Genomic DNA, 115,343 nt, shown 5'->3' with positions numbered 1-115,343 from the left:
CTGAATTTCAGTTCCGTCGCCAAAGTCGATATAGTATTTTGTACCTGACGGTGCCTTAATTCTCATAGCAAACTGTTCGGTAGATGTGGAACTGGTTACATACGATGTTGTCAAATTGATTTCGTCGGCATAGGTTTGCGTACAAATTCCTAAAAAGGATAATAATAAAAGTAAACTAAAAAGATTGTATAGACTTTTCTTCATTTTGATAAAAGATTTGTTAATAAATTGTTTGTGATGGCGCAAATATAAATAAAATACGCAAAATAACCAATACTTTGTAATTATTATTGCAACTTTATTATACAATTCGTGCTATTTTCGAATAAAAATAAATGTTTTATAAATAAAAGAATGGATAGCCATAACGACTCATCGCAGCTATCTTGAAGAAAGAAAAAGGATAGTTGAGTGGGCGTTTCTGCGTGTTTTTTAGGACAATGATACTTGTTGGGACAGACCATTATGCCTGTTGGGCGAACAATGATACTTATTGGGTGGACGATTTAAGGCTTATAAATGTAGTTTCCGTCCATTGAAATTTCTTCCTCGTCGAGCATTTCAGCAAGCACTTTGTCGAGTTTTTCGTCATTAGTGGTAGTGGATTGAGGTTCAAAGGCTTTCAATTCGGTGATGTGATGCTTATTATTGTCAGCCAATAGACCGAGTATCGCCTTGCGAAGTTCTTTGTTTAACGCTTTCTCTTCCTTTTTATGTGCCAAACAAACATCGCAAACGCCACAATTATCTGACTTCTCTTCGCCAAAATAACGAAGGAGTTGGCGACTGCGACAGGTGTAGTCGGTTTGCAAATAAGAAATCATTGAGGCTATTCGTTCCTCAAATTTTTCTTTCCTTTCTTCATAAACATCGGGCGAAAGAAGCAATTCAGCACCATCAACCCTATCCCTTAAATAGGTAATAAGAGGAATATTTTTACGAGGAATAAACTTGATGATGCGCTTTCGGCTCAACTCTTTCAGCGTTTGATAGGTCGTATTTCTATCCAACCCAGCTCGCTCGGCAATATAAGACTCGTCAATGAAACAATAATCAACAAACAATCCGCCGTAAATGCGCAACAATTGGGTGATAACATCGTTCTCTGCTTTCGATTGTTCGCCCAATTTATAGAGTTCGTTTCTACTTAAAATAAACTTCACACGCGCCTTGTTGTCAGGGTCAGGGTCGTAGTTTATATAGCCAGCACGGGTTAAAATTTGCAACGCAGCATTGACATAAATCGGGAAATGACCATAGGTTATGCAGAATTTATCAATGGGTAATTCAAAGGTTGCACCATATCCGCTACCCACACCTATCTGATAAAAGTAAGCCAATTGGTTGTAAATCTCTGTTATTGTCTCCTTTGGCGGAAAGGTTTCCCCTACCCTTTTCCTCAATTTTTGCTCGTCTGTATCTTTCGTATAAAGCATAATGGCATACGATTTTTCGCCATCACGACCCGCACGACCCGCCTCTTGGAAGTAGGCTTCAATAGAATTGGGAGGGTCAAGGTGGATAACGATGCGCACATTAGCCTTGTCAATTCCCATTCCGAAGGCGTTGGTTGCCACCATAACACGCACTTTATCGGCTTGCCAATCATTCTGCCGAGTTTCTTTAACGGTGTATTCCAACCCAGCATGATACCAAGTAGCCGAAATATTGTTGGCTAATAAATATTGAGCAGCCTCTTTTGTTCTTCGTCTACTTCTGCAATAGACTATCGCACAGCCCTGTACCGACTGAAGAATGTGTACCATTTCTTCAAATTTATCTTGCGCATTGCGTTTGACATAAGCCAAATTGCTGCGTGCAAAACTCATTTGAAAAGTATTTTCTTGCGCGAAACCCAACCGCTTTTGAATATCTTTTACCACCTTAGGGGTAGCAGTTGCAGTGAGCGCAAGGACGGGAACATTGGGCAATAACGCCCGAATTTTAATGATTTCCAAATAAGAAGGACGGAAATTATAGCCCCATTGGCTAATGCAATGAGCCTCATCTACGGTGATGAAACTCACTTTTATATGCTTCAATTTGGCTTGAAAGAGTTCGGAACTTAGTCGTTCTGGCGAAACATATAGTAGCTTTATGCCGCCAAAAATGCAATTTTCAAGCGTTGAAATAATCTCGTGTTGCTGCATTCCCGAAAAGATAGCAGCAGCTTTTATGTGTCGTCGCTGTAAATTGTCTACTTGGTCTTTCATCAAAGAAATCAAAGGCGTGATGACAATGCACACCCCTTCCTTTGCCAAAGCAGGCACTTGGAAAGTAATGGACTTGCCTCCTCCTGTTGGCATCAATCCTAATGTGTCCCTTCCCGACCCAATACTTTCGACAAGTTCGCTTTGAATGCCACGAAAATTAGGGTATCCCCAATATTTTTGTAGAATTTCTTTGTAGGTCATAACCATTAAACGACAGTTCCAAAAAGATAGTTTTATTCGCTTTCAGAGGGGCGAATACCTTCTATTTGCAGCTGTGATGAGCCTTTTTTGAAAACATTATCTTCGATGGTATAGACTATATCGAACGAACGTTTTGACTTAATATAACGTGCTGACTCGCTCTGTCCGAAGGCAATACCATTCATTACATTGTTTGATTTAGAATCTACCAACTCCAATTTTATATGCTCTTGCGCTCGACCTACGACCTTACTGGTTCCAAAATCGAAAACATCTTTCGTACAGAACAATGGTTTCTCGTTTTTAGGGCCAAAAGGGGCGAAACGTTTCAAGTCGTTATGCAATTTTTTGGTAATATCTTTGAAATCAATAACGGTGTCAATATCCAATGTAGCTTCCTTTTGGTGCGGCTCAATATGCTCATCAACATATTTTTGAAATCTATCTCTAAATTCTTTCACGTTCTCCCACTTCAGCGTAAGGCCTGCTGCATAGGTATGACCACCGAAATTGAGCAACAAATCGCTACAATTTTCAATGGCAGAATACAAATCAAAACCCACTGCGCTGCGAGCTGAGCCTGTTGCTAAGTCGTCTTCACGCGTAATCACAATGGTTGGACGATAATAGATTTCCGTTAAACGTGATGCCACAATGCCTATCACACCTTTTTTCCAATGCTCATCGTAAAGCACAATGCTGTTTTGGTGTTTCTGACTTTCGAGTCTTTCCACAATTTGGTTAGCCTCTTCGGTCATTTGGCGGTCTACATCTTTTCGTTTATCGTTGTATTTATCAATGTTTCTTGCCTCTAAAAGCGCAGTTGCCAAGTCGCGTTCGACCAATAAATCAACACTTTCTTTTCCATTCTCCATGCGTCCGCTGGCATTAATACGAGGTCCTATCTTGAAAATGATGTCGCTCATGGAAAGTTCTCTGCCCGTAAGTCCACAAATTTCAACGATTGCTTGTAGTCCAACACTCGGATTTTGATTCAATTGTTTAAGACCATGAAAGGCTAAAATACGATTTTCGCCCACCACAGGCACTAAATCGGCAGCAATACTTACCGCACAAAAATCGAGTAATGGTATGAGTCGTGAGAATGCAATATTATTGTTATTGGCAAAAGCCTGCATAAACTTAAACCCAACGCCACAACCACATAAATCTTTGAATGGGTAGCTATCGTCAGAGCGTTTCGGATTCAGGATTGCAACGGCTGGTGGCAGATTATTATCAGGCACATGGTGGTCGCAAATAATAAAGTCGATGCCTTGTTCCTTTGCATAAGAAATTTCTTCGACTGCTTTTATGCCGCAATCGAGTATAATAATGAGTTTTACGCCATTGTCTTTTGCAAAATCAATACTTTTTTTGCTCACTCCGTAACCTTCATCATAGCGGTCTGGAATGTAGTATTCTATGTTTGAATAGAACTGACGTAAAAAATTAAACACCAACGCTACCGCCGTACAACCGTCTACGTCGTAATCGCCATAGACCATTATGCGCTCTTTTCGCCCCATTGCATCGTTCAATCTATCCACTGCAACATCCATATCTTGCATGAGAAACGGATTGATAAGGTCGGACAGTTGCGGTCTAAAAAACCTTTTTGCCGCACTTTCTGTTTTAATGCCTCGTCGCAACAACAATGTTGCTAATATGGGACTTATACCAAGTTTCTCTCCAAGTTCCTTAGCCGCATTTGTTTGTTCAGGTGTGGGTGGTGTATAGTTCCATTTTAATTGCATTTTAATATTTTTTATTTCTGCATGTAAAGGTACAAAAAAAAAGCGTAAGTCTGAAAAACTTACGCTTTTTTAAATCTATATTACTATTTTCTCAATCTGTTAAAGTGCGTTTTACCCCACCTTTAAGATGAAAATAGCAGGTGTTTTTTACAAGCCCATCTTCTGACGAATGTCAGCAGGAATAGCGTTTTTATTAACCATGAAGTCCATTGTGTTTGCAGCAATGAAGTTCTTTGTCATGTACCAAATGCCTTTGTAAGCACCAGTTTCACCCCATGAGTTCTTAACCATGTAGTATTCCTTGCCGAATTGGTCCTTAGCGATACCGAAGATAAGCATACCGTGGTCGTCAGTGAGTTCCCAATTGTCGAAACGTTCTTGACGCATTTGTTGTGTTGGAGTTACTTCAGGAACTTTTGCACCGAGTTCGTCAATGAGGCTGCGTTTCTTTGTTGCAGAAAGACCCAACCAACGAGCCATATCGCTACCTTGGAGGCTTTGAACCTTGTTTCCGTCAACCATATAAGCAAGACCGTCGCGTGTGAAACCTGGTTCGCTAACGTCGCCACCCCATGCAATGCAATAGCCATTCATAACAGCGTTGTCGATAATCTTCATCATTTCGTCCATTGGAACGTTGTGAGATTGTGGCATACGCCAGTTGTCTTGTACTTCAACAGCGAATGAAGTGTAGAATGGGTGGTGAGTGTAAGAAGTTACAGTTACATAGTCGTTCCAGTTCAAACCGAGGCTATTAGCAAATTGTTGTGGAGTGTAAGTCTTGCCTTCGTATGTGAATTTTTCTGGGCACTTGCCTAAGTAAGCGTCAAGAATACCTTGAAGACCTGGCTTCCATTGATTAGAAATTTTGCTTGCCTTGTTTGTTGCAATAGCGTTTACGTATGGTTCCATCAATGAGAAGAACTCGTTGAAGTTAAACAAAGAGTCGCCTTGCAATGAACCAGGGAAAGGCATTACGCCCTCAGGACAGATACCATAGTTCATAAGACAATAGAGAGGGTCGTAGCAAGAACCACCTTGTGCGAATTGAGCATCACCATGCATACGAACAACTTGTATTGCGCGGTCCATGTAAGTTTTGTTTGCTACGAAGCTTTCGCAGAGGTCGTAAGTTTTACCTGTAGCTTTCAAGATTTCAGCTTCAAAGTAGCTCAATGTAGAGTAGTCCCAGCAAGTACCTGAACGGTTTTGGTTCTTGATGCTTGTGATAGGATTTTCCTTAATTACAGTGAACACTGGTTTGTTGTCCACTTTCTTTGCAGCTTTTTTAGGAGCTGCATTCGCACCAACCGCAACGAGTGCGAAGAGTGCAAGTACTAAAACTTTTTTCATGATTCTTTAAATGTTTGCCAGCATTTTGTGTTGGCTGACAGTCTTAAAAATTAAATTGTTTGTTAATAATGTTTATTTTTGTTTTCTTTGTTTATGCGTTTATATATTCTTCCACGTCTTTGGCATGATAAGGTATTCTGTCTTTTCCTAAGAAACGGCAGCCGTCAGCTGTGATAAGAATATCGTCTTCGATACGAATACCACCGAAGTCTTTGTATTCATCAAGCTTATCGAAGTTCAAGAACTCTGCGCAATGTTTCTTTGCACGCCATTCGTCGATGAGTGCTGGTATGAAATAAATACCTGGTTCGTCTGTTACAACAAATCCTTCTTCCAAACGGCGTCCCATACGCAAACAATTGGTTCCAAATTGTTCAAGGTTTGGACGAGTTTCTGCATCAAATCCGACATGGATTTGTCCTAATGCTTCCATATCGTGGACGTCCATGCCCATCATGTGTCCCAATCCGTGAGGCAAGAACATGGCGTGAGCGCCTGCTGCCACAGCGTCTTGTGTGTTTCCTTTGGCTAAACCGAGTTCCTTCATGCGGTCAAATATGATGCGACAAATTTCGAAATGCACATCTGCGTATTTCATTCCTGGTTTAGAGAGTGCCAAAGCGGCATCGTGAGCTTCTACTACTGCGTTGTAAACGTCTAATTGGCGTTGGGTGAACTTGCCATTTACAGGGAATGTACGGGTGTTGTCTGAACAATAATGCTCCATAGTTTCGCCTCCACAATCGCACAAAACTAAGCGTCCTGCTTCTAATTCTGCCATTGAAGGATTGCCGTGCATGATTTCGCCATGTTGTGAAAAGATGATTGGGAACGACACCATTGAACCGTATGAGTTGGCAACGCCTTCCAATTGACCTGCTACATACTTTTCTGTAAGTCCAGGTTTTGTGATGCGCATTGCTGTTGTGTGCATCTTGTAACCGATGATTGCAGCACGTTCAAGTTCTTCTATTTCTTCTTGTGTCTTTACGGAACGCATCTTTACGATGGCATTGATAAGTTCCAAACTGGCTGCTTCTTTTTGTGCATTAGGGTGAATGCCCAACAAATCGCTAATTTGAATTTTTATATCGGCACGGTAAGGGGGCAAGAAATGTATCTTACGATTTGACTTTATAGCTTTGTCGCAGATATTTTTCAATTCTTTCATTGGTGCTGAATGGCTCACTCCAACTTGTGCAGCAAGGTCTTTCACAGCATCAACACTTCCAAACCAAACGATGTCTTCTATGTCTATGTCGTCGCCGACTAACATTTCTGTTCCTTCATTCACATCAATGACGCCCACAAGACCGTCACGTTTTTGCCCGAAATAGTACAAAAATGATGAGTCTTGGCGGAATGGCGCATAGCTATTCGCTGGTGAATTAACTGGGGATTCGTTGTTTCCAAACAACAGTATAATACCGTCTTTTACAAGCTTTTTTAGCTCTGAACGACGTTTAATGTAAGTTTCTTTGTTAAACATATCGCTTTCATATATTAGTTTAGGCGCAAAGATAATAATTTTTCGATAAAAAGCAGTAACTTTGTGGGTGATTTTTATAAGTTTTTATGGAATTTGATAAAAATATAGGGTTAGTCCTCGAAGGTGGTGGCATGCGTGGTGTGTTTACATCAGGCGTTTTAGATGCTTTCATGAAGCACGATTTATATTTTAAATACATCGTGGCAGTGTCGGCAGGTGCCTGCAATGGCTTGTCTTATATGAGTCATCAGCCACGCAGGGCAAGGGCTTCTAACATTGATTTATTGGCAAAATACGATTACATTGGGTTGCGTCATCTTGTTACACAGGGGTGTATTTTCGACCCAGACTTATTGTATAAGAAGTTTCCAATGGAGATAATCCCTTACGATTACGACACTTATTTTAAATATATCAGTCGGGGTTACTCGTTCGAAATGGTGGTAACAAATTGTGAAACGGGGCGTGCTGAATATCTTGAAGAACGGAATGGCAACTACCACAGACTCAACAAATTGGCAAGAGCATCGAGTAGTTTGCCTTATGTGAGTAAAATCGTTGATATTGATGGGGTTCCTATGTTGGACGGAGGCATTGTCGATTCCATTCCTTTGCAGCGTGCCATCGCAATAGGACATGAAAAAAATGTTGTCGTTTGCACCAGAAACAAAGGTTGGAGGGATTCGGGGAAGGACATAAAAATTCCTAAATTTGTTTATAGGAACTATCCTCGTTTGCGCTGCGTACTCAGTAAACGCTTGGAAGCCTACAACAAGCAGTTGGATATGATTGACGAATATGAAGCAAAGGGGCTGATAACGGTTTTAAGACCTATCACGCCGATTGTTGTAGGGCGCATGGAAAAAGATATTGTAAAGTTGGAAAACCTTTATAATGAAGGCTTTAAAGTGGGCGAAGCATTTGTTCATTCCATTCAAAACGGTACTATTTTTTAGCGTTTTTGGCAATTTAAAATTCATTCCTGCTAACGCAACACCTTGTAAATTCCTATTTGAAAGACAAAACCCACTGTTTTGAAGTAAAAAATAGGCACTTTTACAGTCCAAAACAATAGGTTTTCGCTATGGGAGAATTGGTCAAGATTACAAAAATAAGAATTCTGTTTCTATCATTTCCCTATTTTAGTGCAATTGTAGTAAGTAGGGGCGTGATTTATCACGTTCCTAATAACCAAAGCAACTTCGTAGGGGCGTGATTTATCACGTTCCTAATAACCAAAGTAACTTCGTAGGGGCGTGATTTATCACGTTCCTAATAACCAAAGTAACTTCGTAGGGGCGTGATTTATCACGTTCCTAATAACCAAAGCAACTTCGTAGGGGCGTTGATTTATCTCGTTTCTATCTATAAAATGTCTTTTTGGTCATTAGGAACGTGATAAATCGCGCCCCTACGAAATGATTGTATCATAAAAAAAACGGACACACCCCGAAAGGGATATGCCCGCTTTTTTATATTTAATGTTTCCTTTAATTACCGTTTATACCATTTCCCTATTTTAATGCAATTGTAGTAACTTCGTAGGGGCGTGATTTATCACGTTCCTAATAACAAAAGTAACTTCGTAGGGGCGTGATTTATCACGTTCCTATCTAAAATGTCTTTTTGGGTCATTAGGAACGTGATACGAGTTGTTGAGCAAAGCGAAAAAATCACGCCCCTACAGATTACCAAAGGTCAAGACGTTCTGACTCAGGCAAGTAAAGTTTATCACCAGGCTTAACGTTAAAGACCTCGTACCATGCGTTAATGTGTGGCAAAGCACCATTTACACGCCATTCGCCCAATGAGTGAGGGTCGCTCTTTGTACGGTTACGAATTTCAGCGTCAGTGATATTAGCAGCCCAAACACCTGCGTAAGCAAGGAAGAAGCGTTGTTCTGGTGTGAAACCATTGATAATCTTAGCTTTCTTACCCTTTGATGCGTTCTTCAAAGCGTTGTAAGCCAACATCAAACCACCATGGTCTGCCAAGTTTTCACCCATAGTAAGGCTACCATTTGCTTTGAGGTCAGGCAACACATTGATATTACTGAAGAATTGACCGAAAGGTGTTGTGCGTGCTTTAAACTTATCAGCATCGCCCTTAGCCCACCAATCTTTCATGTTTCCGTCTTTATCGTAGTTGCGACCACGGTCGTCAAAGCCGTGAGTCATCTCGTGTCCAATGACAACACCGATAGCTCCATAGTTGAAAGCATCGTCGGCCTTAGGGTCAAAGAATGGATATTGAAGGATACCTGCTGGGAAACAAATTTCATTTGTAGTAGGGTTATAGTAAGCATTCACCGTTTGTGGGTTCATGTACCACTTATCTTTATCAACTGGTTTGCCTGCTGTTTCTTCAATGTCTACCTTATTCCAGAACTCACGACAGTTCATAACGTTCTCGTAATAAGACTTTGAAGGGTCGATATTAAGACCACTTATGTCTTGCCACTTGTTTGGATAGCCCACCTTAACATAGAATGTAGAAAGCTTTTCAAGACCAGCTTGCTTTGTTTCTTCGCTCATCCACTTCTGTGCTTTGATGCGTTCTGCCAAAGAAGTTTGAAGGTTCTTAATCAATTCTTCCATGCGTTGCTTGCTGCTTGCAGGGAAATAACGTTGGCAATAGATTTTGCCGAGTGCTTCACCCATTTGTGCTTCAACTTGTGAAGTAGCTATCTTCCAACGTGGATAATCTTGCTTTGTGCCGCGCATCTTCTGACTAAAGAAGTTGAAATACTCTGCACGAACATCGTCGCTAAGGTAGTTTACAGAACCGAGAATAGCGTCCCACTCCATGCGAGCACGGAGTTCGTTGGCTGTTTCAGTCGCTGTCAATTTATCAAGACCTGCCAAAAAGGCTGTCTGACCTACTACCAACTCTTGCATATATTCCGTTTTGATGCCTTCACCGTTAGCCAATGCCTCCAAAGCAAGGTTTGGATACTTTTCCTTAAACTCTGTTAAAGTCATCTTATTGTAGTTGGCTGCTGCATCACGGAGTTCTGTTCTGCTCTTTGAAATCAAAGCAATGGCAGTTTCGTAACGCATAATGGCATCGCGTTTCATCTCAGCTTGCGCTTGTGAGAAGCCGAAAAGTTTGAACATATTGACGATATGTTGCTTGAAAGCATTACGAATGTCAGCCGTTGCCTTATCATTGTCAAGATAATAATCCTTCTGACCCAATGTAAGACCACTTTGTGATACATTCAAAATGTTCATTTTAGCGTTCTTTTCGTCGGCTCCAAAACCGAAACTCATTGCTACACCATAGCCACGGTGTGCATATTTCACTTGCAAAGCACGCAAGTCGGCGAGTGTTTTAGCTGCTTCCATTTCTTGCAACAATGGCATTACAGGTGCTACACCCTCTTTATTGCGGCGCACAGAGTCCATTGCGAGTCTGTAAAAGTCGCCTAATTTTTGTTCAACACTACCTGGTTTTGCTTTCTTTTTAAGCAATTCAGAAAGAATAGCGTTAATACGTTTGTTGTTGTTCTCGCCTAATTGGTCGAATGAACCATAACGAGAAAAGGCAGCAGGCAATGGGTTGTTCTTTTGCCAACCGCCTGTTGCAAACTGATAAAAGTCATCAGCTGGACGCACCGACCTATCAAGATTACTCTCTTTTATGCCTGCTTGGTTTTGTGCCAAACCTGCAATAGGAGCTGAAGCAATCATCATCATCGGTAAGATAGTTTTGATGTTCATGTTTTAATGCTGTTTGTTTTAAGCTTTTTCGTAACTATCCATTAGACTTATCCAAGGTTGAAAAGTTTAAAAGATACGAGAAAGCTAATTGTTATTGATTGTTTTATTCGTTTATTCTATTTGCAAGTTTTCTAATGCCTCCGAAAGAGTTACCCAACGCTCGTTTTCTTCGTCTAAGCGGCGTTGCAAGTCTGTATATTCGGTTACAAGTTCCATGTTTGAAGCGTTTTCAGGCGACATTAGTAATTCGTCTAACTCCATTTTGCGCTCTTCCATTTTCTGAATGGTCTTCTCCGACTCCTCAACAGCTCTTTGCGCTTTCTTTATTTTCTTTTGTTGTTCCTTTCGTTCGGCGTAGGTTAAGGCGCCAGAGGTAGGTTCTTTTCCGCTTTCTTGCTTTACATTCGCATTGTTTTCGGTCGTTTCCGTCGCAACATTGTTGCTCGCTTTGCTCAAACTTTCTTGGATTGTTGCCGCATTATGAGCCTGCAAATAATCGTAAATGCCACCTAAATGTTCACGAACTTTACCACCTCCAAACTCGTAAACCTTTGTTACAAGTCCGTCAAGGAACTCTCTATCGTGTGAAACGATAATCGCTGTTCCATCGAAAGCCTTAATGGCTTCCTTCAAAACCTCCTTTGATGTAATGTCAAGGTGGTTGGTTGGTTCGTCCAAAATCAACAGATTGACAGGCTCTAACAAGAGTTTTATCATTGCCAATCGGGAACGTTCACCACCTGAAAGCACTTTCACTTTCTTTTCAGAGGTTTCTCCTCCGAACATAAAAGCACCCAAAAGGTCGTTTATTCTCAAACGCATATCGCCTTTAGCTACATTGTCTATGGTTTGGAAAATCGTTAGTTCTTCGTCCAATAACTGGGCTTGGTTTTGCGCAAAATAACCGATTTGTATGTTATGCCCTACTTTTAAATTGCCGTCAAAGGCTATTTCGCCCATGATACACTTCACCAAAGTAGATTTTCCTTCACCATTTTTGCCCACGAAAGCCACCTTTTCGCCTCGCTTAATGGTCATATTGACATTGTCAAACACAAGGCGTGGAGGATATTCTTTGCGTACATTGTCGCAGATAACAGGGTAATCGCCACTTCGAAGACAGGGTGGAAATTTTAGGCGCATCGCTGAATTGTCTACCTCATCAACCTCTATTGGCACAATTTTTTCTAATTGTTTGATGCGTTGTTGCACCTGTACTGCCTTTGTAGCTTGATAGCGGAAACGTTCAACAAAGGCTTTTATATCAGCTATTTCCTTCTGTTGGTTTTCGTAAGCACGCAGTTGTTGTTCTCTGCGTTCCTTTCTCAACACAAGATATTCATCGTATTTCACTTTGTAATCCTCGACTCTACCGCATGTTATCTCCAAGGTTCGATTGGTAACATTATTGATAAATGCCTTATCGTGGGATACTAAAACAACGGCTTTAGCACTTTGTGAAAGAAATTGTTCTAACCATTGAATAGATTCAATATCCAAATGATTGGTTGGTTCGTCAAGTAATAGCACGTCAGGGCGGCGTAAAAGTATCTTTGCCAACTCTATACGCATGCGCCAACCACCTGAAAACTCGCGTGTAGGACGGTCGAAATCTGTACGCTCAAAGCCTAATCCCACTAATGTTCGTTCTATTTCTGCCTCGTAGTTTTCACCCCCTAACATCATAAAACGCTCATGTTCTTGCGTAAAACGTTCAACAAGTTGCGTGTAACTATCGCTCTCATAGTCGGTTCGTTCAGCCATTTCTTGTTGCATTCGCTCCAACTTTTCTTTCATTTTTGTGGCATCGGCAAATGCTTTTCGGGTTTCTTCCTTCACCGTAGTATCGTCCGATAGCTTCATTACCTGTGGCAAATAGCCAATGGTAGTTTCGTTTGGAATAGCCACAACGCCTCCTGTTGGCTTTTGTTGCCCACAAAGAATTTTCAGCATTGTAGATTTTCCAGCACCATTCTTGCCCACCAAAGCAATGCGGTCGCGGTCGTTTACCACGAAAGAAACGTCTTGAAAGAGTGGTTTTACACCAAACTCAACCTTCAAACCTTCTATTGATAACATCTTCTTGTATTCTGTTTTCCCTTTTAGGTGGGTTCTAAAAATTAGTTTTGCTGTATTTTAAGGTTTTTATTGAGCAAAAATAGGCTGTGAATAAGGGAGCATAGTGGACTATGCGACCGAATGAACTGACCATTTGTGCCAATAAAAGACCAAAAGAAAGCAAAACGTAACCCATTATTTAAAGTTATATATTACGGTGGTAATTTTTAGAACCCACCTAAAATAATAAAGGTGCAAAGTTAAACAATCTTTTTACAAAATGCAAGCAATTTGATTGCCGATTAGAAGAAAAGCTGTAACTTTGTAGAAATTAAGACGACAAAACACAATGAACACTTATACAAAGCACATTGCAGCAACGCTTCATTTATCGGAGAAGAGTGTTGATGCCACATTAACCCTCCTAAACGAGGGTTGCACCATTCCTTTCATTGCACGATACCGCAAGGAACGCACAGGAAACCTTGACGAAGTGCAAATAACGCATATATCGGAGCTGAACGACAAGCTGAAAGAAACCGATAAACGCAAAGAAACTATCTTGAAAACAATTAAGGAACAAGGCAAACTAACGCCTGAATTGGAAAACAAAATCGTCAATTGTTGGGACAATTCTTTGCTCGAAGACCTTTACTTACCTTACAAACCAAAACGCAGAACAAAGGCGCAAATTGCTCGGGAACAAGGGCTTGAACCTTTGGCTACCCTAATCCTCATGCAAAGGGAACAAAATCCGACTGCTGCCAGCAAACGTTTTGTAAAAGGAGAGGTAAAGGACGAGGCTGCCGCATTGCAGGGAGCAAAGGATATTATTGCCGAAATGGTAAGCGAAGACCAACAGGCACGCAACACGGTACGCGCTGCCTACAAACGTGAAGCCATGATTTCGTCAAAGGTTATCAAGAAAATGGAGGACAAAGAAGAGGCGCAAAAATTCTCCGATTACTTCGATTTTTCAGAACCATTACGCCGCTGTAATAGCCACAGACTATTGGCTATGCGCCGTGGCGAGGCTGCTGGCATTCTGCGAGTAAGTATTTCGGTTGATAATGACGAGTGTATTGACCGATTAAACCGACAATTTGTGCGTGGTAGAGGTGCGTGTCAAACGTTAGTTACAGAGGCGGTTGAAGATAGTTTCAAACGATTAATTAATCCAAGTATAGAAAATGAGTTTGCAGGACTGAGCAAAGAGAAAGCTGACGAGGAAGCTATCAAAGTTTTTACAGAAAATTTACGCCAATTATTGCTCTCTGCTCCACTCGGTCAAAAGCGTGTTTTGGCACTCGACCCAGGCTTTGCCAATGGTTGTAAAATGGCTTGTTTAGATGCGCAAGGCAATCTTTTGCACCATGAAATTATCTATCCCCACCCTCCCAAACGCCTCTATGGACAAGCCACAGTAGCCGTTTTGCGCATGGTAAACCAATACCATATTGAAGCTATTGCCATAGGAAACGGAACGGCAAGCCGTGAATCGAAAGATTTTATCACAGAGTGTTTAGGCAATTTGTCGGCAGAAAGCAAAGAAACTCCGAAGGTTTTTGTGGTTAGTGAAGACGGAGCGTCTATTTATTCAGCCTCAACCACAGCACGAGAGGAGTTCCCTGACGAGGACGTAACCACTCGTGGAGCTGTGTCTATCGGTCGTCGGCTCATGGATCCATTGGCAGAATTGGTGAAAATCGACCCAAAAAGCATTGGCGTAGGACAATATCAACACGATGTAGACCAAAGTAAACTAAAACATTCATTAGACCAAACGGTGGAAAGTTGTGTAAATCAAGTAGGTGTAAATCTAAATACAGCCTCAAAACACTTGCTTATGTACGTCAGTGGATTGGGTGCTGCATTGGCACAGAACATTGTTGATTACAGAAAAGAGCATGGTGCATTCACGGCTCGCACACAACTGAAGAAAGTTCCACGCCTTGGCGCAGCGGCATTCCAACAATGTGCAGGTTTCTTACGCATTCCAAACGCTAAAAATCCGTTAGACAATTCAGCCGTACACCCCGAAAGTTACCACATTGTGGAAGCAATGGCGAAAGACAAAAATTGCAGTGTTAGCGAACTAATTAGTAATAAAGAAGCCCTTAAACAAATTGATTTAAAACACTATCAATCACAAGAAGTAGGACTACCAACGCTTAACGACATTCTAAACGAATTAGAAAAGCCTGGGCGCGACCCTCGTGAGCAATTAGAAGCTTTCGAATTTGATGCTTCAGTGCATAGTATTGAAGATTTAAAAGCGGGTATGGAGCTGCCAGGAATCGTAACCAACATCACCAATTTTGGTGCTTTCGTAGACCTTGGTGTCCATCAAGACGGCCTTGTTCATGTGTCGCAACTTGCCAACAAGTTTGTTTCCGACCCCACTACGATTGTACACCTGCATCAACACGTCCGTGTCAGAGTTATGGAAGTAGATTTGCGCCGTCATCGCATCGCCCTTTCCATGAAAGGAGTGAGCCAAAAATAATTTTTAGGCGGACATTTGCGACAACGTAGGGGGCATTTGCAGCAACGTAGGGGCATGATTTTTTCGCTTTGCTCAACAACTCGTATCACATTCCTAACAACCAAAATTGCACTACAACCGAATTTCTACGCCGAGAATGAAGGTTCGTGGGCGCAATTCGTAACGATTGGTGAAGATGCCTACGCCTGTATAAGTGGTTTCTTCATAGTTGCAACGATTGAAAATGTTGGTTAGTTTGGCAGAAAAAAGCACTTTTTTCAATCGCCAAATGGCACTTGCATCGGCAAGAAAAGTATTGAGCGCACCTGCTTCGAGTTGGTTATGATGGTAAGTTCCTTTCACGGAAAGGTCTACATGGTGTATGGTTGCAGTGAGTGTCAGACTTTGTCTCCAATTGAATCGTGAAGCCATTTCGATGTTGTCGGTCTTCGATTTGCCAATGGCGAAGGTGCCTTCGTAAGACAAAAACATGAAAGAAGGTGAATAAGTGATGGACGGAGCAAGGCTTAACGAGCGGTAATTGTAGCCCACTACCCTATCGTTGGTGTATTGTTCGCCTTTGTTATACATTGCCGAAAGGCTTAAAGAGGTCTTTAAATGGTATTTATAGAAACCTTTCGACAACCAATAACTACCTATAATATTGGTGTTGCAAGTGTTGTGCTGGGCATATTTCATGAGGTAATTGCCATTAAGAATTTGCATATCCACCACCGAATTGCTCCACGAACGACTTACCTTGAACGTCGTATTGGCAAAAAGTTCTCTTACAACTCGTTTGTAAGCATGTCGAAAGTTGAAGTTGAAGGAGCGATTCCACGGCATAAAAGTGGGTGCTACGTTCCATGTACGATAGTCTGTGCGGTAGTTGTCCAAGGCAAATGTTGCCAAACCTCGGATTGATTCGCCATAAGAAAGTGATGCGTTATACTCTGTTCGGCTACTTTTCTTGAAGTTTGTACCCACGTATGGCGATGCGGTGAAATAAGTTTTTTGCTGTTGGGTAAGGTATTTTAGTCTTAAAGATGCGCCAAAATAAGTGCGCCATTTGCCACTTTTATAGTTAAAATTAGGCGATGAGTAAAGGCTAATATCCGTATTTCCCCCTCGCACGTTTAAGTGTTCTGCCTCAATACCGATGTTGTAATTTTGCTTTAAGCGATTGCCGATGCGCCAACTCGCCTCGTTGTCGGTATGCCATAGATTTGAATTGATTTTTTCGTGGTCATCATTGAGGTACAAATCGTTACGGCTGTGATGATAATCTACGATGGATTGCCAAGAGAACGTACTATTTTCATGATTGGTCGTGGTGCTAATGTAGCCTTGCAAATTGAGTTCTGGGGTGCGTACTCGTTGCGAAAGGTTGGCGTGTCCCGTGCTTTCGAGTTCCGATAGTGCGTCTTCTTGCGCTGCATTCATTTTGAAACGTATCGTTCCATAATGTGTTTCCATATTTATTTTCTTATCGATGTTAAAGTTGAACGCATCTTCTAACAACGTAAGGCGGTGGTTTTCGGTGGTAATAGTAGGTGTTTCTGCCAAATAATAAGTAGAAAAATTGGTTCTATTTTGCCGCAAAACATTGCGATAATAGTCAGCCGTGATGCGCAATTCGCTATCATTTTTCAATTTTGTAAGTCGGTTAATACTATAATTTTGCGATGTATTGAAGCGCAATCGGTTGGCATCAATGGGCGCAACAAGTCCTGCTACGGAATACCAAGCAGAGAGTGAAGCGGGTTGGGGAGCCATGAAATCGAAAACAAATTGCTGGTTTGAATTTGAAATATCCTTGCCCGTACGGTCGTAAATAATGTCGTACATCACTTGTTTGCGCTTGCCTATTTGCATTGCGTTAGCCGAACCGCCTACATGAGTGGGTCGTCCAACGGCAAGATAGGGGCGAAGGGTAAGGGAAAGCTGGTCGCGTACCGAATCTTTCAATACAACATTCATGGCGATATTGTCGGTAAACACCTTATCTTGCAAGGCTTTGATGGGCTGGTCGTGTTCAATGACTTCGGCTTTCTTCACATCTTTCGCCTTGATATTGTCGGTAAGTTTGTTGTAACTGCCATCGCTAAGGTCGAGTCCTTCCACTGTAAAGCGACTAATTTCTTTTCCTTGCACACTAATTTTGCCATTATCAGCTACTTGAACCCCTGGGAGTTTCTTCAAAACATCTTTCAAATTGTTATCGCGTTCCGATGTAAAACGGGTCAAATCAAAGGTGATTGTGTCACGTCGTGCAGTGATTGGTCCCCCCATAACGGTTATTTCCTTCATTTCAAACACCTTTTGCTCCATTTCTATGCGGTTGCCCGAAGCCTTTTTAACTGCTATTTTCTTCCTTGCATACTCCATGGCTGTGGCTTGTAATTGCAGCTTTGAAGGTTCGCTACTGACATTTTGAAACACAAATTCCCCTTTTTCGTTGGTGCGCACAAAGGTTATGGTCTTTCCATTGCTCATCAATAGCACATTAGCATTGGCAATAGGACGTTGCGAGAGAGAATCGACAACGATGCCAGAGATATTGGTTTGCGCCGAAAGAGCGAGCGGAAAGAGGAGAAGAAGGCTTCCCCAACACCTCAGAAGTCTTTTTCCAACCTCCTCTGTTGGGAGGGGGAGCGCAAAAAGGATATGGGTTAGAATTTGTAGAAGTTTCATTTGATATTGCTTTTGAAAGTTTTTTTGTTTTCGGACGAGTCGGACAAATTGGGTTGGGAGGACTAGTCCGACTAGTCCGACTAGTCTGACTAGTCTGACGTAAATAGCAGTTTCGTACTCCCTCTCCCAACGGAGGGGTTGGTGGGGGAGGCTTTTACCTCTCTATCGAATTGCTTGGTATTGGCTTCGACAATGCTTTTTGGAATTTTGCTTTCACTTCCTCTGGCACATCTATTGTTATACCTTCCGCTGCAAAAACATCTTGTGGAACGGCTTTTATTTGTGCTTCCTTGAACTCTTTCATCGTTGATTTGGTATATTCATCAAACTTTAAATTATACAAAAGGTCGGCAGTACCATCTGTTTGCTTCATGCCAACGCAATCAAAAATGTATTGTTGTTGAGCATCTGAAGCACGAAGGATTAGTCCAGGAAGACCACAGAGCTTCCAAGGACCATTGTCTAAAGGAATATCAGCGGTAAACCATGCTGTCCATTGGCGACCTTTGAAGGTTGTTCGAGCCATTTGGCAGTCGTAATTGAGGATTTTCTTTGTGCTATCGGCAACTATTTCCCATTTTGGCTGCTCCATTGGCTCTTCAATGCGAAATTCTTCGATTATCACTTCGTCAATATAAGTAGTCTTCCCCTTAGGATAGTTACGGAAAAAATTCATAGTAATATTCCCACGCGATACATTCGACTTAGCAACATCGCCTATTTTAACCGATTTTAGAAGTTCGTCATCATAAGCACGCTTGGTTGCACTATAAAAATAGCTCACCATTTCGCCCACCTCAAGGCGCATATCGTCTTGTCCGTAGACATATTTTCCATTCTCATCGCGTGCCGTTGTGTCTTTAACGCTCTGTGTGCGATAAGTAATTTCGTACTTTATTTTGTCGATTGCTTTTGTTTCTTGTGCTTTTTTAGGCTTAGCACTGATGGTTAGCAGCGATAAAAGTAGGACTGCTGATGTTAAAAGGATTCTTTTCATTGTTTATAGTTTGGGTTTTTTAATTTCTTTGGGACTAGTCGGACTAGTCGAACTAGTCGAACTAGTCGGACTAGTCGTACTAGTCAGACCAGTCCGACGTAAATAGCAGTTTCGTACTCCCTCTTCCAACGGAGGGGTTGGTGGGGGAGGCTTTTACCTCTCTATCGAATTGCTTGGTATTGGCTTTGAGAATGCTTTTTGGAATTCTGCTTTCATTTCCTCTGGCACTTCTATTGTTATACCTTTCGCTGCAAAAACATCTTGTGGAACGGCTTTTTTTTGTACTTCCTTGAACTCTTTCATCGTTGATTTGGTATATTCATCAAACTTTAAATTATACAAAAGGTCGGCAGTACCATCTGTTTGCTTCATGCCAACGCAATCAAAAATGTATTGTTGTTGAGCATCTGAAGCACGAAGGATTAGTCCAGGAAGACCACAGAGCTTCCAAGGACCATTGTCTAAAGGAATATCAGCGGCAAACCATGCTGTCCATTGGCGACCTTTGAAGGTTGTTCGAGCCATTTGGCAGTCGTAATTGAGAATTTTCTTTGTGCTATCGGCAACTATTTCCCATTTTGGCTGCTCCATTGGCTCTTCAATGCGAAATTTTTCGCTTAGCACTTCGTCAATATAAGTAGTCTTCCCCTTAGGATAGTTACGGAAAAAATCCATTGTAATATTCCCACTCGATAAATTCGACTTAGCAACATCGCCTACTTCAATCGATTTTAGAATTTCGTCATCATAAGCATGGTTGGTTGCACTATAAAAATAGCTCACCATTTCGCCCACCTCAAGGCGCATATCGTCTTGTCCGTAGACATATTTTCCATTCTCATCGCGTGCCGTTGTGTCTTTAACGCTCTGTGTGCGATAAGTAATTTCGTACTTTATTTTGTCGATTGCCTTTGTTCCTTGTGCTTTTTTAGGCTTAGCACTGATGGTTAGCAGCGATAAAAGTAGGACTGCTGATGTTAAAAGGATTCTTTTCATTGTTTATAGTTTGGGGTTTTTAATTTCTTTGGGACTTGTCGGACTAGTCGAACTAGTCGAACTAGTCGGACTAGTCTGACTAGTCAGACATAAATAGCCTTTCTCATTTATTCAAAGGCAAAGATAACAATTTTATAACCCTTAATTCCGCAACACTATTATAACTTAAACTTTTTAAGTACCTGAGCAACAAAAAGTTGCCCAGGATTTTGCCATGTCAAAGAATTCACTTATCTTAGTGTTGCAAAACAAGCAAGCAAAACTCTGATATGGCATGGCAAAAATACATATTAAATCCGATAAACTCACTCCTTTTGGAGGAATATTTTCAATCATGGAGCAATTTGACTCCACATTGTCATCTGTAATCGACTCGACCCTCGGTCTAAGGTGTAGATCATTCGGTTATCAGTACAGCGAAATCATCCGTTCACTCATGAGTATCTACTTCTGTGGTGGCTCATGTGTTGAGGATGTCACTACTCATTTGATGAGCCATCTCTCGCTTCATCCGACACTTCGAACTTGTAGCTCTGATACTATCCTCAGAGCGATAAAGGAGCTGACGCAAGAAAACATTTCATACACATCAGATATGGGCAAGACCTACGATTTCAACACGGCTGACACTCTCAATACTTTACTGCTCAATTGTATGTTTGCATCTGGCCAACTGAAAGAGGACGAGATGTATGATGTTGATTTCGACCATCAGTTCATAGAGACAGAGAAGTATGATGCAAAGCCTACATACAAGAAGTTCCCTGGTTATCGCCCTGGCGTGGCGGTTATTGGCGACTTAATCGTTGGCATTGAGAATAGCGATGGCAACACAAATGTTCGTTTTCATCAGAAGGACACGCTGAAGAGGTTCTTTGAGAGATTTGAACAGAACGGCCTTACTATCAATCGTTTCAGAGCTGACTGTGGATCATGTTCCGAGGAAATCGTAGAAGAAGTAGAGGAACACTGCAAATCCTTCTATATCCGCGCAAACCGCTGCAGTTCGCTCTACAATGAAATCTTTGCTCTCAGAGGTTGGAAAACTGAGGAAATCAATGGCATTGAGTTCGAATTGAACTCTATCCTTATTGAAAAGTGGAAGGGTAAAGCATACCGACTTGTGATTCAAAGACAGAAACGGTTGGATGGTGTATTGGATCTCTGGGAAGGAGAATACACATACCGTTGTATCCTGACTAACGACTATGTATCTTCCGTAAGAGAGATTGTCGAGTTCTATAACCTTCGAGGGGGAAAGGAACGTATCTTCGATGATATGAACAATGGTTTCGGATGGGACCGATTGCCCAAATCCTTCATGGCAGAGAACACCGTGTTCCTTCTTCTTACAGCACTTATCCGTAACTTCTACAAGGCCATTATCCAAAGACTTGATGTAAAGAGGTTCGGACTCAATACAACAAGCCGCATAAAAGCGCTTGTCTTCAGGTTTGTCTCTGTACCAGCAAAGTGGATCAGGACATCAAGGCAGTATGTGCTGAATATCTATACTTGTAACAATGCTTACGCGGATGTGTTCCAGACAGATTTTGGATAACGCCTACAATTTATGGGTATGATACTGCGTATTGCCTCAAGTCGCATTGTGGGGTAAGGGGATGTTGTAGGCTGAAGTGGGGGATTTCAGTTCTAATTATCTGCAAATTCAGTAATGAGAGGATGTGTACACGCAAGAAGGACGTTGAAAAGTTAAGTTGCGGATTTGAGGATAACGAAAAAAAAAAGAAATATGCTAATTTTTTCATTTGCAAACCCAAAACAGCCTATTTTGAAGGGAAAAACAAGGGATATTGAAGAAGAAAAGCGGCTATTTCGTTTGAGAAAGCAAATGGGGAAAGTCGGAATAGTCAGACTTGTCCCACTTGTCTGACTCACTCCCGACAAGCTTTTCCAATGATTATTCTGTGTTTTTTGAGAACATTTAGCATTTATCTTGCTCGTTTTTCGGTTAAAATATGTAAGTTTGCACCAAGAAACATTAAACCTTTAAAACCCTTAAAATTATGATTAAAGATTATATTAAGGAAAATCAAGAAAGAATACTCGACGAGCTTTTCAGCTTGATACGTATTCCAAGTGTGAGTGCGCAACCTGAGAAGCACGGCAAAGATATGATTCGTTGTGCTGAACGCTGGCAAGAGCTTTTGCTCATGGCAGGCGTTGATAAGGCAGAAGTGATGCCAACAGAAGGCAACCCTGTGGTTTATGGCGAAAAAATAATAGACCCAGCAGCTAAAACTGTGCTCATCTATGGACACTATGATGTGATGCCAGCTGAACCATTCGAACTTTGGAACAGTGAACCATTCGAGCCTGTTATCAAAGACGGACGCATTTGGGCGCGTGGAGCCGACGACGATAAAGGTCAATCGTTCATTCAAGCAAAGGCTTTCGAATATATTGTAAAGAACAATTTGTTGAAACACAACATAAAATTCATTCTCGAAGGCGAAGAAGAAATTGGTTCACCAAGCCTTAGCGCATTCTGCTCAAAGCACAAGGAATTGCTAAAATGCGACATTATTCTCGTTTCAGATACCAGCATGATAGCCAAAGACATACCTTCGCTTACAGTAGGTTTGCGTGGTTTGGCTTATTGGCAAATCGAAGTAACGGGTCCGAACCACGACCTCCACTCTGGACACTTCGGCGGAGCTGTGGCAAACCCTATCAATGTGCTTTGCAAAATGATTACCGACGTTACCGACAAGGACGGAAAAATTCAGTTCCCAGGCTTCTACGACGATGTTGAAGAGGTTTCAAAGGAAGAACGCGACATGGTGGCACAGATTCCATTCAACGAAGAGGATTACAAGAAATCGCTCGATGTAGAAGAACTCTTTGGCGAAAAGGGTTACAGCACCATCGAACACACTGGTTTCCGCCCAAGTTTCGACGTTTGCGGTATCTGGGGTGGCTATCAAGGCGAAGGCGCAAAGACGGTGATTCCGTCAAAGGCTTACGCTAAATTGTCATGCCGCCTCGTTCCTCACCAAGACCACAAGAAAATTGGACAATTGGTGGTTGATTACTTCAAGAAAGTTGCTCCAAAGAGCGTTAAAATCAATATTGAATCTTTGCATGGCGGTCAAGGTTACGTTTGTCCTATCGACCTTCCAGCTTACAAGGCTGCTGAACGTGGTTTCGAAATGGCTTTCGGCAAGCGTCCTATCGCAGCACGCCGTGGCGGAAGTATTCCAATCATTGCCACATTCGAGGAAATTCTTGGTGTAAAGACAGTGCTAATGGGCTTCGGCTTGGAGTCAAACCTCATTCACTCGCCAAACGAAAACATTCCTTTGGATATGTATTGGAAAGCTATCGAAGCTGTTATCAACTTCCACTTAGAGTTCGATAAACTTTAAAAGAGTCTACTATTGGGACGAGTCAGACTAGCCCGACTAGTCCGACTAGTCCCCCAAAAAACTAAAAAAAGAGAAAAAAATGAAACCAACATTATTATTGCTTGCTGCGGGTATGGGAAGCCGTTACGGCGGACTAAAACAGTTGGACGGATTAGGTCCAAATGGCGAAACCATCATGGACTATTCCATCTACGATGCCATTAAAGCAGGATTTGGAAAGATAGTATTCATCATTCGCAAAGATTTTGAAGAGCAATTCCGCCAACAAGTACTTGCAAAATACGAGGGACACATTCCCGCTGAACTCGTTTTCCAAAGTATAGACGCACTCCCTGAAGGCTTCAAAGTGCCAGAAGGAAGAGAAAAACCATGGGGAACCAATCACGCTGTACTCATGGCAAAAGACGTTATCAAAGAACCTTTCTGCGTTATCAACTGCGACGACTTCTACAATCGTGATGCTTTCCAAGTAATCGGTAAGTTCCTTGCCGACTTACCAGAAGGTGCTAAGAACCGTTACGCCATGGTAGGCTTCCGTGTGGGCAATACCTTGAGCGAAAATGGAACCGTTTCACGTGGACTTTGCCAAACAAACGAGCAAGGACACCTCACAACCGTGGTGGAACGCACCAAGATTGAACGCCGTGATGGGAAAGTTCAGTACATGGAAAACGAGGCGTGGACAACCGTTGACGACAATACGCCAACTTCAATGAACGTGTGGGGATTCACACCCGACTACTTTGAATATAGCGAAGCCTATTTCAAAGAATTTCTTGCCGACCCAAAGAATATGGAAAACTTGAAATCAGAGTATTTCATTCCTATGATGGTCAATAAACTTATCAACGACGGAACAGCAACAGTAGATGTTCTTGACACCACAAGCACATGGTTTGGCGTTACTTATCCTGCCGACCGTGAGGGTGTTGTGGCACGCATCAAGCAGCTTGTAGAAGAAGGAGTTTATCCAGAAAAGTTGTTTTAAAGTTCGCCAAAAGGATTTTTTTAGACGAGTCAGACTTGTCAGACCAGTCAGACTAGTCCGACTAGTCCGACTAGTCCAACTAGTCCGACTCGTCCAAAGCCCTCCCCGTCCCCTATCCCAAACTCTTATGAATATAAATTTATTAAGCGAAACCGAATTAAAGCATCTCCAAACGCTTCTTCACGAAGCACAACATATCGTTATATGTACCCATAAATCGCCCGACGGTGATGCCATTGGCTCTACATTGGCGTGGAAAGCCTATTTGCAACAAATAGGAAAAGAAGACGTAAAAGTTTGTATTCCAGACGCTTATCCCGACTTTTTACAGTGGCTACCAGGCACAAACACCTTGCTACGCTACGACAAACGAACAAAGCAAGTGCAAGAAGCATTCGACAATGCCGACCTTGTTTGCTGCTTAGACTTTAACCAAAATTCGCGTGTTGAGGACATGTGCCCAACCCTAACCCAATGTAAGGCAAAGCGAATCCTCATAGACCACCACTTAGAACCCGAAACAAACAACGAAGTTACAGTTTCGCGCCCCGATATATCAAGTACAAGCGAAATGGTTTTCCAAATCATTTGCCAATTAGGTGGCTACGAAGAAATGACAAAGGAGTGTGCGCAGTGCATTTATTGCGGCATGATGACCGATACTGGTGGGTTCACTTACAATTCTACACGCCCCGAAATCTATTTCATTATCAGTCAGTTGCTATCGAAAGGCATTGACAAAGATAACATTTACAACCGTGTTTACCATAATTATTCGGTCAATGCGATGCGCCTACGTGGGCATATCATTGCCAATAAAATGAGGTATGTGGGCGATTTACACGCTGCTTATTTTGCCGTTACAAAGGAGGAAATGCAACGTTTCCACTTCATAAAAGGCGATATGGAAGGTGTCGTGAACATTCCACAGCAAATAAAAGGTTTGAAATTGAGCATTTCTTTGCGTGAAGACACCGAACGCCCGAACCTTGTTTTAGTAAGTTTGCGTTCAGGAAATGGTTTCCATTGTCAGCCGATGGCAGTGCAATTCTTCAACGGAGGCGGTCATGCCGATGCCTCAGGCGGTAAACTTCACTGCTCAATTGAGGAAGCCGAAGCCATTACACTAAAAGCTATCAAGGCTTTTGAAGACGAATTAAGAAAGAAATAAAGCAGCTTTCGCAGCAGAAAGTTAGCAAATTAGCATGTAGAGCGTAATTTCAACTCGTCATTACGCCCCCTACAAAGGGGAAAACACATTGATGGGGCGTGGAAAACGAATCATAAAAATACTAAATTAAAATCATAAATGGAAACAAACGAAACAGTAGAAACAGCAGGAAACAAGATGAACGACAGCGAAAAAATACACTTAGGGCATTGGAATTTCCTTTCTGTGTGGGCGTTAATCACTTTAATAGCCTATGTTTTAGATTTCTTTTTCGGCACTTGGGTGAATTATATCTTTACTTTTGCGCCTGTTGTCGCATGGTTTACCTATGGGTATCGCCATTTTGTGAGCATTAAAAGCCCCTTGAAATTAAACAAAAACGAAGGCACTTTGTTTGCTTCGTGGAATATTCTTACCCTCTTTACACCGCTCGCATGTTTGTATTCTGACGGCAAAAACAATACCGATTTCGCTCTATATATGTCGCTCCTCGCCCTTTCTATGGCTTGGTTGTGTCTCAATATCTTTAAGAAAAAATTACATTATTCCCCTTTTGCGTGCACTTTGTCAGCATTCATAGGCATTTTTGGTATTACATCGACCACCAATTCGTTGTATGGCTCTGCCCATATTGCCATTGGATTTCTCTTACTCTTCTATGTTTGGGACGCCTTTGAAATGAAAAATGCCAAAGACAGGGTGTAATTTGGCGTGGAAACGAGCAGTCGGCAGCTTGGCGTAGGGGCGTGATTCATCACGTTCCTCTAAGTATAAATTCTATTTTTGATGTTAGGAACGTGATAAATCACGCCCCTACAAAGGAAAAAACATTGATGCGGCACGAAAACAATAAAATTTTATGCGGTTTTGCAACGCATTTTTTTTATTGTTCCTTCCTATTTTTGAAAAAAATGTTTACCTTTACACTCAAAATAATCCAAGCAATTCATTTCTATGGAGAAACAAAACTTTGTGAATATTCAAGACTTGGGCAAAGAGGAAATCTTATACCTTATTGAAACTGCCCAAGAATTTGAAAAATTTCCTAATCGAGAGCTATTGAAAGGGAAGGTGATAGCTACTCTGTTTTACGAACCTTCCACCCGTACCCGTCTTAGTTTTGAAACCGCTGCCAATCGTTTAGGCGCAAAAGTCATTGGTTTTACCGATGCCAAGGCGTCTTCTGTGAGCAAGGGAGAAACGTTGAAGGACACCATTCTCATGGTTGCCAACTATGCCGACACGATTGTGATGCGCCACTATATCGAGGGAGCGGCACAATATGCTTCCGAGGTTTCGCCTGTTCCGATTGTCAATGCTGGCGATGGGGCGCACCAACACCCTTCGCAATGTTTGTTAGACCTTTACACCATCAACCAAACGCAAGGCACGTTGGAGAATTTGGACATTTATTTGGTGGGCGATTTGAAATACGGTCGCACGGTTCACTCGCTTTTAATGGCGATGCGCCACTTTAATCCTACGTTCCATTTCATTGCGCCAGCCGAATTGGCAATGCCCGAAGAATACAAAATATTTTGTAAAAAGCACGGCATTCGCTACACCGAACAGGAGGAATTTACACCTGAAGCCATTGCCGATGCCGATATTTTGTACATGACCCGTGTGCAGAAGGAGCGTTTTTCTGATTTGATGGAATACGAGCGTGTGAAGAATGTGTACATCTTGCGCAATGATATGCTGTCGTTGGCAAAACCGAATATGCGCATTTTGCACCCACTGCCTCGTGTAAACGAAATCGCCTACGATGTGGATAGCAATCCGCATGCTTATTATATTGAGCAAGCCAAAAACGGATTGTTTGCTCGTGAAGCTATTTTTGCTTATTGTTTGGGCATTGGCATGGACGAAATCAAAGGAGATAAAACTATTATTTAATAGAAGAGGGGGGACTAGTCGGACTCGTCCCCCTTTAAGCAAGAGAAGAAAAATGGGAAAGAAAGAACGCTTAGTAGCAGCCATTGAAAACGGCACAGTAATCGACCATATTCCAGCTGAAAAGACTTTTCATGTGGTCAATCTTTTAGGACTTCAGCAACTCGACACACCTGTAACAATTGGTGTGAACTATAAATCATCGAAAGTGGGCTGCAAAGGTATCATCAAAGTGAGCGATAAATTTTTTACAGACGACGAAATTTCACGCTTATCGGTGGTAGCACCCAATATTATTTTGAATATAATCAAAGACTATGAAGTTGTTGAAAAGAAGCAAGTTATCACGCCTGATGAGTTGCATGGGATTGTGAAATGCAATAACCCAAAATGTATTACCAACAACGAGCCAGTGAATACTATTTTTAATGTCGTGGACAAAGCAGCGGGAGTACTGAAGTGTCATTATTGCGACAAAGAACAGAAAATAGATAAGGTGGAGTTGTGTTAAGGAGAAAGGGATTTTGGGGACTTGTCGGACAGGTCTGACTCGTCTGACAAGTCCGACCTCGTCCCAAATCTTCTAAAAAAAACTCCAAAATATTTTCTTCAATTATTTGCCCTATTCTAATAAAATAGTTATATTTGCAACTAATTACAACAACCTTGTCTTTGTCGGTCAAGTTCCTAAAACCATGAACGGCTGATGGAGGCATTTTTAATACTTAAACAACATGAGAAAAGATCAAGAGATTTTTGACCTCATTGAAAAGGAGCACCAACGCCAATTGAAAGGCATGGAGCTCATCGCTTCAGAAAACTTTGTCAGCGACGAAGTAATGGCGTCAATGGGTTCGTACCTCACAAACAAGTATGCTGAAGGTTACCCTGGCAAGCGCTACTATGGTGGTTGCCAAGTGGTTGACCAAGTTGAGAACCTTTGTATCGAACGCGTAAAGAAAGTGTTCGGTGCTTGTTGGGCAAACGTGCAGCCACACTCTGGTGCGCAAGCTAACCAAGCTGTTCTTGCAGCAATCTTGAAACCAGGCGACACCTTCATGGGTCTCGACCTTAACCATGGTGGACACCTTTCACATGGTAGCCCAGTAAACAACTCTGGTATCCTTTACAACCCTATCGGCTATACGCTCGATAAGGAAACGGGTCGTGTAGACTACGACAACATGGAGAAACTTGCTCGCGAACACAAGCCAAAACTCATCATCGCTGGTGCTTCTGCTTACAGCCGTGAGTGGGATTACGCTCGTTTCCGCAAAGTTGCCGACGAAATCGGTGCTATCTTCATGGTCGATATGGCTCACCCAGCTGGTCTTATCGCTGCTGGTTTATTGGAAAACCCTGTGAAGTATGCTCACATCGTAACTACTACAACTCACAAGACTCTCCGTGGTCCTCGTGGTGGTGTAATTATGATGGGCGAAGATTTCGACAATCCATGGGGCATCACAACTCCAAAGGGTGTAGTTAAGAAAATGTCGCAATTGCTCGACTCTGCTGTATTCCCAGGCAACCAAGGTGGTCCATTGGAACACGTTATTGCTGCTAAGGCTGTTGCGTTCGGTGAAATTCTCGAACCAAGCTGGAAAGAATATGCTACACAGGTTAAGAAGAACGCAGCAGTACTCGCTGACGAACTCGTTAAGCGTGGCTACGGCATCGTATCAGGCGGTACAGACAACCACTCTATGCTGTTAGACCTCCGCACTAAGTTCCCTGAACTTACTGGTAAGGTGGCTGAAAACGCTCTTGTTGCTGCTGACATCACTGTAAATAAGAACATGGTACCATTCGATACTCGCTCTGCATTCCAGACATCAGGTATCCGCCTCGGTACCGCTGCCATGACAACTCGTGGTGCTAAGGAAGACTTGATGGTTCTCGTTGCTGAACTCATTGATAAGGTTCTTTCTGCTCCTGAAGACGAAAAAGTCATCGCAGAAGTTCGCGAGAAAGTAAACGCAACAATGAAAGATTATCCTTTGTTCGCTTACTAATCAACAACAAAAACAAAATTCTCATAGCTAAAAATACTCCCCTTTCGGCAATCGCTGAAAGGGGAGTTCTGATTTTTAGGGGGGGCTTTCTATAGGAGAAACTAGGGAAACTAGGAAAACTAGGGAAACTAGGAAACTAGGAAAACTAGGAAAACTAGGGAAACTAGGAAAACTAGGGAAACTAGGAAAACTAGGAAAACTAGGAAAACTAGGAAAACTAGGAAAACTAGGAAAACTAGGAAAACTAGGAAAACTAGGAAAACTAGGAAAAACTAGGGAAACTAGTATTCCTATGAGTTCTATCCTCTCTATTTCTCGCGTGCCTTTTTGGCATATTCAAATAGCGAAGTTGGCAAGTGGCAATAGCCAGTCGGATTTTTGTCCAAATAATCTTGGTGGTATTCCTCGGCACGATAGAAGTTTTGGAGCGGCTTTAGTTCCACCTCCAACGGCACATTGTGTTTGCGTGCTTCAGCTTCGAACACCTTTTCAATCGTGGCACGGTCTTTAGGGTCGGTATAGTAGACACCTGTGCGGTATTGTGAACCACGGTCGTTGCCTTGTTGGTTGTGCGAAGTAGGGTCGATGGCTACAAAATAAAGTTTTACAAGGAAAGCCAAACTCACTTCGTCAGGGTTGTATTTGATGTGAACCGCTTCGGCAAAGCCCGTTTTATCGGTGCAAACTTCTTCGTAAGTAGGGTTCTTCGAAGTTCCGTTGGCATAGCCAACCTCTGTCGATAACACCCCTTTTACTTGCTGAATGTAGTGTTCTGTTCCCCAGAAGCAACCACCAGCCACATAGATTTCTTTTTCTTTGCGCAGCAGTTTTGTGTATTTGCCGTAGCCTTGCTTTTCCATTTCGGCTAAAGGAATGAATTTCAACGATGCACTATTGATACAATAGCGTTGCCCACCTTTGTCGGCTGGTCCGTCGTTGAAGACGTGTCCCAAATGGGCGTTGCCTGTTTTTGAGCGTACTTCGGTTCTTATCATTCCGTGCGAGGTGTCCTTGTGTTGCGTAATGAGCGATTCATCGATTGGTTTGCTGAACGCTGGCCACCCACAACCCGAGTCGTATTTATCGGACGATAGGAAAAGCGGTTCGCCCGTGGTTATATCAACGTATATTCCTTGTCTAAACTCATTGTCATATTCATTGGTGAAAGGCTTTTCGGTGGCACCATGTTGCGTAACCTCATATTGTTCTTGCGTTAAAGTTTGGCGCAAAGTAGCGTCGTCTGGCTTTACATATTTTTTGTCCGTCATTGTTAAATTTGTTTTTGTTGTGTCGTTATTTTCAGATTTGCTGATTTTACTACTGCATGTTGCTGCTGTTGCTACCCACACCATGCCTAAAAGCAAGAGAGGGAGCGTATATTTTCTCAAGTTTGTCATATTGTTTCATCATTTTTTATGTTCTTTCTTCGCCATTTTTTTGACAAGATGTCATTGATAGTGCTCCCACATTGTTAGAAGCAGCGTGGTCGTTATATTTTTCATCTTCATAAATCTATTTGCGTTATGTATTAATAATATGGTACTAAGTTAGCTATTTTTCCTTTTAAATTGTGTAATTATTCCAAGTATTTAACAAAGTTTGCACGGAATTTGCTTATTTTGAAATTATTAGGTAGATAAAGATTACATTTTGTTGGGGCTATGTTTCTGCCAACGATTTCGTTAAGCCACACGAAGCATGCAAATGAGCAAAGCGAAATTTGTACATGCTCGTGGCGAGAAATAGAACCTTTCGAGCAATGATCTTTGTAGGGGCGTGATTTATCACGTTCCTAATACACTAAAATTTGCGGAGAGGAACGTGATAAATCACGCCCCTACAAAGTATCATAACTTGCCAGAAAGCAGCTATTTTGCACTTGAAAAAGAACAATTTCGCTTTAAAAATATGAAATTTCAGGAGAAAAATAGGAATTTAAAATTATCAAAAAGGAAAACTTTTCGAGCTATTCAATTGAAAAAGTTTTCCAAAAAGAAAATTATAAAATATTTTTTAGAGAATAAATTTCAAGAAACTTTGTCTAAATAAGCCTCAAACTTTGTCTTTAATGGCTGTTCGTAACTCATTAAATATCAATCTAAACAAATTTTTTGTACCTTTTTTTCATCAAAAATTCATCAATTTTAGTTCGAAAAAAATATTGCAATTAGTTTTCTTTTCTTTATCTTTGCAAAAAATATAGTTGCATTCGGCAAATTGAAAATAAATTTTCTTTGCAGCATCATTAATACAAAATTAACAACAACGTTACTCATCTTAAATCTGTAACCAAGTCTTAAAGATATATTTTCTGAAATGAAAAATTTTACAATTACCAAACGTGACGGCTCAAAAGACCGTTTTTCGCTTGACAAAATTATGAATGCCATTATCAAGGCGTTCGATAGTGTGAATGAACCAACCGATTTGGCGATGGTTTCCAAAGTTTTGTCCAACATTGATATTCACGATGACATCAAGGTGGAGGACATTCAAAACCAAGTTGAGGTGGCACTCATGAAAGAAGGCTTCTACAACGTGGCTAAAAGTTTCATCGTTTATCGCCAACAACACACCGAAGACCGTGAAGTATTAGAGAAAATGCGCTTCCTAACCGATTATTGTCGGGCTGAAAACGCTGCAACAGGTTCAAAATTTGACGCCAATGCCAACGTTGAAAACAAGAATATTGCGACCCTCATTGGCGAGTTGCCAAAGCAAGGATTCATACGTTTGAATCGCCGTTTGCTCACCGACCGCATCAAACACATGTATGGTAAGGAACTTTCAGAAGAGTATATCCGCCTGCTGACCCACCATTTTATCTATAAGAACGACGAAACCAACCTTGCCAACTATTGTGCTTCCATCACCATGTATCCATGGCTCATCGGTGGAACTACATCAATTGGAGGCAACTCCACCCAGCCTACCAACCTCAAAAGCTTCTGTGGCGGCTTTATAAATATGGTGTTTATGGTTTCAAGCATGTTGGCAGGAGCGTGCGCAACACCCGAATTTTTGATGTACATGAACTATTTCATACAGCAAGAATACGGCAAAGACTATTGGAAAAATCCTGATAAGGTAGTCGATTTGAGCCTAAAACAACGCACCATCGACAAGATTATCACCGACTTTTTCGAACAGATTGTTTACTCGTTGAACCAACCTACGGGTGCCAGAAACTATCAAGCAGTGTTCTGGAACATAAGCTATTACGACAAATATTATTTCGAATCGCTCTTCGGAAACTTCTATTTCCCAGACGGTTCGCAACCCGATTGGGACGGCGTATCATGGCTTCAAAAACGATTTATGTCGTGGTTCAACCAAGAACGCACCAAGGCTGTGCTAACTTTCCCAGTTGAAACCATGGCTTTACTAACCGAAAATGGCGAATGCAAAGACGCAGAGTGGGGCGATTATGCAGCTAAAATGTATGCCGAAGGTCATAGTTTCTTCACCTACATGAGCGACAATGCCGACTCGTTAAGCTCGTGCTGCCGACTCAGAAACGAAATTCAAGACAATGGTTTCTCGTACACTTTGGGAGCAGGAGGCGTATCGACAGGTTCAAAAAGTGTGCTGACAATCAATTTAAATCGTTGCATACAAGAGGCTGTCAATAAGAAATTAGACTACAAGGAATATCTTTCTCACATCATCGACCTTTGCCACAAGGTGCAATTGGCTTACAATGAAAACTTGAAAGACCTCATGCGCCACAAGATGTTGCCACTTTTCGATGCGGGATACATCAACATCGACCGCCAATATCTCACCATTGGGATTAACGGATTGGTCGAAGCTGCCGAATTTATGGGCATCGACATCACGCCAAACGATGAATATAAAGAGTTTGTACAAGGCATTTTAGGACTTATCGAAACCTATAACAAGCAATATAAAACCAAGGAAGCCATGTTCAATTGCGAAATGATACCAGCTGAAAACGTAGGTGTGAAGCACGCAAAATGGGACAAAGCCGACGGATATTTTGTGCCTCGCGATTGCTACAACAGCTATTTCTATCGTGTTGAGGACACTTCGCTCACCATTCTCGATAAGTTCCGCCTCCACGGAGCACCTTATATTGAACATCTTACGGGTGGTTCTGCCCTCCACATGAACCTTGACGAACACCTTTCACAGCAACAATATCGCCAATTAATGCACGTTGCCGCCGAAGAAGGGTGCAACTATTTCACCTTCAATATTCCGAATACGGTTTGCAACGAATGCGGACACATCGATAAACGCAACTTGAAAGAATGCCCACACTGCCATTCAAAGAATGTAGATTATCTTACTCGTATCATCGGATACATGAAGCGTGTCAGCAATTTCTCGGCAGCTCGACAAGAAGAAGCGAGCAGACGCTACTATGCAACCCAAGAAAAATATACCCTCTAATGTTGAAATACGTAGATACGGACATCGTTTTTCAGGAATTTCCCGACGAGGTTACGTTGGCAATCAATCTGTCCAACTGTCCTTGTCGGTGTCCTGGCTGTCATAGTCCGTATCTATGGAAAGACATTGGCGAGCCGCTTACGACAAAGACAATAGAAACCATGATAGAAAACGAACATGGTCGCATCACTTGCATTGGCTTTATGGGTGGCGATGCTGCTCCCGAAGCGATTGATGCGTTGGCTAAATATCTAAGAAACAAGCATCAAGAACTTAAAATAGGGTGGTATACAGGGCGCACAACGGTGTCCTCAAAAATAAATTTGAGCAATTTTGATTACATCAAAGTGGGACCTTACATCAAGCATTTAGGCGGTTTGACGAGCAAGCGTACCAATCAGAAAATGTATAAAATAGGTTCGGCAAACCAAATGGAAGATATTACCCCCATGTTTTGGCGCACATAACCCGCTTTGCTCATTTGCATGCTTCGTGTGGCTTAACGAGATCGTTCTTTTTCAAGTGCAAAATAGCTGCTTTCTGGCAAGTTATGATACTTTGTAGGGGCGTGATTTATCACGTTCCTCTCCGCAAATTTTAGTGTATTAGGAACGTGATAAATCACGCCCCTACAAAGTATCATTGCTCGAAAGGTTCTATTTCTCGCCACGAGCAATGTTTAAATTTCGCTTTGTTCTTTTGTATGCTTCGTGTGGCTTAACCAAATTGTTCTTTTCCAAGTGCGATTTGTCAGGTAGATGAGTTATTTTTACAAAATTAAAAATTGCTTTCGGAAATGAAAACCTATGCTTTTGCAAGAAAAAACAGCCTATTTTTGGTTTCAAAACAGCCTGTTTCTTTTTGTAAATTAGTAAGGTAATTAACCTTGTCAGTGGTACTAAAAAAGTTCTTTTCGAACAAAAAATAGACAAACACTTATTTTTTGCACATTTAAGGCTACTTGTGCTTATAATGCAAACGTTTGCTCAATTATATCCTATAATTTTATTAGAAAAAAGTTTTTTAGCAAAAAGTTTTTGTATCTTTGCAGAAAGACAATAGAAAACGAGAAACCTTTTAGTGAAAAGAGATAAAAATAGATTGTTCTCAGGTTTTTTCAATCAGATGATGAGTATTAAAAGATTAGTATTTTTTTAGCATTGATACTTAAAATAATTAGGTTTCATAAAAAATAGAGATTATATTTTGGTTGAAAACCCCATTTGCTGTGAAGCAAGTGGGGTTTATTTTTAGCAAAACTTGAACTGACACGAGGCTCATTGATTGATAATCTACACCTTAATAAATAGCAAAAGACGAAAATAGAAAAAACAAAGATACCATGAAAGATATTGTATGAAAAAATTCATTGATAACTTATTAGTATAAAAAGTAAATTGCAAGTGAACATTAAGGGCAGGTTCTATAAATTACCACCGCATATTGTCATTAAATTTTATGAAATACGTTTTGTTATCTTTTGGCTTCTTTTTGGTTCAAAATGTAAGTTCGTTCAGTCGTGTAGCTCGCTACACTCCTTCACTCTCTTGCATTTTGACCTCAAAAATAAGTTCAAAATCTAACAAAGCTAATTTATAGAATCAGCCTAAGCAGAATTAACAAACTAAAACCTCTATGCCATTTTTACTGTAAAAGTGGATAAAAAAATAGGAAATATTTTACGAAAAAGAAAAAAACTGAAAAAAAACGTGGAAAAAATTTGGAACAAAAAAAGAATAGTTTTATATTTGCGGCGGATTTATGTTTGAAGAAAAAACAAACTCTATTTAAAAAGGATTAAACTCAAATAATTCGGGGGAGTAAGAAAAGCTTGTCAGGGCTATTTCAATAAAACAAGGAAAAACTCTCGCCTTATTAAATTACATAAAAGGAAAAAAGTATTTAAAAGGGTATATACAATTCGTTGCCAAGACAAATTGTTTTCTCATCAATACTTATTCATCAACATAACTAAAAATTTAAGCAAAATGAAGAAAAGCATTCTACTTTATGCGGCTACATTTTTAGCTTTAAGTGCTAACGCTGCCCCTATCGGTCAGGCGCAAGCCCTCAAATTGGCTAACAAATTCTTCGCTCAAAACTCAGTTTCAAAGCGAGCAGCTGCAAAAATGGCATTCAAGGTTACAGACCAAGCCAACAAAGTACAAACTGAAAATGACCTTCTCTATGTTATCAACAATGGTAACGCTGACGGTTACATTATCTTAGCAGGCGACAACCGCGTTGCTCCTGTATTAGCATACGCTGACAAAGGTCATCTGGAAGAAAGCATGACAACTGTAAACCCTAACCTCCAATGGATGTTGGAACACTACACGCTCGAAATGGAGTGGGTACAAACTAACGTGAAAGACGTTCCTCACAAGGCTTATCAACAACTTACATCAAGCGTACAAGTTGCTGAAAAAAACCAAGTTGTTAAGCCATTGTTACAATACGATAAGACTACGAAGAAACTTCTCCCACAAGCTATCTCTTGGGGACAAAACTATCCTTTCAACAAGTACACGCCTCACATGCAGGTTTACAGCCGTTATTATGGTCGTTGGTACGATCAAGAAACTCCATCAGGCTGTGTGGCAACAGGAATTTCTACCGTAATGCGTTGGCATCAATATCCTAACAAGCCTAAAGGACAATCAGGTCGCTATTTTTGGCAAAAGGCTCGCAAATATATTGAAAGCATCGACTTCGACAAAGACCCTAACAACGGTTATAGTTGGGCTGATATGCCTGCTGGTATAGATGGATATGGTCGCGACCGAGCAACAGGTAAAGACGTAACAGAACGTCAAGCAGACAACATCGGTCGTTTGCTCCGCGACGTTGGTTATTCTATCCAAATGAACTATAGCCCAAGTGCTTCTGGTACATTCCTCAATCTTTGTGTTGCCCCATTGGTAAATAACTTTGGTTACTCTAATAACCTTCGTCATATTCTCCGCGACAGATATACTACCAAAGAATGGTGGGAGCAAGTTACAGACGAATTGACAAACTATGGCCCTATCGTTTACGCTGGAATTTCACGTGGTGGTGGCCACTGCTTCGTACTTGATGGCTATTCTAACGATGCTATCAACCGCTACGTTCACGTAGACTGGGGTTGGAACGCAATGGAAAATGGTTGGTACAAACTCGATATTCTCGAACCAGACACGCAAGGTACAGGTGGTGGTATTGGTGCTTTCAACAAAAGCCAACAAATGTTGCGCTACTTGGCACCTGGTAACGACCCTGGACCAGCTCCAAAACCTGGCACAGACGATACCGCTGCTGACGCACACGACTTGACTGTTCCAACACAAATTAACGCACAAGTGAAGAAGGCTGATAACCAAACTTTCGCTATGGATATGAAGAATACCAACCTTCACAAGGCATACAAAGGCGAAATCGCAGCATTCCTCCTCGATGCTAAATACAGTTTGGAAGACCAAAATGCAGCTCAATACTGCGAATTGTTCGCAAAAACAAACATTGACATCGCTGCAAATTCAACACAAAACGTTAAGTTTACAGGTAACCTCAGCGCGTGGAAAGCTTCTAAATATCGCGTAGTCTTGGCTTACCCTGGCACAAACGATTGGACAGCATTCTTGGACGCAGGTTTCGTTACTATTGCTAACACAACTGAGCCAACTCCTGACCCAACGCCTGACCCAGAACCAACGCCTGACCCACAAGCTAAGGGCTACCAACTCAACATGGTTCAAAAGGCTAATGCAACTGTAACTTATGGTAACGAAGCTAAGGTAACATACGTCATCACAAACACGGGCGACACTGAATACAAAGGAAAGATGGCTCTCTGCTACGCTTACTCTAAGTACAGCGAAACATTCCTCAAAACGAACGCTATTTCTGAAGGCGACGAAATCATTAAGATTCCTGCTAAATCACAAGCAACTGTTACATTCTATTGCAACAACAACCTTTACAAGCAATTGACTCCTGGTACATATTACCTCATTTTAGGTTATGAAAAACAAGGCGTCATGACAACATTGTATTCTGCTGGCACTGACACAAGAAACGCTGGTACACTTACTATCACTGAAAAGAAACCAGAACCAACGCCAACACCTTCGGTTACAAACGGAACGGTACAAATGTCATCGGCTCTATTTACACAAAATGGTTATAGCAAGGGACGCGATTACGCAACTATCAACAAGTCTTCTTACTACAAAAATTTTGAAGCAACCTACACATTGAAGTCAAACGAAGGTTACGAAGGACAAGTAATGTTCTATCTTGCAAAAGACCGCGCAAGCCAACCTATCGCCAACACAATTCAATATGCTAACGTTAAGATTGGAAAGAACGGAACCGTAAATGCTAAGATTACATACAACACAGCCGACCTCAATGGTTATATGCTCTACGCTCGTATAGCTTACAAGAATGCTGACAACAAATGGCAATCGGGCAAGTATGAAGGAACTCCATTCTTCGTAAGTCAATCTTACTATGTAAACAACCCTGTTGCTTCTAACAGCCGCAAACACCCATCACTCGGCCCTGTTGGCTATTGCGACGAAAGCGACCTTGGCAACTACAGCTACACAGTAGGCGTGAAGGACGAACCAAATAACGGACAAGTTGTTGATGGAATAAACGGCATAGAAAACACAACCAACGGTGTGGTTACGCTTTCGCCAACAATGGCAACTCAATTCGTAAACATCATGCTCGGTACAGAAGCTACTGCAACTATCTACGCTACAACAGGCGCAGCAGTTATGAACGTAGCACTCAACGCTGGTGTAAACAACGTGAACGTTTCAAACCTCGCTCCAGGCATGTACATCGTGAAAGTAGCAGGCGAAACACTCCGTTTCGTAAAAAAATAATAGTAGTGAAAACCTTTTAAATAAGGTATTTAGTATTAAGCGAAAGGCAAGTCTCGCAGTGATGCGGGGCTTGTTTTTGTTTTAAGGGCACTCGTGTTTTGTTTTAAGATAGGTTCTAAAAAATAGCTTTGCCCCCTACGAAGTTTCTACAATTACATTAAAATAGGGAAACGATAGAAACTTTTAGAAACCCACCAAATCTGTTCTTTCTCCAAAGATTTTATCTACACTTTCAGCACATAAGCTAAAAAATATTATACCGAAAAAACAAAAAAACTTTTGATAACCAAACTTTTCTCATTACCTTTGCCTTACTAAAAACTTAAACAATAATGGAAAAGAAAATAGCAATGATAACAGGCGCAACCAGCGGAATAGGTGAAGCATGCGCCAAGAAATTTGCACAAGGTGGATATAACATCATTATCACTGGACGCAGAAAAGAAAAATTAGATGTCTTAAAAAACCAATTGGAAGCAATGGGTGCAGAGGTTATCGCCATGCAATTCGATGTGCGAGAACGTGAAGCAGCCAAAAAAGCAGTTGATTTCTTAAAAGGGAAATGGGCGAATATTGACGTCCTCATCAACAACGCAGGTCTTGCTTTGGGTTTAGACAAAGAATACGAAGGCGACTTTAACGATTGGGACACCATGATTGACACCAACATCAAAGGACTTTTAAACATGACACGCTTTGTTGTGCCGTCTATGGTGAAGCGCAACCAAGGTCATATCATCAACATTGGCTCAGTAGCAGGCGATGCAGCCTATGCCAACGGCAACGTTTATTGTGCAACAAAGGCTGCCGTGAAAGCCCTTACAGATGGTTTGCGCATTGATGTAGCCGAAAGCGAAGTACGTGTTACCAACATCAAACCAGGATTGGTACAAACCAACTTCTCAAATGTTCGTTTCCATGGCGATGATACCCGTGCCGAGAATGTATACAAAGGTATAAAGCCATTGACAGGCGAAGATATTGCTGATGTAGCTTTCTATGCCGCAGCTGCCCCTGCCCACGTCCAAATAGCTGAAGTATTGGTTTTGGCAACCCACCAAGCTAATGGTTCAACCATTATAAGGAAATAAAAAAGCCTCCCCCACCCCCTCCGTTGGGAGGGGGAGCGCAAACAAACGAGTAGGTGGAGAGTATAGTTGAAACTAGGAGAAACTAGGGAAACTAGGAAAACTAGGAGAACTAGAAAAACTAGGAGAACTAGGAAAACTAGGAGAACTAGGAAAACTAGGAAAACTAGGAGAAACTAGAAAAAACTAGGAGGCAACTTCCACATTGCGTGTCATGGTGATATTCATGCCCATGACCTTCACATCTGACTTTGAATTGGTTGAAACCAATGCACCATTAGGTTGGAAAACGTAGGTTTCGTTGCCTTTAAAATCAACGTTGGTCATGCCCATGCCTTTCATTTGTTCCCAACCTGCTTCAAGATTTGAGGTTGCTTCGTCGCCCATTCCCATTTTCTTCATTTGTTCAATGAGCATTGCTTTCACGTCTTCTTCGGTCATATTTGATACGCTTGCTACTGAAATGGTGGTGTTGCCAGCGTTTTCGCCTATGGTATAGGTACTTACAGCCTTGATACCTTGTGCAAGGCTACGATTTTCCTTATCTCCTGTCTTGATTTTCTTGCCGTAAAGGAAGAAATGTGTTTCCTCTTGCAAGGTTTTAATGAGTTCTTTCTCCTCCAAAAGTTGGCTCACTGCCATTATCATCTTTGCTTTTGGCAAGGCTTGCTCAATCATTGGATTTTTGGTATATAGCTCATCAATGGTTTTGAGTGCATTGTTGCTGGCAGCAGTTACTACTTCTTCGTAGTTATCAATGCCTTGAATGGCTGCGTTGGCATCGGTTTTGAACACAATTTTCACATCGTTCAAATACTTCATTGCACCATTCAATGCTTGGTCGGAAGCCATTTCGTCGCCTTTAATGGTAACCCCAGAATTGGTGAGCGCAATTTTGTAACCATCTTTTGTCTTGTCTACAATTTCGATGGCTATCTTTTTGGTAACATCAACCGTTTGTGTGCCTTGTCCCATTGGCAACTCCATTTTCATGTTCATGGCGTCGTTGTAATTGAAAACATCGCCTTTCTTGAAGTTGGTCTTAATTGTCTGTGCGCCAACAGTGAGAACTGCTCCCACCATCATGACTGAAAGAATTGTTCTTCTCATATTATAAAAATTAATTGATAGCTTTCGTTAGAAATAAACCTCTTGAATGCCGTTGATAGCAACGGAATCTTGCGAATGACAAGGGTCGAAATTTGCTGGTAAGTCGAACGTTGTCTTTGGCGAATAGTGTAAAGTTTTGTCGCCATAAACCATTTGCATAAAGTAAGCCCATATAGGCAATGCCGTGGAAGCACCTTGTCCGAGCGCAGTAGAATCGAAGTGAATGTCCCTATCCTCGCCTCCTACCCAGCAACCGCTTACCAATTCAGGTGTGAAGCCCATGAACCAACCGTCTGAATTGTTGTTGGTTGTACCTGTTTTACCACCGATTTGTCCTGTCAGATTGTAGCTATAACGCAATCGTTTACCTGTTCCGCCTTCGATAACGGCTTGCAACATGTCGAGCATCTTGTAAGAACTTTCTTCCGAAATCACCTCGTTCATCAATGGTTGGAACTTAGCTACCACATTGCCGTGGCTGTCTTCAATCTTCGTAACATAGAGTGGTGCACAACGAACACCATGGTTTACAAACGTGGTATAGGCACTACACATCTCGCCCACAGAGAGTTCCGAAGGACCAAGACACAACACTGGCGATGTGTTTTTGGCTATATCGGGGTTGTGGAAACCGAAGTCTTGCAAGATATTAACGAATTGTGAAGGACCAAGCAGGGTGATAAGGTAAGCCGAAATCCAGTTGTTCGACTGCTGCAAACCCCACCTTAATGGCACTTCCTGCCCATATCTTGCCTTCGAACCATTGCGTGGTGTCCACCCTCCGTAGGTGCGTTGCACGTTCAGAACCATTGTGCAAGGTGTCATACCGTTTTGCATGGCAAGCGCATACAAGTAAGGTTTAATGGTAGACCCCACTTGTCGGCGTCCGCCCATCACCATATCGTATTTAAAATGCTCGTAATCAATGCCTCCCACGTATGCTCTCACCGCTCCCGTGTGGGGTTCCATGCTCATGAAAGCCGAACGCAAGAACGATTTATAATAGCGTATGGAGTCGATAGGTGTCATCAATGTGTCCACATTTCCATGATAAGTGAAGAGCGTCATCTCGTGTTTTGTACGGAAACTTTGTCTGATTTCTTCTGGCGAAGCACCTTGTTCCTTCAACCGCAGATAGCGTGTGCTTTGTCGGCACGAACGGTTCAAAATCTGCTTGATAGTATTTCGTGAAATATTTGACGAGAATGGTGCGTTCTTTTTGTATCGGTTTTGCAAGTTGAATTGTGCTTGCAAGTATCCGCCAACGTGTTTGCGCACAGCCTGTTCGGCATATTGTTGCATGCGAGTGTCAATGGTGGTGTAAATGCGAAGCCCATCTGTATTCACATTATAATTTTCTCCATTTCGTTTCGTATTCTTATTGCACCAACCATAGAGTGGGTCGGTTTCCCACGCCACCGAGTCGAGTACAAATTCACGATATTGCCATTCTTGATAGTTTTCCTTTTCAGGTTTTTTCTCCATCATGTATTGGCGAAGGAAGGCTTGGAAATAATCGCCCGAACCCTTTATAGGCTTCGATTTCGTATATTTTATGCCCAAAGGTCGCTGACAAAGTTCGCGAAACTCCTCTTTCGTGATGTAACCGCATTTGCACATTTGACTCAACACAATGTTTCGTCGATTGATACAGCGGTCTTCATGGCGCAACGGATTATACATGGACGGATTTTGGCACAATCCCACCAACGTAGCCGCTTCGGTAGCCGACAAATTCTTTGGTTCTTTGCCAAAATAAATGTTGGCAGCACGCTTGATTCCCACGGCGTTGTGCAAGAAATCGAAGTAATTGAGATACATCGCAACGATTTCTTCTTTGGTAAAGAAACGCTCCAATTTCACAGCAATAATCCATTCGATAGGTTTTTGCAGCAAACGTTCGAAAGTGCTATGCGCCTTTTCCGAGTAAACCTGCTTGGCCAATTGCTGGGTAATGGTGGAACCACCGCCCGCATTGTCGTGTCCCATGATTCCACGCTTGACAATGGCACGTCCTAAGGCGATGAAATCAATGCCCGAATGCTCGTAAAAACGTTCGTCCTCAGTTGAAACAAGCGCGTGAACAAGGTGGGGCGAAAGTGCATTATAGTCAATGGCAACCCGATTGGCATTGTCTTGATTCCATGTACCTATGAGTTTGCCGTCAGCAGAATAGACTTGCGATGCAAACTTATCCACTGGGTTCGAAAGTGCTTCCATTTCAGGCATATAACCTATCCAACCGTTCCACACCGACACAAAAAACAAAGTGCCGAAGCCAACGATGAATATCAAAATACCCCAAAAAATATGTACGAGATGTCTTCTCATTCTTTATTATATATATGTGTAAGGTATTGGAAACCAACGCAATGAAAAATTGTTTTCTCTCATTGTAGGGGCGTGGTTTATCCCATTGTAGGGGCGTGATTTATCACGTTCCTAACAACCTGCGTATGATTTATTTATTAGGAACGTGATACGAGTTGTTGAGCAAAGCGAAAAAATCACGCCCCTACGGATTGCAAACGAGTGCAAAGAAAGTTTATTTTCTCATTGTAGGGGCGTGGTTCACCACGTTCCTAACAACCTGCGTATGGTTTATTTATTAGGAACGGAATAAATTCCGCCCCTACGCATTGCAAACGAGGGCAAAGAAAATTTGTTTTCCCATTGTAGGGGCGTGGTTCACCACGTTCCTAACAATCTGCGTATGGTTTATTTATTAGGAACGTGATAAATCACGCCCCTACGCATTGCCAAACGAGGGCAGCTATACCTTATGCAAAGATAGGGCAAAAGTGTGAAAACGCAAAATTATTCGTTTAAAAAGTTAATTTTACGCTTAATCAACTGCAAAAAATAGGTTTTTCTTCTTTTTAAAAGACACCATTTTGCTCCTCAAAATCATGCTTTGTTTCTTTATAATAATAGGTGTATCTTGCCGAATTGTTACCGCTATTATCCCGAACCGTTAAATAAAAATAAATATAAAATCCTCTCCACATTTTTATTACTATTTTTTCGTAAATTTGTAATTATCAATCATAAAGCTACACTTTAAGCAAAACAATTTGAAACAAATCAATTCTTAAAATTAAAGGTTATGAAAAAATTTCTATCTCTACTATTCTTTTGCAGTTTTTTGGTTTCATCGTTGCAAGCCCAACAACTGAAATGGGTGGTCAAAGGCAAGAATGTTGGCGATGACATCGTACTGAAACCGCAACAATATTTAGATGGTGAACTCAATTACGACAATCTTTTTATTTCGGGAACAGAGGCTTCGGAAATTATTGCACCTGCTGATGGCACAATTTTGAGTGTCGGACTTGACAGAATGAACACTCTCCAAAACTCAACATATTATGGTCTTTCAGGCAGTTTCAATGCAAGCATCAATAAATTAGCAAAGGAAAATAAGGCATTAGAAATCATCAAAACAAAATAAAAAAGCCGGTTTTTGCTCACCAAAAAAGGAAGTTTTACCTCTTCTTTTTTTTGGGGGGGCATTTTCAAAGAAGAAAATAAAGAGAAAAAATATAGGCACTTTTGAAGCAAAAAACAGCCGCTTTTGAAGCAAAAAACAGCCGCTTTTGTGGCGAAAAACAATCGGAAAGAAAGAAAAAAATACTCAAGCATAGGCACGGAAAAACACTTCACACACTTGGCACAGCAAATAATCGCCCCACTTTTTGTAAATTTCACCGCTTTTTTGTATGTTTGCAATCAAAATTCAAAACAACATGAAACATTTTTTGTTATTCCTTGCCCTTACCATGCTCCCCATTATGGCGGCGGCACAACGGAAAACCAATCTGCGTATTCCCCAGAATGCTATCTTCTACAATAGCAACGGAAAGGGGGTAAGCCAGCAACGTGAAGCCGCGTTCTATCGAGTTTTAGCGATAGACGACAAAGGACAGAAAATGTTTTACGACTATACTATGAACGGACAGCTCAAAGCCGAGAAACATTACAAATCTATCAGTAAGACTGACGACAAAAAAACCATTCTCCACGGCGTGGCTCTTGTCTACAACGCATCGGGAAAATTGGAAAGCATCATGCAGTATAGCAACGGACAAGCCCATGGTCGTGCCGTGTCGTTCTTCCCCAATGGCAACATCGGCATGAAGCTAAACTATCGGAATGGACTCCTTAACGGAAAATCATACACCTATTCTGAAAACGGAAATTTGCAATATTCCACCCTCTGGCGCAACGGAACGAAAGTGAGCGAGCAACGAGGTGGAAACGACGAATACATTGATTGGAAAACGGGGAAAGACCCTTTTTGCGACAACAACCGTGTTTACGAACAGGCAGCAGTGGCAGCTCCAAAGCCCAAAAAGCAAAACACAACCGCCCAAAAATCCCAAAACACAATCAAACAGCTGCCCCAAAATGAGAAAAAGCCACAACCTACGACTCCAAAAGTAGCCCAACCGCCTATGGTTCAACCCATTGAGCAACCACAAAACAAGGCAGAAGAATTGGCGAAAAACGTGAAATATCCTGACGAAAACAATACGCAACAAATCATGAGTGAGGCGCAAGAAGCGGTAAACAAAGCCAAAGCCGAAGACAAAGCGACACCAAAAAAGAAGAAAGAAAAGCAACCGAACCCCAAAACTATTGAGAACAAAGCCGAAGCGGTAGCCGTTGCTGCGGCAAGACCTATCAATAAGGTGGAAAATCAAGCAAATCAACCAGCAACAACAACCCCTTCTGTGTCGCAATCTGCCACAACACGACCCACACGACCGAAGGGGGAATTTTCATTCGACCGACTTTTCCCACTCCTTGCAGGCGGAGAAATGCGCACCAACGACACAAGTTTCTTCGATAAGTTTGCTGCCGACCACGGACTCAACCTCTCGCAAGTCATCAAAGGCTTTGGCGCACAAAAGGAATTGAGCTATAGTTACAACATGCAGTTCGACGAACAAGCCGATAAAGACATCGTTACAGGCGACCGACCACGACAAATGGGATTTTTTGGCGTTGGTATCGGCAACCGTTTTACCATTCAGCGCATCAATCTTTACACCTATTCCGAAGAAGAAATGCTCCACATTGCCGAAGATGCCCTCGCCTATGGCTACAAAATATTGGGCGAAACCAACTACCGCACCACCGACGGCAACTTCGTACTCACCCACCCCAACCACAACAAGGCAGGCGATGCCTATGCCATCACCCTATCCTTCACCCATTTAGAAGGCGTCTACGCCAATTTGTACCACATCACGTTGGAAGCAAAATAAAAAAAGGTGGTGAAAAATTTGTTAGTTTTAAAAAGAATCGTTACCTTTGCACCGCATTAAAAAAATGCTTGGCAACTCGGTCTATCGAGCCCTGACTGGAAGGATGGGTGAGTGGCTGAAACCACCAGTTTGCTAAACTGACGTGCGGGTTACCGTACCGGGGGTTCGAATCCCCCTCCTTCCGCTTTTTTTTATGAGAAGTAACACTAACCAAGGTCGGTTCATCTAACGGTTAGGATACAAGATTCTCAATCTTGGCATACGAGTTCGATTCTCGTACCGACTACACTCGAAGCTCTACAAACATGGTTTGTAGAGCTTTTATTGTTTTAAGGTGGGTGCTAAAAATTACCACCGTAAGGGCATAGCAACAGCTATCGTGCAGCCCAACAGCAGCAAGTTTGCAGCAAAAATTTCCATATTTCTGATGAATTATAGGTGATTTTTATTGATGTTCCACACGCTTTTCGCAGATTTTTGAGAATAAAAAAAAATAGAAAAGCTGCCGTCCGAAATATGGATTTATGTTGTTTGGAACGGCAGTTTTCTATTTAAAAAGTCGGTAACGAAGAGCTTCTCAGTTGTTCGTTGCCTGTATTCCTTAGCTTCTCAGCATGGGGAATACCTCAAATATAAACCTAACGTCTCGGGAATGGACGTTGTCATTATATAGATTTATGAAAATAGATACTAATTTGTTTTGATTGAGGGCGGCAAAGGGGTGAAAGAACATCAATTTGCTGCGTTTTCACCCTTTGTAGGGGCGTGATTTATCACGTTCCTAACAACCTGCGTATGGTTTGCTTATTAGGAACGTGATAAATCACGCCCCTACACGTTGCCAAACGAGCGCAGCTATATCTTCTACAAAGAGATTGCAAACGAGCGCAAAGAAAATTTATTTTCCCTTGTAGGGGCGTGGTTCACCACGTTCCTAACAACCTGCGTATGGTTTGCTTATTAGGAACGTGATAAATCACGCCCCTACACGTTGCCAAACGAGTGCAGCTATATCTTCTACAAAGAGATTGCAAACGAGCGCAAAGAAAATTTATTTTCCCTTGTAGGGGCGTGGTTCACCACGTTCCTAACAACCTGCGTATGGTTTGCTTATTAGGAACGTGATAAATCACGCCCCTACACGTTGCCAAACGAGCGCAGCTATATCTTCTACAAAGAGATTGCAAACGAGCGCAAAGAAAATTTATTTTCCCTTGTAGGGGCGTGGTTCACCACGTTCCTAACAACCTGCGTATGGTTTATTTATTAGGAACGTGATAAATCACGCCCCTACACGTTGCCAAACGAGTGCAGCTATATCTTCTACAAAGAGATTGCAAACGAGCGCAAAGAAAATTTATTTTCCTTTGTAGGGGCGTGGTTCACCACGTTCCTAACAACCTGCGTATGGTTTGCTTATTAGGAACGTGATACGAGTTGTTGAGCAAAGCGAAAAAATCACGCCCCTACACGTTGCCCTCAATGGATTTTACTTCTTTTCCGCCTTCATGATAACCTGAACGTGGTTGCCAGTCTTGAGAACTTGCTTGGCAACTTCGCCCAATGTTTTTGGTGACATGGCTTTCATGACTGCATCGAATGAATTTGCCTTATCAACTCCGTAAATAGCGTAGTCAGAAAGTACGCTCAACCAGTATCCGTTGCGTTTCACAGCGTCTTGGTGGTTCTTGAGGATTGCTTCTTTCACACGAGCTACGTCTTCGTTTGTTATCTTTGTTTGAGCGTCAAAGATGATTTCTTTTGCGAGTTTGTTGGCAATATCAGTCTTCTCTGGGTTGGTTGCCAATTCGCATTCAATCTTGAAATAATGACCTGTAAGGTCGCTTTCGAGTTCTGCACTTGGCATAGGAGTGTAGACTGCGCTTTCTTTTTCACGAATGATTTCAAACATTTTGTTGCCCAAGTATTGTCCCAAAGCACGAGCGTTCAATGCGTTTGCGAGGTTGTATTCCACCTTATCTGAGCGATACAAGTCGATGGTCTTGTCTTGTGGAGTAGCCATTTTGAACTTGAAGGTCTTTTGTACTTTACCGTTGGTGTAGTAGCGTGTGTCAGTAAGGTCAGATTTTGCCTTGCTTGCTGGCAACGATGCGATGTACTTTTCGATGAGTGTGCGTATTTGTGCTTCGTCGAAGCTACCTACGAAGGTAAATGTAAATTCGCCTGCGTTGCTGAAAAGTTGCTTATAGATTTCGGTAGCACGATTGTAATCTATTTTATCGAAATCGCTTGCATCTGGAGAGAGGTGTTCGAGTTTCTTACTGTGTGTGTAATAAGCGACAGAGTCTTCCATAACAGCGTCTGGGTCGTTGGCTTTTGTTGCCATTTTTCCCTTCAAGTATTGTGCAATGAGTTGGAGAAAACCTTCGTCTTTCTTCACGTCTGTGAAGCTGAGGTTAATCATTTGCATGAGAGTTTCCACGTTTTCGTTGTTGGTAGCACCTTGGAGAGAGTGAATATCGTTGCTAACGCTTGCGTCAATGCTTGTCATTTTTGTTTGTGCAATGCTGCTAAGGTCGTTCAAACCCTTTGTACCCAATCCGTGAATCATACCGATTTCTGGGAAGAGTTTCTTCATAACGAGGCTTTCGTTCTTGGTAATGCTTGTACCACCTGGTGCTGTGGCTGACATAAGGATTTCGTTGGCTTTGAGGTTGGTCTTTTTCAAGATTACTTTTGCGCCGTTAGAGAGTGTCAATTCCTTTGCACCGAATTGGTTTAATGCCTTTTCGCTGACGATTTTACCAGCCTTTGGCATTGTTGTCATCATTGGTTCTTCCTTTGTATTATCGATGTACGCTTCCACTTTTTGTGCGCTTGCGTTCTTAAACATGGTTGGAAGGTCGGCTTTTGTGAATGTTGTCTTGCCGTCTTTCTCAGGCATAATGATGCTCATTGCAAAGTTTTTGCCATTAACATTGATGAGTTCCTTTGCCATTTCGTTGATTTCTGCCAATTGGAGCATTGGAATGATTTGTTTGAACATTTCATATCGTTGCTCAATGGTAGCGTATGGCTCGTTGCCAAGGAAGTTGCTGATGAGTTTTTGAGCGTGTGCATCGTTGGTAATAGTAGCGCGGTTGGTGTAAGCTTGTTCCAAAGATGCCATGTAAGCCTCTTTTGCGTGTTTAAATTCTGATTCTGTAAATCCAAATTCGCCTACTCGCTTCATTTCACGGAATACTTCGTTGAAGGCTTCCTTGTCTTTGCCTGGGCGTGGAACTGCTACGATTTGTTCTGCATCGCGTGTAAGGGCTGTACCTGCATAGTTGCCCATCATTGCTTGCACGCCTACTAAGTTTGAATTAGGTTCTTGGCAAACTTTTTGCATGCGGTTGTTGAACATTGTATTGACGATTTCGTACAATGGGTCCATCATGAAGTAAGCAATGGTAGCTTTCTCTTGTGGTGCAACGTAGTCAATCTTGCGATACATTTGGAAGTAAGTTTGTGTTACTTCTTGGTGGCTTCCGAAGGCGAAGAGTGGTTCTGCGTTGTCTTCAATCAAGACTGGTGTTGCTTTTGTTGCTTCTTTGTTTACAGGAAGTCCGCTAAATAGTTTCTTGATAGATGCTTCTATTTTTTCAGGGTCGATGTCGCCTACTACTACCACGGCTTGGTTGCCTGGGAAGTACCATTTACGATAGTAAGCACGGAGGGTTTCAGGGTTGCAATGGTCGATAACGTCCATGCTACCAATGACGGTGCGCTTTCCGTAAATGCTATTTGGGAAGAGGTCGGCATTGGCTGCACGCATCAAACGTTGCATGGCGTTGTGTCCACGGTATTCGTTGTGTACCACATCGCGTTCTGTTTCGATTTGGTCTTCTGTCAATGTCAATCCTTCTGACCAGTCGCTCAACACGAGCAAACATGAGTCTACGAGCGCAGGACGGTCGGAAGCAACGCCTGTGAAATAGTAAACGGTGTGGTCGGCAGTGGTATAAGCGTTCCAACCTGCACCTGTTGAGTCCATGAACTTCACAACAGAGTCGTCAGCGAAGTGGGTTGAGCCGTTGAAAGCCATGTGTTCGAGAAGGTGAGCCAAGCCGTCTTGGTCGTCACGTTCTTGTATAGCACCTACTTTTTGGGCAATGTAGAAGTTTACTTTGCCTGCTGGGTAATTGTTTTTACGAATGTAATAAGTCAAGCCATTGTCAAGATGACCTACTTTTACTGCTGCGTCCACAGGAGCGGGTGGCATTCCTGCCATTTCGTTCTGTGCTGTTGCGCCTGTTGCGAGGAACAAGAGCGCACCGATAAAAAGGTGTTTAATTCTCATTGTTTGTTTATTTGTTGATTGTTCTTTTTCTTTTTTTCGTGTGAGTGGGGATTGACCAGCGAGCCTTGCCTTTTGTTTGCTGCATGTTTCGGGCAAGATTCCCATCATTCTGTTACCTTCTCAATTCACTATATAACCTAATTTTTATTTCTTATTCTTCTTGTTCGCCTTCTCTGAACTCTAAGAGGTCGCCTGGTTGGCATTCTAAGGCTTCGCAAATGGCGTTGAGTGTAGTGAAACGCACGGCTTTTGCCTTTCCTGTTTTCAGTATAGAGAGGTTGGCAAGGGTAATGTTTACTCGTTCAGAAAGCTCGTTCAGCGACATTTTTCGCCTTGCCATCATTACGTCAAGGTTTACAATTATCATGTTCAATCCTTTCATTATAGGTGGTTTTTTAAAATTAGCTTTACTTTATTTTGAGGTTTTTATTGAACTCAAATGGGCAGTGAGCGAGGGAACATAGTGGACTATGCGACCGAGCGAACTGACGATTTGGGTCGATAAAAAAGCCAAAAGATAGTGAAACGTAACCCATTATTTAAAGTTATATATTACGGTGGTAATTTTTTTTAACCCACCTATACTGTTAATTGATTTTCTTCTCTCATGCGAACGCCTATGGCAAACACTTCATAGATGATGAAGAGCAGTGGCACTTCGAAGAGTCCGTTTGGCATATCAATCGAACTGATGTAGTCGATTGTGCGACCTTGTAGTTCGAAGGCTTTCGATGCGTAATAGACTTCGACAAAAGTGGTCGCCCAAAAGAGGAGGTAGAACGCCAAAGTGGTGTATGCTAATTTCTTTATTAACTTCAAATTCTCTAACGAGAAAATGTTTTCTACGTTTCGGAAATGTGAAATGAGTTTGAAACTAAAAACTAACATCATCACCGAAAGCACGATAAGACCGAAAAAGGTGATATTTTTGGTGGTTTGCAGCATACTTGGCATTGCACTAACAACATCTAACGCTGTAACCCACACCTTTTCTTGTTTGCCCGTCTTTTCGTTTTTCACGAGGATAGGATTAGAATTTAAATCCACTCCCAAGGAGATATTCGTCATGTTGCCACGCATTTGAACATCTTTGTCGTGCTGCATAATTTGTTTATACTCTGCCGTCTTAGCGTAGTTCTTGTCTTTTTCGACTTTTTCTTTCGCCTCGTAAATAATGTCGGTCGTTGCCCATGCACGTCCAAACATTTCGCCTGTGACATAGAGCGTGTACATCATGATGACCAACATGATGCCGAGCATCGTTGAACAGTAAAAATTTAATCGTTTATTCATCGTTCTTTTTTTACGTTTTTGTTCTTTTTCAAAGTGCAAAATAGCTGCCTTCTGGCAAGTTATGATACTTTGTAGGGGCGTGATTTATCACGTTCCTCTCCGCAAATTTTAGTGTATTAGGAACGTGATAAATCACGCCCCTACAAAGTATCATTGCTCGAAAGGTTCTATTTCTCGCCACGAGCATGTACAAATTTCGTTTCACTCATTTGCATGCTGCGTGTGGCTTAACCAAATCGCTCTTTTTTCGCCCTATATATATAAGGTGAAAGGCTGTGATGTGGTTTTTCCTCCTATCACGCTGCAAATGTAGATATTATTTTCATTCCCTCCAAATATTTATCGGTAATTATTTATTGTTTAACAATAATTTTTAATTCAATAAGAATAAAATTATACTGAAAATCATTTCCTATTGTTTTGCGTTTCAAAATAGGCTATTTACGAATGCAAAATAGGCTATTTGAAAACGCAAAATAGCCTATTTGAAAATGCAAAATAGGCTATTTGCAAATGCAAAAACGCTCAACCTTTCGGCTGAGCGTTTTTGTTTCTTTGTGCTTGATTATAGGTTCGCGCCTCTCGGCGTTCCCCCTTAATCTTGCATCAATTGTTATCCAAATCTTAAAATCTAATTTTACCTATGTACTAATTCCTATTTTCTTCCTGAACAATCTCTTTTGTTCTTACCTTAAACATTCAACTAAAATCTAAATCTACTACTATTAACCTAAACAATCTAATAACCTTTTTGTCTTTTGACACTGCAAAGGTAGAACGATTTTTATTTTCTGAAAAATATTTCATGTTACTTTTCTGTGAAATCTATGTTTTCTTGACCCAAATCAATGCTTCGTGTGCGAACACACTCGATTAGTAGCAGTAACTTTGTAGGGGCGTGATTTATCACGTTCCTAATACACTAAAATTTGCGGATAGGAACGTGATAAATCACGCCCCTACAAAGTACCCACCTTAATATTGTTTTGTTTCCACTTTACCGCTCAATGCTGCGAGTGCGTTTTCGGTTAATGCGAGCATTTCGTCTTGTCCTTCGTAAACAACGACGGGTGCGAGGAATGAAATGCGCTTTTTTAGTTCTCTCACCAAGCGTTTGCTGTAACAAAGTCCGCCTGTAAGCAGTACGGCGTCTACCTTCCCACACAATACGGCTCCTTCTGCGGCGATTGCTTTTGCCACATGCCATATCATAGCCGAGAAGACTAATTGTGCTTTTTCGTCTCCGTTGTCAATTCGTTCTTTAATAATTCGGAAATCGTTTGTACCCAAATGGGCTAAGAGTCCGCCTTGTGTACAAATTTTGTGCATCATTTGTTCTTCGGTTAATCCGCTGTGGTAACACATTTTTATGATGTCTGTCATAGGCAAAGTGCCTGTTCTTTCTGGCGAAAATGGTCCTTCTCCGTCCAAAGCATTGTTGGCATCGATGGCTTTTCCGTGTTGATGGGCTGCAATGGAGATACCTCCGCCGAGATGACAGATGATAAGATTGAGTTTGTCGTAGGTGGTATTCCTATCGGCAGCATATCTTCTTGCGATTGCTTTTTGGTTCAATGCGTGCCAAATACATATGCGTGGTACTTCGGGAAGTCCTGAAATTCGGGCTTCGGGAGCTAATTCGTCCACTACACCTGGGTCGGCAATGTAACTTTTACAGCCAGGTATGAGCGATGCTATTTCGTATGCCAACTTGCAACCCAAGTCGCATGGGTGTTGGTGGAGAGCGGTTCGTTGGTCGTCTACCATTTGTTGATTGACGGCATATACGCCACTTTCCAATGGTTTTGCCAATCCGCCACGACCTACAACGGCATGGAAATCGAGCGGAATATTCCGTTTTTCGAGTTCCTTTAATATGTGTTGCTTTCTAAATTCGTATTGGTTGAAAATGGTTTCATAGTGTGCGAGCTCGTCGCGCGAATGTTTGATGTCCTCTACAAAGAGCAATTCGTTGTTGTGCGCCACCGAAATTTTTGTCGATGTAGAGCCTGGGTTTATCGCTAATATATTGAATGTCATTCTGTTATTGCTTATTATTTGAGATGATTGCTGCCAATGCCATGCTGTAAAACTTCGATTCTACGCTGTCGCCTCGGCTGGCTAAGACTACGGGAACGTCGGTTCCTTGCAAAACGGCAGCTGTTTCGGCTTGCGAGAAAAGCGTAATGGTTTTGTAGAACACGTTGCCTGCTTCAATATCGGGGAAACAAAGTGCGTCAGCTTCGCCTTTTATGGGTGATTCTATTTTCTTTGTTGCCAATGCTTCTGGCGAGCATGATGTTTTCAGGTCTAATGGTCCGTCTACGATACAATTGCCAAAGGCTCCGTTTTCAGCCATTTTTTTTATTTCCTGATAGCCTTGTGTGTAGGGGAAATGTCGCTCGTCTATTTTTTCAGAGCAGTGAATGAGGGCAATTTTGGGTTGCTCTACATGGAAAGCATGGCAGAAATGGGATAGATATTTCACCTGTTCCACCCTTTGTTCTTGCGTTGGAAAAGGCAGAACGGCTGGGTCTGTGAAGAATAAAATCTTGGGATAATCGTTTATTTTTGCTGCTGTAATGTGTGTCAAAACATTCCCTTTTGGCAAAATTCCGTGTTCTTTATGGAGCACTGCTTTTAGCAAAACATCGGTATTAACGAAGCCTTTCATGAGTGCATCGGCTTTGTTTTGCTTCACCATTTGTACGGCTATTTCTGCTGCCTCTTGTGGGTTTTGCGCCACAACGGTTTCATATTTTCCACTATATGCCTTGGCTGTTTGCTCTGAACATACGAGTATGGGGTTGGCAAATCCTGCTTCCGCTGCCCTTGCTACGGCTTGGAGGGTGTGGTCGTCTTCTGCCCATACGATAGCAATATTCTTTTTGTCTCCTATCTCGTTCAAACGATGAACCAATTGTCTGAAATCGGATATTCTTTGTGTATCTTTGTCCATTTGATTAATCGTTATTTAAGAAAAAAAATGGGTTTTTCTGCATAGGTCGCAAAGTTACAAAAAAGGAATTAAAGTGGCAAAATTCGCATTATTTTCTCCTTTTATTTTTTCAGAAAATTAATATAAAGCTGCAAATTCTCTTGTCTTTGTGTAATTTTCTAAAGCGGAGTTTGTGGAGAGTGGAGTGTTGAGAGTTGAGAAACTAGGAGAACTAGGAAAACTAGGAAAACTAGGAAAACTAGGAAAACTAGAAGAACTAGGGAAAACTAGGAGAACTAGGAGAACTAGGAAAACTAGGAAAACTAGGAGAACTAGGAAAACTAGAAAGAACTAGAAAAAAAACATCCCCCCCAGCCTCCCCTACTCTTTTATATCTCCAATGCCAAGCCGCCTGTGCTGGTTTCTTTGTACAAAGAAGGCAAATCATGCCCTGTTTTCTTCATTACATTCACCACTTTGTCGAACGAAATGCGATGGCGACCATCACTAAAATTAGCATATAGCTGCGCATCGATGGCACGACAAGCCGCAAAAGCATTGCGCTCGATACAAGGAATTTGCACCAAACCGCAGACGGGGTCGCACGTCATGCCAAGGTGGTGTTCCAATCCCATTTCGGCGGCATACTCAATTTGCGATGGTGTACCGCCAAACAATTGGCAAGCAGCTGCCGAAGCCATAGCACAAGCCACTCCTACCTCGCCTTGACAACCTACTTCTGCACCTGAAATCGAAGCGTTTTCTTTCACAACATTGCCAAACAAACCTGCTGTGGCCAAGGCTCGCAATATTTTTTGTTCGCTAAAACCATCGGCTGTGGAATATTGGTACAATACTGCTGGTACAACACCGCACGAACCACAGGTTGGAGCAGTTACTATCGTACCGCCAGATGCGTTTTCTTCGCTCACTGCCAAGGCGTAGGCATAGACCATTCCACGGGCTTGAAGGCTCGGTTTGTAGCCTTTGGCTTTAATGAAATAGTTGCTTGCCTTGCGCGAAAGGTTCAACGGACCGGGCAAAACGCCTTCATTTTCCAATCCATTCTTTACTGCCTCCCTCATGGTATGCCACGCTTCGCGCAGGTGATCCCATATTTCAGGACCTTCGCTGTATTCTACATATTCCCAATAGCCTCGCCCATTTTTCTCGCACCACTCTTGAATTTTTTGAATGGTGGTGAGTTCGTAGATGGGTTCAACATAGAATTGGTCGGCTTTGCCCTTGCCTTCCGACAAAGCACCACCTCCAACGCTGTAAACAGTCCACTCGTCGGTAACGTTTTTATCGGCATCTAACGCACGATAAAGCATTCCGTTGGTATGCACGGGCAACACTTTGTGGGGTTCCCAAAGTATTTCCACAGGAGCAATCGCAGACAACACTTCCACAATGGCGACATCGGTTAAGTGACCTTTGCCCGTTGCTGCCAACGAACCATAGAGGGTTACCTCAAAACTATGTGCTTCGGGGTGGCGACTGCCAAAGATTTCGGCTGCATGAGCAGGCCCCATTGTGTGGCTACTGGAAGGTCCTTTGCCAATTCTGAATATTTCTTTTAACGAATTCATGTTTCTTTAACTCCTGTTTTTTGCGAAATGACACCTTTATTTAATGGGATTTGTGGGGGCGTTCATTCTTTATTAGAGCATTCTTTCTTTATCAAGGTGGCTCCTAAAACCACCATAAACGATACTTCGTGTGCCGATTGCAAAAGCATAGCTATTGCTTATTTTTGCGTTGGCGACTTTTTTCACGTTTGCAAAAGTAAGGAATATTTTACGAATTACAAGCATTTTTTTTCGTAAAAAATATTGTCTTCCGCCCTTGTTGCTTCCCTTTCCAAAGTAGATGATTATCAATTTGCCAACCATTATTTTTATTTTCCTATCGCTTTGATTATTGTTTGCGAACACCAGCCATCGTCCAAGCAATAAAAAAGTGGGTTTCAATGGCAATGTTTTTATTGAAAAAACACACCAAAGAAACCCTCATTTTTTTAGCTAAAATTTAGTTTTTATTCATGAAACTCTATTCATTCTACACATTTTGTCGCTTTATATCCAGCCGCATGGGGTCTAAAATTCCACCTTTCTTATATAAAAGCAGATAGCGTTCGAGGACGGAGCGCACTTTAATGTTCTTCCGTGTCAGCACTCGGTCGTAAAAAGTCCACGGATTGGGTGTGGGGGTGAGGTTCAAAACACAGCAGATGCGTGCCGATATGTCTGAAAAACTGAGCGGACGCCCATATTCATCGACCAATTCGCCCGTCTCCCAAACAATATGAGCCAACTCTATCAAATCGGTTTTAGTACTTGTCCAATGCAATCCTTCGTCGGAATTGCGATTCATCAAATCAGAAAAGTCAGCCACCAAAACCGACTTCATCCTTCCTACATCTTCGTGCGACCAACATTTGCCGCCTACTTGGGTCATTCTGGTTAATGTCATAATCCTATTTTAAATGTAAAGTTAAAGGGGAAACTGCGCCGTAAGCCGTTGAAACACAGTTTGCCACCATATTAAGGTTAAATAACTCTCAGCCAACCGCAGCAGACACACCGCATAAAGCCTACTGCGTGAAAGCCAAGAATTACATCGCAAAAGTAAAAGCTAAATGTGCAATATATGTTCAATCGCAAATTTTTTATAGTTAAACTTTCTTATAATCGCAAAAAAAATAGCAGAATGGCAGGATAGCAGTCCACCAAATCCATGTAGAGGGCATGATTTTTTTGTGCAGGGGACGTGGTTTTTGTCGTAGGGGCGTGATTTTTGTCGTAGGGGCGTGATTTATCACGTTCCTAACAGCAAAAAAGGTAACGGAAACTGCTATGAAAATTTTGATGAAGCCACAAAAAAAACAGACAATTCTCTATGGAAAATCGATAGAGCATTGTCTGTTATGATGATTTATTTATTTCTTTCCAAAAAGAAACAGGCTGTTTTGAAGCTAAAAACAGGCTGTTTCTTCTTGCAAAAGCATAGATTTCATCTTCGAAAGCAATTCTCAATCGAATTGGTTTCGGTGAAATTTACTTTTTAGAACCCACCTTTAAGGATTTACATATATAGTTTTTTGCAGAACAAGGGGATTATTTCCATATTTTTTTGTAACTTTGTAACTTGGAGAAGTGGCGACCGCAGCCTTTTTGAGGCAGAAAAATTGCACCCCAACAAGACAAAAAAAAGAAAATGAAGAAAATAATGATATTCGATTTCGATGGCACTTTGGGCGATTCGGAATTGCTGATTACCAACACGATGTTGGAAACAATTGAAAAAATGGGACTGCCCCAACGCTCTCGCAGGGAATGTGCAGCAACAATCGGACTGCCTTTGGCGGAATGTTTCTCGTCGATTATCCCCATGACGGACGAAAAGGCGGAAGAATGTGCCGATGTTTACAGCGAAATTTTCCACCGTAACAATATCCCAGGAGCGGTACCACCCTTTCCAAACGTGATTGAAACGCTCAGAACGCTACACGAAAAGGGGACCATTCTGACCTTGGCAAGTAGTCGCCACCACCACTCGTTGGCTGCCTTTGTCGATGAAATGCAGCTGAACGATTGCATCAGTTATATGCTTGGGGCTAACGATGTTACGTTTCCGAAACCCAATGGAGAACCCGTTACGAAGACATTAGAGAGGTTTTCAATCGCGCCTGCCGATGCTTTGGTCATTGGCGACACCAAATTCGACATTCTCATGGGGCGCAATGCGGGCGTTGAAACCTGTGGCGTAACCTATGGAAATGGGACGAAAGAGGAACTAATCGCCGCAGGAGCCGATTGCTTAATCGATGGTATTCAGGAACTATTGCACCTCCCCCACCCTTAACAGAATGGGCTCTAGTTTTTCCTAGTCCTCCTAGGATTCCTAGTTTTCCTAGTTTCCCTAGTTCTCCTAGTTTCCCTAGTTCTCCTAGCCCTCCTAGTTCCCCTAGCCCTCCTAGTTCTCCTAGTTCCCCTAGCCCTCCTAGTTCTCCTAGTTTCCCTAGCCCCCCTATTCTCTTTCTTGCTTCAACACCTCGATTTCAGCTTTGAGAGCATTATTTTCAGCCCTTAACGCTTGGTTTTCCGCTTTTAGCGTAGCGAGCAATCTGTCCTGTTCCTGCCGATAGCCCGTGCGAGCAGCATACATTCTCTCCTTTATTCCGCCTTGCTCCACAAATTGCTTTTGCAGAAAATCAAGATATTTACACATCATACGGTCGGTCAAGTGGCAGAGCGTTATCATTGTGTTGCAAAACTCTTCAGCATTCCACTTCTCTTTCATCGGTGCATAATATTCAAAAGTGTTGTGCGAGCGGCAAAAAGTCAGCATTTTGTCGTAGCGTGGGTGCTGCTTATCCCACAGGCAAAGCCCCCGAGTGTGCAAAAAGTCGTGATAATCCTCGCGCAATTCCTGCAAACTGGAACGTGCCACATTGAGCAACTTGAGTTCCATTTCGGTAGAAGTCTTTCCGTCTTCAATACCTTCAACAATGTTTTGCTTACCCGAACGTGCCGCCTGAACCATTTGGTCGAGGGTGCGGTCGCCGTATGGAGGCAAAAAGCGTTGGCAAAACACAAAAGTAAGCTGATAAACTGCATCGGCCTTTTGATAAAAATACAAATCATGCCAATCGGTTGTATCGCCCAAAACCTTTTTTTCGCCTTGCCTTTCGCCTTGCCTTTCGCCTTGTTTTATCGCTACCATGATCTTGTTTTTTATGCTCCGAACGTTGATTGTTCTTCTTCGGTTTTATATTAGATTACAAAGATACAATAATAAGGCGAGAATTGCAAAAAAAAATTAAGAGTAGAAAATATTCGCAGCTGCCAGGGATTAGGAGAACTAGAAACCCTAGGACAACTAGAAAAACTAGGAAAACTAGGAGAACTAGGAAAACTAGGAAAACTAGGAAAACTAGAAATCCTAGAATTCCTAGTTCCCCTAGTTCCCCTAGTTCTCCCTAGTTTACACTCCCCTCCCAACGGAGGGGCTGGGGGAGGCGTTAGGTTTTCGATGCTTTTACAACAAACTTTCGCCAAAAATGGCTTCCTTTATATTGCGTTCGTGGTCGAAGACGAAGCGGGCAACGATGGCACTGAGCAACGCCGTAGAAGGCATTTTAATGCTGTTGGCAGACTTCAATCTATCGAGAACGCTCTTCAAATCGGAATCGATATAGACGGTGGCAAGGCGTGAATCGCGCAACTTATAGTCTTTGGCGAGTTCCAAAAACAATTCCCAACTGTCTTTTCCATCTTCCTTCATCTGTGTGTACTCGTGCGCCAACTGCTTGCCTTCGGCCTTCGGCAACTTCTTTGCGGCAGGTGCCGAACGGTCTTTCTCGTCGTGAACAGGCTGCGGAGCAGCCACAGGTGCTGCGTGTAGAGGTTCGGGAGAGAGTTCTTTAACTTCTTCTTTTTCAACTTCTTGCACTGAAGGCGCCACAACAGGCTTCTCAGTTCCTTGCACTTGATTGACCAAACTTTGGATTCCACCAGGCAATGTAACACTTGTTTTCTTTTTTGCCATAATATTTTGTTTTTTGTTTTCTTTTGTCTTTGCTTTTTTTCTAAGAAATAGGTTTTGCTAGCCTCCTAGGATTCCTAGTTTTCCTAGCTTTCCTAGCTTCCCTAGTTCCTCTAGCTTTCCTAGTTCTCCTAGTTTCCCTAGTTCCTCTAGTTTTCCTAGGTTCTATATCTTCCACTCCCCTCCCAACGGAGGGGTTGGGGAAGGCTTACTTCATTCTCTTTATCATATATTCGAACGCCCCTTTCACGGCTTCGCGCTGAGTAGCAAGGAGTTCGAAAGTGTTGATACGCTTCAAAGTGGCACGGCTATTCACCATTGGCGTTACCTTGCCGAGCTGTGAAAATATATCATTAGTAGAATTCCACATGCGCTGTTCATCGTTCGTACCAATACGAGGGTCGATGCGGTTAGGAACAAAGAAAATTTGAGCGTGCATCTCAGGATTGGCAGCCTTTAAAGCATTGATGACCTGAACGAAAACACCTGTAGAATCTAACGTCTTGTCCTCATATTCGTAAGGGCAAACGATGTAATCGGCATTGGTGAAAAGCGGAACAAGACCGTCCTCGCTGACATTACCAGGGGAGTCGAAAAGCACAAAACCTTCTACTTCGGACGCTGAATCCATCAACTGTTGCATCAATTCGGGTTCATTGACATCGAAACTCTGCACAACGTAGGGTTCTTCCTCGTCGAAAATTTGCAAATCCTTCTGGCGTTGCATCATGATAGACTTCTGTAAGTCGGTGTCAATAATACACACGGGTTTGCGCTTCCACGATAAATAATTGGCGAAAAGCATGCACAAAGTGCTCTTCCCTACCCCACCTTTCTGATTGGCAAATACTACTTTAATATTTTTCATTTCTTAATTTATATTGTTTTATTTATTTTTATTTCATCATTCTAAATTCAAAAGACGACACATTAAATTGTAACAGAATCTTTTTCTCTATCCGACAAGTCAGAAAGGTCAGAAAAGTCCGACAAATCCAACAAGTCATCAAAACAAACTACAAGAGAAAAACTTCACACACGCAGGCTCATCATGCGTACAAAGAACGCAAAAGCAAGCATGAAACAGAAGAAACCACCGCCCAAAAGGATTGTTAAAACCCACTCGGGAACGTCCATCAGACCGACGAAAGGCACGCAAACTAACAGCAAAATACCAAACGTAAGACTCAAAAAGCCACGGCGGCTGACACGATGCAACGGAAGCGAAAGGCGCAACTGCACCGATACAAGCGCAACGAGCATGGAAATGAAACAGAAACGACCTGTTGCCACGCCCAAGAAGTCTACTACCCAAGGAGCCGACTCGGTTCCGTAGACCAAAAGTGCCAGTTTGCCTGTCAAAATATACAAAATTCCGCATACAATGCCCACAAGGGTCAGAATTTTCGCCCACTTCAAACGGGGAATATCCGTCAGACGAGACAACGAACGATACAGAATGACCATGAAACCCACACAGCTCAAAGAAGCAAAACTTTCTGAAAAAATGGAAACATTATCGGAAATCGTGATGTTATTGGCACTCAAAGGCGCATTGAACACTACCCCACTCTGATTAACAATCGACAGAAAAAGTGCCACTAAACTAAAGTCGAAAAGGATAGAAAAAGCACTTAGCAAACCGCTTTCCTTATTCGTCAATCTGAAATCTGATATTAAAAACTCTCGCATATTTACGTTTTTATATATTTACGTTATTATCTTTATTTATTAAAATCTACCTTGTAAATGCTTAAAAGTCAATATTCTATATATTTAAACTTTTATGTTTTTAAATTCTTTTGTATTTACTTTTCTTTATATTTTTATTTATTCTTGTTTATATTTATACAGAACAGCAGCGTTTTCATCATCGTCTTCCACCGTCTCAGTGGTGAACGCAAAACGCAAACAAACATACAAGCCAACTTGAAGCAGCAACTGCCCTGCAAGCATCAAGGTGCGATAATTTTCCAAAGTTTGGAAAGTCAGTCCGCCAACACTCGTGTACAGATAGCCAAAAAGCCAACTCAACATCATATCGAGCAGCGGAACAATCAACAAAGCCACACCATAACGGCGGATATTACCCGTAAAAAACCTCACCAACCCAAAGCCTAACAGCACATTGGCAGCCGAAACAAAGAGCGTAGTAAGGAAAGACACGCGAGTTTGGAATGTCAAAAGACTGCTCGCAGCAACTCCCCCACCCTGCATCGTCATGCTTCCACCCGTTGGTGTGAACATTTCGCCAGGAATCAACCACACAATGGCAGCAAAAGCAGTCAGCACCATAACAACAATTTGCACGAGTTGCAACCAAAAATGATTAGTCTTCAGCAACGCATGGCGCAACTGTTCCCACATCAACAAACTGCAAACGGTGATGCTCGTGGTGAGCAGAAGCAACAAAGTTCTATCCCCTACCATATTATCTATACTCGTTGAAAGCACTTCCGAACTCTCTGAAAGTTTGTTGCCAAAGTTTTCAAAAAATTTTAATAACATTAACGCAACACCAATACCGAACGACCAATTCAGTATTTCGCCCCTAAACTTGGAGATTTTAAATATCTTTTTGTTCATATATTTATATATTTACTTTTCTTTGTTTTTACTTTTATTTATATTAGCGTTTTTATTTTCTTATATTTTCAGCACTTTGTATTTTTGTATTTTTAATTTTATATCTTTTAATATGCTTACATTTTTATTGTTTCGCATATTTACATTTTCAAACCTTTCTGTTTTTACATTTTAATGTATTTACTTTTTCGTATGTTTCGATATTTATCTGTTTAAATATTTAAACATTGCAATTTTGCGAAAAGCTCTAACACTGCACAAAACGAGTAAAACAGCGAGTAAAAGAAGGTGTTTATATTTTTATATATTTACTTTAAATCTTATTTTTCAGCCATTTAACAAGCTTCATTGCAGTTTATTTAAGAAGCAAAAGAAATGATATTTTATATTTTTATATATTTCTCTATTTCCTTATTTATCTTCTTACACAAATATACGACAAAGAAATGGAACTGCAAAATATTTTAATATTTTTAGCTAAACATTTATCCAAAGATTTGCGCTATTATGTTTTTATATATTTATCTTTTCATTTTACTCTTTATTTAAATATCTTTTTATTTTTATTTTCGTGTAAAATTGGTACGATTAAATACTTATTTTATTTCTTATTTTTATTTTTATATATTTAAATAATTGTGGTTTTAGATTTTAAAATAAGAATATTTTTGGCTAAAAAATGCAGATTGGTGGAATAGGGGACACTGCTTTTGGGGATAAAAGCCCGTCATTTTTTTTCATTCCGTGGCGTTTCTAAAATGAAAAAAAGGCACAAGGGAGAACAAAATAGGGTGGGAGGGGTGCGAATAACCAAAAGGAAAACAAAAAGGCAAAAGTCTTAATTGCGTACGCAGAAAGGGAGAAGCGAGAGGAAACACAGATTGTTCTATTTTTCAGGTAGGCAGGAAAGCCGCCCAAGAAGGTATAGAGGCTCCCCAAGCCCTCCTGAAGGAGGGGAGTGAAAACTATGAAAACTAGGAAAACTAGGGAAACTAGGAAAACTAGGGAAACTAGGAAAACTGGGGAAACTAGGAAAACTGGGGAAACTAGGAAAACTAGGAGAACTAGAAAAACTAGGAAAACTAGGAGAACTAGAAAAACTGGGAGAACTGGAGAAACTAGAAAACTAGGAATACTGGGGAAACTAGAAAACTAGGAATACTGGGGAAACTAGAAAACTGAGAAAACTCAAACTATAGTGCGACAAATTAGGAAGAAAAAACGGAAGACTTAAAAATAGAAAAATGGGAGGACAGAATGATGAAATTCAGACTAAATTGGGGCGAATAAGGTAAAAAAAATATACAATAGGGTGGGGGATTTCAGACGAGAGCGATGGTTTGGCGACAAAAAAGGAAGTTATTTCGGAGAAAAGCAAGGTGCGACAAATTAGGAACAAATTCTTTGGCAGTGTAAAAGCAGTTCTAAAAAGTTGAATATCAGTGGTATTAAGTCATTAGTTAAAGGCGAACGGCGACAAAAAAGTGAAAAGTTTTGTTAATATTTAAAGTTTTACTTGCAAGTATAATTGTTAATATCCTGTATTTCAAAGTATTATAAATTATTTAATATGTTATTTTGCGTGAAATTTATTCCTAATTTGTCGCCCAAAAGCGGTGATATGATGGTGCAAAATGGGTGGATTTTTGGATTTTAGAGGTGTAAAGTGCGACAAATTAGGAAGTCTTAGCCTCCGAAGCGAGTTTATAGGTGCGACAAAAAGGGAGGTGGGTGCAAAAATAGGAAGTGCGACAAATTAGGAAGGAAAACTTTTGCATAAAAGTAAACGATATGAAGGCGAGTTTCATACGGCTGCGATGCGAAAGGAGTAAGGAGTAAATGGCACATAGCGATTGCAAATAAAATGTGCGAAGTATTTATTTTGTCGGAACTGTTCGTTGCTAAAACAGACAAGCTCAATGGCAATCTCGTTGTGCGTGAAGCGTTTACAATGCGCTCTGTGCGTGTGTTGTCGCAGAACAGAAGAAAGGGAAGAGGGGGTGGAAATCGTTGCGGTAAAGGCTTGAAAGGAGCAAGAGGAACGAGTTTTTTTCTAGGAGGGCTAAGGGAGCTGGGGGGTTCTAGGAGGACTAGGGGAGCTGGGGGGTTCTAGGAGGACTAGGGGGACTAGGTTTTTCTAGGAGGACTAGGGATACTAGGTTTTTCTAGGAGGGATAGGGGATATAGTTTTTCTAGGAGGACTGGGGATTATAGTTTTTCTAGGAGGACTAGGGATACTAGTTTTTTATAGTTTGCGCTCCCCTCCCAACGGAGGGGTTGGTGGGAGGCTTTTTCTTCCCTTTTTGTCGTAGTTCAGTGATTTTGGAGTTTTGAATATAATTCCCTTTTTGTCGCTTTTTGTTTTTACAAATGTGTAAATCGTTGTGTTTTAATGCTTTACAAGATTATAAATGTAAACTGAAAATGGGCAAAAATGTTTAGTAATGTAGATTTTTTAATGCGTTTGAGCGACAAAAACTACTAAAAAAGGGGGAAAAAGTGGGGTAGGGGAGGGCAAATTTAGGATTGTTTCCCCATTTGTCGCCGCTATTCTCCCTTTTTGTCGCACTGGGGGTGAAAAGAGTTACTAAATTGTCGCACCATCCTTACTATTTTGTCGAGGGTAAGTTACTTTTTTGTCGGCGCTAACTTACTAATTTGTCGGAGATGGTCTGTGTAAAATAGTGGTTATCAAGTGGTTACAAGTTCGTAACTAATCTATTATAATGATTAAACTAATGATTATCTAACTTGAGAAGAAAAGTTTTTCGTTTTAAAAGGGGGATTTTTTTTACATAAATCTAGGGAAACTAGGGGAGCTAGGGAATCTAGGAGAGCTAGGGAATCTAGGGGAGATAGGAGGAGATAGGGAAACTAGGAAAGCTGGCAGAGGTAACTCCGCTCCTATGCCGAGCTACTGATAGTTTTCTCTGCCCGACGATGTATTAACATTGCGGGGGGGGGATATTTTACAATTTTTAAAGGGAGTGCATGTTTTTGAATTGTCGTGAATTCAACAAGCAAGTGCAAATTTACTTAATTTGTTCGTAAAAGCACTCGTATGGTGTTTTAAATCCTAATTTCTTTCTTGGTCTCATGTTAATTTTCCTTGAACACTTTGTGATTTGTTGATGGCTGACATGTTCAAACGTTTCTGATTTTGGCACGTATTGCCTAATCAGTCCGTTTGCATTTTCTATGCCGCCCTTCTGCCATGAAGAGTATGGATCGGCAAAATAGATGTTGACACCAAGGCTTTTTCCTATCATTTCATGGCAAGCGAATTCAGTACCGTTGTCTGTTGTAATAGACTTGACATGCCCTTTGAATGGAGATAGCAGATGTATTACAGTACGTGCCAGCTCTATGGCATTCTTTCCCTTTTTAAGTTTTCTCATAAACAGCATGTTTGTACTGCGTTCTATCAGTGTAACGATGGCACCGTGATTTCCTCTTCCTACGATAGTATCCATCTCGAAGTCCCCAAAGCGCTTGCCGTCAGCTTCTGCAGGTCTTTCGCTGATGCTTGTTCTGTTGACTATAGATATGCGTCTGCCCCCGACAGGTCTGGCACGATGCTTTAGCCTGTGACGACAGTGTTGGTATAGTTTCCCTCCTTCTGCCTTGTCTTTACGTATCATACGGTATATGGTTTCATGACAAATATACTTGCCATCATTGGCCAATGCACCGGATATTTGTTCCGGAGACCACTGTTCGGTAACAAGAAGGCGTTTCGCCTCTTCCATGACATCCTTGTCAACTGAACGATTACCTGGCTTCTTGCGTTTTGTGCGTACTGCATTTGCTTGGGCTGTCTCCCAGTTGTAGTGTCCTCTAATCCCACTGTTACGTCTTATTTCACGTGACACTGTACTTGGACTTACATTTATCGCTTTGGCAATGTCTTTTTGTTTCATTCCGTTTTGGAGTAGCACAGAAATTGTGTACCTTTGCTCCGAGGTTAATTGTTTGTACATAGCAATGCAAATTTAATTAATCTTTGGGAGACAGAGGTCTCCCTTTTTCATTTTTATGCATTGCTTGCTGATTTTTCCACTCATGGGGGCTGCTCGCCCCCAAACCCCTCGGTGTTTTCAGGTATAGATTATTAAGCTACACCCGTACTTGGGATTGCAGTTCTATGTTGAACTTGCGTGTTCTATTTTTCTGTATTCAAAAGCGGCTGTTTTGGGATTGGAAATAGGCTGTTTTGTCGCTCAACGAAATTAAAGGGAGAGAGGTTAAAATAATTAACGTTTAAAGTTAATTAAAGTTTTGTTTGTTAAAGTATAATGGGGGCTAGGGAGGCTAGGAAGACTAGGGTTTCTAGGAGGGGCTAGGGTTTCTAGGAGAACTAGGGTTTCTAGGAGGGGCTAGGGTTTCTAGGAGAACTAGGGTTTCTAGGAGGGCTAGGGATTCTAGGAGGACTAGGGATTCTAGGAGGACTAGGGATTCTAGGGGGGGACTAGGGATTCTAGGAGGGACTAGGGATTCTAGGGGGGGACTAGGGATTCTAGGAGGGACTGGGGATTCTAGGGGGGCTAGGAATTCTAGGGGGGCTAGGAATTCTAGGGGGGGGCTAGGAATTCTAGGGGGGCTAGGGATTCTAGGGGGGCTAGGGGATTCTAGGGGGGGCTAGGGGTTCTAGGGGGGCTAGGGATTCTAGGGAGGGCTAGGGATTCTAGGGAGGGCTAGGGATTCTAGGGGGACTAGGGATTTTTACCCAAACAATAATCTGAGGGCTTCTTCTACTTTTGCGACGGGGTGGGTGGCGATTTTGTAGTTGCCTTTCAAGCCTTGGGCGTTGTTTTTAGGGATAATGATGTGGGCAAAACCTAATTTCTCGGCTTCGGCAATGCGTTGTTCTATACGACTGATGGGGCGCACTTCGCCACTGAGTCCTACTTCGCCTGCCATGCACCAGCCTTTTTCGATGGGGGTATCGACATTCGACGATAGGACGGCGGCAATGACGCTGAGGTCCATTGCCATATCGGTGATGCGCAGTCCGCCTGCAATGTTCAGGAATACGTCTTTTTGCATGAGTTTAAATCCTACTCGCTTTTCCAACACGGCGAGCAGCATGTTCAGTCGGCGTTGGTCGAAGCCTGTTGCCGACCTCTGTGGTGTTCCGTAAGCGGCGGTTGAGACGAGTGCTTGGGTTTCAATGAGGAAGGGGCGCACGCCTTCGATGGCACTCGATATGGCTACTCCGCTCAAATCTTCGAGGTTATCGGTGAGCAAAAGTTCTGAAGGGTTGCTCACGGGGCGTAATCCGTTTTGTCGCATTTCGTAGATACCGAGTTCTGAGGTCGAGCCAAAACGGTTTTTTATGCTGCGCAAGATGCGGTACATGTAATGTTGGTCGCCCTCGAATTGTAACACTGTGTCCACGATATGTTCCAACACTTTTGGTCCTGCGATGCTGCCCTCCTTATTAATATGTCCGATGAGAATGATGGGAATGTTGGTGGTTTTTGCCAATTGCAACAAGGCTGCGGCACTTTCGCGTATCTGTGTGATTGAGCCAGCACTGCTTGCCACCGTTTCTGTCTGCACCGTTTGAATGGAATCGACCACCAATAGTTCGGGTTGAACGTCTTTAATACTTTGAAAAATTTTCTCGATTGATGTTTCCGACAAAATAATGATGTTGTCGGGCAGGACGTCTGCAATGCGTTGTGCGCGCATTTTTATTTGTTGTGGACTCTCTTCTCCGCTGACGTATAGCACTTTACGATTGGTGTTCAAGATGGTTTGCAAGGTGAGCGTACTCTTTCCTATGCCTGGTTCTCCGCCAATTAGCACCATGCTTCCCACGACTAATCCGCCGCCAAGCACCCGATTGAGTTCCTCGTCGTGCATATTGATGCGTATTTCTTCAGCCGATGTAATCTTGTTGAGCGACTGTGCCACGTTGCGTTTTTTAGTTCCTAACACGTTGTTAGTCAGTCGTTCACCTATTTTTGTAGCCGTTTCTTGTGCCACACGAATTTCCTTGAACGTGTTCCATTGACCACAATTGGGGCATTTGCCAATCCATTTTGAGCTTTCTTGTCCGCAGTTGTCGCAGACGTATGCAATTTTATTTTTTGCCATAATTTATTATGATGGCTTCTTTTTGAACACCATATTACAAAAGTACGTATATTTTTTCTTGTTTCAAAAAATAATGATTAAATTTGCAACGATATGGAGAAGATTAAGTACATTTTGCTTGTTGCGATTGTGCTATTGGCAAGTTGCAATCAATCTGAGGACGAAGAAACGCTCTTAGACCAACGCAAGAAAAAGATTGAAACCATTGCTTATGAGCGTGCTTTCAAGGTGGGTGTTATGCCAACGATGGATTGTCTTCCGTTGTTTGTCATGTGTGATAGTGCGCTTTACGACACAACCAAGGTGGATATTCGTTTGAAAATGTACACCTCGCAGAACGATTGCGACACAGCCATAATGAGAAATAAAATTCAAGCCTGTGTTACCGATTTAGTACGTGCCGAATATTTAAAGAAAAAAAAGAAAGCTCCTTTGCAATACATGACCGAAACCAATGCGTCGTGGAAACTTCTCGTATCTCCAAATTCGGGCATAAAATCGTTGAACGACTTAGGCGACAAGGTCATAGCGTTGAACGAAAGTTCTGCCACATGGTATTACACCGGTCGTGTTGTGGACATCGGCAGACCACGATATGCTGTCTATGGTGCAGCCATTGGTGATGTATTTTTGCGATTAGACATGCTCCTCAACAAGCAAATGGACGGCATTTGGGCGTCAGAGCCACAAGCTACGCAAGCAAAACTCAAAGGCAACATTGTATTGTACGACACTTCTGCCGACATTTTCGTGCCAGGTGCTTTCGTTTATGTGGGCAAAAACGACCCAAAAGTGAGCCGTGTGTTTGAAAAAGCCTACGACAGAGCCATTGATTTAATCAATAAAAATTCTGTGCAGTATTATAGCGACATCATCAAAAAATATATGAAGGTGGACGACAATGTGATAAAAGCATTGCCAAAAATGAAATATAAGCGCATCAGCTATCCTCGTCAAAGCAACATCAAAGAGGCTTTACACATTAAGCCCGCTCAAAGAAAGTAAATTTTAGTGGGTATTATTGCTGAAAACGAAAAATATTTTTCCACCTTATTAATATATAACACAAAGATAGGGCGACATTGAATGCAGAACAAAACATAACGGCGGCATTAGAAGCTTTGGAAATACGCCGATTGGACAAAGCTATTCAGGCTTTGCACAACATTTACGACACCAAAGCGCAACTCGTGGGCTACGATACGTTTCAAACCATTGACAACGACTACCAACTCATGTGTCAATACATGCTCCGTGGATACCAAGACCCACAGCGTGAACAATTGTATGGCTCCCTCATTGCGAGGCTTTACAAAGTGGTTGCCGAACTGCAACTGTCGTGGAACTGCAAAAATAAAACCATCTTTATCAATGCTTTTCGCACCGCCGACCACCTCAATCTTAGTCATCAATTCCTCCGCACCGTCTTAGAAAGCTATGTGTCCGACCTCGCGTTGCTCTCGTTGGAACCCGAAACCACCCGACAAACCAAGCAAATCGAACTCCACACCCGACACCAAACTTTCATTGACCGACTCTTCAACGCCCTTTTTGTATCGACACAATGGACGAAAAACGATGCCGATTTTTATGCCGACCTCCTCGTTTCGCCCACCATCGATGCTGCCGACCAAATGCTAATGGTAAGTGCCATTACGCTGGCATGTATGAACATCTTCGACATTCATAAACTCGAAACCCTCATACGCACCCATCTCGGCGCAATAGACGACAACGTTAGCCAACGAGCCTACGTGGGGTGGGTCTTATCATTAACCGATAACGCCCTGTTTTACGATGAACAACGAGCTTTGTTGGCACCATTTTTTAGCAACGAAACCCATAAAGCCGACTTCCTGAACCTTCAAAAACAAATGTTCAGTTGCATGGACGCCGAGCGCGATACCGCAAAAATAGAACGCGACATCATGCCCAACATCATGAAAAATTCCGATATAAAGTTCAACCGATTCGGAATAGAAGAACGCGAAGACGACCCCATGGAAAGCATCATGAACCCCGATGCCGACGAAAAGAAAATGGAAGCTATGGAGGAAAACATTCAAAAAATGATGAAGATGCAGCAACAAGGCTCTGACATCTATTTCGGAGGGTTCAGTAAAATGAAGAATTTCCCATTCTTCGACCATATTGCCAATTGGTTCATGCCTTTCTATGCCCAACACCCTGGACTATCGGAAGTTACAAACAAACTCGGCAACACCCAATTGTTAGACAATTTAGCCAACAAAAGTCCCTTTTGCGAGTCCGATAAATATTCTTTGGCCTTCACCATGGCACGCATCATCAACCAATTGCCTGCCAGTATGCTCGAAGTTTTGCAGTCGGGCGAAGGCATAGCTTTCCAAGAAGCCAACCCCTTTGGCAACTCGCCAGCTTTCAGTCGCCGCATGTACATACAAGACCTCTACCGCTTTTTCAAAGTAAAGATGGCCTACAACACCGATATTGTCAATCCTTTCATCGAAAAAACAAGAAGCAAAGCCTTCTTTTTCGGACAATTCTTTTTCTGTACCGACGACTTCAATGCCCTCAAAATGAAGCTCGCCCTCTATTTATATCAGCACAAAAGAAAGGAAGAACTCGACCTTCTGCTCGAAACTTTCCACATCGATACCGCCCAATATCACCTCCTCAAAGGGCTGAGCGATATGCGACAAAATGATGTAAAAGCAGCTTTCCAACACTTCCGCCTTGCTCTTGATATGGAAAGCAATGACGAGTGGGTGCTGAAAACCGTGGGGGCGAACGCATTGAAAACCAAACAATACGAATTGGCAGCCAATTGCTACACCAAACTTTGTGAGTTCCAGCCCCAAAATCGCCAATATGCAATCAATTTTTCGTTGGCGAAAATCTTCGTTAAGCAAACCAAAGAAGCACTTAACAAACTCTATGAGTGGGACTTAACTCTCCCTTCCGACAACCACATCAAACGCATTCTCGCTTGGGCATTGCTCTGCGACGGCAAAGCAGAGAAGGCTTTCAACATCTACGAGAAACTTTCCATAGACCAACCCTTGCCCGACGATTTTCTCAACATGGGTTATGCCCAATGGCTCAGCCACAATCCTGCCGCAGCCAAAAGCTATTTTCAACAATGGAAGGTGAAAAATCCCGCAGGCGACCTTGAACAAGAGTTCTCAAACGATGCCTACATGCTCGAAGCCAACGAAATTAGCCACCTCGACACCCTCCTCATGCTCAGCGCAGTAGAAAGCGAATAGGCAAAACGACTCTTTCCCTTGAAAAGAGCCGTTTTGTCCAACGTTTCACACCAATTTGCTGCGTTTACACTTCGCCTTTTTTGCGCCCATTTTATGCCTATTTTGCGTGCGTTTTGCGCCTATTTTATGCCTATTTTCTGAGGATAGCAAAGCGTTTTTTAACCACTATAACACACTACTACACATACGACTAACCTATACTTACTTGATTTCGGTTTTCCCATTGTGTACCTTTGCAACAGAAATAGCTGACACGGCAAGTAAAAATGTAATAACATTATTATATAATTACATTATAATATATAAGTATGAAAACAAAGCAATTAGATTACGACTATCAACTGACACGGCATTTTGCGTTGGGCGAATTTTTACGTTCGGGCAAGGCGGTGCAACTGAACATAAAGAACGAACCCGATGCACACAAGGGGGAGGCGATAACCAACGAAGAGTTGCTCGAAAACTTGCAACGCTTGTGTGAAGAGGTGTTAGAACCTTTGCGACTTCGCTTCGGGCGCATTCTCATCACGAGTGGTTACCGTTGTCGTGAACTCAACAAGGCGGTGGGTGGCGTGTTCAATTCGCAACACCTACGGGGCGAGGCTGCCGATATTTTCGTGTCCTCAACGGAAATGGCTATGCGCTATGCTGAGTTTTTGGAAAAACATACCAACGTGGGACAAATTTTGTTGGAACCCTTGGGACGCAAACACAAACGATGGTTGCATGTGGGGGTTGGTAGGAATTAGTCAGACCCAGTCATACTAGTCAGACTAGTCGGACTAGTCAGACCAGTCAGACTCGTCCGATGTAGAGAAACAGCAGCTTTGTACTCCCCTTACGACGGAGGGGTTTTAATTATTAACCTTGCTTCGAAATATTCGGAGCCTTAAAACATTTTTTCTATTATGAGTTTGAAGTATAAACTTTATCAATTGAAGAACAAGAATGCAAAAACCAAAGACTTTTGGTATGCTCGTGCCGTAACTTCTGGTGTTGTTCGCACCAAGGATTTGGCAACACGCATCAACGACCTTTGTACGGTTACCGAGCCAGATATTTTGGCAGTTATCAGTGCGTTGGTCAAGGAAATGAACTACCAGCTGAAGAACGGCATGCGTGTCCATCTTGATGGTTTTGGTTCGTTCAAGTTGGGCATCGCTTCTACGGGTGCTAAGGAGCTCAAAGAGTTTAACCCACGCGAACAAATCAAGGGTGCGCACGTACTTTTCCGTCCTGAAGTGGTGGTTGGAGCTGGCAACACTCGTCAAAAGAACTTTGTTACAGGTGTGAAACTTGAACAACAAGTAAAGGTGGCAGTGGGCAAAAATGGTGAAAAAAAGCCCAATGGCAATCAGCCTGACCCAGCTCACCCCTAAGCGTCTGACACTGCTCTCCCCAATCGGCAACGGTAGGGGAGTGCCGAGTGGCTTACTCATGGGAAAGCGGTGGCAATATGGTGGTGGCGCACAACGTTTGAAACGCCCTACCTATGCCATTAACTACATTATTAATAACTATCCTTGTCCTTGCGCTGGAAACAGAGTGGCAAGGCGAGGCAAAAACAAAACGATGATGAATAAAGAGAAGTGGAAAATGATTCTTCAGATGGTTCTTTCAGTGCTAACGGCGATTGCCACTACCTTGGGCATGGGGTCGTGCATGTAAGAACGGCTGACAAAAAACTAAAAACAATTTTAAGGGGGGGCGTAAAAAGCTAAAAATCCCCCTTAAAAGTCAAAAACTTTCTCGTCAAAAGCGTTAGATAATCATTAGTAAATCAATTAGTTAGATTAGTTAGGGCTTGCTTCCGCCTTGAAAATCAATGATTTACACGGACGATTACCGACAAAATAGTAGTATAGCGCTGACACATAGGGAGTTATGAACCGACAGAAAGGTAAGATTGGTGCGACAAGTTGGGAAACAAAAAATGATGTGTGCGACATTTTGGGAATAAATCCTGAACGCAGTACCCTCCAATCCTTCGTTCCCACGGATAAAGTTGCGAAAATGAATTGTTTTTCTACTTTTCCCCACCGATTTAGCCTTTCGTTGGTCAAGTGAAGCCTTGTTTTTTGTTTTTCTATGATTTGTCGCAACTCGCTGTAATGCAATTCGTTAAAGTGTAGCTGCGACAAATTAGTAATTTTGCGGGAAAGGCCTCATGCGGCAAGGGCGACATTTTGGGAAACTTTCGCCCAAAGTGCAGGGAAAGAGGGTGAGTAAAGTTGTGAAAAGGGTGTTTTTAACATTTATTTTCACTTTTTTGTCGCAGTTTATATATTTATATAATGTTTTTTGGGGGCTAGTTCTCCTAGTTCTCCTAGTTTTTCTAGTTTTCCTAGTTTTCCTAGATTTCCTAGTTTTCCTAGTTTTCCTAGATTTCCTAGTTTTCCTAGTTCTCCTAGTTTTCCTAGTTTTTCTAGTTTTTCTAGTTTTTCTAGTTCTCCTAGTTTTCCTAGTTCTCCTAGATTTCCTAGTTCTCCTTAGAATGGCAACCCAATAGCGAGGTGGAAGGCCTGTGCATCTTTGAAGTGCTTGATGTTATACAGGCGGTCTAGTCCTGTTTCGTAAGGCACATGCAGCCCGATACCCCAGTCGATGCGGAGCATGAAGAAACCTATATCGTAGCGTATGCCGACACCTGTGCCGAAAGCCAGTTCCTTAAAGAAATTATTGAATTTGAATTGCGAGCCTGGACGTCCTTCATCGTGGTGGAGTGTCCACACGTTGCCTGCATCGAGGAAGACGGCACCATAAAGATTGCCTACAAGATGAGGACGATACTCTACGTTAGCTTGGAATTTCACTTCGCCCGTTTGTTCCACATACGAGCGTGTGCTGCGGTCAGATTTGTAGGTTCCAGGACCTATTTCTCTTACGTTGAAGGCTCTGATGCTATTGGCACCGCCTACAAAGAATTGTTCTGTATAAGGAGCAAAGGTGCTATTGCCGTAAGCCCAGACAGCACCAGCATTGGTGTGGAAAACAATGGTAGATTTTGGCGATACAGACCAAATCTTTGTGAAGTCGGTTTCTACTTTTACGAATTGGGCAAATGGGTTCTTAAACATTTGCTTGTTGCGCTCGTTCCACTTTCTGCCTGCTGCCATATAGCCTGCTGCAAGGAGGTTAGAGGCTTCGCTAATGGTTGAAATCCAACGGATAGGGTTGGCATAGTTCTTCGGACTTTGGTAAGTGTATTGGAACATCGATTTCGGAATGAATTGGTCGGCCATTGATACTTCCAAATAAGGCACACTGTCGGTAAGTTCGAGGAATTTGTTGGTTACCTTTTGCATGTATTCATAGGTGAGCGAGAAGGGTTTGAAATGGAACGCATGGCGTTCGTCGGGCATCCAAGTGTAAGCAATTTCGCCTGCCACGACATGGCGTTTAAAATATTGCGCACGATTGATGACGTTGGTCGAAGCCGATAAGATGGTCATAGGCGATTCGTAATATTCCTTTTTCGTGGTTACAGGAACTTGTTCGCCTCGTGCCAAGGCTTCTGCTCGCTTTTTTCGTTCGCGCGCTCGGCGGATACGAGGTGGCGTTTGGAACGGATTGAGGAAACGAGGGAATTGCAAACTGGTTTCCAATCCATATTGATAGTCGTTCACTTTGCCTGTTCCGTTAGGGTCAATGGTGCGCTTTGTCATCCATTCGTAAGCACCATGCAGGCGGATATTAAAGAGTTCTGCGCCACGGAAAGCGTTGCGTTTGGTAAGACCGACAATAATTTCAGGACCATATTTGCCCGAAGTTTTTCCTCTTCCGTAGGCTTCGACATAGAAATCGTAAGGTTTATCGAAAAGGAAATCGAGTTTAACATCTAATGTGCGGCACGTATCAGATGTATTTTGTGGTGTAAACGTGATGTTTGACGAGGTGAAAAGTCCTGTCGCATTGAGGCGTTCCATACTTTCTAAATGCTTGTCTTGCACATACATATCACCTTTTCGGAACTGAATATCGTTCGACAAGATGCGCGACCTTAATGGGGGGCGGCGTCCATTGTAGTTAATTGTCCAGTTGCGCGATTGGCGTTGCTGGTGCAATTCCTCCATGAGTTGCTTTTGGAAGTTAATGGTAATGTTGCCGATGTACCATTGTCGGAGTGCTTTGGGGCTGAGCGAGTCGGCCAATTGTAGGCGCATATTGGCTTTGCCGTGTACCTTTGTCGTATCTGCTAAGTAGCTGGCATCGTTGTTTTTATAGAAGTAGAAACCGTTGTTTCGTAACAAATGCGTTACCCTTTGTCGCTCCTTTTCCAAGAAAGCCACATCGAAAGGTACGCCACGTTTGACAATTGCGTTGGCAGAATCTTTCTCAATGAGCGTGTCTTGAATGGCTAAAAAGTTGGTATAGCGCAGGGAATCAATCGTCCACAGGTGTCCCATATTGACTGCATATTTGATTTTCATCTTCTTTGGGTTCTTCTGTGGTACCAACTCGTGCGTGATTTTTCCATCGAAATAGCCACGTTTGTTTAATAAACCTTTGCCCACCGTAGCATGTAAATCGGGCGAAATGGTAGACATTGTGATAGGACGTGAGCCGAAAACTTTCACCAACCATTTGCTAAATTTAGCGGTGTCGGGCGAAAAGGCATTCCAAATCCACAGACCGACAGGGAAAGGCGATTTCAGCGACGGACTACCGAAGAGCGAACCATTAGGTTTGGTAGCCAAAACGATATCGAGTTCTTCTTGTGTAGCGTTAAAATGGTCGCCTTTTTGATAGTTTGTATATTTGGTTTTTTCCATTCCCGTGTACAGTTGTTCGCCGTCGGGTAAAGCACTTGTCGTACTACATGCTGCAAGAGCTACGCCTATGAACCACAGAACGATAGCCGCCATGAGGAGGTTGCTTATTTTATGGTGAGTTTTCATTTTATTCATTGACAAAATTGATGAGTGAATCACGTTTTTGTGGGACTTCCTTGTCTTTTTTGAAACGGAAAATATCCTTGAAATGTTGCAATTTTCTTCGCCACATGAAACCGAAACCAAACTCGCTTTGGTTGCCTTCCAACCAGTCGTAAGCCTCACGCTCATAGTAAAGTTTGAGGTATTGGGTTTCTTTTTTGTTCAAACGATATTCCAATGAGAAGTTATCGAAGAAAGCTCCGTTCTGTTCCGACATTTGCGACCCCGTAGAAACACGGCCGCCTATGATGATTCGTAGACGATTGTCCCACAAACGTTTCGAGAATTTAAAGGTATAGTCGGTGTGCAAACTACCTGTTGCATCGGCAGCACTTTCCATGTTGGCAGTGAGATTGACACCCATCGAATTGAGCGCACGCCCTGTGATGCTGTTTACTTGATTTTGCAAGAAGCCCATCAAGGCAGAGTTCATGGCTGCGTTGGCAGTTGCGCCGTTTTCTCCGTCGAAATAAATGCCCGATGCAAGCATGGTTACGGCGAGTTTCGAACGTTCCTCAAGACTTTTGGTCTTCAATAAGTTTTGCATTTCTTGGTCTTCAGGTGCATCAATGATGAATTCTACACCAGGATTTGGGAACTTCTTGGTCAGACTCACACCTGTTTCGAAATCGACTAATCGTCCGCTTCCTGTACCGTCAGACACGGTAGATTTCACATGTTCCGTCGCCTTTATATTTAAGGTAGGCTCTGACGGATTGCCAGTAAACTCAACGTAACTTCCAGGTTGGATTTCGAAAGTTCGAAGCGGAATGATAGGCAACGAATATTTCATTTTTCCTTCGCCAATGGTGTAACGTCCACGCATTCTTGCGCCGTTGGTAGGGTCGTAAGCCATCTTAAATGTTCCGCCACCGATAAGGTCTACATAGTTGGTACGCTCTGGATTGAGGATACAAGTGGCGTGGGTTTGGTCTTCCACATCAATGGCAAGATTCATGCTAAATCCTTGAATGTCGGGACGTTTCACCACTGTGGTGGTCGTGTCATTGAGATTGGTGAAAGTAACCAAATCTTCTAATTCGGTGTCGGTAGTCAGTTGGGCATCACGCATCATGTAAGTAACATCGGTTGTGCCCAATACATTCAGTTTTCCGTCTAAGTGCAGTGCCGAAAGCAGTCCTTTGATGCGTCCATCGAAATCGATAAAGGCCTTGCCATAAAGTTCGGAACGTAGATTTTCTTTGCTATTGATAATCAAGAAATTGCGTGTGCGGAGTTGTAAATCGGTTGCGATGCGGTCGAAGTTGGCAAAATCTAAGTAGCCTTGCACGTTGAGCGGCTGATTATTATTGGCAAAAACTTCAAAGTTTTCAAATTCTATTCGACTGTTCTTTATCATCACAGGGTCGTTGGCAAAGCGCATTTCGAAGCCGTAAGGTTCGCTAAAGACGTAAGACGAGTCGAGATACATTTCGCCATTGATGTCCAATTGGTTGAGCGGTCCTTGAATGTCCAGCGTACCTTCACCCGTACCACGCAAGCCCACAATGCGGTCAGGAATAAAGCCATTGATGTAGTTCAATGGGAATTTGTTCATGTTAAATTCGGCATCGAGGCTGCCTTTGCCCACATTACTGTAAGTACCTTTGAGCGTTCCCACTTCGTTTCCGTCTTTTGAGATAATGGCATCAATGTAATGTGAGTCGTCGCCCTTCGGCATATAGACAAATTCGGCACCTAAATTGCCCATCTTGTTCATTTCGTACACCATATTATTAATGCGCATATCGCTCGAAATAGACAGGTTTTGCGTGGTTTGAACAACGTGGTAGTCGCCATTCAGCTCGCCCGAAAGTTTAGGAGCAAACGGCAAAACAGCCATGAGTTCTTTCAATTCAAATTTATGAACCGACACAGTGAAGTCCTGTAATGCCGTAGAATCTTCGTCTTCGGTGTAGAGATGCAAACCTGCTCCGTCAGAAGCATTGAGTTTCATGTCGGCCGATAAGCGTTTGTCGCGCCCAATATAAAGGTAATTAGATTGATTTACAGTGAAATTTTTGTAGCCCAACACTGCTTTTGCCGACGTTAAGCTAAGGTTAATGCCGTCGCCCTTCATGGCTGCTTCGGCTGCTAATGCTAATGCGGTTTTATCATTCATATCGTTGATAATCAACGAAGTATTGACTCCTCGTTCGAAGAAGTTGCCTTGTAAAAATCCTTTGTAAGGGTATTTGTTTTGACCATTGTTCAGAATTTGCATGGCATAGTTCAATCCTGTGGCATTGGTAGTCAAATCAATGAGCATCGAATCGACTTGTACATCGTTGTAAGCCAACGAATCGACAAAGATATTTCCGTTCAATCCACGGCTTGGCGACGAGGTTAAATCAATGTCAGCCGATTTAAAGCTATAGCCTTGTTGTTCAAGGATTTTGCTAAACAAATTGCTTTCGCCACTTTTCAGCTTCAAATGTCCTATTGGGAGTTGGGCTTGGAGCAAAGATTGGTCGATGCGTTTGTTCTCAATTTGCTTACCAAGGTCGGTTGAAATGCGTTGTCCTTGTTTCAAAACGTGCTGATAACTTCCTTGCCATTCGGTATTTAGCACGAAATCACCACTATTTATAGCGGCTCGTGTTGTGTCTTTTCTGCTTAGCACATCGAGCGTAACATCGCCAGGAGCATAATGTTCGTTAGCGGTTTGCACTTGTAAATTGCCCAATATACCACGCATTTTGAGATTATCGGCTCCATCGGTTTCAAATTCTATGTTGGTTGAGAAGTTTGAAACAAATGGTTTGTCCACAATGCCTAATTGGTAAAGGTCGGCACACTGTACGTTTCCGTTGGTACTACCTGCCAAATATTTTCCCTTCATATCGGCATTAATGTTCAAATCGCCTGCAAATAAAGCAATTATATCTTTGCCACGATGCTCATTAATGCGGAGTTTTCCCAAATATCCTTCCACTTTGTAGGTGTCTTTCATGTTCGAATGGAAATGAATATTGGCATCTGTTTTCACCACATATTGCTTGTCCATAACACCCAAAGCCTTGAGATTGGCGTAGTCTAAATTTCCTTTTAAATGGGTGTCAAGCTGTTTCCCAATCATATTTACCACCACATCAAAGTCGCCTGCAATGAGTTTTTTCGTTCCGTGGCGTTCCTCGCTCGTCAAAGAGAAATGGCGAACAGGACCTTTTATAAAATGGTAGTCCTTCAAATTCGATTTCACATTTACATCAGCCCATGTTGAAACCACCCATGGGTCTTTCATCACGCCAAGGCGTTTCAAGTCGATGCGGCGCAGCCACCCTCGCAGACGACCGTCAATGGCTTTGTCGGAGAGTTTCCCACGATAAGTGAAATTACCCCCAATCATTTTGTTTGTACTGACGATATGCGCATTGGCGATGCCGCTGTTGAGCGAAATGTCGCCTCCAAAACCATCTAAAACATATTTTCCAAAAGCAAATTTCCCAATATTGAGTTTCAAACGTAGTGCCGATTTTGGATTGAGGAAGTCGGTTCCGTGTCCACTCATCACGATAGTTCCCGTGAAAGGCTTGATGTCTTCGTTAGGAACAAAGTGGTTGATGTGGAAGTTATTGGCACGAGCTGTTAATGCGTAAACGTCATTAGCAGCGTTGTAACTTCCTTTGGCGTAGATGTTTCCGCCACTTTCTTTTAAGAATACATTCCCAAAATATTGTTTTCCTCGTGCATTTACTTTCGCATCGAACGCCATGTTGCGTGGCAAGTTGAAGGTCTTTGCGGTCTTTGCTGGCAACATTTTTTTGATGAAACCTAAGTCTTGCGCTTTGCCTCGCACGGCAAGATTGGCACGGAGCAGCGCTGTTTCTTGGAAATTGGCAATGGTTCCATTTGTCGTTATGTCGAAATGGGTAGGCATTGCCGTGTGTAACTTTGTGAAAGTCAATGCCTTCATGTTTCCTTTCACCTTTCCATTGAGCATAATTGGCTGCGACGGAAGGGCATTCATGACACGTTTTGGAACACTGGTAAGGAACGCATGGAGGTCGTTTTTATGCGTAAATCCGTCCAAATTTATTTTGAATTTCCCAGGATTTTTGTCGGCAAAAGCGTTCAAATCCATGATGAAATTGCCTCGAAGTTCGGTGTTAGGCATGCGCAAATAAAGCGGCGTGAGGTAGAAACGATTAGCGTCCAACCTGAAATTCGTCCGTAAATCGTTCACAATTAGTCCACTTTTTTCCTTGAAATTGGCGGTTCTGATGTTGGCAGCAATCCCTGTTGAGTCGTAAGCAAACGAATCTACACCGAGGTTCAAGTCTGTCATACTGATATGCGCAGCGTCAAATCCCTGCTTTGCTCGTTTCTGGTATATCATATCGTAGGTGAGCATACCGCTTTGCCAGTTAAGACTTTGCACCCGATATGATTTTTTAAGTAAGTCGATATTTGTTTTTGTGAGAGCTGCTCTTCCAAATTTTGCGCCCACCACCATGGTGTCGCCAGGCATGTGTAGTTTCAACGCCGTATTATAAAGGTTGAGTTTTTCAACATTAATCTTCCACAAAGTTTCCTTTTTCGTTGTGTCCTTCGGCATGGTGTCGTTGAGGGCAATATCCAAAAAGCCATCAGCCATTTCCGCACTATTGAGTATCGCTGCCGAATTGTTCAAGTCGATGCCGTGTGCCGTGAGTTGAAGCCGTTGTAAATCGCCCCGAATTTGCAAGTCGCCAATATAGTCCATTGTATTGGCTTTCAGATTTTTAAAGGTTAATTTATCGATTTCAACTTGGTTTGAAAACAACGGAATGAGTTGCACATCGACCAACAATTCCTTCACGTCTGCCACTGTGTCCCTTCGTTGCGGAATGGAATCGTTGGGGCGCAACATCTTGAAGCCCTCGAGTTTCAAGTCGAGCGGAAAACTCAAACTTACATGTTCGAGCGATATTTCAAGTCCTGTTTTTTCAGAAGCATAGTTGGCAACCTGCTTTACCGCCCAGTTTTGCACCGGTGGCAAATAAAGCAATACCAACAAAATTATAAATAGCAAAATGGGTGCTAACACTATGGCTATCAACCATTTCATAGATTTTCGCATTTGCATGAGCCATTCCCCTTCATTCGGGCGGTTTAGTTCTTTTTGCAAAGATAACAAAAAAAAAGCCCTCAACCAAGTGTTGTGGGCTTTTTTTGTTGTGGGGGAGTGGGAAGTGTTAGAAATTAGTACTTATTATTTTGCAAATTATTTCAGCAGCAACAAAGTAATGTCAATACAAGACCAACCATGGAGTTAGTTCCAATAATCTAATAAGTTGCGAATGGCTCGGTTAAATAGTTTGGGGGCTTTTATGCCCAAAACTAATTTGCCTTCTTCATTGAGCAAAAATCCTACCTGAACATCAAATATTTGGGTATTTTTGCTGCCATACAGTACAACGGTTCTTACGATTTGATATTGCGGATAGTATTTCTTTAGATACAATTCATCGAATGTGTCGTAATTGTTCAATTCTTCGATTCCTGTGTCTTTATTTTCATATTTCTTTCCTTCAATTGTGATAGACTCTTTTTCCTCAATGTCTAAAAGTACTAAATCGGGGATAAAGATGATTTGACTCTTATCTCCAGCTTTATACGCCTCTCTGTCAGCATATTTTGCTAAAGGAATATGTTCGCCTTGTGAGGTTTGGAAATAACCTTTTTCGCAACCAGCATGGTTTTCAAACACAGCGTAACTTTCTGTGAAATTCTCGACAACAAGGTGTATAAAGATAGTCCCTAACTTTTCGCCTTTTGTTTCGTAATGCCAATAATCAGTGGGTAGTTCAGCCTTGGGAGCATTTAACCCTTCAAGGCTTATTCCTAATTTATTGGCGATAAGAATAAATTTATTTTTGGCTTTAATGTGATTTTGTTCGAGTCCGTGTTGGGTTATTTCTATTTCCTTTTCCCAACCTAATTTGCGCAATACAGCCGCAATGATGCTTAATGCGCCGATATTGGGGTCGTGCGATAAGCTCCCACTTTTAAACAAGCGTCCTGAAATTTGAATTTTATCGTCAGATTTTTGCAACAATATTGGAATGTTACCTGCTGGTGGGCATTGCATATTGTTTTTGCATTGTATAAGTTCTTCAATAGATGTAAACGGTTTGAAAATATGGGTATCAATCTTCTTTCCTAATATTTCTACGCCCAAGGTTAATAGCAAGCGTGTACCAAAAATATTGGTTTCGGTAGGCTTTTCTTTTTGTTCAATCTGGAGCGCATAGAGCATTATTTTCTTTGCAGTAGGGTAGTAGTTTTCAATGAAAACAAATTTAGAACAACGTTGATATACCCCTATATTACGGCTTTCACTGTCGTCTGTTTTTGTTTCTTCGATAGCGTAAAGTGGGGCATCTGCCACATTTGGCATTGCATCTTGGTAGTAAATCAAGAAGTCGGTAAAACTGGAAGAACCTGACACGGTTTTTATGTAGACATGATTAACCCTTGCACAAGTAAACCCGATGACCTCATAGGTAAAAGCAAAATGTTTATCTTCATTAAGAATAGGAATAATGCGGAGTGTATCACCGAAAAATCCGCACCCTTGGTCTTTTGCAAAATATTCAAAAATCATTTGCAAGACCTTTTTCTTTGGTCTTTCTTCGGTTAAAACCCATAGATTTTTCGTTGTATTACTCATTTTTTTAAGATGTATAATTGTTCAAATATATGTTTTTTACTTTTAGCTAACCCGTTATTATTGCTTTTGAATCGTAGATGTTCAAAACTTTCTAAAGTTACTTTTCCATACTTTTCTAAAGTACGAATAATATCCTCTTGTGCCATTATTCCTTCGGAATTATAGCTTAGCAATAAGTATTTATATTTTGCGTGAGCAGCAATATTATCTAATCCCTCTAAAGCTGTTTTAGCATTGCAGAATGATGACTTTTGGTTGCCGTATTCTCGCATACCAGTTATGCCCTTGATAGTTGGGGAGTCGTATTTTGCGATTGTTTCCAATAAATGATAGTTAGGAAGGTATTGTCGTTCGTTGTAAGGTGGGTCTAAATATAGAATATCGGTTTCAATGTGTTCAACAAGGTTTAAACTATTTGTGTTGTAGACAAAATTTTGTTTTCCATTGTTGATAGTTTTAATTGTTCTTAGCACCAGCGGTTTGACCGCACGTGGGTCCCATTTCTTTTGGAATGCAGCATACACTCCCGATATATTAGCATAAAAAGAAACAGTTTCTATTAAACAGGAAATCAAAATATAATATTCGCTTTCTGTTATCAATTTTTCTTCTTTCCACACCTCTATTTGCAGGCGTATAGCGTCTATTTTCTTTCCGTTTTCCGAACTGAAATACATTCTTGGACGTTCAAGATGAGTTGTTCCGTCAGGAGTGTAATTTTTATAAATGAATCCCTCAACCGAAGGAATTGAATTTAAATAGGTTACAACTTTTTCTAAAGGCAAAGCAAAAAGCGATGAGCAGTTTATTTCGGGTAAAGTTGGAAGGAGTTGTTCAAACTGTGGCTCTTCATTGTTTTCGATATAAGCCTTTTGTAAACAGTAGGATAGATAAAGCATATCGCAGCTAAAAACCGTATAACCTTTTTCTTTAAAGAAACGTGCAACATTGGTTGTCCCTGAAAAGAAATCAAAGAAGCGTTCACCTTTGATTTCTCTGTCTTTTAAAATTTGAAATATCTTATCTAAGAGGTTTTCTTTATTCCCAATATATCTCATTTTTCTTCAGGTTGATAATTTGTTACAAGCACTTCAATGGTTTTTCCCTTATCGCAATTTGCAGTTTGATAGTTTGAGTTTTTATAACTTTTGTCGAGTTTATGGGTGAAGAAATGATGTTGGTCTATCCATGTTTTTAATATTTTATTTTCCTTGCCCTTATGCTCTGTTACGTTTGAAAGTGCGAATTTTATATGACGTTGGTCTAATTCGGCTAAGATATTTAATAATGCTTTTTCCTCGTTTTCGTTCCAGCCAGTGAACCCTCGTTTGCCGTCATTGTAAGTTCCCGTCGTGATAAGGTAAGGTGGGTCGGCATAAACAAAGTCGTTTGCTTTTAAATGGTTGAAATCGAACAATTTAAAGTCTTTATTGCTAAATACAACATTCCTATTTTGTATGGCTAAAACAAAATCAAGAAGTTTTGTTTTCATATTTGCATTGTAACAACTTCTTTCTTTACCAAAAGGATTATTAAATTCATGTGCGTTGTTAAATCTTATTTGGTGGTTGAAAGAAAAGGCTGTCAGTACAAATAAATCTAATGGTAATCGTTCTTCATTATAAATTTTTCGCAAAGCCAAATAACCTTCATTGTTGGTTAGCGATAATCCAAAATTGGTAATTCGATGTTCAATGTGTGCAAGTATTTTTTCGCTCGATAGATGTAATAATTCGTTATATAAATCAATCAAATACGTTAAATTATCATTGAATATAACGCTCTCTGCCTTAATATTTATTCCAACATTGCACCCACCGCAAAAAAGGTCAATAAAGGTAGAAATATTGTTTGGAAATAAGGGCAAAATTTGTGGCAATAATTTTCCTTTCCCTCCAATATAATTTAGGGGTGAACCAATATATTTTTGTTTCTTTGCCATTTTTGCCATTTTTCACATTAGCTTTCCGCTGCATGGTAAGAGCTGCGCACCAACGGACCACTCACCACATGTTTAAAGCCTTTTTCCAACGCAATGCGCTTGTATTCGGCAAACTGCTCTGGCGTAATGTAAGCCGCTACGGGCAAATGCTTTGAGGTAGGTTGCAGATATTGTCCTAAGGTAAGGCGTTTGCAACCCGCAGCCAATATATCGTCCATGGTTTCAAGGATTTCTTCGTGGGTTTCGCCCAGTCCTAACATGAATCCAGTCTTGGCTTCCACACCGCAACGGACTATCTCTGCCAACACTTCAAGACTTCTATCGTATTGAGCCACAGAGCGTACCGAAGGTGTAAGGCGGCGAACAGTCTCCATATTGTGTCCACAAACATGGGGCTTGGTTGCCAAAACTTTCTGAATAAGTTCCGCCTTGCCCATGAAATCAGGAATTAAAAGTTCGATTTTTATATCGGGATTTTCCTTCTGAACGGCTTCAACCGTCTTCACCCAATGGTCGGCTCCATAGTCGGGAAGGTCGTCGCGGTCTACGGAAGTGAGTACTGCATAGCGCAAATTCAATGCTTTTATTGATGCTGCAACGTTCTGTGGTTCAGCTTCGTTCAATGGTTTTGGACGACCGCTCAAGGTGTTACAGAAACGACACTTGCGTGTACAAATCTCGCCACCTATCATCAAGGTTGCCGTGCGTGCTGCCCAACATTCGTTGCGGTTAGGGCATAGTCCGCTCGTACAAATGGTATTCAGATGGTGTCGTGCCAAAATGCCTGCCGTTTCGCCCTGACTCTTCTTCGATTTGAGGTCTATTTTTAACCATTCGGGCTTCATCAGATGGGGTTCACGACCGAAAAGAAGGCGGAGGAACTGTGCTACGGTGAAATTGCGAATTATATTACCCAACTCAACTCCTTGCAAACGCTCGCCAACTGCCTCACGAGTGAACTCAGAACCACGTACCAAATCGAGAAACTCTCTGTCTAAATCGCCCGAAAGAAAGTAGTCGCCTATGAGGTTAATATTCTGTATCACATTGTTTTTCAATTCAATATGAGCCTGAAACGTACCTACATCGGCAAAGCGTTTTTGGCGCACTTCGGTGTATTTCGGATTTTTTCCGTAAACAAAATCGTCTGAACCCAACTCGATTTCTATCTTTTCTATTTCACGCATATCGTCGGCTGTCAATTCCAAAACTTCGTCGCCACACATGTATTTGCGAACGTAAGCCATGAAAGGCTCAATATCTAAGTCGGTGAAGTTTCCCACATTCGTAACTCGCTGGCTCACTGAGGCAACGCCTTTACTTTGCAATTTTTCTTTCCCAGGGGTCAATGCGTTCGAAAGGTGTTCCAGTTGGGTGCTGAAAAGCAACGAATTGTGCAACACACTGCGCCCTTTTAATTTATAAAATGCACTGCCTGCCACCTTTTTTCCTTCGACCAAAATGTCGTTTCTGCCCGAAAGCGAGGCGTCTATGTCAAGACTTCTCAATACGTTGGCAATGCCTTGCATGTATTCAACGAACGCTGTATTGACGTTTTCGGCAAACGAAATATACGAAAACTGCATGCAACCTAAGTCGGAATAGATGCAACCGCCACCACTTTTGCGGCGATAGATATGCACTCCGTTTTGCTTACAATATTCAATATTTACTTCGTTCTCTATCAATTGGTTACGTCCGAGCATCACGGTTGGTTCAACACGCCACACCATGAAGTAGTCGTCATCTTTGTAAGTGCGAGCAACATACTCTTCAACAGCAAAAAAGAAAGGCAGTTGGAAGGCTTTTTCTCGCTCGGGAATAATAATATATTTCATTGTTTTAGACTTAATTTTTCAGCAAGGCGACAGTTTCCTCCCACCTTTATAATATATAGTACCGACAAAATCGGGCTTGCAAATATACAAAAATATTTGCGTTTGAGCGTGGAAGAAGCACAAATAATTTGCTATTGGACATAGATAGGGTAAAATTGTATGCCCAACGCTCCTGCAATTTCTTGTGCAAAGAAAATTTATTTTCCCTTTGTTGGGGCGTGATTTATCACGTTCCTAACAATCTGCGTATGGTTTGCTTATTAGGAACGGAATAAATTCCGCCCCTACGTATCTGCGTATGGTTTATTTATTAGGAACGTGATAAATCACGCCCCTACGCATTGCCAAACGAGTGCAGCTATATCTTCTACAAAGAGATTGCAAACGAGTGCAAAGAAAATTTATTTTCAGTTTGCCGAGTGCAGCTATATCTTCTACAAAGTTATTAAAAAAATTTCATACACTCGTACAATTTTCGTACTTTTGCATGACAACTGCAATTGAAACAAAACATGAAACGCTACAATCGAGGAGAAGCTCAACGGAAAATGAATGAATTGGCGCAGCAAAATCGCCCATTTGTCTTCATTATCAGCTACAACCAAGAGAATGTTTACATCGAGGAAACGACTCATATCGACCCGAATGAGGCGTTGTTTGCCTTCCCAAAATTCAACAATATTCCTCACAACGCTGTGCCAAATCTTGACCCTGTGGAGTGGAAAGTGGAGGTTCCCAACCGACAAACTTACGAAAAAAGCATTGAACACATCAAGCAAAATCAACGAGCAGGCAACTCGTATTTGGCGAATTTGACGTGCCGTGTACCCATAGAAACCAATCTTTCGCTGCGCGACATCTTCCTCCGTTCCGATGCAATGTATCGTTGTTATGTGAAGGACGAATTTGTTTGTTTCTCGCCCGAAATATTTGTGCGCATCGACAACCACACCATTCGTTCCTTCCCCATGAAAGGAACCATTAGCGCAACCCTCCCCGATGCTGAAAATCAATTGCTTAGCAATGCCAAAGAGGCTGCCGAACACGCTACGATTGTAGACCTTATTCGCAACGACCTCAGCATTGTCGCCAATCAAGTGAGGGTGGAAAAATATCGTTACATCGACCGATTGACGACAAATAAAGGAGAAATCCTACAAACAAGTTCGGAAATTGCAGGCAACATTCTCCCCGAATATCAAAACCATATTGGCGATTTGCTCTTTGCGCTTCTGCCAGCTGGCTCTATCACGGGTGCTCCAAAGCCTCGCACCATGCAGATTATCGAAGAGGCAGAGGGCTACAATCGTGATTTCTACACAGGGGTGATGGGGCATTATGCCGACGGAACGCTCGACAGTGCAGTTATGATTCGCTTCATCGACACCGACCACCAACACCTTTATTATAAGGCGGGGGGCGGCATTACGGCTCAAAGCAACAACGATGACGAATACAACGAGGTCGTTGCAAAGGTGTATCTGCCCATCATTAACTAGGAGAACTAGGAGAACTAGGAAAACTAGGAAAACTAGGAAAACTAGGAATCCTAGGAAAACTAGGAATCCTAGAAAAAACCAGCCCCTCAACTTAAAAAAAAATCAAATCAATGCCCAAATTTATAGAAACCATCTGCGTGCTGAATGGTGAAATTCAGAATTTCGACCGCCACCTTGCACGCATTAGAGCCACCCAAGAAAAACATTTTGGACGCTCCATGCTCATTCCGACCGACCCTATTCGCGCGCTCGCAGCCACCTCCGTGGGACGAGCAAAACTGCGTTTCACTTATGACGCAATGGTAATTTACGACATAGAAGTTACACCTTATAATATAAGACACGTTGAAAAACTCCGTCTTGTACATGACAATGCCATTCTTTATCAAGAGAAAAGCGAAGACCGCAGCGCACTTCAACGACTACACGAAGGCACATCGGCTGACGAGGAAATCATCATCGTCAAACAGGGCTACCTCACCGATACATCATACACCAACATTGCGCTTTATGACGGCACCCAATGGGTTACGCCCACCACCCCCCTACTGGCGGGAACACGCCGTGCTGCACTCATTGCACAAGGAAAACTCACCGAACGCCCCATTCGTGAAACCGATTTACCGCAATATGAAAAAATTTCACTCATCAATGCCATGATGGATTTAGGCGAAATGGTCATTCCGATGCAACACGTGAAATGAAAAGTAGCAGCAAATAAACGTGAAAATTGGAAGTCGTACACAAGACGTCAGTAGACCCTCATTTGAAACCGCCTATTTTGCCACGGAAAACAATCGGTTTTGAAACGCAAAATAGGCGGTTTTTAGTTTTTATGGTACTTACCTCCGCAATCATTGTGGCGAAAATAAGGCTTCTTAGGCGCATCGACAAAAAAGGAAACCATCGCTGCCAAGGCTTCCACAGGCTGCATATTACCACGAGGACAGGCTTTTATCAACTTTATTTCCTTTTTTCGGTGAAAATCATTACCTTTGTAGCACGATACAAAAATAAAAAGCATGATGACAATATATCCAAAACTTATCACCGACGCATTGGAAAAGGTGATGTACGCTGGAACAAAGAAAAACCTAATCGAGAGCGAAATGCTCGTCGACGATATACGCATTGAGGACAAGAAAGTTACTTTCACCTTGCTCTTCCCACGCGAAACCGACCCATTCCTCAAATCTACGCTCAAAGCAGCCGAGGCGCAAATACATTATTCGGTAGGAAAAGATGTGGAAGTGGTGATAAAAACCGAATTTAAAACCGCTCCACGCCCTGAGGTAGGCAAACTTTTGCCACAAGTGAAAAACGTCATTGCCGTGAGTTCGGGCAAAGGTGGTGTAGGAAAAAGCACCGTTTCAGCCAATCTTGCCATCGCTTTGGCACGTTTGGGCTACAAAGTGGGTCTCCTTGACACCGATGTTTTTGGTCCCAGCATGCCCAAAATGTTTGGCGTGGAGGACGCTCGTCCGTTCGCAGTGGAGAAAGAAGGGCGACAACTCATCGAGCCGATTGAAAAGTACGGCGTAAAACTCCTTTCTGTGGGCTTCTTTGTCAATCCCGAAACGGCAACTTTGTGGCGTGGCAGCATGGCGTGCAACGCACTAAAACAGCTCATTGCCGATGGCGATTGGGGCGATTTAGACTACTTTATTCTCGATACCCCTCCTGGCACAAGCGATATTCACCTCACACTCCTACAAACCCTCGCCATAACGGGGGCAGTCATCGTTTCAACTCCGCAAAATGTGGCGTTGGCTGATGCACGCAAGGGAATAGATATGTACAGAAACGAAAAAGTAAACGTGCCAATCCTCGGTTTGGTAGAGAACATGGCATGGTTCACACCTGCCGAACTCCCTCACAACAAGTACTATATCTTTGGAAAAGAAGGTTGCAAACGATTGGCAGAAGAAATGAATTGTCCGCTTTTGGCACAAATTCCATTGGTACAAGGCATCTGCGAAAATGGCGATAAAGGCACCCCTTCGGCGGTAAACATCGACAGCGTAACAGGACAAGCATTCATCAACCTTGCCCAAGCCGTTATCACCACTGTCAATAGGCGCAACAAAGAGAAAGCACCCACCAAGATTGTCAAAGTGGATTAGGCGCAAACAAGGCTCACAAAACCTTATTTAGTAAATGTCTAAACAGCGTTCCTTTCATAAAAATGTTGTGTCTTTTTGCACATAATGTCAGTTTTTTTTGTATATTTGCGGTACAAAATCAAGATAATTGGATTTGTTCCAAATTTCAGGAGGATAATATTCGCAGGTAAAAAGAACAAGAAATATTATTATTTAATAAAAACAAAAACATTATGAAGAAGACATTTATTTGTACCGTATGTGGTTACATGCACAAAGGAGAAGAAGCACCAGCAGAATGCCCAGTTTGCCACGTTAAAGCAGAGAAGTTTAAAGAATTTAATGGTGCCGCTTTGAAAGGAACAAAGACCGAAGCCAACCTCAAAGCAGCCTTTGCAGGTGAAAGCCAAGCACGCATGAAGTACGACTACTATGCTGGTAAGGCACGCAAAGAAGGCTACGAACAGATTGCAGCACTCTTCGAAGAAACGGCAATCAACGAACGTATGCACGCCAAAATATGGTTCAAACTTTTGCACGATGCTGACGTTCCTACCACAACACAAAACCTTGAAGACGCTGCAAACGGCGAAAACTACGAATGGACAGACATGTATGAAACTATGGCAAAGGAAGCTATGGACGAAGGTTTCCCTGAATTGGCTGTTAAATTCCGTACCGTTGGTGCTATCGAAAAGAAACACGAGGAACGCTATCGCAAACTCTTGAAGAACATAGAGGACAAGATGGTATTCTCAAAAGATGGTTCAGCCATTTGGCAATGCCGCCAATGCGGACACATCGTTGTTGGAAAGCAAGCTCCAGAGGTATGCCCTGTATGCGCACACCCACAAAGCTACTTCCAAGTGAAGGCAGAAAATTATTGATACATTTGATTCATTGAACAAATGATTTTATTTTTTTTAGGATTAATTAGTTAAGGAGGGCGAGGCATTGTGAAATGCTTCGCCTTTTTTTATGGTGGGTTCTAAAAATTACCACCGTAATATATTGCTTTAAATAATGTGTTACTTTCTTGCCTGTGGCTACGTCAGTGAGGTTAAGGTTAGAAACTTTTACTTTTGCCTTTTTTGAAAGCAACTTTGTTGGTTACCATTTGTACGTGGTTTGCTTCGTCAGTTACGATGATTGCAACGTTGTAATTGTCTTCTGGCAAAGTTTCTTTGGTAACAATATTCTCGTTGAAAACTGTATTCAACAAGCCAATATACTTGCCAACATACTTGCCTTTATCCGTACCTTTATCGTAAGTTTCAATTTGATAGCCTTCGCCATTAACAGCCTTCATTGTAACAACAATCGATTCGATTTTTGCAGGTGCCTTGATAGCACATTTCAAGTGTATGCCTTGACCAATTATGGCTGTGCCTTCATGACCCATTTCTACGTTTGTGATTTCGATTCCTTCATCTTCTTCGTCTTTGTTGCATGAAGTCATAGTGAAAGCGAATACACTCAATAGGGCAATTGCGCCCATTAAAAATTTTGTTTTCATTTTGTTTAATTGTTTGTGGGACAAGCGTTTGCCCCGAGTTTATAAATGTTTGTATTTGTTTTTTTACCATGCAAATATTTTGCTATCCATCTGCAAAGGTAACCAAATTTTTAGACTATTTGAAATGATAACAATTATTATCGTCTTGATTAACAACTGTTAGTCTGCGAAGCCAAATTTGTAGTGAGCAAGTAGGGAATATTTTTTATAAGTCCATGAAGCGGAAATAATTTCATTCCACTTTTGTATTTGCGCCGATAATGGCACAATGGAATTTTGTAGGGGCGTGATTTATCACGTTCCTCTCAGCAAAGATTGTTTGTTTGGTGTTAGGAACGTGATACGAGTTGTTGAGCAAAGCGAAAAAATCACGCCCCTACGCTGACTTGCTGACTACAATTTCCCCTCACAAAAGTGCATTTCTGACAAATCTGCCCAACCAAAATCTTTCAATTCACGCAAGAAAAGGTGGGCGCACATGGCTGCATCGTCGCCTGCTCGGTGGTGCTGACCATAGGGAATTTCGAACTTTTGGCACAGAAATTCTAATTTGTTGCACTCGAAATCGTATATTTTTCGGGCAGCACGCAGCGAGCAATAATAGGTTATTTCGGGTGTTTTCAGCCCATAAAAGGCTAACGAACGACGTATGCAACCCATATCGAACCCTGCATTGTGGGCGACAAGAATGGGACAATCTGCCAGATAGGTCATGATTTCGTTCCACACTTGAGGAAATTCAGGCGCATGGGCGGTATCTTTTGCCGTAATCCCATGCACACGCGTGTTCCAATAGTTGTACGCATTGCCTTCGGGGCGCACCAACCACGACCGTGTTTCCACCACCTTTCCACCTTTGACAATACTGATTCCTGCTTCGCAAATGGCTGCTTGGGCGTTGCTGGCGGTTTCAAAATCGATGGCTATAAAATTTATATCGTGCATTTTCTGTCTGTTTTTAATTCAATCACTTTTATTAAAAAATTATTATTTGATGCTTGCATTTGCAGTTTCCAAGAACAAAGAAACATTGTGTTTTTTCAAAGTGCAATTTCTTGCCACGAGCATGTGCAAATGTCGTAATGTGCCAATGGACAAGGCTTGCCGATAGGGCAAAAAAAGTGGCGACCCTCTCAGGCCACCGCTTCAAATCTTCAATAGGTATTAGTGAATTTAAGGTAAAAAAGATTGTTTTCAGGATAACGGCAACAAAGATATGCAGAATTGTTGATTTCTCCAAATCTTTTTATTGGTTTTTTTTTGAATTTTTATTGTGTTCGAAAACAATTTTTGAGTACAGCAAAAACCTTCTTTTCTAAGTGCAATTTCTCGCCACGAGCATGTACAAATACGAGAGGAATAGTTTTTTTTTCTAGTTTTCCTAGTTTTTCTAGTTCTCCTAGTTTTCCTAGTTTTCCTAGTTTTCCTAGTTCTCCCAGTTTTCCTACTCCCAATTGCTTTTTCTTGTCCTTAAGAAAGCTCCTTTGCTTTGTAATTTTCTTGAAATTTGTCGGTTTCGATGTAGATGTATATTTTATAATGTGGAAACTGACTTCTTATTTTTCGCTCTATATCGTTGATGATTTCATGAACGTTATGCTCTTGTTCGACTTTGATTTCTACTTTTGCCGTGAGCAATATTTCTTCAGGGCTGAGGTGAATGGTTTTGATATCGATAAGTCGTTGTATTTCGTTTCTGCTGAAGGCGTTACGGAATATAGCTTCATCGGCTTCTGTTGCACTTTCCCCCACGATAAGACTGTAAAATTCGCGTGCTAAGAAGAGGGCAGCAAGGCAGAGGAGAATGCCAATGAGTAATCCGCTGAAGGCATCGAAGAATGGATTTCCTGTGAAATGACTCAGGGCAGTGCCTGAAATAGCCAATAAAAGTCCGATGACGGCGCAAGTATCTTCGGCGAAAATGATGAGAATTTCGCTATGGCGACTTTCTTTTAAGAACGTGTAGAGGGGCAGTTTCTCGTGGTTGAGTTCATGAATTTCTTTGAATGCTACCCGCAATGAAAAGCTTTCCACGATGAGTCCGAAGGCAAGAATAGCGAGGACGAGTTCTGTATTTTCTATGCTATGCCCTGGGTGGAATAGTTTTTCGGCAGCTTCCATAATTCCCAATGCGCCACCACCGAAGAAGAGCATCATGGCAACAATGGTGCTGAAAAAGTATTTTGCACGTGCTTCTCCAAATGGGTGTGTCTTTGTGGCAGCATGTTTTGCACGGTTGTTGCCGATGAGCAGCAGAATTTGGTTGCCGCAATCTACAACGCTGTGGATAGACTCGTTGAGCATGGCGGCTGAACCCGATAGGGTGTAGCCTACAAATTTTGAAATGGCTACGAGAATGTTTGCGCCTAAGGCTGCGATGACACTTTTCATGCCACCTTTGTTGGTTTTCTTTTCTGACATATTTGGGCTATTTTATAGCATTTTTGATTGTAAGGGGGCGGGGTAGGGGTAAAAAAAGGAAAACACATTCGGCACAGCGGACTTGTCGGACTAGTTAGACTAGTTACACTAGTTAGACTAGTTAGACTAGTCTGAGCTTGGCAGGGTTAAAAAAAACGGGGAAGACACATTGTTAAATGGTTCTTTCCCGCCTATTTTAAGTTTGATATAGTCTGCTTCTTATTCTTCTACTACGACGAAATCGTCTTTTGTTACTCCGCAAAGTGGGCAAACCCAATCTTCTGGAATATCTTCGAAAGCTGTACCTGGAGCGATACCACCATCAGGGTCGCCTACTTCTGGGTCATAAACGTAACCACATGTTTCGCATTCATATTTTTTCATAATGTTCTTTTTTAAAATTTTTATTTGCTTTTTAAGTACTACAAAGGTAGTAGAAAAGTGTAAGTTTTACAAATTATCTTTGTTAATATTTGTTATAACTGCTTTTTTTGCGCGATTTGCGGTGTCGGACTCGTCAGACTTGTCGGACTTATTGGACTTGTCAGACTTGTCAGACCCGTCAGATTATTCCCAAACGAAAGTGAAATTCTTTTCGCAAGTGAGGGTATTGCCTACATAGCAGCCTTTGTGGGCAAAGGTTTCCAACTTTTTGCGAAGGCTTTCGTCTACACCTTTGACGTGAAATTCGATGTTTATCTTTGTAACTGTCATGGTTGCAGGGTCTTCAACGATTTCGCCTACCACTGCATACGCACCTGTGAGGTCGATGTTTTCTCTTGCAGCACGCATGGAAATAGTTGTCAGCGAGCATGCTGCCAACGATTGTGCCATGATGTCTACTGGTGTGGCATATTCGCCTAAGCCGCCTGATTCCTTACCTGGGTCGGTTGAAAGTGTTTGTCCTGACTTTTCGTATGTTGCTTCCATGCGGTATTTACCGACACTTTTTACGATTGATTTTTCCATTGTTTTCTTTTTTTATTGATTTGTTATTCTGATTTTTTTACGCTTTTATGTACGAACGTGAAGACTTTGTTCTTTCAACAAATAGCATTCCTTTCGTTCATGGTTGCAAATATATTGAAATAATTCCAATAATCAAAGAAAGAGTCGCCCAATTTGAAAAACAATCGCACTTATTATCCATGCCACGGTGGTGGTATAGAGGCCTAAAAAGAGTGCCCATTTCCAACTTCCTGTTTCTCCTTTGATGGCTGCAATGGTGGCTACGCAAGGGAAATAGAGCAAGACGAAGAGCAGAAAACTATAGGCGGTGAGGGTTGCCAGTGGTCGTGCTTGGTCGTAAGAGATATTGTTTCGTGTGGCAATATCTTTTGTTAATTGTTGTTGGAACAGATTATATTTTCCCCCTTCGTTGTTGTATTCTGTATCCTTGTTGAAGGAATCGTTGTTGGCATAGAGTACGCCCATGGTGGAAGCGACAATTTCTTTTGCGCCTGTGCCAGCCAAAAGTCCTACATCTAATCGCCAATCGAAGCCTTGCGCACGAAAAAGGGGTTCTATGGTCTTGCCAATTCTTCCTATATAGCTTTGTTCTTGCTGCTGTTGTGGGGTCATTTTAGGGTCGTCAGCCATTGGAAAATAGCCTAATGCCCAGACAATGATTGATGCAACGAGAATGATTCCTCCCATTTTTTTGAGATATTGTTTTCCTTTTTCCCATGTATGTCGCCCAATGGCCTTCCATGTTGGAAAGCGATAGGGTGGGAGTTCCATAACGAAAGGTGTGTCTTCGCCTTTTACAATGGTTTTCGAGAACAATCGTGCCAATAGGATTGCCATGATGATACCTATTATATATAAGGACAACATCACCCACGAGCGATATTCAGCGGTAAAGAATGCGCCCGTCATCATGATGTAAATAGGGAGTCGTGCCGAGCAACTCATCATTGGCAATACTAACATGGTGATGAGTCGTGAGCGTCTGCTTTCGATGGTTCGGGTTGCCATAATGGCAGGCACGTTGCAACCGAAGCCCATAATGAGTGGTATGAACGATTTTCCGTGCAGTCCCATTTTGTGCATCAGTCTGTCCATGATGAAAGCAGCGCGCGCCATGTAGCCGCAGTCTTCCATGTAGGATATGAAAAAGTAGAGAATGAGGATTTGCGGTAGGAAAACAATGACCGCCCCCACGCCTGCAATGGCTCCGTCTACTATCATTGCCTTCACAGGACCATCGGGTAGAAGGTTGCTCACCATTTGCGAAAGTTGGGCTATGCCCATGTCTATCCAGTCCATCGGATATTGTCCGAGTGTGAACGTGGTTGTAAACATGATGTAAAGGAAGAGGAAGAAGAGCGGAAAACCTAAGTATTTGTGTGTTAATAAGTTGTCCACCGCATGCGTCATGCTGTAAACATCTTTTGCCTTGCCTTCTCGGTAGCCTGCTTCTTTGAGTGCGCCATGTATAAATCCATACTTTGCGTCCATGATAGCCGTTTCGCTGTCCTTCAAAGTTTCTTCTTTCACTCGTTTGGCAGTTTCGTCTCGGTGGTTGAAAATCTCGTTTGCATCGGGGAAAGTTTCCACCAATTCACGCGTTTGTCGGTCGTTTTCCAATAGTTTTATAGCCAAATAGCGTGTGGAAAATTTCTGTCGTATGTCCAATTCGTGCTTCAAATGGGCTTGAATTTCGGCAATTCCGTTTTCTATTTCGTGTCCGTGGTTGATGTGAATGTGTCGGTAGGTAGGGTGTTTGCCCTCCTTTCCTTCATAATTTTGTACGATTGTTTCAAACAAATCGTTGACTCCTTTGCCATTTTTGAATACGGTAGGAATCATGGGAACGCCAAAAAGTTGGCTCAATCGTTTGTGGTCAATGTGGTCGCCTCGTTGTTGGGTTTCGTCAAACATGTTCAGGGCGCACACCATTGGGAGGTTCATGTCGATGAGCTGTGTGGTAAGGTAAAGATTTCGTTCCAAATTTGCGGCATCAATGACATTGATAACGATGTCGGGCGTATGCTCCACCAACTGTTTTCTGACGTATAATTCTTCTGGCGAGTAGGCAGAAAGGCTGTAAGTGCCAGGCAAATCGACCATCTCTATTTGATAGTCTTCAAACGTGGCATATCCATATTTCGCATCAACCGTAACGCCTGAGTAGTTTCCCACTCTTTCGTGCGCTCCCGAAGCAAAATTAAACAATGATGTTTTGCCGCAATTCGGGTTGCCTACCAATGCCACCCGAATGGTTTTTCGTTGTCTTTTGGCTGCTGCCACTGCCTCTTTGGGCGATAGTTTTGCCTCGTTGGAATCGGGTTCCACCTCAATGGCAGGGTTGTAGGGTTCGTTTTTTTTATTAAAATAGTTCGCCTCCACCGCCATTATTTCTATCAAGCTCGCTTCGCTGCGTCGGAGGCTCACCTCATAGCCCATAATGCGGTATTTCACGGGGTCTTGCAACGGAGCGTTGAGCAAAACTTCAACTTCCTTTCCGTTGATAAACCCCATTTCTATGATGCGTTTTCTGAAGCCGCCATGTCCTGAAACTTTGACAATGATGCCTTTTTCTCCCGTCTTCAGCTCTGATAATTTCATCTCTTTCTCTTTTTTTAAAGTGCAATTTCTCTCCACAAGCATGTACGAATTTCGCTTTGTATAGCTGCACTCGACAATATGTAGCGATTGTCAGCAAATCGGTGTAGGGGCGGAATTTTTGTCGTAGGGGCGTGATTTATCACGTTCCTAACATCAAAAACGAATATTTGCCTGCTTATAGGAACATGATAAATCACGCCCCTACAAGGGAAACAAGTTTGCATTGCGCTCGTTTTGCAATATCTTGTACGCTGCGTTTAGCTTAACGAAATCGTGCCTTTGTCTGCAAATATATAAAAAATAAAGCGGACGTCATCAGTCCTTTAACCAAAGTTTTGAAAAATACCCACATATAGGTATTACTTTTTTGCATGTCTGCCACTGTTCTACCTACTTTTAAAGGCTACTTGTAGTTGTTAGGAAGTTATTAAGTTTGCGAAAAACCAAACAATTTACGATACAATTTAATGTAAAATGGAGAAAAAGAGGAGAAAAACTTTCATATAGGCTATTTTGGCTCATAAAATAGGCACTTTGACACCTTAAAATAGGCACTTTTGGCGTTTAATGTATCTGTACTCCATAAAAATAATATTTCTTACATATTTAAAACAATTTCAATTGATATATGTTAAAATCTGTTAGAAATAGCATTATTTTCCATTGGAAATTTGTTTTATCAAAAACAATGCTCTATTTTTGCAAAAGTTTCCAACGGAAACAATATTCAGATAACAGACGGAATTATTATAATTTCGAAAATTGGCACTCAACCCCCCACCTTATATATATATAGGGTAATGAAAGTTAAAGAGAGAGATGAAAAAAAGTATGGTATTAGCATTAGCAACCTTGTCGCTTGCGATGATGAGTTGCGCTCAGGCTAACAAAAAAGAAAATAATAAAAAGAAGCAGGAAACTGAAGAAACTAAAAAGGTAAAAAAGATGAAAGTGATAGAAATGAACGAGGCAATGTTCTCAGAGAAAATTGTTGATTATAAAAAGAACGGCGGAAAGTGGGACTATCGTGGCGACAAGCCAGCTATCATAGACTTTTACGCTACATGGTGCGGTCCTTGCAAAGCCACAGCACCTATCTTGGAAGAATTGGCAGCAGAATATGAAGGGAAAATTGATGTCTATAAAGTAGATGTCGATAAAAATGAAGAATTATCAGCGTTGTTTAGTATTCAGTCAATCCCAACCTTGCTCTTCATTCCTAAAAATGGTCAGCCAACTATCGCAGTAGGCGCACAGCCACGCGCAGAGATAGAACGCGGCATTAAGGAACTTCTTTTGAAATAAAAACGAATGGACAACCTGTGTATACGTAAAATTCACCAATTGTTTCGGGCGGTCGTAGATTTTGAACGCATCTTGGACGAACGCTTTTCATTGAACATCAACGAGTTAATGTTGCTCTGTTTGCTCAGCGAGAGAGGCTGTTTATTGGCTGGCGAAATAGCCAACTACATGAACTTAACACGTTCCAACGCATCGAAAGTCATCGCATCGCTCGAACGCAAGGGGTGCATTGAGCGGAAAGCATGCTCGCACGACAGCCGTTGTCAGCAATGCCAAATCACAAAAGCAGGACAAATGTTGATTGAAAAAATAAATAATGAGAATTTTGAAGGATTTTCGATTATGAAAATTTAAAAACAAAACTTCATATTTACACGAAAATAGCACCTATTTCAGTATATTTTTTTGTAAAAATAAAGGCTTTTTTGGAAATATTTCAAGTCTTTTATTTGTGCGTTCTCGGTAAAATGTGTATTTTTGCAACCACAAAAACAAAAATACAAGCAATATGTACATGGATCCTGCTTATCAGAAACTTATAGAATGTGGTATTCGCCCATCATTGCAGCGCATAGAAATTATGAGATATTTACAAACTCATTTTACGCACCCTACGATTGATGAGGTTTACAACGACCTTAGGGCGAAAATACCAACTGTCAGTAAGACAACAATTTACAACACATTGAGAATGTTCTCTGAAAAAGGAGGCGCCCTCATGATTACCATTGACGAGCATCGTGTTTGCTACGATGGTAATACAACCCCCCACGCACATTTTTGTTGCAAAGAATGTGGCAAAGTTTACGACTTATTTGATATGCAACCTCCTGTGGCACAATCAAAAACACTCGGCGGTTTCCAAATAGATGATGCCCAGCTCTATTATAAAGGCGTTTGTCCAGCTTGTTTGGAGAAGCAACCAAAATCAGAAAAGGTATCATAAAGCGAATAACGCAATGCCGATAAAAACGCATTGCGTTTTTTTTTGAGGAAAACTAGGAGAACTAGGAATCCTAGGAGAACTAGGAATCCTAGAAACCCTAGAACCCCTAGAACTCCTAGAAAAAACTCCCCCTTAGGAAAAACTAAAAAAAACAATTCTCTTTAAGCCTTTCTTTTTTCCCTTTCGCATTGTATTTTCTCCTTCATACCCACGAGTTGTGCAACGGCATGCTTGCGAGCGCGAATGATTTGGCTGCGATAAACAATGCAAGTAACACCAAAATACAAGGTAGCTTGTATCCAAAGACCCAATACTTCCGTTTTCACATCGGCGATATTCGCACCCATTGAAGCCATACGACTGAAGCCACGAATGCCAAAGGTAGAAGGAATGAGCCACGAAACACTTTCCCACTCACTCGGAATATTGCTTTGCGGCCAACTAATTCCCGACAGAAATAAGAAAGGAACAGAGGTAAAAACGATGAGCAACAACACGTTTTCACGATAGCGCACAAGACACGATAGCGTCATACCAAAGAAAATAACCGCTAAAAGATAAGGCAAAAGAAGTTTAAAAAGGTCGAGTGGTTGGGCCAACATCGTGAAATTAAAGAAACGAGGCACTGCCAAGAGGACATAAGCTGCCATGACACTGTAAATCATCAGGTAGCAAAGCGACTTGCCCAATACGATTTTCAAAATTCCATTGTGGTGCTTACTAATCGGAACAAGGTCTTGATAACGATTGTTTTCGCGTGCCGTACCTGCCGAAAGCCCAATGCCCAACAACAAAGTCTGCTGTAAAATAAGGATTAACACGCCAGGAAGAATAGAATTTCCATACCCCCCCGTTGTATTAAAAATAGGTTCTTCGGCAATAACCATGGGTTCTGTCCCAATTTCTTCGTCACGCACCGTAATATTTAAGGGCGAATCTTTCAACCGTTCTTTTCCCATTTCCATAGACACCGCCATCGACGTTTGGTAAATCGCCTTGTAAGCCAACATCAGACTCATGTTACAATAAACGCTCACATGGGCTTGCTCGCCTCGGTTCAAGGTGCGTTCAAAATCTTCAGGGAAGAACAACACGCCATTTGCTTTTTGTTGGGCAATGATATTTTGTGCTTCAGAAAGATTATTGCAATAGTAAGCCACCTGAACATCGGGTGCAGCATCGAACATTCGTATAAATTCGCGCGACGTAGCCGAATGCGATTGGTCGATAATTACCACAGGAATCTCGCGCACCACCTCGTTATTGTAAATCCACGAGTAGAGTAGGGGGTAGACCAACGGCACGAGAATGAAGAAAATGAGCATACCTTCGTCCTTGATAGTATTCTTCATTTCAATCCACCAGATGTAACAAATTGAAGTTATCAAGTTGTTACCAATATTTTCTTTAAGATGAAGTGTCTTTTTTTTCTTCATTTTTTCGTACGTTGTAATTATTCACTGAGCAGGGTTGCCACTGTTCTAGCATTTATGTTTCCTTGTAGGGGCGTGGTTCACCACGTTCCTAACAACTTGCGTATGATTTATTTATTAGGAACGTGATAAATCACGCCCCTACGCATTGCCGAATGTAGTTATATCTTATGCAAAGATAGGAACATTTTTACAAATAGCGACAGAATATTTCAAGAAAATAGATTGTGCTTTTTCTAATAGTTCTTCTGTTCTTTTTTAAAGTGCGATTTCTCGCCACGAGCATGTACAAATTTCGCTTTGCTCTTTGGATAAGATATAGCTGCACTCGACAAATTGAAAGTAAACTTTCTTTGTTCTCGCTTGCAATATCTTTTGCATGCTTCGTGTGGCTTAACGAAATCGTTCAACAATAATATTATAAGGTGGGAATATTAGCAACTGGGCAATCAGAAACAATCTTAAAAAGCAGCAAATTGTTATTTTAGGGAAAATAATTTTGTTTTCAAACAACAATTCTTTAACTTTGCAGCATGATGAATTTTATCTAATTAATTAAAAATATGAAGAAATTTTTACTCAGGACAACTTTATGTGCTTTATTCCTTAGTTTTAGCGTTTCGTCCCAAGCTATTAATCATCAAGATTTAAAGAAATATGCAGCTTCGTTGCAAGGTTTGAAAGGTAGAGAACTGAAAAAAGCTCTCTTCGATTTGGCAAGAAAAAATCTTCGAACGTTGCAATATGGTTCAGGAATGAATGCCACATGGGACGGTTTCTATGACACTGACCGCATTCCAGAAACAAACGAATGTAGAAATCGTTACAGTCATTTTAAATTCAACTTTGGAAATCGTGGCGCAAGCATTTCGGGCATGAACATTGAACACTCTTTCCCTAAGAGTTGGTGGGGTGGAGCAAAAATAGAAGGTTACAGAGATTTATTCAATCTTTACCCATGTGATGAAAAAACCAATACCTATAAAAATAATTATCCAATGGGTGAAGTAAAGCATGTTACCAATACATACGCTGGTGAAGGCTTTACGAAGATTGGTAGTGGCAATGCTGGCAACAAACAAAATGTGATGATGTGGGAGCCAGGCGAAGAATTTAAAGGCGAATTTAGTCGCAGTTATATGTACATGGCAACCACATACGCCGATTACCATTGGGTAAAGACAGGATTGCAAACTATGGAGGATGGTCAATACCCATCGTTGCGTCAATGGGCGCAAGACCTTTATAGAAAATGGTCGAAGGAAGACAAGGTAGATAAAGTAGAAATAGACCGCAATAACGCTGCTTATGAAAGACAAAAGAATCGTAATCTTTACATCGATTACCCTTATTTGGCTGAATATGTGTGGGGAGATAGCGTAAATGTAGCGTTCAATCCTAATACTTCTATTTCATCGGCAGATAACGATGAACGCTATCACACGGTTTATCTTAACGAAAAAGCTCCAGACGTCTACGCTCCTGAATTTACACCAAGCGCAGGCACTTACACTGCGCCTCTAACCGTGAAAATAGCCTGCAAGACAGCGGGAGCTAAAATCTATTACACCCTCGATGGCAGCAATCCAAATGCACAAAGCACTCCATACAAAGGAGAATTTAAAATAGAAACAACGACCACTGTGCGCGCTATTGCAATCAATGGAGATAAGCAAAGTAGCATAGCAACAGCTGTTTACACGATTGCGACTGAACAAAATTCATATATTTTCAGTAAGATTACTGCCCAACCACAAGACGGAAAAAAATATCTTATCGTCATTAATAACAATGGACTCAAAGCCATGAAACCACTTAATAAGGAATATGGCTACCCTGAACCAGCAGATGTAACAGAAACGAAAAACGTTATTGTTCAACAAAATGAAACCTTAGCTTACACATTTACGGCAGTAGCAGGCGGATTTAAGATACAAGATAACAACGGAAAGTATCTTTCTCAAAATGCAGGTTATAAAACCATTGCAACCGTAAAAACAGAAGATGAGGCAGCAGTGTGGAAAATAGAACCAAGAACAGATGGTACCTACACAATTCAATCAGTAGCAACAAAAAAAACAATGCAATACTCTGTTCAATATAAGAGCTTTGGGTGCTACGAAACTCCTTCTGCAAAAGACATTTATCCAATGCTTTACCAAGAAGGGAAAGCAGGAACAGCAGGAATAGAAAATGTTAGCACCACAAAGAAAGTAGAAAACAACATTATCTACAATCTGCAAGGAGTACAAATGCCAAAGAATACAAAACTTCAACCAGGCATTTACATCAAGAACGGAAAGAAATTCGTAGTAAAATAAAAAACGATTTCGTTAAGCCACGCGAACTATATAAATGAGCAAAGCGAAATTTGTACATGCTCGTGGCGAGAAATCGCACCTTTCGAGCAATGAAACTTTGTAGGGGCGTGATTTATCACGTTCCTAATATACTAAAATTTGCGGAGAGGAACGTGATAAATCACGCCCCTACAAAGTATCATAACTTGCCAGAAAGCAGCTATTTTGCACTCTAAAAGAGAACGATTTCGTAAGCCACACGAAGCATGCAAAAGAGTGAAACGAAATTTGTACATGCTCGTGGCGAGAAATCGCACTTTGAAAAATAAAAACTACCATTCTTCTGATAAGAAAAAACGACAATCACGAATAGTTTTATGCCCTAAAAAAGCATAAAACCATTCAAAAGAAAGTAAAGCCGTTCAGCGCATAATACCGTTTGAACGGCTCTTTTTATCAAAAAAAACATTAAATCAATTGATTATCTTGCATTTTCCTTTGTTTATTTAGAATATTTTTGTAATTTTGCACCCTGTTTGGAATAGGTATCAATTAACGAATTACAAAACTACAGATAGAAATGTCTAAGATTTGTCAAATCACAGGAAAGAAGGCACAAATAGGTTGCAATGTGTCTCACTCAAAGCATCGCACAAAGCGCAGCTTTGATGTAAACCTCTTCAGCAAAAAATTCTACTATGTAGAAGAAGGTTGCTGGATTTCATTGAAGATTAGCGCAGCTGGTCTTCGTTTAATTAACAAGGTAGGCCTCGACGCAGCGTTGAAGCAAGCCGTATCCAAAGGTTATGTAGACTGGAAGGATATTAAAGTGTTAGGAGACTAATATCATGGCAAAGAAAGCTAAAGGAAATAGAGTGCAAGTCATTCTCGAATGCACAGAAATGAAGAGTAGCGGTATGCCAGGTACAAGCCGTTATATCACAACAAAGAATCGTAAGAATACTGCAGAGCGTCTTGAACTCATGAAGTACAATCCGATTTTGAAGAAGATGACTCTTCACAAGGAGATTAAGTAAGCACGTTTAATAGTTAAATTTAAAAAATAGACTATGGCAAAGAAAGCGGTCGCTACCCTCCATGAAGGTTCAACGGATGGTCGCGCATACACAAAAGTAATTAAAATGGTAAAGAGCCCAAAGACTGGCGCTTACACATTTGATGAAAAAATGGTTCCTAATGAAGCCGTTAAAGACTTCTTTAAGAAATAATCAATAGAAGTTTTTTCACAATTATAAAAGGATATAGCAACAATCAAAGTTGGCTATATCCTTTTTTAGTCTTAATAGATTCATTCGTTAACGAAAAAATGAACGATTTCGAGCAATGATACTTTGTAGGGGCGTGATTTATCACGTTCCTCTCCGCAAATTTTAGCGTATTAGGAACGTGATAAATCACGCCCCTACAAAGTATCATAACTTGCCAGAAAGCAGCTATTTTGCACTTGAAAAAGAACGATTTCGTTAAGCCACACGAACTATATAAATGAGCAAAGCGAAATTTAAATATAGTCGTGGCGAGAAATCTCACTTTGAAAAAGAACTAATAAAATACTTTACGAAAAGGTGGGTATTGCCAATAAAGATAACCAATGGACAAGTTTTGAACTGCCCGAACCGCTTTGTATTAAGAAAGGTGCTTTGGTATCATTGCGCTACAATGGCTATCTAAGCGTATTGGCTGATGCTGGCGTAAAAGAAATAATTTTCTCCTTCATAAAAGAAAAAACGAAAACTCAAAAGAGCCTATTTTTGAACAGCAGAAATAGGCTTTTTTCGTGCCAAATGGGCGCATTTAAAATAAAAAATCATCTTTTTTCAAAAAAAGTTTCGGAAAAATTTGGAGCGTATCAGAAAATGTTATACCTTTGCACACGCTTTCGCACTAAAAATACGAAAGCAATTAAGAAAGCGTTCTTTGAAAAGATTTACATAGACAGAGAAGTAGTACAAGAGTCATCTGCTGCGTTTTAATTAATGTGGTAGATGGGTAATAGAAACGAACCTATCAATTCTTAGGATTTTTATAAATCTTAAAGTGGTGTTTTAAACTTGATACTTTCAATAAAGGATATTTATCCCGAGCAGAGATACAAATTTATTTCTTAGCGATTATTTTAATTGTTTTGAAATACTTTCTATAAAGAGATTTTACAATGGAGAGTTTGATCCTGGCTCAGGATGAACGCTAGCTATAGGCTTAACACATGCAAGTCGAGGGGAAACGGCAAAGAGTGCTTGCACACTTTGGACGTCGACCGGCGCACGGGTGAGTAACGCGTATCCAACCTGCCCTTTACTTGGGGATAACCCGTTGAAAGACGGACTAATACCCAATGATATTCATTGATGACATCTGATTTGAATTAAAGATTTATCGGTATAGGATGGGGATGCGTCTGATTAGCTTGTTGGTGAGGTAACGGCTCACCAAGGCCACGATCAGTAGGGGTTCTGAGAGGAAGGTCCCCCACATTGGAACTGAGACACGGTCCAAACTCCTACGGGAGGCAGCAGTGAGGAATATTGGTCAATGGACGAGAGTCTGAACCAGCCAAGTAGCGTGCAGGATGACGGCCCTATGGGTTGTAAACTGCTTTTGTTTGGGAATAATCGACATTACGTGTAATGTTTTGCATGTACCATTCGAATAAGGACCGGCTAATTCCGTGCCAGCAGCCGCGGTAATACGGAAGGTCCAGGCGTTATCCGGATTTATTGGGTTTAAAGGGAGTGTAGGCGGTTGGTTAAGCGTGTTGTGAAATGTAGATGCTCAACATCTGACTTGCAGCGCGAACTGGCTGACTTGAGTACACACAACGTAGGCGGAATTCATGGTGTAGCGGTGAAATGCTTAGATATCATGAAGAACTCCGATTGCGAAGGCAGCTTACGGGAGTGTTACTGACGCTTAAGCTCGAAGGTGCGGGTATCGAACAGGATTAGATACCCTGGTAGTCCGCACAGTAAACGATGGATGCCCGCTGTTAGCACCTGGTGTTAGCGGCTAAGCGAAAGCATTAAGCATCCCACCTGGGGAGTACGCCGGCAACGGTGAAACTCAAAGGAATTGACGGGGGCCCGCACAAGCGGAGGAACATGTGGTTTAATTCGATGATACGCGAGGAACCTTACCCGGGCTTGAATTGTAGGAGCACGATACAGAGATGTTGAGGTCCTTCGGGACTCCTATGAAGGTGCTGCATGGTTGTCGTCAGCTCGTGCCGTGAGGTGTCGGCTTAAGTGCCATAACGAGCGCAACCCCTTTCCTTAGTTGCCATCAGGTAATGCTGGGCACTCTGAGGATACTGCCACCGTAAGGTGTGAGGAAGGTGGGGATGACGTCAAATCAGCACGGCCCTTACGTCCGGGGCTACACACGTGTTACAATGGCCGGTACAGAATGTTGGTTTCATGTAAATGTAATCTAATCTTTAAAGCCGGTCCCAGTTCGGACTGAGGTCTGCAACCCGACCTCACGAAGCTGGATTCGCTAGTAATCGCGCATCAGCCATGGCGCGGTGAATACGTTCCCGGGCCTTGTACACACCGCCCGTCAAGCCATGAAAGCCGGGGGTGCCTGAAGTTCGTAACCGCAAGGAGCGACCTAGGGCAAAACTGGTAATTGGGGCTAAGTCGTAACAAGGTAGCCGTACCGGAAGGTGCGGCTGGAACACCTCCTTTCTGGAGAGGATAGATACCTTGGAAGTTGTGAGATAAGACATCATACTTTTGATAAGTTTTGTTTCTCTCTTGTACTGGCATCTTTGTTTACTAAAATAGAGAAATGAAGGAAGCCACGGTAGAAGCCACTCGGCTCATACCCAACTCAGTCCTATAGCTCAGTTGGTTAGAGCGCCACACTGATAATGTGGAGGTCGGCAGTTCAAGTCTGCCTGGGACTACACTTGATAGAGTGTTCACTTCATCTTTTCGGGGGATTAGCTCAGTTGGCTAGAGCACCTGCTTTGCAAGCAGGGGGTCAACGGTTCGAATCCGTTATTCTCCACTTTTGCAAAACATTTTATAATGTTTGCATAGAGTTCTTTGACATATTGACACAAGCAAGACTGTAAAGTAAACTAAAACAGTAATTACGATTTTTTGTAATTTAACTTTTACGATTTCAATATACAGCTAAAAGTATGAGCTATGCTTTGATGAGAATATTTATATTTTTATTGAAGCAGCGAATAGAAAGTAATTAAGGGCGTATGGCGGATGCCTAGGCTCACGGAGGCGATGAAGGACGTGATAAGCTGCGATAAGCCTTGGGTAGGTGCAAATAACCTTTTATCCAAGGATTTCCGAATGGGACAACCCAGCACTTTGAAGGAGTGTTATCCTAGCATTTAGGTTAGGAGGCGAACGCAGGGAACTGAAACATCTTAGTACCTGTAGGAAGAGAAAATAATTTAATGATTCCCCTAGTAGTGGCGAGCGAACGGGGAACAGCCCAAACCTATGACGTAGCAATGCGCCATAGGGGTTGTAGGACCACGCTATCGTACTTATGCGGTGAGAAGAAAATTCTGGAAAGGATTTCCATAGAGGGTGATAGTCCCGTATTCGAAACCAATTAAGGCGTAGTGGTATCCTGAGTAGCGCGGAGCACGAGTAATTCTGCGTGAATCAGCCGGGACCATCCGGTAAGGCTAAATACTCCCGTGAGACCGATAGTGAACCAGTACCGTGAGGGAAAGGTGAAAAGCACTCCTATTAGGAGAGTGAAATAGTTCCTGAAACCATACGCCTACAAGCGGTCGGAGCATATTATTTATGTGACGGCGTGCCTTTTGCATAATGAACCTACGAGTTACCATGTCCAGCAAGGTTAAGAGGTTAAGCCTTGTATCCGTAGTGAAAGCGAGCCTGAATAGGGCGTTTAGTTGGATGGGGTAGACGCGAAACCAAGTGATCTACACTTGACCAGGTTGAAGTTCCGGTAACACGGAATGGAGGACCGCACGGATAAGCGTTGAAAAGCTTCCCGATGAGTTGAGTGTAGGAGTGAAAGGCCAATCAAACTTGGAGATAGCTCGTACTCCCCGAAAGGCATTTAGGTGCCGCGTGCAATGTTTACCATTAGAGGTAGAGCGACCGATAGGTCAAGAGGGCTTCACCGCCTATCGAGACCTGACGAACTCCGAATGCTATTGGTTAGTAGTTGTGCAGTAAGGGGGCGGGTGCTAAGGTCCGTCCCCGAGAGGAGAAGAATCCTGACCGTCGTCTAAGGTCCCCAAATTCTGTCTAAGTTAGTCTAACGAAGTCTAGTCCCCGTGACAGCTAGGATGTTGGCTTGGAAGCAGCCATTCATTCAAAGAGTGCGTAACAGCTCACTAGTCGAGGGTCCGGGCATGGATAATAATCGGGTATGAAGTCAGATACCGAAGGCGCGGGATAGTATTAAAAAAAGTATCGGTAGGGGAGCATTCTATATGCGTTGAATGGTGATGGTGATTGATCCTGGAGCGTATAGAAACGCAAATGTAGGTATAAGTAACGATAAAGGGGGTAAGATTCCCCCTCGCCGTAAGACTAAGGTTTCCCGGGCTATGCCAATCAGCCCGGGGTTAGTCGGGTCCTAAGTTTCAGCCGAATGGCGATAGCGATGGCAGACACGGTTAATATTCCGTGACTTGCATATTCATCTACGTGGAGACGGAGTAGTGACACTGTCGCGCCCTGACGGAAATGGGCGTTAACGATTTTAGGCATTGATAGGTGCAGGCAAATCCACACCTTGAGCTGAAGATTTATAGTACAATAGTTTCTTCGGAAACTGTTGATAGTACAGGTAATCATACTTCCTAGAAAATCCGCTACGATTATGTTTATGCAACCCGTACCGCAAACGGACACACGTAGTCGGGTAGAACATACTAAGGCGTTGAGAGATTCATGGTTAAGGAACTAGGCAAATTGACCCCGTAACTTCGGGATAAGGGGTCCTCCTTATTAGTTTAAGGAGGCGCAGAGAATCGGTCCAGGCAACTGTTTAACAAAAACACAGGGCTGTGCTAACTCGAGAGATGATGTATACAGCCTGACACCTGCCCGGTGCTGGAAGGTTAAGAGGAGAGCTTAGGGTTATCCCGAAGGTTTGAATTGAAGCCCCAGTAAACGGCGGCCGTAACTATAACGGTCCTAAGGTAGCGAAATTCCTTGTCGGGTAAGTTCCGACCTGCACGAATGGTGTAATGATCTGGACGCTGTCTCAACCATGAGCTCAGTGAAATTGTAGTATCGGTGAAGATGCCGATTACCCGCGATGGGACGAAAAGACCCCGTGAACCTTTACTACAGCTTAGCATTGACCTTGGTCATCCGATGTGTAGGATAGGCCGGAGGCTTTGAAGCGGGTACGCCAGTATCTGTGGAGCCATCCTTGAAATACGGCCCTTTGGCTGTCTGAGGTCTAACTCGCTTTAAGTGAGGACATTGTTTGGTGGGTAGTTTGACTGGGGTGGTCGCCTCCAAAAGCGTAACGGAGGCTTCCAAAGGTACCCTCAGGTCGATTGGTAACCGACCTTATAGAGTGCAATGGCATAAGGGTGCTTGACTGGGAGGCAGACATGCCGAGCAGGCAGGAAACTGGGGCATAGTGATCCGGTGCAAGTGTATGGAAACTGCATCGCTCAAAGGATAAAAGGTACTCCGGGGATAACAGGCTGATCCCCCCCAAGAGCTCATATCGACGGGGTGGTTTGGCACCTCGATGTCGGCTCGTCACATCCTGGGGCTGGAGAAGGTCCCAAGGGTTGGGCTGTTCGCCCATTAAAGTGGCACGCGAGCTGGGTTCAGAACGTCGTGAGACAGTTCGGTCTCTATCTATCGTGGGCGTTGGAGTTTTGCGTGGTGCCGCCACTAGTACGAGAGGACCGTGGTGGACAGACCTCCGGTTTACCGGTTGTGCCGCCAGGTGCACCGCCGGGTATCTGAGTCTGGTATGGATAAGCGCTGAAAGCATCTAAGTGCGAAGCCTTCCGCAAGATTAGAACTCCTTATAAGGGTCGTCATAGACTATGACGTTGATAGGGTGTAGGTGTAAAGACAGCGATGTCAAAGCCGAGCACTACTAATTGCCCAAAACTTTCATTCGTTGGATTATACTTTTAGTTGTATCGAATTAGGAATCTGATTCATATAGTAAAGAATTTGTAAATCATAAAAGCTAAATATTTAGATTTACTGATAAAGTTATTGCTTGTGGAAATTGTCACCTATACGAGATAGATTTGATAATTATGATTTATTAGATTTATTCTTGCCGATTTAATCAGGTGGTTATTGCGTTGGGGTTCCACCTCTTCCCATTTCGAACAGAGAAGTTAAGCCCAATTGCGCCGATGGTACTGCAATGCAATGTGGGAGAGTAGGTAGCTGCCTTTTTTCATTAAAGCCTCGATTACAATAAGTAGTCGGGGCTTTTTTTTTGTTGGTATAGTTCAAAGTTTTACTGTGGTATCGACATAATTCTCTTTTCTGTATAATGTTCAAATGAATCCTTTTTCGGTATATATTGTCTGATTAGTTTATTTCTTAATATTTTTACATGTATATACCTTTTCCATTTGTCGTAATTTTGATTTACAATCAATCTGTCACCACACATTCATCCAACTTGTCAAAAGTCGTATCAATAAACGTGTAGCCTACCCATTTACTTGCATCAATAGACTGAAAATCTGCATATTGCTTGCGCACATACCGCAGTTCAAAAGCCAAACGTAGAGCCTTACTTTCCGTATCATCTTTATCCGATAGCTTTGCTTCTTTGCTCGTAATGGTTCGTACTTTGACAATCTCGTACACATCACGCACTCCATGCCCTTTGGTATAAGGCATAAAGAAGTGAAGGTCTTGCAGGGCGATGGTTGTTGGGAACTGTTTTCCTGAATAATACAAGGTCGCAGTTCCGTCCATAAATGCTTGAAACAACCTATTGTCCTCTTTTACCAATCCAATAAGTACACGGTTGCCTACCTCCACATACGCACCCTTTTGCGGTATGACATGAGCAATGGTTTCGTATGATTTGGTATGTATAAGTTCATCAATGAAATTCTCCAAAAGTTTTCTGTTCTCTACATCCTTAGGACGAAGAGGAAAAGCACCGATATTCACTTCCTTGATGGTTTTATAGAACTTCGACACCGCCACATCGTTTGGCTCACCATAACCGGGGAAGAGGATGTATCCGCCAATGACTTCTTTTTTCAACGTATTAGCGTCATAGTCTTTATAGTATATGGCGTCACGATAGCGGTGCATCTGGTTGATGGCATCCTCCGGCGGTACATCCACGCCCTTGTCCTTGCTGTCTATGCGATATTTCGCATCAAAGAGATAGGTCATCTTCATGCCTTGCTGCAAATCGTTCTTGGTGAGCTGCAACACGATGTCTGGTTTCTGCGGCACGGTCGGCACAACCAGGTCTTTCATGCCCACATTGTCGTTTTCCTTGTCGGCGTTCTTTGGGTTATATACCAATTCTGCCAACTCCACGCCATCTTTGCGGAACAATATGCGTGAATGCTCGCCTTTGCCAAGTTCCCATGAAAACACGCCGTTCATCTCCATACGGTTGCGATGTTCTACGTCTTCGTTGTCAAGATGCAGTTGTGCCTTTACGATATGGCTCACCTCAATGAAACACCATATCTCATAGAGCGTTGCTATATCCTTTGTCTGCAAGCGATACAAACCGTCATTCAGCGAATAGGCTCTTCTAAGCAAGTTCCAAGTACGGTACACTTGGCTATAGCCCACTGCCTTTTGCAGTACCATGCTCTCTTGGCTTATTCCCTTGAACCTTCCTATTGTTCTGAAGAAAGGATGATGCTGTAGTCGTTTCAATGTTTCTGAGGTTGTAAGCATGGCAGCCTTCATCGTGTCCGAAGCTGTCTTTACCGCCTCAATGCGTTGGCGCAGATCCTCATACCGCTTGCTTATCTGATGAAGTGCAAATTTCAAGAAGCGGTTCTCTTGCGTGTCGTTCGATAGTATATGTTGCTCCACACGATATAGGTAGGTTGGCTCTTTGCGATGTTCTGCCAGTCTGTTCTCTATGTTATGGGGAGTTTGCTTCAGTTTGTCCGCCCTCAGATACACCTCCTCACCGTGAAGTCTGTGGCGAGGTCGGTCAATGATGCTTTTGCAGGCTTTTATGAATTTCTGTTGTTCTCCCTCAAACACGCTCCACCAGACTATATCGGGATGCTCGCCGTTTTGGTCGGGCGAGAAACCATGAAACGTGCGACGCATATAGTCCAACGACAACATGCGGTATTCTCGCTCTATATCCTCCACGATTGCGCGCCAATGTTCGTGATAGTCGAGTTTCGTACTCAGAACTTCAAAACCGAAACGGAAGGTTCTTATCTCTTTCTCTGCCTTATATATAATCTGTATCTCGCTTCGTCCTATCTCATTCTTGTAGTTGATGAAACCAGCCAAGATGTGGCGACGAAAGGAGAAACGGTCGTTGTCGTTTTGCAAGATGGAACCAAACTGAGCGTCTTTCACATAGTCTTTGAACTCTATCCAAATGGGATAGTCGGCATTGTCGAAAAATGTGGCGGGGGTAGGAACGCCCTGCTCAATGTCTATTTCATGGTCGGCATTCAATGCACGTTTTACAGACACGACACCTTCCGACCAAGAGTAAGTGGAGTAGAGCTTTTCTTCTCCAACGTTGTTCTTGGCATTTTTCCAAATGTCGTCGAATTTCGTACATTCGACAATCATTGTGAAATCATTATGCTCAATAGTCAACAGTTCCATCAGTATTCTCTTCTTAGCTCCAAAAACTTGTGTAACCCGAAACAAGTTTATCTTTCATCTCCTTCAGTTTCGCCAAAGATATGGATTTGACAATATTCTCCTCTCCCGATACTGCCTTCAATCCTTCTTCGACAGTCTTGCTTAAACTATCAAGGAAATTGTCGCTAACTTTTGTGTCGTCACCCTCAATGCGCGATAAAACTTTCATGCTGGTAATCTCGTCCAAGGCACGAGCTATGACATAGCCTTGCTCCAAATCATTGCCGTTTTCGTCTTTGCAATACGGCAAGTTGTTCACCACATAGAGCAGAAACTCGTTACGGGTGCGGTAGGCTATCTTGAATGGAGTACCTTCCAATACGTCATTTATCTTTTGCAGATAGCGAAGTGCAATGTCGCAAACATCGGTGTTGTCGTTGTAAATATCCACGCCTTCCACGGCAGAGCCGACAAGTTCTGCATTATCCAACTTGCCGATACTTTCGTGACGTTTGGTCAGACCGCCATACAAATCCACCTCGTTCATTTCAATAGTCATGGCACGATCGAGCACCTTGCGAGAGAACGAGAAAGTTGTCTCGTCCATATTCACCGTACCCACAACTATGAGGTTTTGAGGAATGCAGATACCTTCTTCCAAGAAACGATTACGCACATTGTCTTCATTCGTCAGTTCACTTGTAAGCACCCTATACCAATCTTCTGCTGATTTCTCAAGAATTGGGTCGGTTGTTACGGTACCCTCCTCATGGCTCTTGCGAGACTCTATCACGCTTAGATATTCTGCAAAGTATTGCTCTACTGGTGCAAGGTTCATCTCGTCCAAGCACAGGAAATATGGAGTTTCCACATCTTCCCATGCTTTGGCGAT

Annotated in this window: 81 protein-coding genes, 4 tRNA genes and 3 rRNA genes (2 of these 88 running past the window's edge); 43 read left to right on the top strand and 45 right to left on the bottom strand. The window is 42.1% G+C overall.

Annotated elements, in window-relative coordinates; genetic code table 11:
• From DYI03_RS12660 to DYI03_RS12640, 5 genes are all read right to left on the bottom strand, one after another.
• A protein-coding gene (locus DYI03_RS12660) for a T9SS type A sorting domain-containing protein (protein WP_025064517.1) crosses the window boundary here: on the bottom strand, nucleotides 1–204 show its beginning. 1,911 nt of this gene lie to the left of the window's left edge; the window shows 204 of its 2,115 coding nt (coding positions 1–204); the start codon lies at nucleotides 202–204; its stop codon lies beyond the left edge, outside the window.
• Between the two features lie 302 nt (nucleotides 205–506).
• Nucleotides 507–2,414 (bottom strand): RecQ family ATP-dependent DNA helicase, encoded by a 1,908-nt coding sequence (locus tag DYI03_RS12655; RefSeq protein ID WP_025064516.1) that lies wholly within the window; start codon nucleotides 2,412–2,414, stop codon nucleotides 507–509.
• 32 nt (nucleotides 2,415–2,446) lie between these two features.
• The gene (gene recJ, locus DYI03_RS12650) at nucleotides 2,447–4,171 is read right to left on the bottom strand and encodes a single-stranded-DNA-specific exonuclease RecJ (protein WP_004356489.1); all 1,725 of its coding nucleotides are present in this window, start codon (nucleotides 4,169–4,171) and stop codon (nucleotides 2,447–2,449) included.
• A gap of 147 nt (nucleotides 4,172–4,318) precedes the next feature.
• Nucleotides 4,319–5,524, bottom strand: coding sequence for a C1 family peptidase (locus DYI03_RS12645; protein WP_004356451.1), 1,206 nt, complete (start codon nucleotides 5,522–5,524; stop codon nucleotides 4,319–4,321).
• A gap of 91 nt (nucleotides 5,525–5,615) precedes the next feature.
• Complete coding sequence (locus tag DYI03_RS12640) at nucleotides 5,616–7,013, bottom strand: aminopeptidase P family protein (protein ID WP_004356500.1); 1,398 nt, start codon at nucleotides 7,011–7,013, stop codon at nucleotides 5,616–5,618.
• Between the two features lie 86 nt (nucleotides 7,014–7,099).
• On the opposite strand from DYI03_RS12640, the gene DYI03_RS12635 reads away from it, so the two are divergent.
• Nucleotides 7,100–7,969 (top strand): patatin-like phospholipase family protein, encoded by an 870-nt coding sequence (locus DYI03_RS12635; RefSeq protein ID WP_021669826.1) that lies wholly within the window; start codon nucleotides 7,100–7,102, stop codon nucleotides 7,967–7,969.
• A 732-nt stretch (nucleotides 7,970–8,701) separates the two neighbouring features.
• On the opposite strand, the gene DYI03_RS12630 is transcribed toward DYI03_RS12635, so the two are convergent.
• Complete coding sequence (locus DYI03_RS12630) at nucleotides 8,702–10,735, bottom strand: M13 family metallopeptidase (RefSeq protein WP_021670122.1); 2,034 nt, start codon at nucleotides 10,733–10,735, stop codon at nucleotides 8,702–8,704.
• A gap of 111 nt (nucleotides 10,736–10,846) precedes the next feature.
• Nucleotides 10,847–12,814 (bottom strand): ABC-F family ATP-binding cassette domain-containing protein, encoded by a 1,968-nt coding sequence (locus DYI03_RS12625; protein WP_021670123.1) that lies wholly within the window; start codon nucleotides 12,812–12,814, stop codon nucleotides 10,847–10,849.
• 328 nt (nucleotides 12,815–13,142) lie between these two features.
• On the opposite strand from DYI03_RS12625, the gene DYI03_RS12620 reads away from it, so the two are divergent.
• Entirely contained in the window at nucleotides 13,143–15,299 is a 2,157-nt protein-coding gene (locus tag DYI03_RS12620; protein ID WP_021670125.1) for a Tex family protein, read from the top strand.
• Nucleotides 15,300–15,410: 111 nt separating this feature from the next.
• On the opposite strand, the gene DYI03_RS12615 is transcribed toward DYI03_RS12620, so the two are convergent.
• The 3 genes from DYI03_RS12615 to DYI03_RS12605 all read right to left on the bottom strand — a co-directional run bounded on the left by DYI03_RS12615 (nucleotide 15,411) and on the right by DYI03_RS12605 (nucleotide 19,965).
• The gene (locus DYI03_RS12615) at nucleotides 15,411–17,972 is read right to left on the bottom strand and encodes a carboxypeptidase regulatory-like domain-containing protein (RefSeq protein ID WP_242401876.1); all 2,562 of its coding nucleotides are present in this window, start codon (nucleotides 17,970–17,972) and stop codon (nucleotides 15,411–15,413) included.
• A gap of 154 nt (nucleotides 17,973–18,126) precedes the next feature.
• Complete coding sequence (locus DYI03_RS12610; RefSeq protein WP_115367987.1) at nucleotides 18,127–18,969, bottom strand: GLPGLI family protein; 843 nt, start codon at nucleotides 18,967–18,969, stop codon at nucleotides 18,127–18,129.
• Nucleotides 18,970–19,122: 153 nt separating this feature from the next.
• On the bottom strand, nucleotides 19,123–19,965 hold the full coding sequence (locus DYI03_RS12605; RefSeq protein ID WP_115367986.1) for a GLPGLI family protein: 843 nt from the start codon (nucleotides 19,963–19,965) through the stop codon (nucleotides 19,123–19,125).
• Nucleotides 19,966–20,239: 274 nt separating this feature from the next.
• On the opposite strand from DYI03_RS12605, the gene DYI03_RS12600 reads away from it, so the two are divergent.
• The 8 genes from DYI03_RS12600 to glyA all read left to right on the top strand — a co-directional run bounded on the left by DYI03_RS12600 (nucleotide 20,240) and on the right by glyA (nucleotide 29,424).
• Nucleotides 20,240–21,526, top strand: a complete 1,287-nt coding sequence (locus DYI03_RS12600) for an IS1380 family transposase (protein WP_115367883.1) — start codon at nucleotides 20,240–20,242, stop codon at nucleotides 21,524–21,526.
• Between the two features lie 466 nt (nucleotides 21,527–21,992).
• A complete protein-coding gene (locus DYI03_RS12590) occupies nucleotides 21,993–23,354 on the top strand; it encodes a dipeptidase (RefSeq protein WP_021668370.1) in 1,362 nt (453 codons plus the stop codon).
• Between the two features lie 79 nt (nucleotides 23,355–23,433).
• Nucleotides 23,434–24,342, top strand: coding sequence for a sugar phosphate nucleotidyltransferase (locus tag DYI03_RS12585; protein WP_004356446.1), 909 nt, complete (start codon nucleotides 23,434–23,436; stop codon nucleotides 24,340–24,342).
• Between the two features lie 127 nt (nucleotides 24,343–24,469).
• Nucleotides 24,470–25,513 (top strand): DHH family phosphoesterase, encoded by a 1,044-nt coding sequence (locus DYI03_RS12580; protein WP_021668371.1) that lies wholly within the window; start codon nucleotides 24,470–24,472, stop codon nucleotides 25,511–25,513.
• A 138-nt stretch (nucleotides 25,514–25,651) separates the two neighbouring features.
• Nucleotides 25,652–26,218 (top strand): hypothetical protein, encoded by a 567-nt coding sequence (locus DYI03_RS12575; protein ID WP_021668372.1) that lies wholly within the window; start codon nucleotides 25,652–25,654, stop codon nucleotides 26,216–26,218.
• 249 nt (nucleotides 26,219–26,467) lie between these two features.
• On the top strand, nucleotides 26,468–27,412 hold the full coding sequence (gene pyrB, locus DYI03_RS12570) for an aspartate carbamoyltransferase (RefSeq protein ID WP_021668373.1): 945 nt from the start codon (nucleotides 26,468–26,470) through the stop codon (nucleotides 27,410–27,412).
• Between the two features lie 52 nt (nucleotides 27,413–27,464).
• A complete protein-coding gene (gene pyrI / locus DYI03_RS12565; protein WP_004356423.1) occupies nucleotides 27,465–27,920 on the top strand; it encodes an aspartate carbamoyltransferase regulatory subunit in 456 nt (151 codons plus the stop codon).
• 223 nt (nucleotides 27,921–28,143) lie between these two features.
• A complete protein-coding gene (gene glyA / locus DYI03_RS12560; protein WP_004356427.1) occupies nucleotides 28,144–29,424 on the top strand; it encodes a serine hydroxymethyltransferase in 1,281 nt (426 codons plus the stop codon).
• A gap of 308 nt (nucleotides 29,425–29,732) precedes the next feature.
• Here glyA and DYI03_RS12555 read toward each other — a convergent pair whose 3' ends face one another.
• A complete protein-coding gene (locus tag DYI03_RS12555) occupies nucleotides 29,733–30,692 on the bottom strand; it encodes a bifunctional methionine sulfoxide reductase B/A protein (protein ID WP_231556683.1) in 960 nt (319 codons plus the stop codon).
• Nucleotides 30,693–31,740: 1,048 nt separating this feature from the next.
• Between DYI03_RS12555 and nrdD the strand changes: the two genes are divergently transcribed.
• From nrdD to DYI03_RS12520, 4 genes are all read left to right on the top strand, one after another.
• Nucleotides 31,741–33,840, top strand: a complete 2,100-nt coding sequence (nrdD, locus tag DYI03_RS12540; protein ID WP_021670277.1) for an anaerobic ribonucleoside-triphosphate reductase — start codon at nucleotides 31,741–31,743, stop codon at nucleotides 33,838–33,840.
• Nucleotides 33,840–34,307 carry an anaerobic ribonucleoside-triphosphate reductase activating protein gene (gene nrdG / locus DYI03_RS12535; RefSeq protein ID WP_021670276.1) on the top strand — a complete coding sequence of 156 codons (468 nt, stop codon included), beginning with the start codon at nucleotides 33,840–33,842 and terminating at the stop codon, nucleotides 34,305–34,307. Before nrdD ends, nrdG begins: the two co-directional genes overlap by 1 nt.
• 1,521 nt (nucleotides 34,308–35,828) lie before the next feature.
• Nucleotides 35,829–38,717: a C10 family peptidase gene (locus tag DYI03_RS12525; RefSeq protein ID WP_021670271.1), complete on the top strand. Its 2,889-nt coding sequence runs from the start codon at nucleotides 35,829–35,831 to the stop codon at nucleotides 38,715–38,717.
• A gap of 332 nt (nucleotides 38,718–39,049) precedes the next feature.
• The gene (locus DYI03_RS12520) at nucleotides 39,050–39,808 is read left to right on the top strand and encodes an SDR family NAD(P)-dependent oxidoreductase (RefSeq protein ID WP_004355490.1); all 759 of its coding nucleotides are present in this window, start codon (nucleotides 39,050–39,052) and stop codon (nucleotides 39,806–39,808) included.
• Nucleotides 39,809–39,991: 183 nt separating this feature from the next.
• Here the strand turns inward: DYI03_RS12520 and DYI03_RS12510 are convergent, their stop codons facing one another.
• On the bottom strand, nucleotides 39,992–40,915 hold the full coding sequence (locus DYI03_RS12510) for a hypothetical protein (protein ID WP_021670270.1): 924 nt from the start codon (nucleotides 40,913–40,915) through the stop codon (nucleotides 39,992–39,994).
• A gap of 27 nt (nucleotides 40,916–40,942) precedes the next feature.
• Nucleotides 40,943–43,246, bottom strand: coding sequence for a transglycosylase domain-containing protein (locus DYI03_RS12505; protein ID WP_021670269.1), 2,304 nt, complete (start codon nucleotides 43,244–43,246; stop codon nucleotides 40,943–40,945).
• Between the two features lie 775 nt (nucleotides 43,247–44,021).
• Between DYI03_RS12505 and DYI03_RS12500 the strand changes: the two genes are divergently transcribed.
• From DYI03_RS12500 to DYI03_RS12485, 5 genes are all read left to right on the top strand, one after another.
• On the top strand, nucleotides 44,022–44,366 hold the full coding sequence (locus DYI03_RS12500; RefSeq protein ID WP_021668985.1) for a hypothetical protein: 345 nt from the start codon (nucleotides 44,022–44,024) through the stop codon (nucleotides 44,364–44,366).
• A 101-nt stretch (nucleotides 44,367–44,467) separates the two neighbouring features.
• Complete coding sequence (locus DYI03_RS13540; RefSeq protein ID WP_025064762.1) at nucleotides 44,468–44,665, top strand: hypothetical protein; 198 nt, start codon at nucleotides 44,468–44,470, stop codon at nucleotides 44,663–44,665.
• The gene (locus DYI03_RS12495) at nucleotides 44,662–46,185 is read left to right on the top strand and encodes a toxin-antitoxin system YwqK family antitoxin (RefSeq protein WP_025064761.1); all 1,524 of its coding nucleotides are present in this window, start codon (nucleotides 44,662–44,664) and stop codon (nucleotides 46,183–46,185) included. Before DYI03_RS13540 ends, DYI03_RS12495 begins: the two co-directional genes overlap by 4 nt.
• Before the next feature lie 97 nt (nucleotides 46,186–46,282).
• Nucleotides 46,283–46,369, top strand: a tRNA-Ser gene (locus tag DYI03_RS12490).
• A gap of 30 nt (nucleotides 46,370–46,399) precedes the next feature.
• Nucleotides 46,400–46,471: transfer RNA gene (locus tag DYI03_RS12485), tRNA-Glu, on the top strand.
• Nucleotides 46,472–47,674: 1,203 nt separating this feature from the next.
• Here the strand turns inward: DYI03_RS12485 and DYI03_RS12480 are convergent.
• From DYI03_RS12480 to DYI03_RS12445, 8 genes are all read right to left on the bottom strand, one after another.
• On the bottom strand, nucleotides 47,675–50,488 hold the full coding sequence (locus DYI03_RS12480) for a M16 family metallopeptidase (RefSeq protein WP_025064856.1): 2,814 nt from the start codon (nucleotides 50,486–50,488) through the stop codon (nucleotides 47,675–47,677).
• 151 nt (nucleotides 50,489–50,639) lie between these two features.
• Complete coding sequence (locus DYI03_RS12475) at nucleotides 50,640–50,855, bottom strand: helix-turn-helix domain-containing protein (protein WP_021670387.1); 216 nt, start codon at nucleotides 50,853–50,855, stop codon at nucleotides 50,640–50,642.
• 212 nt (nucleotides 50,856–51,067) lie between these two features.
• Nucleotides 51,068–51,781 carry a DUF2975 domain-containing protein gene (locus DYI03_RS12470; protein WP_036859593.1) on the bottom strand — a complete coding sequence of 238 codons (714 nt, stop codon included), beginning with the start codon at nucleotides 51,779–51,781 and terminating at the stop codon, nucleotides 51,068–51,070.
• Nucleotides 51,782–52,756: 975 nt separating this feature from the next.
• Complete coding sequence (buk, locus tag DYI03_RS12465) at nucleotides 52,757–53,821, bottom strand: butyrate kinase (protein ID WP_021670392.1); 1,065 nt, start codon at nucleotides 53,819–53,821, stop codon at nucleotides 52,757–52,759.
• 4 nt (nucleotides 53,822–53,825) lie between these two features.
• The gene (locus DYI03_RS12460; protein ID WP_021670393.1) at nucleotides 53,826–54,740 is read right to left on the bottom strand and encodes a phosphate acyltransferase; all 915 of its coding nucleotides are present in this window, start codon (nucleotides 54,738–54,740) and stop codon (nucleotides 53,826–53,828) included.
• 368 nt (nucleotides 54,741–55,108) lie between these two features.
• A complete protein-coding gene (locus DYI03_RS12455; RefSeq protein WP_021670394.1) occupies nucleotides 55,109–56,311 on the bottom strand; it encodes an L-serine ammonia-lyase in 1,203 nt (400 codons plus the stop codon).
• Nucleotides 56,312–56,383: 72 nt separating this feature from the next.
• Nucleotides 56,384–56,536: a hypothetical protein gene (locus DYI03_RS13535; RefSeq protein WP_154655480.1), complete on the bottom strand. Its 153-nt coding sequence runs from the start codon at nucleotides 56,534–56,536 to the stop codon at nucleotides 56,384–56,386.
• A gap of 244 nt (nucleotides 56,537–56,780) precedes the next feature.
• On the bottom strand, nucleotides 56,781–57,194 hold the full coding sequence (locus tag DYI03_RS12445; RefSeq protein ID WP_004358361.1) for a hypothetical protein: 414 nt from the start codon (nucleotides 57,192–57,194) through the stop codon (nucleotides 56,781–56,783).
• Nucleotides 57,195–57,938: 744 nt separating this feature from the next.
• Here DYI03_RS12445 and DYI03_RS12435 point away from each other — a divergent pair.
• Nucleotides 57,939–58,586 carry an HAD family hydrolase gene (locus DYI03_RS12435; RefSeq protein ID WP_021668121.1) on the top strand — a complete coding sequence of 216 codons (648 nt, stop codon included), beginning with the start codon at nucleotides 57,939–57,941 and terminating at the stop codon, nucleotides 58,584–58,586.
• A gap of 165 nt (nucleotides 58,587–58,751) precedes the next feature.
• Here the strand turns inward: DYI03_RS12435 and DYI03_RS12425 are convergent, their stop codons facing one another.
• From DYI03_RS12425 to radA, 7 genes are all read right to left on the bottom strand, one after another.
• Nucleotides 58,752–59,447, bottom strand: coding sequence for a four helix bundle suffix domain-containing protein (locus DYI03_RS12425; RefSeq protein WP_021668122.1), 696 nt, complete (start codon nucleotides 59,445–59,447; stop codon nucleotides 58,752–58,754).
• 315 nt (nucleotides 59,448–59,762) lie between these two features.
• Nucleotides 59,763–60,272: a hypothetical protein gene (locus DYI03_RS12420; protein ID WP_021668123.1), complete on the bottom strand. Its 510-nt coding sequence runs from the start codon at nucleotides 60,270–60,272 to the stop codon at nucleotides 59,763–59,765.
• Nucleotides 60,273–60,477: 205 nt separating this feature from the next.
• Nucleotides 60,478–61,137, bottom strand: coding sequence for a ParA family protein (locus DYI03_RS12415; protein WP_004358365.1), 660 nt, complete (start codon nucleotides 61,135–61,137; stop codon nucleotides 60,478–60,480).
• Between the two features lie 164 nt (nucleotides 61,138–61,301).
• Entirely contained in the window at nucleotides 61,302–61,961 is a 660-nt protein-coding gene (locus tag DYI03_RS12410) for a hypothetical protein (protein ID WP_147287686.1), read from the bottom strand.
• 138 nt (nucleotides 61,962–62,099) lie between these two features.
• Entirely contained in the window at nucleotides 62,100–62,855 is a 756-nt protein-coding gene (locus DYI03_RS12405; RefSeq protein ID WP_021668059.1) for a hypothetical protein, read from the bottom strand.
• A gap of 3,032 nt (nucleotides 62,856–65,887) precedes the next feature.
• Nucleotides 65,888–66,835 carry an IS30 family transposase gene (locus tag DYI03_RS12395; protein ID WP_021669561.1) on the bottom strand — a complete coding sequence of 316 codons (948 nt, stop codon included), beginning with the start codon at nucleotides 66,833–66,835 and terminating at the stop codon, nucleotides 65,888–65,890.
• A gap of 742 nt (nucleotides 66,836–67,577) precedes the next feature.
• Nucleotides 67,578–68,957, bottom strand: coding sequence for a DNA repair protein RadA (gene radA, locus DYI03_RS12390; RefSeq protein WP_025064840.1), 1,380 nt, complete (start codon nucleotides 68,955–68,957; stop codon nucleotides 67,578–67,580).
• A gap of 93 nt (nucleotides 68,958–69,050) precedes the next feature.
• Between radA and DYI03_RS12385 the strand changes: the two genes are divergently transcribed.
• The 6 genes from DYI03_RS12385 (at nucleotide 69,051) to DYI03_RS13340 (ending at nucleotide 74,272) form a co-directional block, all read left to right on the top strand.
• Nucleotides 69,051–69,962, top strand: a complete 912-nt coding sequence (locus tag DYI03_RS12385; protein WP_021670375.1) for an ABC transporter substrate-binding protein — start codon at nucleotides 69,051–69,053, stop codon at nucleotides 69,960–69,962.
• A gap of 77 nt (nucleotides 69,963–70,039) precedes the next feature.
• Nucleotides 70,040–72,205: a tetratricopeptide repeat protein gene (locus tag DYI03_RS12380; protein WP_025064841.1), complete on the top strand. Its 2,166-nt coding sequence runs from the start codon at nucleotides 70,040–70,042 to the stop codon at nucleotides 72,203–72,205.
• A gap of 308 nt (nucleotides 72,206–72,513) precedes the next feature.
• Nucleotides 72,514–72,954 carry a D-Ala-D-Ala carboxypeptidase family metallohydrolase gene (locus DYI03_RS12375; RefSeq protein WP_025064624.1) on the top strand — a complete coding sequence of 147 codons (441 nt, stop codon included), beginning with the start codon at nucleotides 72,514–72,516 and terminating at the stop codon, nucleotides 72,952–72,954.
• A 159-nt stretch (nucleotides 72,955–73,113) separates the two neighbouring features.
• Nucleotides 73,114–73,584 (top strand): HU family DNA-binding protein, encoded by a 471-nt coding sequence (locus DYI03_RS12370; protein WP_004358362.1) that lies wholly within the window; start codon nucleotides 73,114–73,116, stop codon nucleotides 73,582–73,584.
• Nucleotides 73,553–73,873 (top strand): smalltalk protein, encoded by a 321-nt coding sequence (locus tag DYI03_RS13775; protein ID WP_147287685.1) that lies wholly within the window; start codon nucleotides 73,553–73,555, stop codon nucleotides 73,871–73,873. Before DYI03_RS12370 ends, DYI03_RS13775 begins: the two co-directional genes overlap by 32 nt.
• A gap of 216 nt (nucleotides 73,874–74,089) precedes the next feature.
• Nucleotides 74,090–74,272 (top strand): hypothetical protein, encoded by a 183-nt coding sequence (locus DYI03_RS13340; protein ID WP_004358280.1) that lies wholly within the window; start codon nucleotides 74,090–74,092, stop codon nucleotides 74,270–74,272.
• 422 nt (nucleotides 74,273–74,694) lie between these two features.
• Here the strand turns inward: DYI03_RS13340 and tamL are convergent, their stop codons facing one another.
• The 6 genes from tamL to lipA form a co-directional block, all read right to left on the bottom strand.
• A complete protein-coding gene (gene tamL / locus DYI03_RS12355; protein WP_021669336.1) occupies nucleotides 74,695–77,112 on the bottom strand; it encodes a translocation and assembly module lipoprotein TamL in 2,418 nt (805 codons plus the stop codon).
• Nucleotides 77,105–82,189, bottom strand: coding sequence for a translocation/assembly module TamB domain-containing protein (locus DYI03_RS12350; RefSeq protein WP_242401827.1), 5,085 nt, complete (start codon nucleotides 82,187–82,189; stop codon nucleotides 77,105–77,107). The genes tamL and DYI03_RS12350 overlap by 8 nt, the downstream gene beginning before the upstream one ends.
• A gap of 204 nt (nucleotides 82,190–82,393) precedes the next feature.
• Nucleotides 82,394–83,794, bottom strand: coding sequence for a hypothetical protein (locus DYI03_RS12345; RefSeq protein WP_021669339.1), 1,401 nt, complete (start codon nucleotides 83,792–83,794; stop codon nucleotides 82,394–82,396).
• Nucleotides 83,791–84,852 (bottom strand): DNA adenine methylase, encoded by a 1,062-nt coding sequence (locus tag DYI03_RS12340; protein ID WP_021669340.1) that lies wholly within the window; start codon nucleotides 84,850–84,852, stop codon nucleotides 83,791–83,793. The genes DYI03_RS12345 and DYI03_RS12340 overlap by 4 nt, the downstream gene beginning before the upstream one ends.
• Nucleotides 84,849–85,736 carry a Dam family site-specific DNA-(adenine-N6)-methyltransferase gene (locus tag DYI03_RS12335; protein ID WP_242401828.1) on the bottom strand — a complete coding sequence of 296 codons (888 nt, stop codon included), beginning with the start codon at nucleotides 85,734–85,736 and terminating at the stop codon, nucleotides 84,849–84,851. Before DYI03_RS12335 ends, DYI03_RS12340 begins: the two co-directional genes overlap by 4 nt.
• Nucleotides 85,737–85,753: 17 nt before the next feature.
• Entirely contained in the window at nucleotides 85,754–87,574 is a 1,821-nt protein-coding gene (gene lipA / locus DYI03_RS12330; RefSeq protein WP_021669342.1) for a lipoyl synthase, read from the bottom strand.
• 512 nt (nucleotides 87,575–88,086) lie between these two features.
• Between lipA and DYI03_RS12325 the strand changes: the two genes are divergently transcribed.
• Nucleotides 88,087–89,073, top strand: a complete 987-nt coding sequence (locus DYI03_RS12325; protein ID WP_021669345.1) for an aminodeoxychorismate synthase component I — start codon at nucleotides 88,087–88,089, stop codon at nucleotides 89,071–89,073.
• 110 nt (nucleotides 89,074–89,183) lie between these two features.
• Nucleotides 89,184–89,777 (top strand): aminotransferase class IV, encoded by a 594-nt coding sequence (locus tag DYI03_RS12320; protein WP_021669346.1) that lies wholly within the window; start codon nucleotides 89,184–89,186, stop codon nucleotides 89,775–89,777.
• Nucleotides 89,778–89,899: 122 nt separating this feature from the next.
• Here the strand turns inward: DYI03_RS12320 and DYI03_RS12315 are convergent, their stop codons facing one another.
• A complete protein-coding gene (locus DYI03_RS12315) occupies nucleotides 89,900–90,097 on the bottom strand; it encodes a hypothetical protein (protein WP_021669347.1) in 198 nt (65 codons plus the stop codon).
• Between the two features lies 1 nt (nucleotide 90,098).
• On the opposite strand from DYI03_RS12315, the gene DYI03_RS12310 reads away from it, so the two are divergent.
• Together DYI03_RS12310 and rbr are read left to right on the top strand one after the other, a co-directional pair.
• Entirely contained in the window at nucleotides 90,099–91,196 is a 1,098-nt protein-coding gene (locus DYI03_RS12310; protein ID WP_025064625.1) for an Mrp/NBP35 family ATP-binding protein, read from the top strand.
• A 212-nt stretch (nucleotides 91,197–91,408) separates the two neighbouring features.
• Complete coding sequence (gene rbr / locus DYI03_RS12305) at nucleotides 91,409–92,062, top strand: rubrerythrin (protein WP_004355069.1); 654 nt, start codon at nucleotides 91,409–91,411, stop codon at nucleotides 92,060–92,062.
• Nucleotides 92,063–92,241: 179 nt separating this feature from the next.
• On the opposite strand, the gene DYI03_RS12300 is transcribed toward rbr, so the two are convergent.
• The 7 genes from DYI03_RS12300 to feoB form a co-directional block, all read right to left on the bottom strand.
• On the bottom strand, nucleotides 92,242–92,691 hold the full coding sequence (locus DYI03_RS12300) for a hypothetical protein (RefSeq protein ID WP_021669350.1): 450 nt from the start codon (nucleotides 92,689–92,691) through the stop codon (nucleotides 92,242–92,244).
• Between the two features lie 393 nt (nucleotides 92,692–93,084).
• A complete protein-coding gene (locus DYI03_RS12295) occupies nucleotides 93,085–93,636 on the bottom strand; it encodes a 3'-5' exonuclease (RefSeq protein ID WP_004355046.1) in 552 nt (183 codons plus the stop codon).
• A gap of 323 nt (nucleotides 93,637–93,959) precedes the next feature.
• Complete coding sequence (locus tag DYI03_RS12290) at nucleotides 93,960–94,145, bottom strand: hypothetical protein (protein WP_025064627.1); 186 nt, start codon at nucleotides 94,143–94,145, stop codon at nucleotides 93,960–93,962.
• Nucleotides 94,146–94,161: 16 nt separating this feature from the next.
• Nucleotides 94,162–95,112 (bottom strand): cation diffusion facilitator family transporter, encoded by a 951-nt coding sequence (locus tag DYI03_RS12285; RefSeq protein WP_021668129.1) that lies wholly within the window; start codon nucleotides 95,110–95,112, stop codon nucleotides 94,162–94,164.
• A 219-nt stretch (nucleotides 95,113–95,331) separates the two neighbouring features.
• Nucleotides 95,332–95,496 carry a rubredoxin gene (gene rd / locus DYI03_RS12280; RefSeq protein WP_004355056.1) on the bottom strand — a complete coding sequence of 55 codons (165 nt, stop codon included), beginning with the start codon at nucleotides 95,494–95,496 and terminating at the stop codon, nucleotides 95,332–95,334.
• A gap of 183 nt (nucleotides 95,497–95,679) precedes the next feature.
• Nucleotides 95,680–96,081 (bottom strand): OsmC family protein, encoded by a 402-nt coding sequence (locus DYI03_RS12275; protein WP_021668130.1) that lies wholly within the window; start codon nucleotides 96,079–96,081, stop codon nucleotides 95,680–95,682.
• A gap of 132 nt (nucleotides 96,082–96,213) precedes the next feature.
• Nucleotides 96,214–98,682 carry a ferrous iron transport protein B gene (gene feoB, locus DYI03_RS12270; RefSeq protein ID WP_025064628.1) on the bottom strand — a complete coding sequence of 823 codons (2,469 nt, stop codon included), beginning with the start codon at nucleotides 98,680–98,682 and terminating at the stop codon, nucleotides 96,214–96,216.
• Nucleotides 98,683–99,513: 831 nt separating this feature from the next.
• On the opposite strand from feoB, the gene trxA reads away from it, so the two are divergent.
• The 3 genes from trxA to DYI03_RS12255 all read left to right on the top strand — a co-directional run bounded on the left by trxA (nucleotide 99,514) and on the right by DYI03_RS12255 (nucleotide 100,933).
• Nucleotides 99,514–99,987, top strand: coding sequence for a thioredoxin (gene trxA, locus DYI03_RS12265; protein ID WP_036858974.1), 474 nt, complete (start codon nucleotides 99,514–99,516; stop codon nucleotides 99,985–99,987).
• 6 nt (nucleotides 99,988–99,993) lie between these two features.
• Entirely contained in the window at nucleotides 99,994–100,341 is a 348-nt protein-coding gene (locus DYI03_RS12260) for a MarR family winged helix-turn-helix transcriptional regulator (RefSeq protein ID WP_021668137.1), read from the top strand.
• Between the two features lie 160 nt (nucleotides 100,342–100,501).
• Nucleotides 100,502–100,933: a Fur family transcriptional regulator gene (locus DYI03_RS12255; RefSeq protein WP_025064630.1), complete on the top strand. Its 432-nt coding sequence runs from the start codon at nucleotides 100,502–100,504 to the stop codon at nucleotides 100,931–100,933.
• Between the two features lie 161 nt (nucleotides 100,934–101,094).
• Here the strand turns inward: DYI03_RS12255 and DYI03_RS12250 are convergent, their stop codons facing one another.
• A complete protein-coding gene (locus DYI03_RS12250; RefSeq protein WP_021668139.1) occupies nucleotides 101,095–102,369 on the bottom strand; it encodes an ABC transporter permease in 1,275 nt (424 codons plus the stop codon).
• A gap of 560 nt (nucleotides 102,370–102,929) precedes the next feature.
• Here DYI03_RS12250 and DYI03_RS12240 point away from each other — a divergent pair.
• The 10 genes from DYI03_RS12240 (at nucleotide 102,930) to rrf (ending at nucleotide 112,078) form a co-directional block, all read left to right on the top strand.
• Complete coding sequence (locus tag DYI03_RS12240; protein WP_021668141.1) at nucleotides 102,930–104,687, top strand: endonuclease; 1,758 nt, start codon at nucleotides 102,930–102,932, stop codon at nucleotides 104,685–104,687.
• A gap of 559 nt (nucleotides 104,688–105,246) precedes the next feature.
• Nucleotides 105,247–105,510: a 50S ribosomal protein L28 gene (gene rpmB / locus DYI03_RS12235; RefSeq protein WP_021669819.1), complete on the top strand. Its 264-nt coding sequence runs from the start codon at nucleotides 105,247–105,249 to the stop codon at nucleotides 105,508–105,510.
• Nucleotides 105,511–105,514: 4 nt separating this feature from the next.
• Complete coding sequence (gene rpmG / locus DYI03_RS12230; protein WP_004355063.1) at nucleotides 105,515–105,703, top strand: 50S ribosomal protein L33; 189 nt, start codon at nucleotides 105,515–105,517, stop codon at nucleotides 105,701–105,703.
• Between the two features lie 33 nt (nucleotides 105,704–105,736).
• Nucleotides 105,737–105,895, top strand: a complete 159-nt coding sequence (locus DYI03_RS12225; RefSeq protein WP_004355060.1) for a DUF4295 domain-containing protein — start codon at nucleotides 105,737–105,739, stop codon at nucleotides 105,893–105,895.
• 357 nt (nucleotides 105,896–106,252) lie between these two features.
• Complete coding sequence (locus DYI03_RS12220) at nucleotides 106,253–106,660, top strand: hypothetical protein (RefSeq protein WP_115367980.1); 408 nt, start codon at nucleotides 106,253–106,255, stop codon at nucleotides 106,658–106,660.
• 179 nt (nucleotides 106,661–106,839) lie between these two features.
• Nucleotides 106,840–108,370 (top strand): 16S ribosomal RNA (locus DYI03_RS12215).
• Nucleotides 108,371–108,517: 147 nt separating this feature from the next.
• A tRNA-Ile gene (locus DYI03_RS12210) sits at nucleotides 108,518–108,591 on the top strand.
• A gap of 30 nt (nucleotides 108,592–108,621) precedes the next feature.
• Nucleotides 108,622–108,695, top strand: a tRNA-Ala gene (locus DYI03_RS12205).
• A gap of 185 nt (nucleotides 108,696–108,880) precedes the next feature.
• A 23S ribosomal RNA gene (locus DYI03_RS12200) occupies nucleotides 108,881–111,787 on the top strand.
• Nucleotides 111,788–111,965: 178 nt separating this feature from the next.
• A 5S ribosomal RNA gene (gene rrf, locus DYI03_RS12195) occupies nucleotides 111,966–112,078 on the top strand.
• The 16S, 23S and 5S rRNA genes sit together here with 2 tRNA genes alongside, the layout of an rRNA operon.
• Nucleotides 112,079–112,282: 204 nt before the next feature.
• On the opposite strand, the gene DYI03_RS12190 is transcribed toward rrf, so the two are convergent.
• A complete protein-coding gene (locus DYI03_RS12190; RefSeq protein ID WP_021668215.1) occupies nucleotides 112,283–114,472 on the bottom strand; it encodes a DUF2357 domain-containing protein in 2,190 nt (729 codons plus the stop codon).
• Nucleotides 114,473–114,485: 13 nt separating this feature from the next.
• On the bottom strand, nucleotides 114,486–115,343 hold the 3' portion of the coding sequence (locus DYI03_RS12185) for an McrB family protein (protein ID WP_244916363.1). 747 nt of this gene lie beyond the right edge of the window; the window shows 858 of its 1,605 coding nt (coding positions 748–1,605); its start codon lies beyond the right edge, outside the window; its stop codon occupies nucleotides 114,486–114,488.

The organism is Prevotella disiens (genome assembly GCF_900454955.1).
GTDB classification, from domain to species: domain Bacteria; phylum Bacteroidota; class Bacteroidia; order Bacteroidales; family Bacteroidaceae; genus Prevotella; species Prevotella disiens.
Note: the sequence above shows the minus strand (reverse complement) of the source record. Positions and strands in the feature narration are given on the sequence as shown.

What these genes read in the sequence shown, in the direction of transcription:
- rd (WP_004355056.1), bottom strand. Translation starts at nt 95,496, where the DNA reads ATGAAAAAATATGAATGCGAAACATGTGGTTACGTTTATGACCCAGAA.
- DYI03_RS13535 (WP_154655480.1), bottom strand. Translation starts at nt 56,536, where the DNA reads ATGCTTGTAATTCGTAAAATATTCCTTACTTTTGCAAACGTGAAAAAA.
- glyA (WP_004356427.1), top strand. Translation starts at nt 28,144, where the DNA reads ATGAGAAAAGATCAAGAGATTTTTGACCTCATTGAAAAGGAGCACCAA.
- buk (WP_021670392.1), bottom strand. Translation starts at nt 53,821, where the DNA reads ATGACATTCAATATATTAGCGATAAACCCAGGCTCTACATCGACAAAA.
- DYI03_RS12325 (WP_021669345.1), top strand. Translation starts at nt 88,087, where the DNA reads ATGAAACGCTACAATCGAGGAGAAGCTCAACGGAAAATGAATGAATTG.
- DYI03_RS12375 (WP_025064624.1), top strand. Translation starts at nt 72,514, where the DNA reads ATGAAAACAAAGCAATTAGATTACGACTATCAACTGACACGGCATTTT.
- DYI03_RS12190 (WP_021668215.1), bottom strand. Translation starts at nt 114,472, where the DNA reads ATGGAACTGTTGACTATTGAGCATAATGATTTCACAATGATTGTCGAA.
- DYI03_RS12475 (WP_021670387.1), bottom strand. Translation starts at nt 50,855, where the DNA reads ATGATAATTGTAAACCTTGACGTAATGATGGCAAGGCGAAAAATGTCG.
- DYI03_RS12575 (WP_021668372.1), top strand. Translation starts at nt 25,652, where the DNA reads ATGGAAACAAACGAAACAGTAGAAACAGCAGGAAACAAGATGAACGAC.
- DYI03_RS12640 (WP_004356500.1), bottom strand. Translation starts at nt 7,013, where the DNA reads ATGTTTAACAAAGAAACTTACATTAAACGTCGTTCAGAGCTAAAAAAG.
- DYI03_RS12340 (WP_021669340.1), bottom strand. Translation starts at nt 84,852, where the DNA reads ATGAGATATATTGGGAATAAAGAAAACCTCTTAGATAAGATATTTCAA.
- DYI03_RS12275 (WP_021668130.1), bottom strand. Translation starts at nt 96,081, where the DNA reads ATGGAAAAATCAATCGTAAAAAGTGTCGGTAAATACCGCATGGAAGCA.
- DYI03_RS12580 (WP_021668371.1), top strand. Translation starts at nt 24,470, where the DNA reads ATGAATATAAATTTATTAAGCGAAACCGAATTAAAGCATCTCCAAACG.
- DYI03_RS12420 (WP_021668123.1), bottom strand. Translation starts at nt 60,272, where the DNA reads ATGGCAAAAAAGAAAACAAGTGTTACATTGCCTGGTGGAATCCAAAGT.
- DYI03_RS12620 (WP_021670125.1), top strand. Translation starts at nt 13,143, where the DNA reads ATGAACACTTATACAAAGCACATTGCAGCAACGCTTCATTTATCGGAG.
- DYI03_RS12405 (WP_021668059.1), bottom strand. Translation starts at nt 62,855, where the DNA reads ATGAACAAAAAGATATTTAAAATCTCCAAGTTTAGGGGCGAAATACTG.
- DYI03_RS12600 (WP_115367883.1), top strand. Translation starts at nt 20,240, where the DNA reads ATGGCAAAAATACATATTAAATCCGATAAACTCACTCCTTTTGGAGGA.
- DYI03_RS12630 (WP_021670122.1), bottom strand. Translation starts at nt 10,735, where the DNA reads ATGAACATCAAAACTATCTTACCGATGATGATGATTGCTTCAGCTCCT.
- DYI03_RS12225 (WP_004355060.1), top strand. Translation starts at nt 105,737, where the DNA reads ATGGCAAAGAAAGCGGTCGCTACCCTCCATGAAGGTTCAACGGATGGT.
- lipA (WP_021669342.1), bottom strand. Translation starts at nt 87,574, where the DNA reads ATGAAATATATTATTATTCCCGAGCGAGAAAAAGCCTTCCAACTGCCT.
- DYI03_RS12295 (WP_004355046.1), bottom strand. Translation starts at nt 93,636, where the DNA reads ATGCACGATATAAATTTTATAGCCATCGATTTTGAAACCGCCAGCAAC.
- DYI03_RS12500 (WP_021668985.1), top strand. Translation starts at nt 44,022, where the DNA reads ATGAAAAAATTTCTATCTCTACTATTCTTTTGCAGTTTTTTGGTTTCA.
- rpmG (WP_004355063.1), top strand. Translation starts at nt 105,515, where the DNA reads ATGGCAAAGAAAGCTAAAGGAAATAGAGTGCAAGTCATTCTCGAATGC.
- DYI03_RS12320 (WP_021669346.1), top strand. Translation starts at nt 89,184, where the DNA reads ATGCCCAAATTTATAGAAACCATCTGCGTGCTGAATGGTGAAATTCAG.
- DYI03_RS12370 (WP_004358362.1), top strand. Translation starts at nt 73,114, where the DNA reads ATGAGTTTGAAGTATAAACTTTATCAATTGAAGAACAAGAATGCAAAA.
- recJ (WP_004356489.1), bottom strand. Translation starts at nt 4,171, where the DNA reads ATGCAATTAAAATGGAACTATACACCACCCACACCTGAACAAACAAAT.
- DYI03_RS12300 (WP_021669350.1), bottom strand. Translation starts at nt 92,691, where the DNA reads ATGAAAACAAAATTTTTAATGGGCGCAATTGCCCTATTGAGTGTATTC.
- DYI03_RS12655 (WP_025064516.1), bottom strand. Translation starts at nt 2,414, where the DNA reads ATGACCTACAAAGAAATTCTACAAAAATATTGGGGATACCCTAATTTT.
- rpmB (WP_021669819.1), top strand. Translation starts at nt 105,247, where the DNA reads ATGTCTAAGATTTGTCAAATCACAGGAAAGAAGGCACAAATAGGTTGC.
- DYI03_RS12260 (WP_021668137.1), top strand. Translation starts at nt 99,994, where the DNA reads ATGGACAACCTGTGTATACGTAAAATTCACCAATTGTTTCGGGCGGTC.
- pyrI (WP_004356423.1), top strand. Translation starts at nt 27,465, where the DNA reads ATGGGAAAGAAAGAACGCTTAGTAGCAGCCATTGAAAACGGCACAGTA.
- DYI03_RS12415 (WP_004358365.1), bottom strand. Translation starts at nt 61,137, where the DNA reads ATGAAAAATATTAAAGTAGTATTTGCCAATCAGAAAGGTGGGGTAGGG.
- DYI03_RS12315 (WP_021669347.1), bottom strand. Translation starts at nt 90,097, where the DNA reads ATGCTTTTTATTTTTGTATCGTGCTACAAAGGTAATGATTTTCACCGA.
- DYI03_RS12460 (WP_021670393.1), bottom strand. Translation starts at nt 54,740, where the DNA reads ATGGACAAAGATACACAAAGAATATCCGATTTCAGACAATTGGTTCAT.
- tamL (WP_021669336.1), bottom strand. Translation starts at nt 77,112, where the DNA reads ATGAATAAAATGAAAACTCACCATAAAATAAGCAACCTCCTCATGGCG.
- DYI03_RS13340 (WP_004358280.1), top strand. Translation starts at nt 74,090, where the DNA reads ATGAACCGACAGAAAGGTAAGATTGGTGCGACAAGTTGGGAAACAAAA.
- DYI03_RS12610 (WP_115367987.1), bottom strand. Translation starts at nt 18,969, where the DNA reads ATGAAAAGAATCCTTTTAACATCAGCAGTCCTACTTTTATCGCTGCTA.
- rbr (WP_004355069.1), top strand. Translation starts at nt 91,409, where the DNA reads ATGAAGAAGACATTTATTTGTACCGTATGTGGTTACATGCACAAAGGA.
- DYI03_RS12480 (WP_025064856.1), bottom strand. Translation starts at nt 50,488, where the DNA reads ATGAGAATTAAACACCTTTTTATCGGTGCGCTCTTGTTCCTCGCAACA.
- DYI03_RS12645 (WP_004356451.1), bottom strand. Translation starts at nt 5,524, where the DNA reads ATGAAAAAAGTTTTAGTACTTGCACTCTTCGCACTCGTTGCGGTTGGT.
- DYI03_RS12385 (WP_021670375.1), top strand. Translation starts at nt 69,051, where the DNA reads ATGGAGAAGATTAAGTACATTTTGCTTGTTGCGATTGTGCTATTGGCA.
- DYI03_RS12510 (WP_021670270.1), bottom strand. Translation starts at nt 40,915, where the DNA reads ATGAGAAGAACAATTCTTTCAGTCATGATGGTGGGAGCAGTTCTCACT.
- DYI03_RS12395 (WP_021669561.1), bottom strand. Translation starts at nt 66,835, where the DNA reads ATGTACAAACAATTAACCTCGGAGCAAAGGTACACAATTTCTGTGCTA.
- DYI03_RS12635 (WP_021669826.1), top strand. Translation starts at nt 7,100, where the DNA reads ATGGAATTTGATAAAAATATAGGGTTAGTCCTCGAAGGTGGTGGCATG.
- DYI03_RS12350 (WP_242401827.1), bottom strand. Translation starts at nt 82,189, where the DNA reads ATGAAATGGTTGATAGCCATAGTGTTAGCACCCATTTTGCTATTTATA.
- DYI03_RS12285 (WP_021668129.1), bottom strand. Translation starts at nt 95,112, where the DNA reads ATGTCAGAAAAGAAAACCAACAAAGGTGGCATGAAAAGTGTCATCGCA.
- DYI03_RS12525 (WP_021670271.1), top strand. Translation starts at nt 35,829, where the DNA reads ATGAAGAAAAGCATTCTACTTTATGCGGCTACATTTTTAGCTTTAAGT.
- DYI03_RS12255 (WP_025064630.1), top strand. Translation starts at nt 100,502, where the DNA reads ATGGATCCTGCTTATCAGAAACTTATAGAATGTGGTATTCGCCCATCA.
- DYI03_RS12445 (WP_004358361.1), bottom strand. Translation starts at nt 57,194, where the DNA reads ATGACATTAACCAGAATGACCCAAGTAGGCGGCAAATGTTGGTCGCAC.
- DYI03_RS12250 (WP_021668139.1), bottom strand. Translation starts at nt 102,369, where the DNA reads ATGAAGAAAAAAAAGACACTTCATCTTAAAGAAAATATTGGTAACAAC.
- DYI03_RS12520 (WP_004355490.1), top strand. Translation starts at nt 39,050, where the DNA reads ATGGAAAAGAAAATAGCAATGATAACAGGCGCAACCAGCGGAATAGGT.
- trxA (WP_036858974.1), top strand. Translation starts at nt 99,514, where the DNA reads ATGGTATTAGCATTAGCAACCTTGTCGCTTGCGATGATGAGTTGCGCT.
- DYI03_RS12590 (WP_021668370.1), top strand. Translation starts at nt 21,993, where the DNA reads ATGATTAAAGATTATATTAAGGAAAATCAAGAAAGAATACTCGACGAG.
- DYI03_RS12470 (WP_036859593.1), bottom strand. Translation starts at nt 51,781, where the DNA reads ATGAATAAACGATTAAATTTTTACTGTTCAACGATGCTCGGCATCATG.
- DYI03_RS12495 (WP_025064761.1), top strand. Translation starts at nt 44,662, where the DNA reads ATGAAACATTTTTTGTTATTCCTTGCCCTTACCATGCTCCCCATTATG.
- DYI03_RS12345 (WP_021669339.1), bottom strand. Translation starts at nt 83,794, where the DNA reads ATGAGTAATACAACGAAAAATCTATGGGTTTTAACCGAAGAAAGACCA.
- DYI03_RS12585 (WP_004356446.1), top strand. Translation starts at nt 23,434, where the DNA reads ATGAAACCAACATTATTATTGCTTGCTGCGGGTATGGGAAGCCGTTAC.
- DYI03_RS12425 (WP_021668122.1), bottom strand. Translation starts at nt 59,447, where the DNA reads ATGGTAGCGATAAAACAAGGCGAAAGGCAAGGCGAAAGGCAAGGCGAA.
- DYI03_RS12240 (WP_021668141.1), top strand. Translation starts at nt 102,930, where the DNA reads ATGAAGAAATTTTTACTCAGGACAACTTTATGTGCTTTATTCCTTAGT.
- DYI03_RS12625 (WP_021670123.1), bottom strand. Translation starts at nt 12,814, where the DNA reads ATGTTATCAATAGAAGGTTTGAAGGTTGAGTTTGGTGTAAAACCACTC.
- nrdG (WP_021670276.1), top strand. Translation starts at nt 33,840, where the DNA reads ATGTTGAAATACGTAGATACGGACATCGTTTTTCAGGAATTTCCCGAC.
- DYI03_RS12455 (WP_021670394.1), bottom strand. Translation starts at nt 56,311, where the DNA reads ATGAATTCGTTAAAAGAAATATTCAGAATTGGCAAAGGACCTTCCAGT.
- nrdD (WP_021670277.1), top strand. Translation starts at nt 31,741, where the DNA reads ATGAAAAATTTTACAATTACCAAACGTGACGGCTCAAAAGACCGTTTT.
- DYI03_RS12310 (WP_025064625.1), top strand. Translation starts at nt 90,099, where the DNA reads ATGACAATATATCCAAAACTTATCACCGACGCATTGGAAAAGGTGATG.
- DYI03_RS12435 (WP_021668121.1), top strand. Translation starts at nt 57,939, where the DNA reads ATGAAGAAAATAATGATATTCGATTTCGATGGCACTTTGGGCGATTCG.
- DYI03_RS13775 (WP_147287685.1), top strand. Translation starts at nt 73,553, where the DNA reads ATGGCAATCAGCCTGACCCAGCTCACCCCTAAGCGTCTGACACTGCTC.
- DYI03_RS12335 (WP_242401828.1), bottom strand. Translation starts at nt 85,736, where the DNA reads ATGGCAAAGAAACAAAAATATATTGGTTCACCCCTAAATTATATTGGA.
- pyrB (WP_021668373.1), top strand. Translation starts at nt 26,468, where the DNA reads ATGGAGAAACAAAACTTTGTGAATATTCAAGACTTGGGCAAAGAGGAA.
- DYI03_RS12615 (WP_242401876.1), bottom strand. Translation starts at nt 17,972, where the DNA reads ATGAAACTTCTACAAATTCTAACCCATATCCTTTTTGCGCTCCCCCTC.
- DYI03_RS12410 (WP_147287686.1), bottom strand. Translation starts at nt 61,961, where the DNA reads ATGCGAGAGTTTTTAATATCAGATTTCAGATTGACGAATAAGGAAAGC.
- DYI03_RS12555 (WP_231556683.1), bottom strand. Translation starts at nt 30,692, where the DNA reads ATGACGGACAAAAAATATGTAAAGCCAGACGACGCTACTTTGCGCCAA.
- radA (WP_025064840.1), bottom strand. Translation starts at nt 68,957, where the DNA reads ATGGCAAAAAATAAAATTGCATACGTCTGCGACAACTGCGGACAAGAA.
- DYI03_RS12605 (WP_115367986.1), bottom strand. Translation starts at nt 19,965, where the DNA reads ATGAAAAGAATCCTTTTAACATCAGCAGTCCTACTTTTATCGCTGCTA.
- DYI03_RS12505 (WP_021670269.1), bottom strand. Translation starts at nt 43,246, where the DNA reads ATGAGAAGACATCTCGTACATATTTTTTGGGGTATTTTGATATTCATC.
- feoB (WP_025064628.1), bottom strand. Translation starts at nt 98,682, where the DNA reads ATGAAATTATCAGAGCTGAAGACGGGAGAAAAAGGCATCATTGTCAAA.